Here is a 115,343-nt window from a genome sequence, read left to right as displayed (position 1 = left end):
TCCGCTGACTCGCTACGAGTACTATCCGAGTAGCGCGGCGGAGAGCGTGCGCAACCGCCTGTGGAAGGTGTCGTCCTATCCCACGCGCACGTCCACGTTGCCCCTGACGACCGAGTACCTCGGATACGACGCGCGGGGCCAGGTCACGAGTGTCAGTGACCCGAATGGCGTAGTGACTGGCTACACCTATGTGGAAGACCGGCTGACGCAGAAGACGACGAATGGCCAGGTGACTTCCTTCGGCTATGTCGATGGGCGGCATCTGTCTTCAGTCCAGTCGCCGTCAGGGAACACCGAGGTGTATTGCTACCGGACTGGGACTCCGGGAGAGGCGTGCACGGGAGGGACGCTGACGGACAAGCTGCAGTGGAAGGCCAGGGCGGCGAGCACGGATGGTATGGGGTGGACGGAGAAGGTGATGTACGCGTACTGGCCGGATGGGACGCTGAAGGAGGAGCGCTACCAGACGAGGAATGGCACGACGGCCGAGATGCGGCGGGTACTGAAGTACGCGGCGGACGCGCACCGCAGGCCCACGTGGCAGAAGACGGGCGAAGGGGCGGGAAGCTTCACCTCGACGAAGTCCTTCGACGGAGCGAACAACCTGACGGGCGTGGGACTGCCCTTCAACAACCCACCCGCATGGTGCGGTGGAGTGAATGCGGACGGTACGCCGCAGTCTCCGCTGTGCTCCTCCCTGGCGCATGACAGGGCCAACCGCCTGGTGCGGATGGACGAGCACCCGGCGGACGGAGTGGCCCAACGCACGCTCTTCGAGTACGACAAGCAGGGCAACGTGTCCGGAGTGAAGGTGGGGTGCTCGAGCACGGACACCTTCAGCACCTGTGGCCAGCCGGCGGCGACGTACAAGTATGACGATTTCGGCAGGTTGGTAGAGGCGGCGCTGCCGCACGCCGATGGCCCGGTGCGCTATGCCTACGATGCGCGGGGCAACGTGGAGTTGAAGGAGACGGAGGCCATGCGCCAGGCGCACGAGTACGTCTCCTACTCCTATGACATGCTTTCGCGGCTGCTGTCCTCCCAGCGTGTGTACGAGGCGGGAACCGAAACCCTTCTCCGTTACGGTTACGACTCGCAGGGGACGTACCCCGCAGGCTGCCCGGCCTTGAGTCATACGATGGGGCGGGTGCGCTACCAGGAGGACTCGTTTGGGAAGACCTGGTACCAGTACGATCCGGAGGGGCGCGTGCTGGGGGAGATTCGCGTGCGGGCAGGGGAGACGACCTGCGGCAGCGTGGCGAACGCGAACCCTCACACCTGGTACACGTATTCGGCCAACGGAAGCCTCGCTTCGGTGACGTACCCGAACGGGCGGACGGTGACGTATGTGCATGGGACGGGCGCCAACGCGGACAGGGTGGTGGCCGTGGACGTGTCGCTGCACAACGGGACGGCGTGGAGCACCCAGCGGCTCTTGAGCAACGTTACCTGGGAGCCGTATGGTGGGCTGCGTGGCTACACGCTGACACACCCCACCACGGGCACGACGAGCACGGTGGAGTACGGCCTGGGAGACAATGGCACGGTGGCGCCCACGGGATGCTCGACGAGCTTCCCGTCCGCAGTGGGGTCGGACCTGACGGGCCGGTTGCGCGGTCTGCGGGTGTCCTCGGGAACCGTGGCCCTGGGAACGGGGACGGGAGACATCTACCAGCGCACGTACACATGGAATGCGGACCAGGTGGTGCGAACGGATACGTGCCTGCTGGGAACTGCGACGTCGCGGACGGAGACGTACAGTTATGACAGAACGCAGCGGTTGACGGGGATGCAGTGGTCGGCCGACAGCAACGCGTCCGGAAGCCATGGTTACGGCTATGATGGTCGTGGCAACCGCACGTCCATGAGCGTCGACAACTCTGCTTTCAGTTTGAGCTATGGGGTTGCGCCTCGTGGGGACAGGCTGATGGGCTGGAGTTCTGCCTCGTCAACCAGTCTTTGGGGCTACACACTGGCGTATGACGCGGATGGGAGAGTCACCCGGAAGGAGGGCTCACGGAGTCTGGATGGACAGCCGACGTACACGATGGGTTTCACGTATGGCCAGTCGGTGGGCGTGGCCACCGAGACTGTCTTCCGAGCGGTGGATGTAAACGGTGTCTTCTACAACTACTACTACGACGCACGGGGGCGGCGTCGGCTGAAGAGCTATCCGGGAGGAACCTCGGACGAGTACTTCCACGACTTGCAGAGTCACTTGCTGGTGGATCGAGGAAGCAGCGGAGTCGTGACGCCGGTGGGGCACTACACGCAAGACGACTACGTGTGGTTGGGTGGGCGGCCGGTGGTGCTGGTGCGCGGCAAGCTGAGCAACACGTGGGTGCGGCTGTCGGACAGCTCGACGGACTGCACGCGCAACGGCGAGTCTGCGGCCTGTGGGGTGTACTTCCCGGTGACGGACCACATCGGCAAGCCGGTGCTGATGTTGGATGGTAGCAGGCGCGTGGCGGGGGCCGCGGAGCATGATCCCTTCGGCCACGTCAATCGGGTGAGGCTGAACGAGGAGACGGAGCATCCGCTCGAGAACGACGGAACCCTGGCTCCCTTCTCGCTGGCGGCCATGGCGCAGCCGATGGATGCGGCCATGCAGGTGAAGATGCGCGTACTCTTCCACCTGGTGGTGCTGGGGCAGGGGTTCGCCGAGTTGAGGGATGGAGATGGACAGAGCTCGACGACGCTGAGTTCGGTGCCGGGATCGACTCGGGGGCATTTCTGGTCGGATTGGGTGCAGCCGACGGCGGGCAGCGCAAGTGTGTGGGTATCGCCGGGTCTCACTTCGGGAGACGGTGTCGTGCTGGAATCGTATGAATACCAGCGCTACCAGACGGGGGCGCAGCCCTTCTGGACGCCGTTGCGCTTCCCCGGCCAGTACCATGACGCGGAGACGGACCTCTTCGAGAACTGGAACCGGTACTACGATCCGCGCATTGGCAGGTATCTGCAGCCGGAGCCGATGTTGGTGAATCCTCGGTTCGTCGTGGGAATGGCCCGCCGAGGCTTCGGAGCACCAGCGTATGCGTACGCGGTTAATAATCCGGTGAATTACGTCGATCCTGACGGGTTGAAGGTCAAGCTGATGGATGAGGACGCACGGAGGATTGCGGCTGTCATGCAGCAAAACCCAGTTGGGCGTTACCTCTACGAGTGGCTAGACGCGTCGCCTGACACCTACGAGGTGTGGGGACGACAGGATTTGGGTCCAAATGTATTCGGGAGGTTCAGCGCAGGTGAGCTGTCGGGGGCAAATATGACGTTGATGAGGGGGGGCACCATCCGCGTCAACGAGTCGGCTTGCCTAGAGAGAGGCATCAATCCGGCCGGCAACATGGCTCATGAGTTCACTCACGCTGCCTTGTTTGACGCTGTGAACGATCCGCGCACTTGGGAGTCGAGAGGAATGGCCATCCCGCCGATCGTCGATGAGCTCTTCCCTGATGCACTACCTGGCGGTGGTTTGGACGGGTATAATATGAGCCCGTACACACCACACGGAAGGTTGACGTTCTACTGGCTGGAGCAATATCCATGACATCGATTTGCGCTGGACTCGCGATTTTTGGTCTTTGTTTGCCTGTGCCAGGACATTCAGTGGACAGCGTGAAGGCTGCGGACTGGGTGAACCAATCGGAGGAAAAAGACACTTGGTTGTCTGCACGCATGTTCGCCTCGAATGCGTACCGCATCGGAGCCCTCGTCGAGGGCGACCTGAGGCGCGTGACGAGTGTGTGGCTACGGGAGTCGCGCTCGTCCGACCGCGAGGCGCCCACCTCTCCCCTGCGCCGTGCCCTCGATCAGGCTTGTGAGGGCGCAAAGGAAGGAAAGCCGTGCCGCTTCCAAGGGTATTCGTTCTGGCGGATCGAATGCGGAGGAGGGTGGCTTCTGTATTCGACGAGCATGAGTCCAGATCGGCAACAGCTTCAGGAGAGTTGCGAGCGTTTCGGTGCGCTCTTGAAGTAAGCGATCGGTCTCCGAACTGGCGCGAGCGCCGATCCTTGGTTCGCGGTGGGTAGCCGGTACCGGAGTCAGCCAGCCAGAGTCGACAGACCTCCAAGGGGGGCGGGCGCACAACCTACTCGTTGTGCGCCACCCCCGCTGACGCGCTCGCCACCGAGGGAGCGCGTCAGGCCCTTTCCGCAGGAGGGTTTTGACCCACGAGGTAGGCACGCTCCAGCGTCCGCCTCGGCAGAGAGGCCATTCGGGCTTTGGACGTTCGGAGTGATGAGGGTCAAGACGGCTGACGCTCGAATTGAGTGCATGGGGTGGGGTGGGCCCATGTTGCGAATTGCCGCACCGTACGGCTCGTGGGTCGCAACACCGCGTCTTCTCGTGTCGTGAGGTGGTTCACCCCGAGAAGACTGAGCGGCGCTCCTTGAGGAGTGCCTGGAGCATGCCCTGGATGGACTCGCGGGTGCGCTCGGTGAGCCGTTGCACCTGGGACATGTCCTCGGCGGCCTCGGGAGGCAGGTCCCCCATGCCGATCGGATCGCCGAAGCGGATGGTCCACCGGGCCGGCAGCGGCGGCGGAGTCAGCGGCAGGTAGGGGAGTCCCAGGAAGCTGGCTGGAAGCTTGGCGAACAGCGGTGCCGTCTCCTCGGCGCCCACGATGGCCACTGGGACGATGGGCGCGCCCGTGCGCAGCGCCAGCTTCACGAAGCCGCCTCGGCCGAAGCGCTTGAGTTGGTAGCGCTGCGCGAAGGGCTTGCTCAGCCCCTGAATCCCCTCGGGGAAGACGATGACGGGGCGCAATTCGTCCAGCAGCCGCAGGGCGTTCTCCGGGCAGGCCCGCACCGCGCCCAGCCGGTTCATCAGCGTGCCGAGCATCGGCGCGTGGAAGACCTGGTCCTCCGCCAGCCAGCGCGCCTCCTGCAAATCCGGTCGCTCGCGCGACAGCGCCTGTTGCAGCACCGGCCCGTCGATGGGCAGCGCTCCCGAGTGGTTGGCCACCAGCAGCACCGGCCCCGCCGGCACGTGGCTGGCGCCCTGCACCGACACCCGCCAGTAGCGCTCGTAGAGGAAGTCCAGCACCGGCTGCAGCACGCCGCTGAGCGCCGCGTCCTTCCCGTACTCGTCGATGGCCGTGCCACCACCGACGCCAATGCCCGTGAGCGCCGCGCCCAGCAGCCCTTGCGCCGAGCCCAGCGTCTTGCTGAACCGCTCGCTGGCCAGCGCCTGGAAGGCGGCATCCTTCGCCAGCGACATCAACCCCGAGAGGCGATCCCCCAACCGGTGCGGCTCGGCCCCTGGGGACTCGGAGGTGAAGAAGACCTCGGCGGTGGTGGCGCTCACGGCGGGCAGGGCGGGAGCCAGCGCGGCCTCCACCTGCACCTCGATGCGGGCCTCTTCCGCGGCCTCGGCCTCGCTGTCCGGGGCGTACTCATCCTGGCTCGCGTCGAGCACCTCGACGGCCACCGTCCCGGATACCGAGACCTCCACCGTGTCCTCGAAGCCGGGCATGGCGACCGGCCCGGTAGGCAGCGGCTCCCCGATGGCCTCTTCCAGCTCCCGCAGGGCTTCCTCGGCCGAGGCGGCCTCTGCTGCTCGCTCCAGCAGCTCCGCCTCCTCCTCCGTCACCTCGGGCTCGGCGGAAGCCGCGGGCTCACGCGGCTCCATCGGCTCCTCGACGAAGGCGCGAGCCTCGGCGTGGGTGGGCGGCGGCGCGGCCGGAGCCGGAGTTCCCACCGTGGTCCCGGCGGTAACGGTCTCGGGAGGCACGGCCCTGGGCTCGGCGGGGGTCTTCACGGGAGCCGGCACGGCCTTGGGCGCGGCGGCCTTCCCCTGGGGAGGTGGGGCCTTCTTCCCACGCGCACCCGAGGCGGGCTTGGGGGCCGGCTTGGGCGGGGCCGCGGACTTCGGCGGGGCGGCCTTGGCGGTGGGCTTCTCCTTTGGAGCCGGAGCAGGCGCCTTCTTCGCGCCCTTGGCCGGAGGGCCCTTCTTGTTGGACGGAGGCGCGGCCTGGGCCTTCTTCGGCTCCGAGGCGGCGGGCTCCGTACCGGACGTCCGGGCCTCCGAGGGACGCTGCGCGGCGCCCCGCTGGAAGGGATCGTTCCCGAGCACACCCTTGGCCATGATCAACTCCTCCGCATCGCCGCCACGGCATCCCGGGCGTGGAACATGGGGATGAAACCGAGCTCCTCCTCCGCGCGCTCGCCGTCGGCGACCCATCCGTAATGCATGTAGTCGAGCAGGGCGGTGGGGAATCCCGGCCCCCCCAGCGAGGTCATCGTCTTCAGGGCCGCACGGTAGAGCGGCCCGGGCAGGGGGAGCGGCTGTGCGCCCGCCTGGCGGATAAGGCCCGAGAGCGGGAGCACCCCGCGCCCGACGATGTTGAACTCGCCCTCGGCATTGGCGCTGAGGGACTGGTACAGCGCCCGGGCGGCGTCCTCCTCGTGGAGGGCCTGCCAGAGCGGATCGAACCCGAGCAGCGTAGGCACCACCCGGTACGCCAGCATCCGGGTGGCCGGGTTGTTCATGTGCGGGCCGAACAGTGGCGCGAAGCGCAGGACGATGACACGCGTCTCCGGGTGGCGCTCGCGGAACGTGCGCACCTGCTTCTCCACCTCGACCTTGTCGGTGATGTAGCGGCTGCCGGGGCAGCCCGACAGCGACGTGTCCTCGCTCAGCAGGGCGGGGTGCTGGCCGCGTGCCCCATACAGGGCCGTCAGCGAGGGGACGATCAGCCGTGGCACCCGGGCTCGTCCGACCGCGCTCAGCACGCTCATGGTGCCGATGACCTCGAGCTCGTGCGCCAGTGAGCCATCGCGCACCGGCCCGTGAAGGAAGGCCAGGTGGTAGAAGACGTCCACGGGCAGCTCGGCGAGGGCGTCGGACAGCTCGCTCTCGGCGTCGTGCCGCGTGAGGTCCACGCGATGGAAATCCACCTTGTCACCGGCGGGCTTGGCCACGTCCAGGACCAGGATGCTCTCCACGTCGGGGTCTTGGTCCAGCAGCGGCAGCAGCAGCCGACCGAGATCGCCGGCAGCGCCCGTCACCGCGACGCGAAGTCCCCCCTTGCTCGCCTGAGTTCCTTCCATACGGGAGTGGGCGTGATAGCTCAGAAGCCCACCGTTGTCAGCCGCGACGCGTCAGGATTGCTGGCCAACTTCCCGGGTCCTGCGCATGATGTGACCTCCCATGGCACGTATCGCCCGACTCAGTGATGTCCTCATCAATAAGATCGCCGCCGGCGAGGTGGTGGAGCGCCCGGCCTCCGTCGTGAAGGAGCTGGTGGAGAATTCCATCGACGCTGGTTCCCGGACCGTGCGCGTGGCGCTGGAGAAGGGGGGATTGGGGCGCATCACCATCTCCGATGACGGGCACGGCATGGGGATGGAGGACGCGCGGCTGTGCCTGGAGCGCCACGCCACCAGCAAGCTGCGCCAGTTGGACGATCTGTTCACCATCAACACCAAGGGCTTCCGGGGCGAGGCACTGCCGGCCATTGCCTCGGTGTCGCGCTTCACCCTGCACACGGCCGAGCCCGGGGCGCAGGTGGGCACGAAGGTGACGGTGGAGGGGGGGAGCGATCCGCTGGTGGAGGAGGCACCGCCGCGGGTGGGCACGGTCATCTCGGTGGAGGACCTGTTCTACAACACGCCGGCGCGGCGCAAGTTCATGAAGCGCGAGTCCACGGAGCTGCAGCACGCGGAGGAGGCGGTCATCCGGCTGGCGCTGGCGCACCCGGACGTGGCCTTCTTCGTGGAGCACGGGGGCCAGCAGCTCTTCACCAGCCCGGCGAGCCCCGGGGATCCACGCGAGCGCATCGCCGCGGCGCTGGGGCCGGGGGTGCACCCGCACCTGGTGCCGGTGGAGGAGCGGCGGCTGGGGGTGACCGTGACGGGGCACATCGCCTCGCCCGAGTACACGCTGCCCAACGCGCGCGGCATCTACACCCTCGTCAACCGCCGTTACATCCGGGACCGGGGCCTCAACAGCGCCATCCAGCGGGCCTTCCAGGAGTTCCTCGCGGCCGGGCGCCAGCCGGTGGTGGTGCTCTTCATCGACGTGGATCCGCGGGCGGTGGACGTGAACGTGCACCCGCAGAAGCAGGAGGTGCGCTTCGCGGACGGCAAGGGCGTGGGAGACACGGTGCACGCGGCCATTTCCCGGGCGCTCCGGGCCGCGCCCTGGTTGGGCAACAAGGGGGAGGGTGGGATGCCCGAGCAGCCGAGGCAGGCCGCCCACTACGCCATGGCGGTGGAGCGCTTCCTCACCCGCGCCCAGGAGGCCACGTGGGGCGCGCCGCTGCCGCTGCCGGGCACCCAGGACGCGTCCGTGTCCGGCGCCGGGCCTGGCTCCCAGGCGCCTTTCGCCCCCATGTCCATGCCGGGGCCTTCGGGCTCGCTCTTCGCGCCCACCCCTTCGCTGCTGCCGGGGCGCGCGCCCGCCTTCGGCCAGGCCCAGCCCCAGCTCAACGAGGCGCCGCCGCCGGGCTACTTTGGTGCGCTGCGGCCCATGGGCGTGCTGGGCGAGCGCTTCCACGTCTGCGAGGGGCCGGGCGGGACGCTGGTGGTGCTGGACGCGCACGCGGCCCTGGAGCGGGCGCGGTTGATGGGCTTCCAGCGGATGCTGGAGCGGGAGGAGGCGCCGGTGCCCACGCTCTTTGGCGCCACGGTGGAGCTGCCGGTGTCGGTGGCCAAGTCTCTGGTGGAGGGGCGCGAGGCGCTCGCGCGGCTGGGGTTGGAGGTGGAGCCCTTCGGTGGGACGACGCTGGCGCTCAAGGCGGTGCCGCCCTCGCTGGTGGGGGCGGACGCCCGGGCGCTGCTGGAGGCCCTGGCGCGTGCCCTCCCTCCGCCCGGCTCGGCGCTGGATGCGACGACGCTGGCCGAGGGCCTCCGGGTATTGGCCTGCCATGCCGCACGCCATGCCGAGGGCCAGCTCAGTGAGGGCAAGCTCCGGGCGCTGCTCGGCGAGCTGGACTCGGCGGACTTCCACCCCTCCTGCATCCACGGCACGGTGGTGGTGCTCGAGGTGCCCCTGCTGGAGCTGGAGCGGCGCGCGCTGCGGCCCCCCAACCCGAAAATTTGACCCTCCAAACGTCACTGCTACGGTGCGCGCCCTGCCTGTAGCACCGGGGCGGACTGACGCGAGGAGGAGCGCATGCGCGGCGTGATCACCCTGCGGGACGTAATGGCCAACGTCGGCCTGGTCCGGCGGGAGTTCGGCTCGTTGTGTGTGGTGCGGTGTCTGCTCGCGGCCCTGTCCCGGCGCCGCACCACGTTTCTCGAAGTCGCGCTACGCCTGAAGGACTCCTGACCGATGCGCCGTCTCGCCCTGCTCGCCGTCCTGTTCGCCGCTGGGAGCGCCTTTGCCCAGGACGAGGAGCTCAGCCCATTGAACGGGGTGGGCCGTATCTCCGTCGAGGCCGGCTGGCGCCACTCCTCCAACGGCACCTTCTACGACAGCTTCTACGCGCTGCCGGCCTACCAGGGGGTGCAGCGGTCTCCCGAGTCGCCGGGCGGCCCCTTCCTCGCGGGCTCTTTCGCGTACGCCGTCACGGACTTCATCGAGCTGGGGATCGATCTCTTCGCCACCGGCGAGCAGCTCCAGCTGACGGGCGCCCCCACGCTCACCAACATCACCTACGGCGCGCTGGTGGGCGTGCGCTTCCAGACGCTGCTGGACATCCTCACGCCCGAGGGCGTGGTCCCCTTCATAGGTCTCCAGACGGGTCCCACGCTGGCCTACTCGACAGCCGAGGGAGTGGGCTCGCGAGAGCTCTTCACGCAGGCCTGGGCGGGGACCGTGGGGGCGACCTTCCGCTTCTCGGCCCAATGGGGCCTCACCGCCGAGTACCGCCTGGCCTTCGCTCGGGGCCAGAGCGTCTTCAACAACAAGCCCGAGTTCAAAGGGTTGGCCTCCTACAACGCGGGGGGTAGCTGGTTCGCGCTGGGGGTGACGTACTTCTTCGCATCGGATCCCATCCGTCCCTTCTCCTCTACGCCCTAGCGGAGTGCCGCTAGCCTGGCCCCCTGCCTTCGAGGGATGCACCGGAAATTCTTCGGGGCATGGGGCCTGTTTCCGGGGCCGACCACCACGAAGCGGGTGTGAAAAGTCACCAATCCCGCCCGACGGAGCCCCTACGATGCGCGAAGAGGCCGAGATCATTTCCGGGCCCAACAGGAAGATGTCCATGGCTGCTGAGACGAAGCCGGAGCAGAACAAGGAACTGAGCGAGATCCGCAAGGAAGTCATCGAGGCCCGCAACCTCGTGATCAAGACGGACAGCCTGCTGAAGAACCTCCACGCGGAGGTGAAGGCGATTGGCAAGCGTCATGAGGATCTCCAGAAGCGGCAGTGGATCTCCTCGGGCGTGGCGTACGCGATCTTCGCGGCGCTGTGCGTGGCGGGCGCGGTGCTGGTGAGCTCGGCGAAGAGCTCCGGCGCGACGGCTGAGCGCGAGCGGCTGGAGAAGACCGTGGCCGAGCTGACCACGCAGCTGGACAAGCAGCGCACGGAGCTGACGGCGACGCAGACGTCCCAGCGCCAGGCGGCCGAGGTCTTCCGGCTGATGACGACGCTGCCGGGTGATGAGCGGCTCAAGGGTGTGGACGAGCTGGTGAAGCTGGACACCTCGAAGCTGACGCAGCTCGAGCGCCACGCGCTCAACGACAAGGCGGCGCAGCTTCGCCGGGAGATTGGTGACTCGGCGTTCGAGCGGGGCAAGACGGCCTTCCGTCGCAACGACATGAAGACGGCGATCGACGAGATTACGCGCTTCGTGGCGATGAACCCGCCCGCGGATCAGCTGGTGGAGACGTCGTTCTTCCTGGGCGTGGCCTACAACATGGAGAGGAAGCACGAGCAGGCGGTGCCGATGCTGACGCGCTACATCGAGAGCGACCGCAAGGCGAAGAACCGCGACTACGCGATGCTGCTGCTGGCGCAGTCGCTCCAGGAGACGAACCAGCTGGAGAAGGCCGTGCAGATGGTGAATGAAGGCGTGACGCAGCACCCGGCCAGCGAGTACATCCCGCAGTTCCGCGGCCGTCTGGCGACGGTGCGTCGGCTGATGAACGGTGGCTCGGCGGCGGCTCCGGCGCCTGCCGCGGGGACTCCGGCGGCCCAGCCCGCGGCTCAGCCCGCCGCGGCGCCCGCTCCGGCGCAGTAGCTTCCTCCCACCCTCTCTTTCCCTCCCTCTCCCTCTGGGAGAGGGTCGGGGTGAGGGTCTTCCCAACCAAGGGCCTGGGTTCCGATGAGGAGCCCGGGCCCTTCGTGTTTGGTCAGTTGCTCACGGTGATGGAGGTGAGGGGGCCGTAGGCGATGTTGCCCGCGGGGTCGAAGGCGCGCGTCCTGAGGGTCGTGGCGCCGTTGGCGCGGGTGGTGGTGTCCCAGGACAGGGTGAAGGGGGCGGTGGTGTCGGTGCCTATCAGAACGGCGCCCACGTAGAACTCGACCTTGGAGACAACACCCCGGTCATCGCTGGCGGTGGCCTCGATGAGGACGGTGCCACTGAGGACGGTGCCGGCGGTGGGGGAGGTGATGGAGGAGATGGGGGCCGTCAGGTCATTGTCGAAGACGACGTTGATGGGCGCGGAGACGGTGACGTTGCCGGCGATGTCCGTGGCCCTGGTGGTGATGGCATGAGGGCCGTTGGTGGCGTTGCGGGTGTTGTAGCTGCCGGAGTAGGGCGGGGACGTATCGGTGTAGACGGCGCTCCCGTCGACGAAGAAATCCACCCTATACATGCCGCGGTCATCGGAGGCGGTGGCGGAGAGGGTGACGTAGCCGGTGAGGGTGGCGCCCTCGGTGGGAGTGGTGAGGGCGACAGTGGGCGGGGTGATGTCGTTGTTGGCGGTGACGGTGACCGTGGCCGAGGTGGCGCTGTTGCCCACGGCGTCCAGGGCCCTGGCGGACAGCGTGCGAGGGCCGTTGGGGCCGTTGCGGCTGTTCCAGGAGAAGGAGAAGGGGGAGGTGGTGTCGGAGCCCAACAGGGTAGAGCCCTCGTAGAACTCCACCTTGGCAACGCCCACGTTGTCGGAGGCGGTGGCCGAGAGGGTGACGGTGCCAGAGACGGTGGCGCCGGCGGCCGGGGCGGTGAGGGACACCGTGGGGGCAACCCAGTCGTTGTTGACGGTGACGCTCACGGAGGAGGTCGCCGAGAGGCCCGCGGCGTCGACGGCGCTGACGGAGAGGGGCTGGGAGCCGTTGGAGACGGAGCGGCTGTCCCAGGAGAAGGAGAAGGGGGCGGTGGTGTCGGAGCCCAGCAGGGTGGAGCCGGCGTAGAAGTCGACGCGGGCCACGCCGAAGTTGTCGGAGGCGGTGGCGGAGAGGGTGACGGTGCCGGAGACGGTTGCGCTCGAGGCCGGACTGGTGAGGGACACCGTGGGCGGGGTGGTGTCCACCTCCGTGCCTACGCTGAACACCAGATCATCATGATCATTCAGCGTGCCCGTGACGCACGCGGAAGTGCTCCCTCCACTCCGGTAGACGGCGCGCAGGGCCTGCAGGGAGCCCGAGGGCAGCAGGTACGTGGTCGACAGGACCCGTGCACCGGTGGCGGTGGGGGTCAGGGTGGTGAGGTACGTCCACGAAGGCGCGTTCGCATCGGTGGCGTAGAACAGCTCCAGCCGCTCATTGGTCGTCGAGCTCACCCAGACGGTGACATCGACCTTCACCTCCTTGCCGGGGGCGAAGGGGCTCCCATCCACTCGTGAGACCAGGATCTGATCGATCGACGGACTGGCGTGGAAGGTGCCGCTCGTGCCGTCCGCGCAGGAGCCGCCCAGGGTGTTGGGCTGATGGGGCTCGGGGCCGAGATTGGCACGGCCCTTCACCAGCGTCGTGGTGTCGCAGCGGTGTGCCACCTGCGAGCATCGGGGCGCGCCGAGCGTGGCGTCGTACTCGGCGGTGCCGGGTTGGATGACGGTGACGGAGACGGTGGCGCTGTTGGCGAGATTGCCCGTGGGATCGTAGGCGCGGGTGCTGAGGTTGTAGGCGCCGTTGGCGAGGCTGGTGGTGTTCCAGGGGAAGGAGAAGGGGGCGGTGGTGTCGGAGCCCAGCAAGCCGGCGCCCAGGTAGAACTCGACCTTGGAGACGACGCCCCGGTCGTCGCTGGCGCTGGCCTCGATGAGGACGGTGCCGTTGAGGACGGAGCCGGCGGTGGGGGAGGTGATGGAGGTGGTAGGGGTCGTCATGTCGTTGTCGAAGACGACGTTGACGGAAGGCGTGACGGCGATGTTGCCGGCGGCGTCCGTCGCCCTGGCGCTGACGGTCCGAGGTCCGTTGGCTGTGTTGCGGCTGTTGTAGCTGCAGGAGTAGGGGGCGACGGTGTCAGTGCAGATGGCGCTCGTGCCGACGAGGAACTCCACCTTGGACAGGGCCCGGTCATCGGAGGCGGTGGCGGAGAGGGTGATGGTGCCGGTGAGGGTGGCGCCCTCGGAGGGGGCGGTGAGGGAGACGGAGGGCGGGACGAAGTCGTTGTCAGCGGTGACGGTGACCGCGGTCGAGGTGGCGCTGTTGCCCACGGCATCCAGGGCCCTGGCGGACAGCGTGTGGGGGCCGTTGGGGCCGCTGCGGCTGTTCCACGAGAAGGAGAAGGGGGCCCAGGTGTCGGTGCCTAGCAGCGTGGAGCCGTCGTAGAACTCCACCTTGGTGACGCCCACGTTGTCGGAGGCGGAGGCGGAGAGGGTGATGGTGCCGGAGACGGTGGCGCCCTCGGAGGGAGCGGTGAGGGACACCGTGGGGGCAGTCCAGTCGTTGTCGACGGTGACGGTCACGGAGGAGGCGCCGGACGAGGAGAGGCCCGCGGCGTCGAAGGCGATGACGGAGAGGGGCTGGGAGCCGTTGGGGACGGAGCGGGTGTCCCAGGAGAAGGAGTACGGGGCGAGGGTGTCGGAGCCCAGCAGGGTGGAGCCGGCGTAGAAGTCGACGCGGGTCACGCCGAAGTTGTCGGAGGCGGAGGCCGAGAGGGTGATGGTGCCCTTGACGGTGGCGCCCGAGGCCGGGGCGGTGAGGGACGCCGTGGGCGGGGTGGTGTCCACCTCCGTGCTCACGCTGAACACCAGGTCATCGTGGTCGTCCATCTCGCCCGAGGAGCAAGGCACGGGCGTGCCGTAGGTCCGGTAGACGCCGCGCACGGCCTGCAGGGTGCCCGAGGGCAGCACGTAGGAGATCGAGTGTGTCTGGTAGCCGCCGGAGTACGGGTACAGGGTCGTGAGGTACGTCCACGACGGCGAGTTCGCGTCCGCGGCGTAGAACAGGTCCAGCACCTCGTTGTAGGGCTCGAGGCTCGCATAGAAGCTGGCCTCGAGCGTCACCAGCTTGCCGGCGGCGAGGAGCGTCCCATCCGCCCGCGACACCTTGAGCCGCTCCAGCGAGGGATCGAACTGGTACAGGCCGAAGAGGCCCTCCTGGCCGTCCGGGCAAGAGCCACCCAGGGTGTTGGGTTGGTGTTGCTCGGGGCCGAAATAGAGGCCACGGCCGGTGAGCAGCTCCATCGAGTCGCAGCTGCTGCCAACGCCGGTGCAGCGTGGGGCGCGCAGCGACGAATCGTAGTACGCGATGCCCGGGTTCTCGAGCGTCACCTCGACCGAGCTGGTCGTGCTGTTGCAACCGCTGTCGAAGGCTCGCGCCGAGAGGGTGGTCGTGCCGTTGCCGGAGCTGCTGCTGTCCCAGACGAACGAGTAGGGCGCCGTCGTGTCGGAGCCGATGACGACGCCATTGGCGAGGAAGTCCACCCGGGTGACGGCCACGTCATCGGATGCCGTGGCGGTGAGGGTCACGTCTCCACTGAGCAAGGCGCCGCTCGCGGGGGCGGTGAGGGAGACCACCGGGCGCACCGTGTCGTTCTTCCCCATGCAGGCCGAGTGCAGCAGCCGGTTCGGAGAGCCGAAGCCGGGCTCGCCGACGAGGTTGGGGCTGGAGCGAGCGAGGATCTCCTCGGTGACCTCCTGGGGCGTCGCCGTGGGGTGCCCTTCCAGGTAGAGGGCGACGGCACCGGCGACGTGGGGGGTGGCCATGGAGGTGCCGTCGGCGTACTCGAAGTCCGTGTCGCCTGTGATCCAGGAGGAGAGGATGCCCTGGCCCGGCGCGAAGATGTCCACGCAGCTGCCGAAGTTGGAGAACAGGGCCCGGGTGTCGGTGTCGTCCGTCGCGCCGACGGTGATGGCCTGGGGAGCGCGGGCGGGGGACGTGGAGCATGCCTCCCAGCCCTCGTTGCCCGCGGCGACCACGAAGGTGACGCCCGAGGCGATGGTGGCCGTCACCGCGTCATCGAGCGCCTGGGTCGCTTCGCCTCCGAGGCTCAGGTTGGCCACCGCCGGCGTCTCGTGGTTGGCGGCGATCCAGTCGATGCCGGCGAGCACCTGCTCCAGGGTTCCCTGGCCGTCGCAGTCGAGGACGCGCACGGGGTGGAACAGCACGTCCTTGGCGACACCCACGGTGGTGCCGCCCACGGTGCCGGCCACGTGGGTGCCATGCCCTCGGCAGTCCTCCGTGCCGAGCCCGTCCCCGATGGAGTCGAAGCCAGGGCGCATCCGGCCCGCGAACTCGACATGGGTGGAGAGCATGCCGGTGTCGACGATGTACGCGTGCACCCCGGCGCCCGTGTACTCATAGGTGTAGTTGCCGTCGAGCGGCAGGTTCCGCTGGTCAACGCGATCCAGGCCCCAGGTGGCCCCGGTCTGCGTGCCCGACTCGCGGAAGAGGCGATCCTGCTCGATGTACCGCACGCGCGGGTCCGTGCTCATGCGCTCCGCGGCCTCTCGAGACATGGCGGCCGTGAAGCCCTTCAGGGCGTGGGTGTACGTGTGTCGCACCTCGGCGCCATGCGTCCCCGCCAGGGTCGTGATGCTCCGCCGAGTGCTCTCCGGGGAGGCGGCCAGGCCCTTCTCCTCCGCGAGGACGACGATGTAGCGGTCTTGGACGGCCCGTGCGGGTTGTGCGAGCCGCAGCTTCCGGGTGGAGGTGGCCTCAGAGGGAGTCGTCTCCGCTCGTTGCTCACACCCCGTGAAGAGCCACGAGGCGGCGAGAAGGACGATGGTGCACAGCTGGGTGCGCATGGGAACCCCCTGGGTCGTGTCGGTGGATCATCTCAGGTTCGGTGCTCGCCGAACCAGCCCCCCTGACCCGAATGTCCGGATGTTCCCGGTATTCCTACCCCCTACCGAGGTGCCCTCCCTCCCGGATAGGGTCGAGGGCCTTCTCATTGCGACCCCGGATCGAACTCCAGGGGGAGGATGTATGCGTTCACGTTTGCTGGCGGTAGTGGCGATGTCCGGGCTGTGGGTGGGCTGTGGTGGCCCGGCGGCCGAGGCGCTCAACAAGTACAAACCGGCCGCCCTCGCCTCCGAGACCGATGTGAAGCTGTGGGCGTCGCGGGCCAGCGCGCCCAACATCTACGCCAGCGCCAATGTCGCGGTGACGCTCATTTCGAGCGGACAGGATCCCAACTGCCCGGTCATTGCGGAGGACGGCAACACCACGCGCGTCACCGGAGGCTGCACCGACACGAAGGGGGTGGAGTGGTTCGGCTCGATGGAGCTGGTGAGCGAGGGCGAGGACTCCGGGAACACCCGCATCACCTATGACGGCTTCGGTTATCAGAAGGCGGTCACTGGCTGTGAAGCCTCGGGCGGCAAGGCCCAACTCATCTTCGAGGGCACCAGCAAGGTGACCGGCAGCAAGTCGAAGAGGGACTTCGAGGTCGACATCCGCCTGGACGTCTCCGGGCAGTCGGAGGGCTCCTGCACGACCATCTCCGCGACCTCGGCCTGGGAGTACAAGGGGACCGTCGATGGAGCGGACACCGGCTTCGGCGATGGCAAGCAGACCTGGAACGGCTCGGGCCGTATCGGCGACAGCCAGTCCGGTGTGATCGAGGTGGAGACGAAGGCGGAGGTGGTGGACGGCTCGGTGTGCGACTCCGAGGCGGCCTCGGGCAGCACCACCGTCAAGTCGGGCGGCCACACCGCCGTCATCCAGTACGACGGCGCCACGGACTGCGAGGACTCCAGCACCGTGCAGTGGAGCCTCGACGGGAAGGCCTCGGGGGAGCTGGAGGGCGTCCGCTGCTCGGCCGTCAGTGGCCCCACCTTCTCCGCGTGGAGCCTGGCCCTGCTGGGCGCGCTGGGGTTGATGCGCCGCCGCGCCCGGCGCTGAGCCTCCGCCGCTTCCTGGCTCACGCCTCCGAGGAGGGTTCCTTCCCGGTCGGAGCCCCTGCATAGCTCAACGCGGGACTCGCGATGAGCTGGTTCCTCCAGGGGACCAGCTCATCGAGGGTGTTGGCGATGGACTCGGAGATGCCTTCGAGCGGAAGGTCGTTGTCCTCGGTGCCGAAGGGCTCCTCGATCTCCACGCCAATCTCCTCGATGCCCAGGAACGTGTGGGCAATCAGCAGGATGACGGGCACCGTCGCCCAGCCGAAGGACTCCACGAGGGCGAAGGGCAGTCCGAGGATGAACACGATGAGCGTCCGGCGCAGGTGGAGCATGTACGCGAAGGGCAGCGGCGTCTTGACGATGCGCTCACACCCGCCCTGGTAGTCGATGAGCAGATGGACGTTGCGGTCGATCTCCATCTGGACAATGTCGGAGATGAACCCGAGCTGCCGGGCCTCGGCGACGACCGCGGACATGCGCAGCGCCACCGCGAGCCCGGCGTTGCGCGAGGCCATCACGCGCTCGATCTCCGCGGGGGGAAGCACGGCTGCGGCGGGTCCGAGCCCGCCACCTCGCCGGAGGACCCGCGTCACCGCGTACGGGTACACCGCAGTCCAGGCGGCCAGACGGCGCAGCAAGTCGGGCGAGCGGATGTTCAGCGCCGCCGCCCGGAGCAGGTTGCGCGTCTCGTTGACGATCCCACCCCAGAGCTTCCGCCCCTCCCAGAACCGGTCGTAGGAGGAGTTGGTGCGGAACACGAGCAACAAGCTGAGCACGGTGCCGGCCAGCGTGTGCCCGGTGGCCGGGACGTCCACCTTGTGGACGTTCAAATGGAACCAGGTCACCGCCACGGTCCAGATGGTGAACACGCCCAGCCGTCCGACGATCTCCTGGAGGATACCGCCACGGAGTTTGAGGAGGTGCCGCCACCAGTGATGCGGGTCGTAATCGATCATGTCCTTCGACGGGTCGCTGCCCGTCATCCCTGTCCCGGATTCTTCGCCCAGGACTTGCGGAACTTCTATTGGGATCTGTTGGCCCCCCCACCTTTGTTTTGAGGCCCCCCCTCTGGAACGGCTTCACCGACAGGAGGCGAAATCGCGGTAGAGTCGCGCGCATGTCCGCCTTCATTCAGGAATGGCTGAATCTCCTGGTGCGCTGGGTCCACGTGATCGCGGCGATCATGTGGATCGGAGACTCGTTCCTCTTCATGTGGCTCGATAGCCACCTCACCTCCCCGAGCCGCCCGCGCGAGGGCGCCGTCGTGGGCGAGCTGTGGATGACGCACAGCGGTGGCTTCTACGAAGTGGTGAAGCGCAAGTCGCTCGCCAAGGGCGAGATGCCGGACACGCTGTACTGGTTCAAGTGGGAGAGCTACACCACGTGGATCAGCGGCTTCCTGCTGCTCATCATCGTCTTCCACCTCAACGGGGCGTCGCTGCTCATCGACTCGAGCGTCTACCCCCTCACTGCCGGGCAGGCGGCGGCGATCAGCCTGGGAGTCCTGCCGCTCGCGTACGGATTGTACGAGCTGCTCTGGAAGACGCCGCTGGCGAAGAACAACCGGGTGTTCGCGGCGGTGGGGTTCGTGCTGATCACCGCGCTGGCGTACGCGCTCACCCGCGTGTTCAGCGCGCGCGGCGCGTTCCTCCAGGTGGGCGCCACGCTCGGGACGATCATGGCCGCGAACGTGTTCTTCCGGATCATCCCCGCGCAGCGGCACATGCTCGCGATGACTCGCGAGGGCAAGCCGGTGGACACGTCCTATGGCCTGCGCGCCAAGGGCCGCTCCATCCAGAACCACTACCTCACGCTGCCCGTGCTGTTCACGATGATCTCCAACCACTTCCCGAGCACCTATGGTGGCTCGCGGCCGTGGCTAGTGCTGGGGTTGCTGTTCGTCGTCGGGGCGGGGCTGAAGTACGTGATGAACTTCCGCGCCCAGACGCCGCCGCTGGCCTGGGCGGGTACGGCCGCCGCGTTGCTCGGAGTGATCGTCCTGACCCGACCGCCGCCGGATCCCGCGCTCGAGCAGTTCGCGGGCAAGCCGCCGGTGAAGTTCGAGGAAGTGGCCTCCGTGATGCAGACCCGCTGTGCCACGTGCCATGCGGCACGTCCCTCGAGCCCGATGTTCGCCGCGCCGCCTCTGGGGATCATCCTCGACAGGCCGGACGCCATCCGGGCGCACGCCGACCGCGTCTTCGTGCGCGCGGTGGCCACCAAGACGATGCCGCTCGGCAACCTCACGGGCATGACGGAGGAGGAGCGCTCGCTGGTGGGGGCGTGGTTCGCCCAGGGCGGGGCAGTGCCCGAGGGCGCGAAGATGCCCGACTTCATCGCGCCGCCCGTGGCCGCCCCCGCTCCGGCCCCCGCTGCGACGCCGGGGACTGCGCTGGCGGACATCCCGGAGTCGTCGCGCAACTACTTCGCCTCGGTGTGCAGCACCTGCCACGGCCCGAAGGGAGCCGGTGATGGCGCGGTCGCGGCGGCATTGAATCCGAAGCCGCGCAACTTCGGTGACAAGGCCTGGCAGGACAGCATCACCGACGAGGCCCTCAAGAAGGTCATCGTCGAGGGCGGTGCCGCGGTGGGCAAGAGCGCGGTGATGCCGCCGAATCCGCCGCTCGCAGAGGACACCGAGACGCTCAACGGCCTCGTGAAGCTCATCCGCGCCTTTGGCGCTTGAGGCAGGGAATCCGGAGGGGAACCAGATGCAGCCGTTCATCGTGCGCGGCCGTCGCGTATTGACGCCGCAGGGGATCCGCCCCGCGGCGATCCACATCCAGGACGGAAGAATCTCCAAGGTCGAGGCGGGTGATGCCCCCCTGCCTCCAGGCGCGAACGTACTCGAGGCGGGAGAGCTGCTCGTCACGCCTGGCGTCGTGGACAGCCACGTCCATATCAACGAGCCAGGACGTACCGAGTGGGAGGGCTTCGAGACGGCGACGGCGGCCGCGGCGGCGGGTGGCATCACCACCGTGGTGGACATGCCGCTCAACTGCATTCCCGCGACCACCACGCGCGAGGCGGCCGAGGCGAAGCTCGCGGCGCTCGAGGGCAAGCTGCACGTGGATGTGGCGTTCTGGGGCGGGGTGATTCCGGGGAACGTGGACGCGCTCGAGGGCCTCGCGAAGTTCGGTGTGCCCGGCTGCAAGTGCTTCACCTGCCCCTCTGGGGTGGACGAGTTCCCGCATGTCACGCGCGCGGATCTCGACGTGGCGCTGCCTCGGCTCCGGGACCTGGGGCTGACCTTGCTCGTCCACGCGGAGGCGCCAGGCCCGCTCGATGCCGCGGAGCATGCGGTTGCCGGGAAGGATCCGCGCGACTACCGCACGTACCTCGACTCCCGGCCGCGCTCGGCGGAGGACGAGGCGATCGCGATGATCATCGATCTGTGCCGCAAGCACCGGGCTCGTGCGCACATCGTGCACCTGTCGAGCGCTTCCGCCCTGCCGATGATCCGCGCCGCGCAGCAGGAGGGCGTGCAGATCACCGCCGAGACGTGCCTGCACTACCTGGCCTTCACCGCGGAGGAGATCGCCGCGGGCGCGACGAGCTTCAAGTGCGCGCCTCCCATCCGCGAGGCGGAGAATCGCGAGCTGCTCTGGCGTGGGCTGGAGGACGGGACGATCGGCATGGTGGTTTCGGACCACTCGCCGTGCACGCCCGCGTTGAAGAAGCCGGAGGCCGGCGACTTCCTCCAGGCGTGGGGCGGCATCAGCTCTCTCCAGCTCGGGCTGTCGGTGCTCTGGACGCTGGCGAAGGAGCGCGGCTACTCGGTGGAGCAGATGTTCCGCTGGAACGTCGAGGGCCCGGCGCGGCTCGCAGGAGTGTCGGACCGGAAGGGGCGGCTCGCCCCCGGGTACGACGCGGACCTGGTGCTCTGGGACGATACGGCATCCTTCGTGGTTCAACCGGAGGCCATCCGCCACCGTCATCGCGTGACGCCGTACGCGGGCCGGAGGCTCTTCGGGCAGGTGAAGAAAACCCTCGTCGGAGGCCGGATGGCGTATGACGCTGCGTCCAACCAGCCCCCGGCCACCGTTGGCCGCTTCCTGGCGGTTCGGAGGTAACTACTCGTGGCAACGCATCAGCCCGTCCCCGCGGAGTTCAAGGGACTCGTGGATCTCTCGGCCGACCTGCTCGGCACGTTCGTCCTCTACGCGACCGACGACTACTTCGCCGAAAAGGAGAACCTGCTCAAGCCGGGCCCTGCCGAGTGGCGCGAGGGCGCGTACACCGACAAGGGCAAGTGGATGGACGGCTGGGAGTCGCAGCGCAAGCGCGAGCCCGGCCATGACTTCGCCATCATCCGGCTGGGTGCGCCGGGCAGTGTGCGCGGGGCGCTCGTCGATACCACGCACTTCAAGGGCAACGCGCCCCAGCAGATTGCGCTCGAGGGCATCGAGGCGCCGTACACCGCCACTCCGGCGCAGCTGCTCGCGGACGAGAAGTGGTTTCCGATCATCGCTCAGAGCGCGGTGAAGCCGGACTTCCCGAACGTCTTCGTGCTGGAGAAGGCGAGCCCGCGCGTGACGCACGTGCGGCTGCGCATCTACCCGGATGGAGGCGTGGCGCGCCTGCGCATCTACGGAGACGTGCTGGCCGAGGACCGCACCTTCTGGCGCTCGGGCAGCGTGGACCTGGGGGCGGTGGAGAACGGTGGCACCATCGCGGCCAAGAGCGACGAGTTCTTCGGCCCGCCGTCGAACATGTTGCTGCCCGGCCGTGGCGTGAACATGGGCGATGGCTGGGAGACGAAGCGTCGGCGCACGCCCGGCAGCGACTGGGCGGTGGTGAAGCTCGCGCGGCGCGGCATCCTGGAGCGCATCGAGCTGGACACGCACTTCTTCAAGGGCAACGCGCCGCAGGCGACGCTCATCGAGGCCGTGGACGCGACGGGCATGGAGGCGGACGCCCTGCAGTCGCTGCTTGCCTCCGCCTCGCCGGCTGGCTGGCGCGTGCTCGTGGACAAGACGGCGCTCGTTCAGCATCGGCGCCACCAGCTCGAGCCCATCCACCCCATGCCCGTCACGCACGTGCGCGTGCACATCTTCCCGCACGGAGGTGTGAACCGGCTGCGGTTCTTCGGGTACGCGCTCGACACCGAGGGCGAGGCCACGGCGTTGAAGCGGTTGAACGCGCTCGACGAGAAGGAGGCGCGGGCGGTGTTCCAGGCGTGCTGCGGCTCCTCGGCGTGGGTGGACGGGATGATCGCGCGGCGGCAGTTCCCGAGCGTGCGTGCCCTCTTCGCGGCGGCGGACGAGGTGTGGTGGTCGCTCGGGGCGAAGGACTTCTTGGAGGCGTTCGCGGCGCACCCGCGCATTGGCCAGACGAAGAAGGCCGCGCCCCAGAGCGAGAAGTCCGCGGAGTGGAGCAAGGGAGAGCAGCGCTCGGTGGCGCAGGCGGACGCCGGGACGCTGGAGCGGCTCGCGAAGCTGAACGACGAGTACTACGAGAAGTTCGGCTTCACCTTCATTGTCTTCGCCACGGGGAAGAGCGCGCCGGAGATGCTGGAGCTGCTCGAGCAGCGGCTGCAGCGCGGCAAGGCGGATGAGGTGGAGACGGCTGCCGCGGAGCAGGCGAAGATCACCCGCGTGCGGCTGGAGAAGTGGCTGCGCGAGCAGATGGCGGGACGCTGAAGGAGGGGCACATGGGAATCAGCACGCACATCCTGGATACCTCCCGTGGCCGCCCCGCCGAGGGCGTCACGGTAAAGCTGTACACGTGGCATGACGGTAGCTGGAACGAGCTCGTGCGAGGGGTGACGAACGCGGACGGACGCGTGAAGCCGCTGCTGGAGACGATTCCCGCGGCGGGCGTGTACCGGCTCCAGTTCGAGATCGTGCCGTACTTCGCGCGGTTCGGCATCGATAGCTTCTATCCGTCGGTGTCGGTGGAGTTCCGGGTGACCGTGACCTCGGAGCACTACCACGTGCCGCTCCTGCTCAATCCGTTCGGCTACTCGACGTACCGGGGCTCATGAGCACGTCCCGGGTCATCCTCGCACGGCCGCTGACGCCGGACGCCTTCGCCCCGTATGGAGACGTTGTCTCCGCGGGGCTGAAGAGCGGCTCGTCGGCGAACCAGGGCACGGCGGTGCGGTTCGACTGGTCGGCCAGGCTGGAGAGCGATCGCGCGGGGGCGAAGCCAAACCTTGCTGTGTTCCGCTCGGTGCCGCAGCCGCTGCCGTTCACGGTGAAGCTGCTGGAGCACCACCCGCACTCGAGCCAGGCCTTCCTGCCCATGCTCTGCTCGCGGTTCCTGGTGTGCGTGGCGCCGACGGCTCCGTCGGGCGGGCCGGACGTGGAGCGGCTCGCCGCGTTCATCTGCGGTTCCGGCCAGGGGGTGAACTACCACCGGGGCGTGTGGCACCACCCCATCATCGCGCTGGATGCACCGGCGGAGTTCGCGATGCTCGCCTGGGAGGATGGCAGCGCGGGAGACTGCGTGGTGGTGCAGTTCCCCGAGCCGCAGCGGGTCCTCGTCGAGGTCTGATTGCGCATGCACCCTCTCCCTCTGGGAGAGGGCGGGGGGTGAGGGTAGTCCCCAGCGACTACTGCGCGCCAAAGGACTGCGTCCAGTAATGGGTGTAGCCGGTCGCGGAGCGGTAGTACCCCACGCCCAGGTGCTTGTAGTTGCCGTTCATGATGTTGTTGCAGTGCCCCGTGCTGTTCATCCAGCCCGTCACGACCACGCTCGGGGTGCTGTACCCGGCGGCGATGTTCTCCCCCGCGTAGCTGTAGGTGTAGCCCGCCCAGGTCATGCGCTGGAACGGCGTCGAGCCGTTCGAGCCCGTGTGGCTGAAGAAGTTGTTGTCCCCCATGTCCTTGGAGTGCTTGCGAGCGGCGCAGCGCAGCCGCGTGTCCAGGGTGAGCGGGGCCACTGCGGGCTTGGACACGCCGCCGCACGTGGCGCCCGCCGTGCGCTTCTGGTTCACCAGCGTGAGCACCTGGTTCTCGAAATCGGTCCACTCCGTGCTCCAGGTGGTCACATCATCGCAGTACGCCAGGGCCGTGTGCGTCCGCACCTCCGCGGGAGCATCCACCTGCGCGCTCTCGCCAATGACTCCCTCGGATGTCACCTCGGCACGCTCCTCGCCCCCACAGCCCGCCAGCAGCGCAGCACCCACCAGAAACGAGATTCCACGGTTCATTCGCATTCCGCCACGGTTCTTTGTTTTCAAAGTATTGTCCAGGTGAGGTGGACCCGGGTGCGCAAGGCAGCCAGGAGAGGAGGCAGGCCCTGTCATTCACGAAGATGGCGTCTGTCTCGCGCGCGCGGCAGGCTCATGTGCCGATGATCGCCAGTGAGCACACACCGACCGCCGAAGTGGCCCGAACCAGTCGAGCGGGGAGCGCGAAGCTCGCCTTCGAGCGCGTGGGGAACCGGACCGTGGTGACCACCGCGCTGGCGCACAGTCCCTTGCGGCTGCTGACTCCGCGCAACCACGGGCATGCCGCCTGGGTCTACACCAGCTCGCTTGGAGGAGGGCTGGTGGATGGGGACCACCTCTCCGTGGAGCTGGACGTCGCCGAGGATTCCGCGGCGCTGCTATCGAGCCAGGGCTCCACCCGCGTCTACCGCTCGCCGCGCGGCTGCCGCAGTGAGCTGTCTGCACGCGTGGCCCCGGGAGCCCTGCTTGCGTGGGTGCCGGACCCCACCATGTGCTTTTCGGGGGCTCGGTATACGCAGAGTCAGGACATCCAGCTCGCCCCGAGCGCCTCGCTCGTCTTGATGGAGATGCTCACCGCCGGCCGCAGCGCCAACGGCGAGCGCTGGGCCTTCACGCACTACGCCTCTTCGCTCCGGGTCCATCGCGAGGGCAGGGCGTTGATCGATGAGCGCTGGTTGCTCGACCCGGCCCATGGGGCGCTGCCCGCGCGCCTCGGCCGCTTCGACGCGCTGGGCACCGTGCTCCTCGTGGGGCCCGCCCTGGACTCCGCCCGCGAGGCGCTCGCCGCACAGGTGGGCTCCCTGCCCGTGACGCCTCGCTCCGGGCTTGTTTGCTCCGCCAGCCCGCTCGGGCCCGATGGACTGGTGCTCCGCGTGGCGGCCTCCTCCGCCGAGGCCCTGCTGCGCACCACCCGCGAGTGGCTGTCCTTCCTGCCCTCGCTGCTCGGGGATGATCCCTGGATACGCAGAGGCTGAGCCGCACGCCTCTACTGGGTGGATTGAGCGGTTTCCGTTTCCAAAGGGAGAAGGCATGGAAGTGATGCACACGCAGGACATGAGCAGCGGCAGGAAGCACGTCGTCGGAACCGCCGTTGTTGCGCACCGCAGGAGGTCGGTGTTGCACGGCACCACCCTGCTCGCGGCCGCGCTGTTCGCCGGCAACGTCTTCGCTGCCGCACCCGAGGCGAACGGCCAGACCCCAAACTTGTTCGCCGCACTGGAGCACGGCCTACGTCCTTCCACCCTCAAGGCAGGTGAACTGCTGCCGGGCTGGTCGCTGCAGGATCGCATGGCCCACTACCACGTGCCGGGCGTGGCCATTGCCGTGCTGAAGGACGGCAAGGTCGTGCAGGCCGCAGGCTTCGGCGTGCGCGAAGCGGGCACCCGGGAGATGGTGAACGCGGACACCCTGTTCTCCGTCGGCTCGGTCAGCAAGGTCGTGACTGCCGCTACGACGCTGCGCAGGGTGGCCGCGGGCAAGCTCGACCTGGATCGCGACGTCAACACCTACCTGACCTCGTGGCAGATTCCCAAGGCGCCGGCCTTCGCTCACGACAAAGTCACCCTGCGGATGCTGCTGTCGCACACCTCGGGCCTGACGGTGTGGGGCTTCGAGGACTACTTGCCGGGCGAGAAGCTGCCGACCATCGTGCAGACCCTCGACGGCGTGGCCCCGGCCAAGAACGAGCCCGTCCGCATCGATTTCGAGCCGGGCACGCGCATGCGCTATTCCGGCGGCGGCATCACCGTCGAGCAGCTGGTGCTGGAGAACACCACGAACAAGCCGTTCGAAACCATCGCCCGAAACGAGCTCTTCCAGCCTGTCGGCATGCGCCGCAGCACTTTCGTCAATCCGCTGCCGGCCAGCCTGGGCAACATTGCCAAGGCCCACGACAAGGACGGCCAGCGCGCTGCATTGCCGCGCGGATGGGAGGCCTTTCCGGAGCAGGCGGCGTCGGGCCTGTGGACCAGCGCCAACGACCTGGGCACCTTCGTCGGCACATTGCTCGACAGCTACCGAGGCAAGGGCGGCTTCCTGCCGCAGCCGATCGCCATGCAGATGATGACAGAGGTCTCTCCGAGCCTTCACGGCCTCGGGCCGCGCCTGGAAGGCGACGGCCAGACCCGCATCTTCCATCACGGTGGCTCCAACGACAGCTACAAGGCCTGGATCGAGGGCTACCTGGAAACCGGCGACGGCATGGTCATCCTCACCAACGGCACCGGAGGCAGCAAGCTGATGATGGAGATCCGCAACGCGCTGTCGGATGCACTGGGCCGCGGCATCAACCCGCTGGTGCGCACGGTGGAGCTGGCCCCGGCCGTGTTGGCCGACTACACCGGCGCCTTCCGCCTCGATGCCAGTGTGCCGAACGACCTGGCTGGCAACCTGACCGGCTACTTCGAGTCCGGAACGCTCGATGTTGGCATCACTAATGGCGCACTGACGGTGACCGAGAACAAGCAACAGCCGATAACGCTGCGGCCGCTGACCCCGACGCGCTTCATCGGCCCGGGCGACATGACCCAGCTCCGGTTCGAATTCCTGCGCAATGCCAAGGGCGCGGTGTACGCCATGGTCGTGGACCGCGGAAACTCAAAGGTCTACTTCCGCCGTGACGCGGGGCAGGTGGTAACGCAGTAAATCGTCTGGGTTGCCCGATGCTCAGCCTCTTCAGGAAGAACAGCTTAACGGGCGACCTTCCTTGCGCGGACATCCCGGTGGGCAACAGCCTGGAGCTCCTCGTGGGAGTGAGCGAGGGCTAGGCCCCGGGCAACCCCTTGCGCGCCACCAGGGCGCAGGGGCTCGCGCCAGGAAGGGGGGCTTACGGGTGCTGCCGCAGGGAAGCGGCTACCCCAGAGAGCCTCCTGCGGTGGCCAGAGCGCAGGTGCGAGCGGTGCAGGGTGGCCCTCGGGCTCCTGGCCCTCTTCATACGTGTCTACCAGGACCACCTGCTGGAGCCTAAGCCCCCGGACATGGTTTCTGTCCACGTCTGGCTCGGTGCGAAGAGACGGGCGGCTTCCGGGCGCGAACTCGAGCAACTGGTCCGATGGTCGGACCAGTTGGGACAACTCGCGGCCAGAAGGTGTAGCGCGCCCCCGCCCCCGTATCCGCGGTGGCCTCATGGCGAGGGATGGACAACATCTATGTCCGGGCGCTTAGGGACAATGCCTGACGCGTTCTCCGTGGGGTAGCAAGGGGCGAGGGGTGTACCCCACCGCAAGCGGCTTCCTCTACCTGGCCGTGGTACGGTGATGCGCCACTCAGCACGGCGCCGAAGCGACGGGCACAGTGCCGCGGCGGTAACTCATTGGAGGGGGGAACGATGATGCACTTTCGAAGCAGCTGGAGCGGCTGGTGGCTGGTGCCAGCGATGACGCTGCTGTCGGCGTGCGGTCTCTTTGACAAGACAGAGACGCCCCCCGAACCGACGGCCGTTCCGAAGTTCGAGTCGTTCGGGATGACGCAGAGGACGTATCAGGTGCGTCCATACACCTGTGGCCGTGCCACGCTTCGCATGGTCGCGGACCGGAAGATCGCGCAGGACGACATTGTTTGGTCGACCGACACGCCGCTGGTCGATCTCGAGGACGTACACTACTCCAGTGGGAACGCGACGCTGGATACGTACGAGACCTTCTCGCTCGTCGACGTCTGCGCGCGGGAGAAGCACGGCAAGCTGAAGCTCCGCGCGGGGCTCAAGAGCCTGCCGGACTACTTCGCCGAAGGGGAGGTCGAGATCGGGCTGCCGGCCTCGGGACAGGCGAACCCGGTGCCGACGGAGATCGTGCTCGGGCATCACCACAGCGCACCGACGCGTGTCTTCTGGTCGAAGGACGGTGCGTCCTTCTTCGTGGCGTCGAAGGATCGAACGCTGACGAAGTGGAACGGCACCACGCTGGCGCTCGAAGGAGGCTGGGTGACGCTGGGTGACGACGCGAGTCTCATCGAGGACGGCCGCGTCTTCGTGCCCATCTACAAGTTCCGGTCGGCCATCCTCGATCTTTCGACGGCGCGCTACACGACCTGGTTCGAAGGGCTCGGACAGGGAGCACTCTTCGGGGCTCCTGTGACCCAGCCTGTCGGATCGACCGAAACCCGGGCGCTCAGCGCGAACGCCGGGCGCCTCGCGGCCTGGTCGTGGAACGACGGACAGAACAAGGAGTCCTGCGGCATCCAGACCTTGGACCTCGAGACGAACAGCCGCCTCCTCGTCGATGCGTTTGCCCCCGCTGGCCGGGCGCGCGAGCTGAACTTCAGCGGCGGGAGCCCTGGTGTGCCACCCACCTTGTCGCCTGATTTCTACATCGAGGTCTCGCCGAAGGGGCGCTACATCGCTTTCGGCCCGGGCGGCTGCAGCGTGGGCAACTCCGTCTACGACACCCAGGACGATCGATTCGCCGTTTGCGGCACCACGACCATCAATACGAAGCTGCATCGCACGGGGTTCTCCGACGACGAGAGCACCTTCGTCGTCGGCCAGTCGCCCGATACGCGGCGCATCGAGATCTACAAGATGCCGGACTGCCGGAAGCTCGGGAACGGCCGGTTCGACAACACGATCTCCCTGGGTTGGGCACTCTCGCCGGATGGCAATACGCTCGCGGTTGTCGGCTACAACGGCGCGCCGCGGCTGCTCCTGTACAACGTCGCGGAAGGCTCACCGCTCTGGAAGCCAGCGGACTACTTCAACGCCAACTTCACCGAGGGTGACGTCACGCGCGACTTCGTCCTCGATTTCGAGAAGGGCGGCAACGCTTCGTTTGAGCCGGGATTCTACCGGCTCGCGTTCTCGCCGGATGGAAAGCGCATCGCGGTCGCCTCGACGAACGGACGGCTCGCGCTGGTCGATCTCGAGAAGAGCGACGGTGGCATCCGCTTCGACGAGCAGCCGATGGATTCCAGGAGCCCGTACCAGACACGGCTCGCGCCGGGCGGTCGCTATCTCTGGATCCAGTCGGTGGGGACGAGCTCGGACATTCATCGCGGCATCTACGATCTGCAGGAGCGCCGGATGCTCGTGTGGTACGACGCGAACACCGAAGTCCTCGTGACGATGGAGCAGGACTCGCTCGTCGTGCGTCGCGGCACACGCCTCTTCCGCGTGCCATATACGAATCCCTCGCAAGAGACCGAGGTCTTTGGCGTGACGCCGACGCAGGGCGAGGATGTGTCCATCTCGCCGAGCGGCCACTATCAGTGCGTCGTCTCCGGTACTCAGGCCTGCCGCAAAGGTCTCAGCGGCGGTGGCGAGCAGTGCGTGCTCCTCGATCAGGCGAGCGGAGGCGCGTTGAAGACGGCCCAGAGCGCTGTGATGCTGAATGACAACGACTGCCTGCTGGGAGACGCGCTCGCCAGCCGGCTCTGGCGCTGGCCCACGGCGACGCAGACCGTCACCCTGCAGACCCACCTCGTCAGCACCGACGCGAACGATGTCATCCGCTTCGAGAGGCTCGGTGGGCGGAGTGTGCTCGTCGTGACGCGCCGCCTCTTCGTCTGGAAGGTCCCATGAACCGCTTGTTGCTCTGCGCTCTCGTCTCGCTCCTTTCTGGCTGTGAGCTCTCATGGCTCGAGCAGAAGGAGGAGTTGCCCCCCGAGTGGCCCCAGTACTACTGCGGCTTCGAGTTGATCGATCTCAAGCAGGTGAAGTCCACGAACCCTGGTTATGGCAACCACCGGCTCGACCGGGGCACGACGTGCTGGGTGCTCGACTACGTCGAAGATCCGAAGACTCTCAGCGGCACCGTGACGCTGCAGCGGCAGATGGGCACGACCCCCGACGGCCGTCCCGTGGGCTGCACGTTCAAGGGGCTGAGCAATCAGGTGCGCGCCGAGCTCACGGAGGGCACGTGCCTCATCCCCACGGAGACCGGGTTCGGACGTTTCGAGCTGACGACACCGGCGTCCTTCAGCCCGAAGGCGGAATCCGGCAGCCAGGCCATCCTCGATGGCACGTGGTTCGAGCAGCGCGGACAGGACCTCCTCCGCGCCAAGGCCACCTTCGGTCTCCACCCGCAGTCCCAGGCCCCGAAGGCGACCGTCGACGGGTACCCGGAGTCCGCGAAGAAGATCGTGTCACTCGCGAACGACTGGCCCGCCTGCGGCGCGCCCCGCTGCTTCAAGGTTGCGTTCGGCGGCAAGGGGCAGCTCGTCCAGGGCGACAGCAACCACTGTGCGTCGGTGCTCGGCTGGTTTCAGGATTCTTTCGCGGTCGTGATCGATCAGCGCGGCTACCTCGCCTTCTCGGACGACGCCGCGTCCGTCGCGGAAGAAGACTGGCTCGCCGGCGGATCATCGCTGATGGGCTGCGGCAGCTTTGCCTTCAGCGGCCAGCGGCCTTCGCCCTACTCGACCTACGAGGTGAACTGGGACGCGACCGGTGCCGGCGAGATATCCATGGACCACACGGTCTTCCATACGCAGAACAACCTGACGGACATCTGCCGGACCCGCTGGAAGACCGAGCTGACCGCATGTCCCTGACGTGGGAGGGAACCCATGCAGCTCGCCAACACCCTCCAGGCCGCGCGTCAGACGCACCACGCTCGTGAGTCTCGGGGCTCCCAGCCGTAGCGCCCACCCCCGCTCCGGTGTGAGGGACACTTTGAAACACGGTTAAAACAACCTGGGAACACCTACGGATGTCAGAGGGCTGTTATACAGGGAATTCCCCCTCAGTCGTATTTCCCCGGAGGAGTTCTCATGCGTCGTATTGGCTCTGCCCTTCTCGCTCTCAGCCTGCTCGCCGGTTGCGGCGGCACCGAAGCCGAACCGTCCTCGGAATCTCTGGAGCGCCAGCAGGCGCCGCTCACGACCACGGACGTGGATGTGGCTCCGGAGTGCCAGGGCATCCTCACCTTCGTGAACACGGCGACGTTCGCGAAGCTGGATGCGTTCCTGCCGAGCGACGTCGTCACCAACCTCGTCAACCGGCGCGCGACGTCGCAGTTCGTATCGCTGGCGGACCTCCTCACGGTTCCCCTCGTCGGCCCGGCCCGCCTGGAGCAGATTGAGAGCGGCGCCCGCACCCAGGGCCTCATCGGCGCGAGCTGCGTCGGCATCGAGAACGAGCTGGCCCTCTCCACCGATGACGCGGCCCGGATGGTGTCCCTCGTCAACAGCATCAGCTCCACGGAGCTGCACGACGTCCTGCCGTACGCGTGGAATGGCGCGGTGAACCTGCTCGCCACGCGCCCCTTCACCTCGGTGCAGGGCATCGCCAACACGACGGGCATCGGCTCGGTGAGCCTCCGCAACATCCGCAACGCCGCCACGCTGAGCGCGCCCCTGGAGACGCTCATCGCCGCGGTGAACGCGAGCGTGGGCGGCAACGGTGGCCTGGTCATGGCCCGCCACTTCGACCGGTGGGAGCTGCTGACTGGCCACGGCTACTACAACTACCAGGCGGACTGCTTCGGCTTCGACGATGAGGACCTCCCGTGGGGCATGACGGGCGATCCGACCCCGGTCGACGGCAGCGTCGTGTATCAGCACATCGCGGCCAGGGTGAGCAGCCAGCTTCCGATCGTCACGGCCGGGCTGGCGAACCTCGCGGCGCTGACCCAGAACCGCACGTTCAAGGGCTGCCATGTCGGCTACGCGGATGACCCGTGGAGCTCGCACAGCGTCACCTTCTTCGTCGACGAGGAGACGGGCTTCGGCGTGATGACCGACTCCTTCTGGGTCGAGTAACCGTCGGGCCTGCCTCATGACATCGAGGCAGGCTCATTCGTCAAAGAGGCCCTTGTACTTATCCGCGTTGCTCTGCGTCTGCGTGCTCGAGCTGCCAAAGGGCGCATAGTCACCAAAGAGGCCCTTGTACTTGTCCTCATCGCTCTCCACCTGCGTGCTCGAGCCGCCAGAGGGCTCATAGTCACAACGGATGCCATGCGTCAGGAAGATGAACTCGTTCTCGTGATCTTCCTTGAGGCAACACCTGTTGGCCCCCCCTGTGCGCTCGGTGAAGTAACAGGTGATGACCCGGATGTGGGGCACGGTCTGAAGCGTGATGTGTGGACCTGCATTCACGAAGGCCTTGAAGATGGAGGAGGACTCGCAGACGCCCCGCTTGATTTCCGAGTCCTTCTTGGGCTCGAACGGCGTCAGCTTGTTGGCCTTGAGGCCCGCATCGTTTTCGGTACGAATCAGCCGCACCGTGCGCGCCTCACGATCATTGTTTGGGAAGTCCGTGCAGGCGAGCAGCTCCTGCACGAAGCCATGCCAGATCTGCCACGCACGTTTCAGTTGGGGTTCTTTTTCATACCCCAGGCCCACCTTAGAAGGAGAGGCGTACAGCCCCGAGCAGGTCTTGGCCGCGGTGACCGGATCCAAAGGGTTGTTCCAGTAGTGCTCGAGAACCTTCACCTTTTTCTGGTCGCGCTGCCTCACCCAGAAGATGCGCATCGCCTTTCCCCACTGCGACCAGGAGTCTCCGCTGACTTCCCCCATCCAGTCGGAGATCCAGTCGTAGCTGGTACCGTGCTCCTCCATGTACGTCTCGATGCGCGACACCAGTGAGCCCTGTCCGCGGAGCCGTCCCCAGGGCTGGCCGTGCTCGTCCATGCACGAGTAACCGTTCCCTTCGGGCTGGAGCCGCTTCGGTAGCAGGTTGCTGATGCCGGCGTGACGCAGGCCGATGATCTGCTCCCCCAACCCATCCGCATAATCCGGGAGCCAGTGATCGTCCTCGAGCTCACGCCAGAGCCGCGCCACCTGCTCCAGATGCCCGAGGCGTCGCATGACCAACGCGCGCACGGAAGGGGGAAGCTCATTCTCGAGCTGAGCTCTCTTCTCGAGCAGGTTCCTGATTTGTACTGCGAGGGCCCAGGGGGACAGCGTGCTGCCATTGCGGTTCCACAGTTCGTGAGGATGCTCACACCACCCTGGCTTCAACCCTCCCTGCCCGGCGCACTGCAGGCAACGCGTCTTGTGTTGGAGATCACCCGCGTCGACCGGTGGTACGTACGTCGCCGGTGGTATGGACTTCGAGGATCTCGGGGGGATATTGCCGAGGACCACATCCAACGCGAAACTGTCCGCGCAGGGCGCATGGAAGCCGAAAAGTTCGTGGGCCTTGCGCGCGGCCTCGCGCTCCTTCTGGAGGAGGGAGCAGGGCTCGGTCTCCTTGCTCTCGAGGGCTGACTCCTCCTTGTCCGTTGGGCAGGACTCTCTCTGCTTGTTGGAAGGAATCAGCCCGCTCGTTGCACTGGAGACGGAGGCCGCCGACTTGCACTTGGTACAGCGCGTATCGCAGGACGTCTTGCAGCAGATCCTTCCCTCCTCGCAGGTGGGGCAGTGTTTCTCTGGACCCTGGCCCGCCTCTCTGCCCTTGTCCTCGCAGAACCGACAGCTTCCCATGGTGTCATTCTCCCGGTGTGTGAGCGCTTCATCCCCGTGCCGCGGCCGCATCCCAGAGCGAGGCATCCAACCGCTCGAAGAGGGCGGGGAGCTTCCGCCGCCCTGGGATGCGCGGGTCCGCGAGGATGGCCGCGAAGGAGGGGTGGGTGTCGAAACCCGGGCCCACGGCGAAGGTCAGGACGATGAACGCCAGGATGTCTCGCGCATCCTCGAGCCCATATCGCGCGACGCGGCCCAGGGCTTCGCGCGCTCGAGCGACAATGTCCTCATCCGAGTGCTTCGTCAGGAGTCCCCCACACCGCGTGCGGAGCAGGGGAACGAGCTCCCGGCAGTACCTCTCGTCCACGGCGTGCTGAAGGGATGCGAGCTGTGCGTCTCGGATGGTGAGGGTCATTCGCGCGCACGAGGTTAACAGGGCGCCCAGGAGCGGTGGAGCAATCCTCAATCGTTGCATCGTGGGGGCGCTTTGAATGCCGCTCCGAGGACTCGGTCTGCACGGGCGCGGATTTCCTCCGCCCCCATTTCCTGGGCTCTCTCCGGCGCCCCACGCCCGGTGTCCCCCACCTCACCCTTGCCCACGCCCCACCTCCACCCGGGGCGAGGACGTTACGGGTGGCATCCGACGCTGCTCGGCGGAGGTGCCTTCGAGTAGCGATGCCGGGGATGAGTCGTATTTCCTCTCTGGTCGTGAATGACGCGCCGCGCTAGTGTGACCTCTGGCCGTCCCGCGCTGATTCCGGGCGGCCCACCCGGAGGGGCGCATGCACCTGTCACCGCGTGAGATCGACAAGCTGCTGCTGCACGGCGCGGGCTTCCTGGCCCAGAAGCGCCTGGCGCGGGGGCTGCGACTCAACTACCCCGAGGCCGTGGCGCTCATCGCCACCCAGCTCCTGGAGCTCATCCGCGATGGCCGGAGCGTGGCCGAGCTGATGGACGTGGGACGGAAGATGTTGGGGCGCGCGCAGGTGATGGAGGGCGTGCCGGAAATGGTCGCGGAGGTGCAAGTGGAAGGCACCTTCCCGGACGGCTCGAAGCTGGTGACGGTGCACCACCCCATCGAGGCCGAGCACGGAGATCTGTCGTTGGCGCTCTACGGAAGCTTCCTTCCCGTGCCGCCGCTGGAGCGTTTCCAGCGCGCGCAGCAGGAGGAGGTGCGGCCGGGGGAGGTGCTCGTGCAGCCGGGAGAGCTGGTGCTCAACGAGGGCCGCGACACCGTCACGTTGGAGGTCACCAATCGGGGAGACCGGCCCGTGCAGGTGGGCAGCCACTATCCGTTCTTCGAGACGAACCGGGCGCTCGTGTTCGATCGAGCGAGGGCGTACGGGCGGCGGTTGGACATTCCCGCGGGGACGGCGGTGCGCTTCGAGCCCGGGGAGAAGAAGACGGTGTCGCTGGTGGCCATCGCGGGGGCGAGGGTGGTGTGGGGCGGAAATGCGCTGGGGTCCGGGCCGGTGACACCGGAGAACCAGGAGCGTGCCCTGGCCGAGGTGGCCACGCGGGGCTTCGGACACGAGGAGGGCGCATGAGCCGGAAGATGGATCGCCGTCACTACGCGGACATGTTCGGTCCCACCACGGGGGATCGGGTGCGGTTGGGGGACACGGGGCTGGTGGCGCAGGTGGAGAGGGACCTCACCGTCTACGGGGACGAGTGCAAGTTCGGCGGCGGCAAGGTGCTGCGGGACGGCATGGGCCAGAAGTCCGGAGTAGGGGACGCCGAGGCGCTGGACTGCGTCATCACCAACGCGTTCATCGTCGACTGGACGGGCATCTACAAGGCCGACATTGGCATCAAGTCGGGGCGGATCATCGGCATCGGCAAGGCGGGCAATCCGGATGTGATGGCGGGAGTGACGCCGGGCATGGTGGTGGGCGTCACCACCGAGGCCATCGCGGGCGAGGGGCTCATCGTCACTGCGGGCGGCATCGACTCGCACATCCACTTCATCTGCCCGCAGCAGGCGGAAGAGGCGATCGCCAGCGGCATCACCACCTGGGTGGGCGGTGGCACGGGACCAGCCACGGGCACCAATGCCACCACCTGCACGCCTGGCGCGTGGAACATCCGGCGCATGTTGCAGGCCACGGACAACATTCCGCTCAACATCGGCCTCACGGGCAAGGGCAACACCTCGCGCCCCGAGGGCCTGTTGGATCAGATCGCCGCGGGCGCCATTGGCCTGAAGCTGCACGAGGACTGGGGCACCACGCCGGCCACCATCGACAACTGTCTGTCGGTGGCCGAGGGCGAGGACGTGCAGATCACCATCCACACGGACACGCTGAACGAGTCCGGCTTCGTGGATGACTCGATTGCCGCGTTCAAGGGCCGCACCATCCACACGTATCACTCGGAGGGCGCGGGAGGCGGGCACGCTCCGGACATCATCCGGGTGTGTGGCCAGCCGAACGTGCTGCCCAGCTCGACGAACCCCACGCGGCCGTACACGGTGAACACGCTGGACGAGCACCTGGACATGCTCATGGTGTGTCACCACCTGGACCGGGAGATTCCCGAGGACGTGGCCTTCGCGGAGAGCCGCATCCGGGGGAGCACCATCGCCGCGGAGGACATCCTGCACGACCTGGGGGCCATCAGCATGATGTCCTCGGACAGCCAGGCGATGGGGCGGGTGGGGGAGGTCATCACCCGGACGTGGCAGACGGCGCACAAGATGCGGGAGCAGCGCGGGCGCCTGCGCGAGGAGTCCGGGGACAACGACAACCTGCGCATCCGCCGCTACGTGGCGAAGTACACCATCAACCCGGCGATCGCCCACGGGCTGTCCCACGAGGTGGGCGCGGTGCAGGTGGGCATGCTGGCGGACCTGGTGCTGTGGCGGCCGGCCTTCTTCGGCATCCGTCCGGAGCTGGTGGTGAAGGGCGGCTTCATCGCCTGGTCGCAGATGGGAGACCCGGGAGCCTCGATTCCCACGCCGCAGCCCTTCTACATGCGGCCGATGTTTGGCGCCCGGGGGCGAGCGCTGGGGGCTACCAGCATCGCCTTCGTCTCTGGGCGTGCGCTGGCGGATGGGATGGTGCGGGAGTTGGGGCTGTCCAAGCAGATCTCCGGGGTGCGACGGTGCCGGGGGCTCGGCAAGCGCGACATGAAGCTCAACGACGCGCTGCCGGTGCTCACGGTGGATCCGGAGACGTATGAGGTGCGCGCGGATGGCGAACTGCTGACGTGCGAGCCCGCCGTGCGGTTGCCGCTGGCGCAGCGCTACTCGCTCTTCTGAGGGACGGGCATGGGCTACGGATGGAGGGTGCTGCAACTGGCCGACTCGGGCTTCCCCACGGGGGGCTTCGCGCACTCGGGAGGGCTGGAGGCGGCGGTGCAGCAGGGCGAGGTGCGCGAGCGCGAGGGCCTGGCGCGCTTCGTGCGCGAGCTGCTGTGGCAGACGGGGCACGGGGCGCTGCCGTTGCTGGGTGCGGCCTGGCGTGAGCCCACCACGCTGGAGGCGCTGGACGCCCGAGCGGAGTCCTTCCTCACCAACCACGTGGCCAACCGGGCGAGCCGCACGCAGGGGCGGGCCTTTCTGGACACGTGCGCGCGCATCTTTCCCGGCGAGGTGGGGCCAGTGCGGCAGGCGGCTCGGGAGTCCGGCGTGCGCTACCACCATGCCCCTCTCTTCGGCGCGGTGCTGCGCGCCCTGGATGTTGGGTTGATCGATGCGCAGCAACTGCTGCTGTCACTCACGCTGCGCGGGACGCTGTCCGCGGCAGTGCGGCTGGGAATCGTTGGCACTCACGAGTCCCACCAGCTCCAGCACCGGTGTGCGCCGCTGTTGAACGAGGTGCTGGAGACGTGTGCCGGACTGGGCATGGAGTCGCTGGCCCAGACGTCGCCCCTGATGGACCTGCTCGGCTCGACCCACGACCGGCTCTACTCACGGCTGTTCCTTTCCTGAGGTGAAGCATGCACGACGACCACCGCGGCCACGGCCATGACGACGACCATGACCACACTCATGAGGAGTGGGACCACCCGGGCCACTTCCACGAGCGCGATCAGCCCAACAAGCGCGACTTCACCGCGAGGGCCTTCACCATCGGCATTGGAGGGCCGGTGGGCAGTGGGAAGACGGCGCTGGTGCTGGCGCTGTGCCGGGAGCTGCGGGAGCGCTACCGGCTGGGCGTGGTGACCAACGACATCTTCACGCAGGAGGACGCGGAGTTCCTGGTGCGCAACAAGGCGCTCTCGCCCGAGCGCATCAAGGCGGTGGAGACGGGGGGCTGCCCGCATGCGGCGATCCGCGAGGACATCAGCCACAACCTGCTGGCGCTCGAGGAGCTGATGGAGGCTCTGAAGCCGGAGTTGCTCATCGTCGAGAGCGGGGGCGACAACCTGGCGGCGCAGTACAGCCGGGAGCTGGCGGACTACACCGTCTACGTCATCGACGTGGCGGGAGGGGACAAGGTGCCGCGCAAGGGCGGGCCGGGAATCACCCAGTCGGACCTGCTGATCATCAACAAGACGGACCTGGCCCCGCACGTGGGGGCGGACCTGTCGGTGATGGAGCGCGACGCGCGGAAGATGCGAGGGGAGGGGCCCTTCGTCTTCACGCAGGTGACGAAGGGTGTGGGGCTGCAGGAGGTGATCAATCACCTGCTCGGAGCATGGCGCAAGGCTACGGGCGCGACGCTCCGCGAGCGCTAGCGGTTCTCCTGGGGAATGAAGGCCAGCACGCGCGCGGGGCTGCCACTCCCTCCCTGCACGGACACCGGCTGCACGACGACGTAGGCCCCCCAGGCTGGCAGGGCGGAGAGGTCCGCGAGGTTTTCGATGTGATAGCCGCCGCCCCCCAGGAAGTGCCGGTGCTGCTCGAACGTCTTGCTCGGCCCCGGGTCCGTCGAGAGCGTGTCGATGCCAATGGCGCGCACCTGGCGCGTGTTCAGCAACTGGCTCGCGGCCAGCGAGACTCCGGGGTAGTGCATCACACCCGAGGCATCCGCATTGCGGTAGCGCTCCTCATCCGGCCAGCGCGAGGCCCAGCCGGTGCGGATGAGCACGAGGTGCTGGGGCCCCAGCGGACCATGCTGCCGCTCCCAGGCCTCGATATCCTCCACCGTCACCTCGTAGTCCGCGTTCTGCGCGGCCTTGGCCGAGACGTCCACCACGGCGGCCGGCCCCGCCAGTGACTCCACGGGGAGCTGGTCCACCGTCTTCGCACCGGCGGCGAAGTGGGCCGGAGCGTCCACATGCGTCCCGGTGTGCTCTCCCACCGTGAACTTGCGGATGTAGTACCCGTCCTTTTCGACGGTGCCCATCACCGTCGCGGACAGCGGCGTGCCTCCGGGGTAGACGGGCATCCCCTCCGTGAGGGGATGGCTGATGTCGACGATGCGCGCGCCCGCCATCGTATCGGCGAGGCTGAGCCGTCCAGCCGCGGGGGTGCATCCTCCGAGCAACAGCGTCAGCGGCAAAGCGAGTTTCTTCAAGGACATGCGGTTCATGGCCGGAGCATACCTTGCCCGTGGCGCAGGCCGGGCCAACATGCGCGTCCTTTCCGGCGAGACATCAGCCAGCGCTGGAGCAACAGCTGCGGAGCGCGTGGCATGGTCCCGCCTCGGGTGTGGAGGGCGCCGGAGCGAGCGCGTGCTATCGTTCGCAGCTGGCGCGGGGGCCGCTCCGAAGTCCGGACAGCCGCACTCCGCCCTTATCCTAGGAGACGATTCATGCGGATTTCTCGCAGCATTGGCCTGATGACCCTCGCTCTGGTGCTCGGCACCGCGCACGCCGCCCACGCCCAGGGCAAGGGAGAGGAGAAGAAGGCCGAGGCGCCGGCTGGCGACAAGGCCAAGGGAGAGGAGAAGAAGGCGGAGGCGCCCGCCGGCGACAAGGCCAACGGCGAGGAGAAGAAGGCCGCGGCGATGTCGAAGAAGGAGGCGAAGAAGGCCGCCCAGGCTGCGAAGAGCGCCGCCCAGGCCGCCGAGCGTGCCGCGAAGAAGGCCGAGGCCGACGCTGCGAAGGCGGCGAAGCAGGCCGAGTCGGCGAAGAAGAAGGCCGACCAGGCGGAGGCGAAGGCCGCTGAGTCTGAGGCCACCGCCGCGAAGCTGTCCACCGATGTCGAGGTGGAGACCGACGCGGCCAAGAAGAAGAAGGCCGAGGCTGCCGCCAAGGCCGGCCTGAAGAAGGCCGAGGCCGCGAGGAAGGCCGCCGATAAGGCCAAGGCTGACAATGACAAGCAGCAGGCGGCGCTCGTCAAGGCCGAGGAGGCCAAGGCCGCCGGGCTGAAGAAGGCCGAGGAGGCCAAGGCCGCGGCTGAGCAGGTCATCGCCGCCGAGGCCAGCGCGCAGTAACGCCCTGGCCGCTTCGCCAGCAACCTGGGGACCGCGTTCGCCCACCCAACGCTCGGGGTGTGGCGCAAGGCCACGGGAGCAACGCTCCGCACCTGACCCGAAAAAAACCCCTCTCCCTCCGGGAGAGGGACGGGGTGAGGGTATCCGGCCCCCGGGTTCACCTCTCCCCCTGGCTCGGTGGCGTACGCCGAGGGCCCGTTCAGCCGGGCATCCCGCGCCGCCGTGTCATCACCCAGCCGAGGAAGAGCAGGGCGACCCAGCCAGTGCTCGCGGAGGAGTTGCCCGCAGAGCAGCCGCAGCCCGAGGTGTCTGGCGTGGGTTCGCGCACGCCACCATCCACGGGAGCCTGGGTACCTGGGCCGGGCTATTTGCCCGACTTGAGGCGCCGTGCCGGGCTCTTCTTCGCCGCGGCCTTCTTCTTGTTTCCCTCGTCGGTGGCCCCGCTGGGCAGAAGGATCCGCGCCGGGCTCTTCTTCGCCGTGGCCTTCTTCTTGCCCCCGTCCTCGATCCCGCTGGGCATGAGGATCCGCGCCGGGCTCTTCCTCGCCGTGGCCTTCTTGGTCTTGCTGGGCGCCTTCACCTGCTTCTTCGCTGCTTTCGCTCGAGTGGCCATGGTGGGGCGGAGTGTAGCTTGCTCGCGATACGGATTCCGAGCCCCCATCACGAAGCTCTGGCTGACTTGCCGGCAACTGCCTAGGCTTTGCCCATGTCCACCACTACCTCTCACACGGGCGGCTGCCACTGCGGCGCCGTTCGTTACCGAGTCGATATCGATCTCACGCAGCCGGTCGTCCAGTGCAACTGCTCGATCTGCTCTCGCACGGGGACGCTACTCGCGTTCGTGCCCGAGAGCAGCTTCACGCTCGAGAAGGGCGAGCAGAACCTGACCGACTACCAGTTCAACACAAAGGTCATTCATCATCTGTTCTGCAAGACCTGTGGTGTCCGCTCTTTCGGGCGCGGCGTCGGTCCGAACGGTCCGATGGTGGCGATCAACACCCGCTGCCTCGATGACGTGGATGCGACCACGCTGAACATTCAGCACTACGACGGAAAGAGCCGCTAGGCCCAAGAATCGCGCACTGATGGATGTGGCCGATGAGCATGAACCCCAAGAGTCCTCCCTCCCAAAACGTGGCCACGAGGCCGTCCTGGCCGAACCAGGTGCTGCTCGGGCTCGTGCTCCTCTTCAACGCGGTGGGCTGCGACATCCAGTTGGAGCCGCCCTCCCAGAGCCCCACGCTGCCGTGGGGAAGCCATGCGCTCCTCGCGGACGGCGAGGTGCTGCCGGGCGAGCCGTGTGACGATGGCCACACGGCGGCCAGCGTGTGCGGCAACGGGGTGCTGAACGCGGGCGAGCAGTGCGACGATGGCAACCCGGCCGCTGGCGATGGCTGTGACGCGAGCTGCCGGGTGGAGGCGGGCTACTCGTGCCCCACGGCCGGCCAGCCCTGTCTCCTGACGTGCGGCGATGGGGTCATCCACCCCGGTGAGCCGTGTGACGACGGCAACACCCGCAACGCCGATGGCTGCTCGGCGGCGTGTCGCATCGAGAACGGCTACGCGTGCCAGGGCGCTCCTTCCGTTTGCCAGCTCCTCTGTGGCAACCGCCGGATGGATTCGGGCGAGCAGTGCGACGACGGCAACGTCAGCCTGGGAGATGGGTGCTCCCAGGCCTGCACGCTCGAGTTGGGCTACGCGTGCCCCACTCCCGGCGGGCCGTGCGCGAGGACCTGTGCCAATGGCAAGGTCGATCCAGGCGAGGAGTGTGATGACAGCGATCTGAACCCGGGGGATGGCTGTGCCACCGATTGCAAGGTGGAGCCGGGCTATGCCTGCAGCACTCCAGCGAGCGGTCCGTCCGTATGCTTCCCGACGTGCGGCAACGGCGTGCTGAACGCGAGCGAGACCTGCGACGACACCAACACCGTCGCGAAGGACGGCTGCTCTCCGGGTTGCCGCGTCGAGACGGGGTACTCCTGTTCTGGCAATCCGAGCGTCTGTATCACCCTGTGTGGTGACGGCGTTGTGGCGAGCGCGGAGCCGTGCGACCAGGGGAACACCAGGGCCGGTGATGGCTGCTCTGCCTCGTGTCAGGTCGAAGCGGGATGGGTCTGCCCCTTGCCCGGCACCTCGTGCACCCGGGTGTGCGGCAACGGGGTGCTGAATCCGGGCGAGCAGTGCGACGACGGCAACATCACCTCCGGTGATGGGTGCGGCCCCACCTGCCGGCAGGAGAGTGGGTACTCCTGCAGCGGCGTCCCCAGCGTGTGTGTCTCCTTGTGTGGTGACGGCGTTCTGGCGGGCACCGAGGTGTGTGACGACGGCAACCTGGTGGATGGAGATGCGTGCTCGCCTCGTTGCCGGTTGGGCCCGGGCCAGGCGTGTTCCTCGTCGGAGGTCTGCGATGGGGTGTGCAGCCCGGTCACGAACACCTGCAGGGCCGCCGACGTCTGTGGCGACGGCATCCTCGAGTGCAGTGAAGCATGCGATGACGCGAATACGGCCTCGGGTGATGGGTGCAATGCCAGCTGCGCCATCGAAACTGGCTATAGCTGCACAGGCACTCCTTCGGTGTGCGTGGTGAGCCCGGTGCCCGACACCACCATCACCCAGGGGCCGCCCCAGCGCGGCACGGCCCGCACCGGCGGATTCGCGTTCTCCTCCAATGTGCCCGGAGCTCGCTTCGAGTGCAGCCTAGATGATGGGGACTACGCTCCCTGCGAGGAGTCGTACACCGTCCTGCCGGGGAACCACACCCTGCGCGTCCGGGCGGTGGACCCGGCGGGAAACGTGGATCCGACGCCGGCCGAGTACACGTGGACGGTGGTGGATGATGTCCGGACGCCCGCGGGCTGTGGGTGCGGCACCATGCCCGGGTCGTCGCTGATGGCGCTGCTGGGTTTGCTTGCTCTCCGCCGGCGCACCCGCCGCTGAGCCTATTCGTCGAAGGGGTTGCTCAGCCTCGGATTATTCACGAAGTCCTGGTCCGTGAGGCTCTCCAGGAAGGCGATGAGGTCATCGTCGGGGCGGGTTCCGTGGTGGCGGGTGTCATCTGGCTCATGACTGGAAGCTATGGGTCACCAACGCGAAGTGATGTAGAGCCGGTGAGCGGCGGCGTACCAGGCGGCATCCGAGTATGGCTTGGCGCTCCTCGGATTCCGGGCTATAGGGCGCCCCCTTTGACACGCGCCCGGCCCTCTCCGGCCGCTCAGCTTTGCTTCCGGACGCGCGCCTCATGACTACCATCCGACTTAGGGTCTTCGCCTTCCTGCTGCTGCTGCCTCTGGGGCTGACGCTCCTGCCGACGCTGCAGCTCTATCGCGTGCACGTGAGCCGGGACGAGCAGCGCGAGCTCACGCTGCGCGCGCAGCAGGCTCAGGAGCGCCTGCGGTCCGAGGGCGTCGCCGCGGATCCCCGAGCCGAGGGCCGCCTCACCCGCGACACCGAGAAGCTTCAGGAACTCGTCGCCGGCAACGAGCGCCTGGCCGAGCGGGAGGTCTTGGCGTGGCTGGGCCTCGGGGTGGCGCTGGCCGCGTTCGTGGTGGGGTGCGGACTGCTGCTGCGTATCCGCCGTGACAGCCGCCGCGCACAGGCCTCATTCGAGACCCTGCTCGCAACGCTGGGCCCGGGTTGGAGAGCGGTCTCGCGCGGGGTGCTCCTGCACGTCGCGCTCATGTTCGGGGCCATGGTCGCCATGGGTCTCTACGAGGTGTCGTGGTCGTGGAGCCACTTCGCCTCGGTGGGGTGGGTGCCGCTCGTGTTCCTGCTGCCGCTGTGGGGCGCGATCATCGCCACGTGCCGGCTGATGTTGCGCTCGGCCCGCTCACTCGGGCCGCTTCCCCCGCTCAGTCTGGAGCTGCTCGGACGGGTCCTTCCCGCCGACGTCGCTCCGGGGCTCTGGAGGTGGGTGCGCCAGATCGCGGAGCGGGTCGGCGCCCCGATGCCGGATCACGTCGTGGTGGGCCTCTCGCAGGGCTTCTTCGTCACCAGCGCTCCGGTGTGCGTGCTGCCCCGCCGGCAGGAGCTCAGCGGGCGCACCCTGTACCTTCCTCTCACGTTCCTCAGCGTCCTGAGCCGCGACGAGGCCGCCTCGATCGTGGGCCACGAGCTTGGCCACTTCGCGATGCAGGACACCGAGCGCGGCGTGCAGCTCTCCGTCACCCATCGCCGCATGCAGCAGGGGATCGAGCGCCTCGCCGCACAGGAGGAAGAGGCGCCCAGCCTCTTCAACCTGCCTGCGCTGTGGACCTCGATCGTCTTCCTCGAGCAGTTGGACCGCGCGTACTTCCACTTCAGCCGCGAGCACGAGCTGCGCGCCGATGCGATCGGCGCGCGCGTGAAGGGCCCGGAGGCCTGTGCCGCGGCGCTCCTTCGCGTGACCGCGCTCGCCGAGCACGTGGATCGGGCGCTCGAGGCCTCTCAGCTGGAGGCGGGCGTCAACGCCGTCGATGCGCTCGTGGAGGCGCTCCAGATGCATCCGATCGAGCTGCCGGAGGAGATCCTCGACCACACGCTCGCGCACCCCATCGACACGCACCCGCCGACGCGCGTGCGGATTGAGGCGCTCTCGGTCCCTTTGGACGCGGTGCTGATCCAGCGCGCGGTCCGAAGGCCCAGCGCGTCCGATACCTCGTGGTTCCAGTCCCTGCTCGACAGCCCGTCCAGGGCCGCCTGAGCGCTTCGCCGTTCCCCCCATCCGGAGCACCAGATGTCCAAGCCGACCCAGCGCCCTCAGGGCCTCGCCCACTCCCTCAGCAACGAGCTTCACCAGTCCAGTCAGTCCGATCGCGCCGAGACCATTCGCGAGCTTCAGGCGATCATCGACGCTGCTCCTGAGCGCAGCGACTTCACCGACACCAAGAAGATCCTGGTGGGGGCCGCCCTCGGCGCGGTGGTGTGCCTGGGCATCGCCGCGGCCTTCGTTGGCAACCCCGAGGTGAAGGCTGCCGCGCCCATCGGTCTCGGCGCCCTCGGCGTGTTCGCCGCCATCGTGGCCTTCCAGCACCGCAAGGACGGCAACAAGGTCCTCATGACCCTGACCCGTACCGAGCTGCTGGCCTCGAACCTCTCGGCGCCGTTTCCGCTCAGCGCGATCCACAGCATCGAGCTGGTCGACGCGACCCACACGTACACCAATCTCCACGTGGACGCGGATGCGAAGCTCCCCCAGGCCACCCGGCAGCGCGGGTTCCTTCCCTGCCAGGTGCTGGTCTCCGACAAGGGCAAGGACCGCAAGCTGGTGCTCGCTTCGGCGGGCTTGTGCGTGAACGGCAAGAAGCTGAGCCTCGAGGAGGGGGCCGAGCTCATCGAGCTGCACCTCGGCGCCGCCCAGGCCTCTCGCGAGCTTGCGGCCTTGAAGAAGAAGAAGGGCTGAGGGGCCGAGGAGGGCCGCTGAGGGGAGCTCCCCGGGCAGTGCGTCAGGCCGGTGGAGAGGCAGTGCAGCCCCTTTTGGGCACACCGCGCACCCCACCGGGTGCGGTCACATACCCTGGCAGTTCCAGGACGCGCTCCGGCTCACATCTTCTTCTCGCCGGAGTCGGCGCTCTTGCCGCTGAAGATCGCGTCGTAGTCGATGACGAGGCTGATCTGCCCCTGCCACTGGCCCTGCACGAACATCAGATCGCTGTTGTTGACCTGGACCTCCTTGCCCCATCCCGCCATCGCGGTCACCGAGCCGTAGCGGAAGATGGGCAGGGTCCAGCTGAGGTACGCGCCGTAGTCGAGCGGCACCCAGAAGCCGTTCCGGAACGGCTGCGACTTCGCCATCAGGAGCATGCTCATGATGTCGGCGCCCGCGGTCGCCCGGAGCGCCAGTCCTCCCGCCCAATACGGCGCGATCATGAAGCCAAGGTTGATCGGCAGCCGGAGGAAGACGTCGTCAGAGCCGGGAACAGACGCCTCCGAGTAGAAACCGACCGATGGCCGGGTGCCACCGCCGAAGTACAGCCCCGGCAGCAGGAACTCGTCCCAGCCGGAGAGCATCAGGCCCGCCTCACCGAAGCTCGGGACCTGTCCCTCCGAGCCCGGCTGGAAGCCGCGGTACTCGTTCACGGTGCTCCACTTCACGAAGACGCCGCACGGGTAACCGCCGAACTCTCCGGGCGCCGTCACGCGATACTTGTAGGTGAGGATGCCGAACTCGCGGTTGCGCTCCGCTTGCTTGCGCCGCCCCTCGGCAGAGGCCATCGCGTCGCCCGCGGTCATCAGCGAGGCGCACACCAGGCCGGTCGAGTCGAGCAACGCGACCTCCTGGGTGTCCGCCTGAACCCTTCTCTGGGAGAAGTCGAAGGGCTGGTCCTTGGGGTTCTCGTCGGGATCGATGTTGGCGGCCTCCGCCGACATGACACCGCGGCTGTAGACGATGTGGCTGCAGCCGCTCAGCGCGATGCAGAGGACGACAGCCAGCGGGAGGACACGACAGGTCGGCAGGGGCATGACGAGCTCCTCGGGAGAGACGGTGCTGTGAAGGGGATCAGGGATTGCCGCGCGCGGGCATCAGCGACTCGATGCTGACGACGGCGTTGATGCCGAAGCGCGTGGAGAAGCCGCCGCGGAATGGGAGATCCAGCCAGAGCGGGGAGCCGTAGACGAAGTCACCCACCACGGTGAGCGGTTTCCAGGGCGTCCCCCACGCCGCTTCGAGGCCGCCGTACCAAGCCAGCCGTGGGGAGCCCAGCAACAGCCCCAGCAGCGGTGACACCAGTCCGACGTGCACCTTCCCGGTCAGGCCGACGTTGCCCGGGAGCTGTACGCCGACCTTCCCGTTCGCGAAGACGTCCAGTCCGAGGTAGTCGTGCTCGAAGCCGATCCCCGCCTGTTCATCGAGGGACCAGATCTCCATCAGCATCGAGGCGCCGACGGACGCCATCAGCGGCAGCCCCTCCGGGTTCCACACGAGCGGCTCTCCCCCCACGTCGAAGGCGAGGTAGTTCCCGCGCTCGAACCGAGCCCCCCCGGCGCCGGTGAACGTTGTGCTCGCCGGTCCGAGGCCCAGCCGCAGATCCGCGGTGATCCGCGGACCCGGGAGGATCTCGTAGGGCTTGTAGGAGTACTCGATGACGTCGCCGCTCTTCGCGCCCGCCGCGACGGCCTGGTCGATCGCCTCTTCGCGCGCCGCCCCCTGGCGTCCGATGTTCACCAGCCCCGCGAGCAGGATGCCGCTCGTGTCCACCAATCGGAACTGGTGGTACATGCGGGAGTAGTCGACCTGGCGCGTGTACTCGAGCGGCGAGCTCTCCGGCGAGGTGTCCACCCTCGCAGCCGCCACTCCGGCGCCGTAGCCGACGCTGACGCAGCCTGAAGAGAGCACACCGACGGCGACGAGCAGCGCCAGCGCACGCATCGAGCCCATACGCGCGGTCGCCACGTCAGTTCACCGTGTAGACGGAGGCCTGGTCCGCGGCAACGTAGAGCTTTCCGCGGACCTCCGCGGTGCCGCTGCCGATGGCGATGCTCCAGCACCCGGGCGAGACGGTGAACTCGTACGTCTTTCCGTCCTCGATGCCCACGCGCGAAGGGAGCCGGTTGAGGCCGTAGGTGGAGCTGTCACAGTCAGACAGCAGCACCGCGCCGAGCGTGTAGCCGCTCTTGTTGTCGACCACGATCTTGCCGGTCGGCCCGCTCGGATCGCGGACGAGGGGGCCCCCCTCGATGTACGACATGACCGCACCGCAGCCGGTGCTGACGACGGACAGCGAGAGGACGGCACACACGACGAGTCGTTTGAGAAGAATGTCAGGCATGCGGCAGATGTACCGCCGCATGAATCCATGCCGCTATTGCATGGGTATGTTAGGCCGAAAGGTAGGTGCAGGTAGCCACGCCGACACCCGCGTCCCCTGGGACGACGACTCCACCTGCGTGGTGCCGCCCGCGCTCTCCACCCGCGTCCGGAAGTTCTTGAGGCCGCCCTCGCTCTGCTCGAGCGCGCCGTCGGCGAGCCCCCGGCCGTCGTCCTCGACCAGAAAACGGATCCCGTCCGGATCGCAGCGGAGCGTGACGCGGATCCGCCGGGGCTGCGCGTGGCGGGCGGCGTTGTGCACCAGCTCCTGAACGGCGCGCACCAGATCGAGCGCCACCTGACCATCGAACTCCACGCGCGGGTCGGCCGCGGACGCCTCCACCACCACGTCGCGGTCGCCGCCGAGCTCACGGCACCGCTGTGCGAGCCGCGCCACCACGTCCTCCCATGGGCGCGCCGGCGCGCGCAACGCCCAGACCACGGTGCGGAGCTCGTCCATGCCGGAGCGGAGCCGCTCGAGCAGCTGCCCTACCTCGCTCTGCACGGGAGACCCCTCGAGCCGCTGGTGGAGCATGCGCGCCGTCCAGGTGAGGCTGGCCAGCTCGGTCCCGAGCCCGTCGTGAAGGTCGCGCGAGATGCGGTGACGCTCCTCTCGAAGGCGCAGCTCGGCCAGCTCGGCGCGGAGGCGATCCCGCTCGTTGCGCGCCTCGGTGAGGCCAACGAACAGCCCACGGAGCAAGGTGCCCAACACCACCACCACGCCACCGATGACCGCGGAGATCGCCGCCTTCGCGGGCTCTCCCTCGAGAAGGAACAGCAGCGCGAGCACCTGGGGCGCGACTACGAAGGCCAGGCCCTCGATGATGCGTCCGTTGGCATCCACGGCGACGATCAGGCTCAGGCAGACGAAGAGCAGCCAGAACGGGCTGAGCGGGTTCCCCGACGCCCACACCAGGGACAGCAGCGTGAGCGCGGTGGTCAACGTCTCGAGAGCACACAGCCACCAGTAGGCCGGCGTAGCCCCCCGGCGCCAGAACACCACCGCCGCGGCGAGCGAGACGATCGCGAACACCCCCATCGCCAGCGCGGTGTCGTGGAGCGTGACCTCGAGCCGCGCGGAGACGCCGGGGATGAGCGGCACCAGCGCCACCGCCAGCGCGCCCGCTATCAGCACCGCCACCGCGCGGGGCTCGCGAAGCTTGCGGTGCGCCTCCACCAATGGGCCGCTGGAGGGCGGACTGCCAACGAGGAGGCTCAGCTTCATGGGACGAAGAGTCCCAACCGGACGGCCGCGCTCACCGCCTCGGCCTTGGAGCTCACCGAGAGCTTGCGGTACGTGCTGCGGACGTGCGCCTGGATGGTGCTCAGGCTCACCGCCATCCGCGCCGCCGCCGCGTCGTAGCTGGCGCCGTGGCAGAGCAGCACGAGCAGCTCACGCTCGCGCGCGGTGAGCGGCTCCTGCTGGACCACCGGCGGTGCCCAGAAGCGCCGGACCACCTTTCGGGCCACCGCCGGCGTCATCGGCGCGCCACCCGCGACCGCCTCGCGGATGGACCGGAGGAGGACCTCCGAGGTGGAGTCTTTCAGCAGGTATCCTTGCGCTCCGGCCTGCAGCGCGGGGAACAGGTGTTCGTCGTCGTCGAAGATGGTGAAGACGAGTCCGACGGCGGTGGGGTGCGTCGTCCTCAGCTCCGCCAGCACCTCTACTCCAGAGCGATCCGGGAGGCCGAGATCCACCAGCGCACAGTCCACTGACTTCTGGCGCTGAAGCCACGAGATCGCCTCGCCGCCGCGTGAGAAGGCACCGGCGATGCGCATCCCGGACTCCGGCGCCTCGATCGCCTGCCGGACGGATGCGAGCAGGTTGGAGTCGTCTTCCACGACGACGACGTTGAGCATGTATGCAACTTTACAGCGGGCGCCTCGGCTCCTGACAATCCGCGACAACCTACTCCGCGCGCCTGGATGTGACGCGCTGCGGCGTACGGACGCATGGGGGACCAGGAGGGGGGCTTGGGCCCCCCTGAGTCAGGGCTGGACGCTACGGCACGTGCCCGTAGAGCTCACCCAGGAGCTCCACGCCGAAGCCCCTCTCCCGCCCGTCGATGGCCATCTTGAACAGGTCGGTGTCCACGTGCTCCCACGTGCGACCGCCGTCCTCGCTGTGGTGGTACCAGAGATCCATCCCGGTCTTGAATGGATCGACGGAGCCGGTAACAACACGGATGGTGTCGCCCGAGACAGAGAAGTCCTTCACCCAGTGATCTCTGCGAGTGAAGGGGATCCACTCTGCACCTGGCGCATCGCGACGGATGGCCAGGGCCTCGCCCACGCGCCCGGCGAGAATGCCCTCACTGCCAGCCTGCAGATCGGCTCCCTCTATCGGCTCATGCGTCCAGTGCTTGCCGTGCTCCGAGATGCGGAAGAGCTCGGCGGGCCCGACCAGCCAAACGGTCCCGTCCAGGCCACGAGAAAGCTGTTCAGTGACGGAATTCCGCTCTCCAGGGAGGGGGACACGAGTGAACGTCTGGCCCGCATCCGTGCTGACCTGAAGTTCTCTCCCGAGGCCCCACACCTCCTGCTCCGACACCACGAGCAGCTTTGACAGATTGCGGACCACGCCACGCTCTTCCCAGGTTCGTCCTTCGTCGTGCGAACGGACGACCTTGAAGATCCGCTCATCCCTCCGATCCGGGGACGGCAGCGAAAGGAGGCCGAACCACACGTTTCCAGCATTGGCCAGGGAACAGACTGCTCCCTCGAAGTGGGACCAGCGACGTGCCCCTGTGGCGCTGACGCGCCAGAGCGTGGTCCCCTCCCCGGAGGATTGGTGCGTCGTGTAGAACGCGGAATGCTCTCCGACGTAGAGTTCATCCGGTAGAGCTTTGTGATCGAGTCGCTCTCCCAGCGGTTTCCACACGCTGTTTCCCATCCCGATGCCAAGATCTCTGAGGGCATTGTAGGCCCAGTAGTGCACCCCACCACCGAGGCACAGGAGACAGGGACTGAACAAGATGACAAGGAGGAGCCTACGCATGGCGGTCTCCGAGGTCAGTAGCCGCTGTGCATCCAGCCCTGCACTACGCGAGCCTTGAGCTCACGATCGAGCTGCTCGACCTTGGGCTGGATGTCGCGACGCAGTACTTCCGAAGTGGTCGCTGTGACAATGGCTTCCATCTCCTTGGGACGTACCTCCCAGCCCACTTTGATGATCTGCTTCATCCCCTCCACGCTCAGCAGATCCTGGAGGTCTGGCGTGAGGAGGATGGTCTTGAGGTCCTGCACGGGAAGCTCGAGGAGGCCTGCCTTCATGTAGGCAGTGCTATGCGTGGCGTAGGCGAACTCCGCGAGCGCATCCGGATCGCGCTCGAGCGTCGCGAAATCACCAGGCTCCTTCTTGCGCAGCGTCTCGATCGCGTTCTGCAGTTCCTTGAGGGCCCTGTCGCGCCACGCGAGGCCCTCAGGGGACAGTTGGTCGGGTCCCAGTGCCTTGAAGCGTTGGATGTACTTCTCTCCGTACTGGAGATAGTACGGCGGCGGCGGCATTCCGGGATTGCGCGCGACGAAGTCGAAGTGTCGCTTGCGGTAGTAGTCCATCGTCCCGGTGGGGAACTCGCGCGGTGCATCGGCCCCCGGGGGAGCGGCGGGCGCCCGGGTGACGGTGTTGGCCTCCTGCGCGGTTGCCGTCCGGGTCGTCGACGTGGCTCGGGGAGTCGGGGCAGCGCCCTGAGTACCGGCGAGATTGTCCAGGGAAGGGGTTGTTTCACCGGCACGATTGCCGGACACGGGGGTCGTCATGTGTCAGCTCCTGGTTGGGGTTCACCAGGCCCTGAGCAAGGCGCCTGCCAAGAGCACTCTCCTCTGACACGCACCTCCTTCGTCCCTCCGGTGCATCCACTTCCGTGGACGGTCCCTCCACGTCGGTGGACGGCGCCCCAGGCGCTCCCAACTCCCAGACGGGCCTCGAGTGCCCTTCGGACGTTTCGAAGGCACGCTGTGGCTGACCGAGCAACACTGGGCGACGTGGTAGGGAGGTCAACGAGCGAAGCTCTCCTTGATGAGGGCGAGACCGAAGGCCCACTGGCCGTCCGCCGTGGCGAGGTTCACCGCGCCGGTCTGCAGGCGCTGATAGAACTCGGCGAGCGAGGGCTGGGAGGCGAGCGTTTCCGTACCGCTGGCCCCTGCGTGCTTCATCTGGCGGGCCAGGTTCAGGAGTGTCGAGCCGCAGAGTACCGGCACCAGCCGGCGGAAATAGGCGAAGCGAGCGGGGAGTGTGTTCACCGGCTCGCCGTCGTGGGCCGCGAGCAACCTCCGGCAGGTCCCCTCATCCATGCGCAGGAAGACCGAGATCACCGCGAGATCATAAAAGGGATGGTTCGGCCCGGCGGTCGTCCAGTCGAGGAGCAGGATGTTCTCGCCGTCGTAGACGAGGTTGGTGGGGTTGATGTCGTTGTGGCTGAGGACCAGAGCGCGCCCGTCGGCCGGTGGCTCCTCCTCGAGCACGCGCTGGATCGCGTCGCGGGCGAAGTCCGGGAGGGTGAAGCCGGGCTGGAGGGCGCTCCACGTCTGGGCGAGGAACTCGCGTGGATGGAGCGGGTGCAGGTCAGCGGGGAGCGGGAGCTCATGCAGGCGGCGCACTGTGCGGCCGAGCTGCGCGAGCGCGGCCTCGTGCGTGCTCGGGTTTGCGTAGGAGGCCAGGAACGAACGGTCGGCGACGAAGGCGGTGAGGACAGCGCGCCGGGCCTCGTCGACGTGGACGATGCGAGGCGCCAGGCCGGCGTCAGCGGCGAGGCGCTGGATATGGAACCCGCGGCGCCAGTCGGCGGGATTCTCGCTCTCCCCAGCGACCTTCAGCACGAACGCCTTGCCGGCGGCCTCGACGCGGTAGACGCCGGCGCCCGAGAGCCCCGCGGCGATCCGGGTAACCGTGGTGGTGGGGCCCCTGAGGTCCGGGGGGAGGCAGTCTTCGAGGGTCATGAGCGGCTCCGGCGATGATGGGGGCGGATCAGTCGCACGAGGTGGAATCTGTAGTCACGGCTTCTAGATGACTGGGAAGGAGCCTCAAGGCCGGAAACCGCTGAGAGTTCACTGGCTTCCGGTCTCGGATTGTGAGTCCCCGACGGGATTTGAACCTGTTGGAGGGAGGTGAAGCACCCGGGCGTTGCCATGGGGCGCATGCGGTCGTAAGACGGGGCCCCGTGTCCGAGCCCGATCCCCGGAAAGACCCCCGATACCGTCCCTTCCGAGCCGCCGCCTACGGCCTGTACATCGCCGTGGTGACAGTCTTCTGCCTGGCGGTCATCAACGGAGTGACGCGCTCGGTGTTGGCGATGACGCCAGCGAAGAAGCCAGCGGAAGAGCAGGTGCTGTCCTACCGGGAGTGCCTGGACGCGGCGGACGCGCTGTGGTCGCAGCTGGAGACGGAGAGGGAGAAGCTGGTGCGCATCTCGCCGGCGCGAGAGGTGGACAGGCAGTGGCTGGAGTTCCGTACCACCTGGATGCAGCGCAAGCGAGACTCGGAGGCCCGGTGTGCCCTGGAGTCCCAGGAGCGAGTGAGCCTCAAGGAGGTGTACCGCCGCCTGGAGGAAGTGCAGGACCTCTACACCATCCACGCGGTGCAGTACGCCGGAGAGGTGGGGGGAGTGGTGGACGCGCTGCGTGGAGCCTTCTCCGCGGCGCGTAAGAACCCGGCCGCGGGCCGGATGCCCTGAGCAAGGTGGTTGCCCTGCACGGGAGCGGGTCCCGGCTGGGTCTTCTGTGACGCGCCACGCGTTGGCGCCGTCCGCTGCACTGGGCTGGGCCTGCTCACAAGTCTCGTGTGTCGGGTTCTTCACTCCCCGCTCACCTTCCTGTCGATTCCAGCAGTGCGCCGCGGAATCAGGCCGCGTGCCGAGAGTCTTTCGCTCCTGATGGAACGTGCTCTGGTGAATGGCGCGGGGCTCGGAGCCGATCTCCCGCCGCTGGAGCTCCTGGCTTTCAGCGCGTGCGTCTGGGTGGGGATTGACTCGTCAGGGAGGACTGACCCTCCCTCCGGGGGCGTGTGAAGCCGTTCACATACTCAGCTATTTCAAGCGATTCCACCGCGAGAGCTCCTCCTCCGAGCCCGGGAAGAGCCGTGGCACCCTTCTGGCAATTGCTTGCATTCGCATCCAGGCAATGACGCGGATGGCACGAAGGCAGGAGCTTCAGGGTCTCGCCACTGTAAACTGTCTGTCATTTTATGTCTTGGGGGGAATCATGCGGACCATTCAATTCTTGGCTGTTCTCGTGGCTGTGATTGGGATTCAGGGCTCCAGTGAGGCGGCGGAGCCCTGCTGCGACACGGAGACGACTCGGGCCGCCGCGGAGCTGCGAAGGTCCGATGAGCGCGCCATCCTCCGGGCTGTCGAGGGCTACGCGAAGGGGTTCATCGAGGAGGACATGGGGATGCTGCTGGGCCTCTGGGATACCAGGGGTTCCGAAGAAGTGACCTATGTCGCCAATGAGTTTGACCAGCCCCTCGTCGGGCTCGATGAGCTGCGCCCCTACTATCAGAGCTTCCTGGACACCCTCATCATCCTCAGCGGAGACGTCAGCAACGTGCGGATCTCTCGGAGGGGAGACACCGCCTATGTCTTCTGCAATTACTCCTGGGTCTACAAGACCAGGACGGGGGGAGAGGTGCTGGTGCAGCCCTCTCGCGCCACCTTCGTCCTGCGCAAGCATGGTGGGCGCTGGCTCTACCAGCACTTTCACGAGTCCATCACGTTCGATTACGAGCCGCCCACCACGTCGATGTAGGCCGGCTTCCAGGTGAGCCGCGTAGCATCACCGCAGTACCTGCCCCGGTTTTCGAACCCGTGGGTGAAGCACCCGGGCGTTGCCATGGAGAGGCCTGCGGTCGTAAGACGGGCCCCGTGTCCGAGCCCGATCCCCGGAAAGACCCCCGATACCGTCCCTTCCGAGCCGCTGCCTACGGCCTGTACATCGCCGTGGTGACAGTCTTCTGCCTGGCGGTCATCAACGGAGTGACGCGCTCGGTGTTGGCGATGACGCCAGCGAAGAAGCCAGCGGAAGAGCAGGTGCTGTCCTACCGGGAGTGCCTGGACGCGGCGGACGCGCTGTGGTCGCAGCTGGAGACGGAGAGGGAGAAGCTGGTGCGCATCTCGCCGGCGCGAGAGGTGGACAGGCAGTGGCTGGCGTTCCGCACCACCTGGATGCAGCGCAAGCGCGACTCCGAGGCCCGGTGTGCACTCGAGTCCCGGGAGCGAGTGAGCCTCAAGGAGGTGTACCGCCGCCTGGAGGAAGTGCAGGACCTCTACACCATCCACGCGGTGCAGTACGCCGGAGAGGTGGGGGGAGTGGTGGACGCGCTGCGTGGAGCCTTCTCCGCGGCGCGTAAGAACCCGGCCGCGGGCCGGATGCCCTGAGCAGGGCCTCGCGCTAACCGCCTCGGTAGGGCGTCTTGGTCTGCTGCGACTGGCCGTGCAGCCGGGCGTGCAGCGTGTCCGTCACCAGGTACCAGAACTGGACATTGCCGAAGCTGAGGATGTCCCCGTCCTTGAGCGTCGCCTCGCGGGTGCTGAGCGAACTGCCATTGAGGAAGGTGCCGTTGGTGGAGCCGGTGTCGTGCACGGTGCAGCGGCCCTGGGGCTCATTCCAGCGCAGCACGGCGTGGCGCTTGGACACGGAGCCGTCGTCGATAAACAGGTCACAGTCCGGCAGCCGGCCCACGCTGAGCTCCTCCACGCGCTCCAGCGGGGGGAGGGTGGTGATGAGCAGGTCCTCGAACTCGAAGAGGAGCGAGAGCATGCCGCGCTCGATGGCGTCGGCGGAGGCCACGCGGGTGGGCTCGAGCGCGGCGGACGAGGGCCGGCCAGGCGCGCGCTGGATGAGGACGAAGGGGCCGAGTTGACGGCGGAAGGCCCCGATGGACAGTGACGCGCCGAGCGCGCGCAGCTCCTGGATGGACAGCACGGTGCGGCAGCATGCCAGAAGTCCGGCGGGCCGGGCGTGCGGAAGATGCGTTGGCGCTGGTGCGACGGGCGGGTTTCGTTGACCGGGCAGTCAAACGTCCTTTACAGTTTCCCTTTCGGCTTGGTCGCCGCCATCGTGTGTGGAGGACGGCGGCTGGCCTCAGCGTTGACCTGTTGCCGTGGGAAGGAGCCGTGTCGATGAGTGGGAGCGGGAACATTCCGATGACCCCGTCGGGTCTGCGGAAGCTGAAGGCGGAGCTGAAGCACCTTCAGACTGTCGAGCGCGGGAAGATCTCCCGGGAGATCGAGGTGGCGCGCGCGCATGGGGACCTGCGGGAGAACGCCGAGTATCACGCGGCCAAGGAGAAGCAGTCCCACATCGAGGGGCGCATCCTGGACCTGAACGACTGGATTGCGCGGGCCGAGGTGATCGATCCGAGCAAGCTGGGCGGGGAGAAGGTGGTGTTCGGCGCCACGGTGGATCTGTTGGACGTAGAGTCGGACAAGACGGTCACCTACCGGCTGGTGGGCGAGCTGGAGGCGGACCTGAAGAAGCGGTGGATCGCCGTGACTTCGCCGGTGGCGCGGGCGCTGATTGGCAAGAAGGTGGGCGACATCGCCACGGTGCAGAGCCCGGGCGGCACGCGCGAGTACGAGGTCCAGGAGGTCCGCTTCGAGGACCCGCAGGACGAGGCGCCGGCAGAGGGCTGAGAGCAGCCTTGAGGCCAGGCGGACGGGGGAGCGGGCGCAAGCTCGTTCCCCCGTGTCGTTCTGGTAGGCGGAGAGAAGGCCGCGCCTTAGGATGAGTCGCCTCGGATCCTGCCTGTGAACCACCCGCTTACCAGCCTTGTTGGACCGTTGCGTTACGCGTGCCGGAGTGACTTCGCCCATCTGTCGACGGTGAAGGACCTGCGGAGTCTATTGGAGCGTGCGCTGGCAGGGGCGACGGGGGTGGACGGCGAGGCGCTGAAGCAGCTGCGAGCGGCGTTGCCGCACGTGGACCATCCGGCGCCGGAGAGGCGCAAGGCGGCGTTGAGGAGGGTCGTGGCGGGGCTGAAGCTGAGCGGGGTGCCGTTGCCCGAGGAGCTGGCCCAGGTCGCCACCGAAGTGCCCGATGCCCCCCCAGCTCCCACTGTGCCCCCATCCCCTCGCCCTTCGGGAGAGGGACGGGGTGAGGGTATCGAGGCCCGAGGGTTGAACCCAGCCCCTCTCCCTCTGGGAGAGGGACGGGGTGAGGGTCGTGCGCAGGTCCGCGCGCAGGTCCGCCCTGAGCTCGTTCCCGAGTGGAAATCAAAGGCCCCGGCGCCCCCGCCGCCAGGATCGCGGTCCTCGGCCCCCATGCTCGCGCGAGAGCCTGCGAAGCCCGTAGTCCCTCCGCCTCCACCCGCGCCTCCCGCTCCGGAGGAGAAGCCCGCCGCGAAGCGCAAGAAGAAGAAGGCAGCGAAGGGGCAGGAGGAGTCCCGAGCGGAGGCGAAGCTGCTGTCGATCGCACCGCGCTCGGGGCCGCTGGCGATTCCGCTGAAGACGATGGGCAAGCGGCTGGGCCCGAGGCTGCTGGCGGCGCTGAACAAGAAGGGGCTGAAGCGGGTGGGGGACATCCTCTTCCTGCTGCCACGCTGCTACGAGGATCGGCGCAAGCTGCAGACGATTGCCGAGCTGATGCCGGGGGAGCGCGGGGTGACGGTGGGCGTGGTGAAGCTGGCGGACTTCGTGCCGGGCCGGACGGGCAAGCGCTATTTCCGGGCGGTGGTGGCGGATCGCACGGGAAGTATCGCGGCCACGTACTTCAATGCGGGTCCGTGGCTGAAGCAGCGTTTCCCGGTGGGCAAGCGGCTGGTGCTGTCCGGCGAGGTGCGCGCGTCGCTGTCGGGGCGCGAGATAGCGCACCCGGAGATCGAGCCGGCGGAGGACCTCGAGGTGTCCTCGGTGCACTTCAACCGCATCGTCCCCGTGTATCCGGGGTTCGAGCGGGGGGACCAGCGCATGTTCCGGGAGCTGGCCTCGGTGGTGAGCGAGTCCTACGCAAACCATGTGGAGGAGCCGCTGCCCGCGGGCCTGCGCAAGAAGCTGGAGCTGATGACGCTGCCGGAGGCTTTGAAGGCCATCCACTTCCCGGCGGGAGACGCGGATCCCGAGATGCTGGACCGGCACCTGAGCCCGGCGCACCGGCGGCTGGCGTTCGATGAGCTCTTCTTCCTGCAGCTCGGCATGGGGCTGAAGCGGCAAGGGGTGAAGACGGAGAAGGGCATCACCTTCGACGTGTCGGCACCACGGTTGGAGAAGGCGCGCGGGGCGCTGCCGTTCCAGCTCACGGGGGCGCAGAAGAAGGTCATCGGAGAGGTAGCCCAGGACATGGGCGGGGCCGAGCCGATGAACCGGCTGGTGCAGGGCGACGTGGGCTCGGGGAAGACGGCGGTGGCGGTGGTGGCGTCGCTGGTGGCGCTGCAGGACGGCTACCAGGTGGCGGTGATGGCGCCCACGGAGATCCTCGCCGAGCAGCACGAGCGCACGTTCCGCAAGCTGCTGGAGCCACTGGGCTACAAGGTGGGGCTCTTGAGCGCGGCGGGGACGGCGAAGCGCAAGCGCGAGGTGCGCGAGGCGGTGGCGCAAGGGGAGATCCACCTGGCGGTAGGCACGCACGCGCTCATCCAGCAGGACGTGGGCTTCCAGAAGCTGGGCTTCGTGGTGATCGACGAGCAGCACCGCTTTGGCGTGCTGCAGCGGCACACGCTGATGAGCAAGGGCGTGTCGCCGGACGTGCTGGTGATGACGGCGACGCCCATTCCTCGCACGCTGGCGATGACGCTGTACGGGGACCTGGACGTGTCCATCATCGACGAGCTGCCGCCGGGGCGCACGCCGGTGAAGACGCGCGTCTTCAACGACAAGCAGAAGGCCCGGGTGTACGAGGCGGTGGCGTCCGAGGTGCAGAAGGGCCACCAGGCCTACGTGGTGTATCCGCTGGTGGAGGAGTCGGAGAAGCTGGACCTGGAGGACGCGACGCGCGGGGCGGACAAGCTGCGGCAGGTGTTCCCCGGTGTGGAGGTGGGGTTGCTCCACGGGCGGATGAAGCCCGAGGAGAAGGACCTGGTGATGGACGCCTTCCGGGCCGGCAGCATCCAGGTGCTCGTGTGCACCACGGTGGTGGAGGTGGGCGTGGACGTGCCCAACGCGTCGGTGATGGTCATCGAGTCCGCGGAGCGCTTCGGCCTGTCGCAGCTTCACCAGCTCCGCGGCCGGGTGGGACGCGGGGCGGCGGTGAGCTACTGCTACCTGGTGGCCAACCTGGCGCGCTCCTCCATGGACTCCTCGGAGCGGCTCGGGGTGATGGAGCACAGCAGCGACGGCTTCGTCATCGCGGAGAAGGACCTGGAGATCCGCGGCCCCGGTGAGTTCCTCGGCACGCGGCAGAGCGGCCTGCCGGAGCTGGCGGTGGCCAACCTCGCGCGGGATGGAGATCTGCTGTCCCTGGCCCAGCAGGAGGCGCGGCGGATTCTCGCGAGCGACCCGAAGCTCGCCGCCCCCGAGCACCAGGGGCTGGTGAAGGCCCTCGAGGAGCGCTGGGAGGGGCGGCTGTCCCTCGCGCGGGTGGGGTAGAAAAGAAGAGGGGTGGCCCGGAGGCCACCCCTCGGTCAACAGGGCCTTGGGCCCGCGGTCAGACTACCCGCGGCCGAGGGAGCGGCGGCGCGAGAAGAGCAGGCCGGCGCCGATCAGCAGCATCGACACCATCGAGCTCTGGCCGGAGCCCGTGCTGGAGCAGCCCCCGGCCTCCTTCGGCACCTCCACCGTCACCTGGTGCTTCGCGGACTCCGTGCCGTCGGACACGGTCAGCTCGAAGACGAGCGTGGCGCCGTCCTTCGCCTTCGGAGACACGAAGTTGGTGTACGAGCCGTCCGCAGGGGAGAGCGTGACGGACGGGCCGGACACCTGCGTCCACTGGTAGGTGAGCGCGTCACCGTCCGGATCCGTGGAGCCGGAGCCGTCGAGCGTGACGTTGTCACCCGCGACGGAGCCGCCGGAGATCTTCCGGGCCAGCGCCGTGGGACCGCGGTTGGCGTTCGTCACCGTCAGGTTGACGGTGACGGCCTCGCTCTCGTCGCCATTCGAGTCCTTCGCCAGGAGGCGGAAGGTCATCAGGGTGTCACCCTTCACCTCGGGTGTGGTGAAGCTCAGCTTGGCGGTGTCGGCACCAGAGAGCTGCACGATCGTGCCGCCGGTCTGCACCCAGGTGTAGCTGAGCACATCCTCGTCGGCATCCGTGCCCTCGGCGTCGAGCGAGATGGCGGTCCGCTCGGCCACCGTCATGTCGTTGGGGCCCTTGACCACGGGGTGGCGGTTGGACTTGTGCACGGTCAGCTTGACGGTGTCCCAGACCAGCAGTTCGGTGCCGATGGTCAGGCTTGCGGTCGCGGCATAGAGGGTGAACACCAGCTCCGTGTCCTCCTTCACGTCCGGTGCGGTGAAGGTCGTCGTGAGCGCGCCATCATCCTTCAGCGTCACCGCCGGGCCATCCTCCTGCACCCACTGGACGAAGGTCACGGGGTCTCCATCCGGATCCACCACCGAGCCGGAGAGCGTGACGACGCCGCGGCTGGGAACGCGGTTGTCCGCGCCCGCATTCGCCACGGGGTCATGATCCGTGAGCACGTAGGCGGTGGCGTTGACGGGGAGGCTGCTCTCCTTCGAGTCGCTGACCACGAGCTGGAAGACGAACGTCGCGTTGTTCTCCACGCGGGGCGTGAAGGTGGGACGGGCCGTGTTGGCGTCCGTGAGGGTCACGGGAGGGCCAGACAGCTGGGTCCACGTGTAGGTGAGCGCCTCGCCATCCGAGTCGAAGCTGCCACTGCCGTCGAGCTTCACCGTGTTGTAGGTCTTGACGGTGCCGCTGGCATCCACTCTGAAGTTGGCCACGGTCTGCGGCGTCTTGCCAGCGTTGGCCACCGGGCGGCGGTTGCAGGCGGGAGCCGAGGGATCGCCCGCGGGACCCTCGAAGGCCTCACGGAGGGTGCCACCGAAGGGCAGCTGACTGGGATCGATTCCGGAGAACTGCAGGTCATCCACGTCCAGGCCATGCGCGCCCGCGCCCGGATCGGAGCCGAGCCGGAAGCGGAACTGCACGTGCTTGCCCGCGAACTGGGTGCCGAAGTCGAGCTCCGCCGTCTCGAAATCAGGGAAGTCCGCGCTCAGGCCGGCGTAGCCAGGCTGTCCATCGAGCGGGTTGGAGAAGCTGCCATCGCCGATGAAGTTGGTGTAGCCCGGGTCCACGCCGGAGTCGAAGACGTTGTGCCACTCGAGACCGTCAGTGGTGAACTCCACGATGGCGCCGTCGAAGAAGGGCTCGCCGCCGCCGTTGTCGGTCTCGAAGGAGTGACGGTACTTGTAGCGGAAGATGAAGTCGGCATCGGCGCGCGCCTCCACCCAGGGCGAGGTGAGGGTGACGTCGCCGGTGAAGGGCAGATTCCGCCCGTGCCAGAAGCGGTTGCCGTTCGCCTCCACTCGCTGCCAGGGCTGGCTCGGGCCGTTGCCGATGACGGACGAGGTCCAGGAGGTCGTCTGGGCCTCCACCGTGTCCGTGTCGCTGGTGCCCGCGGACTCGTCGGTGTTGACGCGGCCGTTGAAGGACGCCGTCGTCACAGCGGTGGGCAGCGAGGGCTCGTCGAACGTCAGGGTGAGGCCCGCGCGGGGCTCGGCACCCGTGGTCTGCAGCAGCTCGATCGGGAGCTTCCGCGTCGCCGTCTGCATGGGCGCCAGGCTCGAGAAGTTGAGCACGTTGCCCGAGGTGAACGCGAGGTTGGCGCTGGCGCCGGAAGCGGCGACCGTGGCGTTGAAGCTGGCGAGGGCGCCCTCGCCCACGTTGCGCACGGTGACGGTGAGGTAGCCCTTCTCGCCCACGTCGAGCACGCCGTCCTGGTCACACCCGGTGATGGTGTCGTCGAGCTTGATGCTCACCACCTCCAGGTTGTTGCCGGCCTGGTAGCTCTCCACGAGGCCAACGAAGTCCTGGGAGTCGCGGTCCGGCGCCTTGGCACCGAAGCCCATGCCGCGCCGGGCGAAGGCCGCCGCGAAGCGCTGGTAGTCCGCCGGATCCGAGGCCTTGGTCACCGACAACAGCGCATCACGCGCCTCGATGTAGGTGGGGCTCGACGGGGTGGCCTTGTAGGCGGCCACCAGGTACTGCTTCATCCGATCCTCCGCCACCTGGAAGGGATGGGCGTTGAGGAGCGAGACGTAGCAGTCCCACAACATGGCGGCCCACACCTCGCCACCGTTGTGGACCTCCGAGTTGGCCCGGCCTTCGTGGCCGAACGACAAGGGGTGCGTGTCCGGCAGCGGATTGCCGTTGGCGATGTGCTTGAAGGTGAGAGCGTTCTTGCTGAACGAGGTGGAGTACGGGACGCGGCGGATGCCGTAGTAGGCACCGGGTACGCCGGGGCCGCTGGTGACGTAGGCAGACATGCTGTAGACGCCCTGGAACTGGTTGTTGCCAGCAACGTTCCGGTCCGCCTCGCGCACCTGCATCATCAGGGCGTGGAAGTCTCCCCAGCCCTCGCCCATGGCGCCGCCCTGGTAGTTGTTCAGGCCGTTGCCGTCACCGATGAGGCGGTTGCTGATGTAGTGACCCCACTCGTGGGCGACGATGGCGTTGTCCAACGTGCCGTCGCGGGCTTCGGTGGGCTTGAGCTTCACCATGCGCACGTTGACGGGGCCCGCCTTGAGCGCCTCCTTGAAGGCGTTGCCATCGGCCTGCCGGATGGCCACCACCGGGATGGTGATGGAGGCGTCCGTACCCGAGGGGGCGATACCGCCGGGCTGGTTGTTGGCGAGGATCACCGCCGCGGCGCCCGCGTTCTGTGCGTTCTTCGCCTTCTCGGTGAAGGCGCAGATGCCGCGGTCGATGAGGGCGATCTTCCCGGAGAGCTCCGCCGCGTTGGTGAAGGGCGTCGTGCCGCAACCCGTGGTCGCGGTCCCCTGGAGCGCCACCACCACGTCATTGGTGAGGTCAAAGTCCTGGTCGCCGAAGTCGGCGGGCCCGGGCGTGACGGTCAGTCCCGTGGGGGTGTTGACATCCAGGGTGAAGCGCGAGACCGGGCTGAACACGTACATTTGCATCCGCGGCGGCGCGCCGTCCGCGGGCGTGAACATGTTCGCGTTGTTGGTGCTGTCGTAGTCCTGGGCCTCGGCGCGCATCCGGTCGCCCTCGACACCGCCGCGGCCGAAGTTGCTCGCCTGCGCGTTGCCGGACGCCTCGTCGAAGCCGGCGGCGTAGAACGAGTCGTGCAGCCAGTTGGTGACGTAGAAGAGGTTCGTCACCGCCGCCTGGCGCTGGGTGATGTCGAAGTTGGGCGCCTTGGACAGATCGTAGAGGTAGTCGAAGCCCGGAGTGGCCGCCTCGCCGTTGACGGCCGCGCGCAGGTCGTTGCTCCCGGGCTGGAAGCCGTCCGGCGTCGACAGGTCGGCATAGGCGTCCACGTTGTTGCCCACCGTCTCGGTGGCGCCCGCCGGCAGCCACGGATCATTGCCGGGGAGGCTGGAGAGGGTGACGTAGTTGGGCGGCAGGTCGAGCCGCACGTCCACGCCGTCCGGAGTGCCGGACGCGTAGGGCGTGGTGTCGTTGCCGTGCGGGCCGTCATACGGGGTGTAGGGCGCCGTCGTGTCTGCCCAGACCTTGTAGCGGTAGCTGGTGGTTCCGGCGTGCGCGGACAGGTTGTTGCGCATCAGCAGCGCGCCATTCACCGCCGACACCACGAAGGAGTGGTAGTCCGAGCCCGTGGTGTTCTTGAGGCCGGTGTTCACCTCCACGTACCAGGCCGGCTCCAGGCCGTCCGGCATCGTGTAGTAGATGCGCTTGGCGCGAGCGGGCACCACCAGGGAGTGGGTGAGGACGGAGGCGGAGCTCGAGTCCAGCACGTAGTGCGAGTAGGGCCCGTTCACCTGACCGTTGGACACGAAGCCGCGGGCCGGCATGGAGATGCCGGTCTGGTCCTGGAAGGCGATGGCGATGGCCTGATCGGCGGAGAGCTTGAACGCGCTGGCGGCGCCGAGGCTGGCCTTGCGGGCCGACTGCGCGGGCGCCAGATAGCCGGAGACGGCCACCATCTCGAGGTTGCGGTCCATGACGACCTTCACCTCGTTGCGGAAGACCTCGATGCCGTCCACCTGCTGGGTGAAGCGGGCGATGACGGGGCCACGGCCGGTCTGGTGCATCCCCTTCAGCACCGCGCCCGACACGTCCTCGCTGCCCAGGCGGTACAGGTCCGCCACCGACTGCAGGTGCGCACGGGCTGCCTGCTCCGGCTTGCGGGCTCCCAGCATCTTGGAGCTCACGGCCTGGTTCGTGCTCGAGCTTGCGCGGGTGTTCCACACGAAGCTCGGTACGCCGAGCCGATCCTCCATCTGCGAGACGCGCAGGCCGCGCGCATGGAGGGCCTCCTCCTTGGCAGTAAGACTCTTCTCCTCCTGGCGAGCCAGGAAGGCGTCATAATTACCTCGACTCGCGGCCAGGGCACTTCCGCTTGCGAGGGGGGTGAGCAACAAGCCGGCCCACAACGTCTGCCTCAAACGCATGCAGCCTCCATCTTGAAACTGGGGGGTTCCCGGTCTCCACATCACCTACTGAACGAGCCAGGCACCGGGAGGTCGCATGATAGTCGGAATCCCAACAAGCCGTCCAAGGGGCCCGGGACATGAGGATGCTGTTTGTGGTGGGGCTTCTCTCAGCTTCTTGCGAAGCGGTTGATCAGGTTGGCGAGTGCCATCACCAGCTCGATCGGATCGACAGGTTTAGGGACGTAAACCTGGAATCCGGCGCTCAGGGCGCGTGTGCGATCCTCCAGCCGCGTATAGGCGGTGAGGGCGGCGGCGGGCACCTGGCCTCCCTGGGCTGGAGGAAGTGCGCGCACCCGGCGGATGAGCGTGTAGCCATCCTCGTCCGGCATGCCGATGTCCGAGACAAGTAAATCCGGTGGCTCGCGTTTAAGACGCTCGAGGGCCTCGGCTGAGTTGGAGGCGGAGGTCACCACCGCGCCGCGATCCTCCAGGAGCACGCGGAGCAGCTCGCGTGTGCCTTGCTCGTCATCTGCTACCAACACGCGCACGCCCGAGAGATCCGGCAGATACGCGGACAGCGATGGATCCGGGAGCCCTGGAGTGTCCCTCGTGGACGAGCCCTCCGAGGTGCGCGTCGCGGCCAGCGGCAGCCGCACGGAGAAGGAGGCGCCACGGCCCTCGCCCTCGCTGTGGGCCTGGATGGTGCCACCGTGCAGCTCCACCAGGTGACGCACGATGGCCAGTCCCAGTCCCAGGCCTCCGTAGCGGCGGGTGGCGCTGCCGTCGGCCTGCCGGAAGCGCTCGAAGACGTGGGGGAGGAAGGAGGGCTCGATGCCCTTGCCCGAGTCCGACACTTGCAGCTCTACGTGCTCCTCCAGGCGCTGCAGCCGGACCGCCACCCGGCCTCCCTCGGGTGTGAACTTGATGGCGTTGGTGAGGAGGTTCCACGCCACCTGCTGCAGCCGCTGGGCGTCTCCCTGCACAGGGCCCGAGCCAGCTGCCAGTTGAGATTCGAGGCGGATGTTCCGGGCTGCCGCCGCTGGGCGCACCGCGTCCAACGCCGCCTCCACCACGGGGACGAGCTGCACTGGCTGCATCTCCAAGCGCATCCTCCCGGCGACGATGCGCGAGATGTCCAGCAGATCATCGACGATCTGCGCTTGGGCCCGGGCGCTGCGCTCCACCGTCTCCAGGGCGCGGGCCTGTTTGTCCGGGGTGAGCGTGCCGGTGCGCAGGATGCTGGCCCACCCGAGGATGGCTGTGAGCGGCGTGCGCAGCTCGTGCGAGACGGTGGCGAGAAAGTCGTCCTTGGCGCGGTTGGCCTCCTCGGCTCGATCGCGCTCCTGGCGCGCCAGCTCGAAGAGGCGAGCGTGCTCCACGGTAATGGCGGCCCGGTGCGCCAGCTCCTCGGCCACCCGGACGTCGTCCGCATCGTAGGCGCGGTACTCGTCGCCCAGGGCCAGGACGAGGACGCCCAGCTTGCGTCCATCCAGGGCAATGGGCACCGCCACCCCCTTCATCCCCATGAAGGCGCGCCGCAGCTCCCGTCGCGCCTCGTCCGTCTCCGAGGTGAGGACTTCCTCGGTGAGCAGAGGAATCGGCTCGGGACGGCCACTTTCCAGCACCTCGGTGGGGATGGCGTACGGACCCTCCAGCAGCCGACCCGCCTTGCGCAGCCGCAGGGCGCGGATGGGATCCACGTCGGTGAAGGCCACCCGCTCCAGGGGGCCTTTGCCTTGGCGGAGGTAGAGGCCGCACCACCCGGCAAAGCGCGGCACCAGGCTCCGGGTGAGTCGCTCCAGCGCCTGGCGCAGATCCAACGTGGAGGAGAGCGCGGAGCTCGCCTCGGAGATGATCTCCAGTGCCTGGCGGGCGCGCCGCTGCGCGGTGATGTCGGTGATGGAGCCCACCCACTCGCGCACGGAGCCATCCAGCTCCAGCACGGGGACACCGCGCGACACCACCGGGGTGTAGGCCCCATCCGCGCGGCGCAGGCGGTACTCCACCTCGTAGAGACCGCGGGCGGCGAAGGCGCGCTTCCACGCTGCCGACACCCGGGCCCGGTCCTCGGGGTGGATGGCCTCCTGCCACCCGATACCGCTGCGCCACTTGTCGTAGGACTGGCCGGTGAAGTCACACCAGGTGGGCGAGTCCTCCTGGATGTTGCCCGTGGCGTCCGTGGTCCAGAGGATGGTGGAGGTGGCCACCACCAGCGAGCGGAAGCGCGCCTCGCTACGGCTCAGCTCCTCCGCCAATCGCTCCGCCCTCCAGCGCGAGCGCACCAGATGCTTGAGCTCCGTTACGTCCCGGAGCAGGACGAGCAGCCCCTCACCGGTGGGGAACACTTGGGATTCCAGCCAGGCTCCGAGGGATGCGAGGTACTCCTCCACCGTGGTGGGTACACCCTCTGCGAGGGCACGGTGACAGGCCCGGCCGAGCTCTGCCTCTTCCAACTCTGGCAGCACCGTCCACAACCGGCGGCCGAGGAGCTCGTTCCGGGTGCGCCCCAGGAGCCGCTCGGCACGGGTGTTGACGTAGGTGGGCCGCCCCTGGACGTCGAGTGCGAGCACTCCGTCCGTGACGACCTCGAGAAGGTGCTCGAGCCGCGGCGGCGCGGAGCCGCGCGTGTCCGTCAGGGGAATCATGCGGGAGATCGTGACAGGTTGATCTCCCGCCTGCCCGAGCCCCCTCTCGGCCAACGCCCGGCAGTGAACGGGGCAGGTGGGGATTCTCAGGTGCCGAGACGCCCAGCGTTGGGCGCCCCACAACCGTCGGTTACGCCGGTGGGCTCAGGCCCACCTGCCGCAGCAGCTCGGACAGATCGTAGAAGGCCTGGTAGTGGCAGATGCGGCCGTCGCGGAACTCCCAACGGTCCACGCCTCGGATGGACATGGGCTTACCGGTCGGCTGCGCACCATTCGGCAACGGGCCCAACATCGTTCCGGACAGCTGCCAGTGGAACATCACCGAATTCCCATCTGGGTTCAGATAGGGGGGATCCATCACCTTGCAAGTCAGATCCGGGAAGGCGGTGAAGGAACCATCGAGCAGCATCATGGCCGTGGAGCTCCCCTTGCCAGGCTGCGGCAGCATGGGGTCCGCCCAGTGCACGTCCTCGGTGATGAGGGGCTGGAGCGGGTTCGATGCAGACTGCTTCTTCGTCCACGCAGCGGCGTAGCGGTGCGCGAAATCGTTGAGGAATTCCTGGGTGAGAGCAGGCATGAGTGAGAGCGTCCCGGTGTCGAGTGGACGCCAGAGCTTGCAGTCCGCTCCTTGACCTGCCAAGGACCCGTCGAGTTCAGGTGATGCGCATAACGGCTTCTTTCAAGTGAGCCTCTCATGCTGGCTGCCTTCTCTCGTTATGATTCGGGAGGAGTCCGAGGGGGCTATGAACCTTCCGAGAGAGCTGGTCGAGGCGGTGCGCAGGAACCAGGTCGTTCCCTTCGTGGGAGCGGGCGTGAGTATGGGAGTGAAGCGGGGGCTGTTTCCCTCGTGGAAACAGCTGCTCGAGGCACTCGCCGACCGACTGGCGCAGGAGTCACTGCCGGAGACGGTGGTCGCCGAGGTGCGGCAGCGCATCGCTGGGGGCGACTTCCTCACGGCGGCGGAACTTGGCTTCAAGGAGCTGGGGGCCTTCCGCTTCAACCGCTTCCTGCGCGAGGCGCTGCGCGTGAGCCAGCCGGCCGACGCGGATCTCTCCGTGGTCCGGGCGCTCTGGGCCCTGCGGCCCGAGGTGATGCTCACGACCAACTACGATGACGTCCTGCTGTGGGGCCGGGAGGGAGCGGAGCCCATCTCCAATGATCAGGAGGACGAGCTGAACCTGATGGATGCCGAGGCCTCACCGGTCGCGCCGAGGCTCTGGTATCTCCACGGAACCATCCACCGCCTCTCGACGCTCATCCTCGGTGGGGCCGACTACTCGCGGCTCTACGGGGATGGGACTCAGCAGGAGGGGCGTTACTCGCACTACACGCATGCGTTGGTGCGGCTGCGCGAGTGGATCCGCTCGAAGCCCTTCCTCTACGTGGGCTTCAGCTTCAGTGATGCCTACGTGCTCAAGCAGATCGAGCATGTGCTGGGAATCACGAAGGGGCGGCAGGTGCCGAGCTTCGCGTTGATGAAGAAGGGGAGCATCGAGCGCGGCGTGCTGTGGCCCCGGTACAACATCCAGCTCATCGAGTACGAGGATCACGGTCCTCCGTTGGCGGCCTGCCTGAACGCCCTGTCACGAGCGGCCTTCGGTGCTCCCCCGGTGCCGGATGCGCACCGTGTTCCCATGCCCGCTTCGGCCGGAGCAGCATCGACGAATTCATTCCGGTCATCCATGCCCATTCCGGGTGCATCTGTGCTCGAGTCTTTCTCCGCCGAGGATGCCTCGACTGCGCCGGCTGCCCCGACTCCCGTGCCCCAGTCTCCGCCTCCCATTCCGCTGGAGCCGCCGCACGTTCCCCGTGTGGCGCTGGAGCAGGAGTACACGCGTATCCTCCAGAGCCAGCACCGGCTGGTGCTGCTCACGCCCGAGGAGGGAGGTGCGAGGTCCATCGCGCACCGTGTGGCGATGCCGTACGGGGAGCGGGTCGCTCGGCTGGAGCCACCGAACCTGCCGGACTGCACGGAGGCCGATTACTGCCGCGCCATTGTGGCAGGTGCGAACCTCACGAGCTTCGATGCCCTGGTGAAGCACCTGCGCAAGCGGGCCGAGGCCTTCGGGCGCGAGCACCTGCTCGTCCTGCGCTACGAGTGGGGGCCGTTGGGGCACCTGGACACGCTCGGCAAACACTTGCAGAGGTTGATGGAGGAGCCCTCGAAGGTGGCGTTCCACCTGCTGGTAGCCGGAGGGGAGCGGTCCGCGTGGCTGCTGCACAATGCGCCGGAGTCCTCCGTGTACAAGGACGCGCCTCGCCGCGAGGTGCCCGACTTCACGGTGGACGAGGTGCGCCAGCTGCTCGACGGAGCGGGCCTGAATGGGAAGCAGTGGGCCGGGGCGGTCCACGAGGCCACGGGTGGGCACCTGGGCCTGCTCAAGGAGGTCCTGCTTGGCGCAGGAGCGCTCGATCGAGATTCAGTGACGGCGAGACTGGCACGCAGCCCATCGGTGCGAGGCGCGCTCCAGGAGCGGCTGCTCGAGGACGAACGCCACGGCTACGTGGGGAAACGCAGCTGCCGCTTCGTGCTGGAGGATCTGCTCGCGGGGCGTCCAGTGGCAGCGCTTGGGCCGCTGGAGCACCGCACTGAGCACCCAGAGGTCCGCTTGTATTTCGCGGGGCTGGTGCGCGGTGACGCAGAAGGGAAGACCGTCCTGCGGTGCCGGGCGGTGGAGCTCGCCGCGAGGGACGTGCTGGCGCGCAAGGACGTGCGGCCGTGAGGAACGGGCCAGCCCCCTTGTGAGGCACCGGCCCTGGACGTCTCAGCCGAGCAGCGAGGCGACGATGGCTGGCCAATCCGTGGTGGGCGGCAGGCGGCCCTCGGCGTGCTCGGGACGGCCACCGCCACGACCTCCGGCAGCCTCGGCGGCGCGCTTGAGGAAGGCACCGCACCCGAAGCTGGAGCCCGTGCCTCGGGTGATCAGCACCGATAGCCCCTCGGGGGTACGGCCCGCGAGCAACACCACGGCTTCGGGCCGGCTGGTGAGGCGGGTGGCGACGGAGCGCAGGTACTCGGGCGTAGCGCCGTCGAGCACGGCCACCACGCGCTTGTCCGGAGATTGCTCCAACTGGGCAGCGAGCTCGGCGGCGGTGGACTCAGCGAGCTTTGCCCGGGCAGCGCCGAGCGCCTCACGGACCTCGGTCAGGTCTCGTCGCAGCTTGTCCACGGAGGCGGGCACATCCATCGGCCCGCATGTGAAGGTCCTGCCGAGCGAGCGCAGGATGCCGGCCTCCTCCCACAGCTCGCTCCGGGCGCGGCGGCCCGCGGAGAAGCTGACGCGGCCCTTGCCCTTGTAGCGCTCCACGCCGAGCACTCGGATCATCCCTACCTGTGCCGAGCGCGTGCAGTGGGTGCCTCCACAAGGCGACACGTCGAACTCGCCGATCTGCACCACGCGGATGTTGTCCGTCACCTTGGGGGCTCGGCGCAGCGGAAGGGCGGCCAGCTCTTCGGGCGTGGGGAAGAAGGCGCGGATGATGATGTCGTCGTCGATGATGGAGTTGACCAGGTCCTCAGCCTCGGCGACGCGGCGCTCGTCGAGCACGTCGAGGTCCACGTCGATGGTGCACAGCGTCTCGCCCAGGCGCGAGGACACGGTGTGGGCATTGGCCACGTCCACCAGTGCGCGCGAGAGCATGTGCTGGCCAGTGTGCAGGGCCATGTGCACGCGGCGGCGGATGCGGTCGATCTCCCCAGACAGCTCGGCGCCGACATCGGGGAGCCCTGTGTCCTCGGGCAGCTCCAGCACATGGTGGACGACGCCTGCGTCATCTACCTGCACATCGCGGATGGCCCTGCCGCCGAGCACGCCCCGGTCGGCCATCTGGCCACCGGCCTCGGGATAGAAGGCGGTGCGGTCGAGCACGACGGAAGGGGAGCCGTTCCACGTGCCATGCGCGAGGACGCGTCCGGTGAACCGGAAGAGGAAGGGATCGCTGAAGTAGAGGCGCTCGGAGGGGGTCATGGCTTTGGGAGGGATAACACGCCGCGCGCGCCCCGGAGGACGGGAATGCTTGCCTGGCTGAAGGCTTACTTGGGCCCGTAGCGCGTCTTGAGCTCGGCCATGGACAGGCCGCTCCAGCGGGAGAGCAGCTCCACGACGTCCTTGGCGTGCAGGAAGTGGAGCGTGTCCCCGGAGAACACGGAGAGAAAGACGCCGCCGCAGTGGGGGAGCTTCGCGCCGCTCGACTCGAGGTAGTCCACGAGGCGCGGCAGCGTGTTGTCGAGGAGGAAGGAGCGGACGTTCTCGGCGGGGAGGACGAGCTCGTAGCTGGTAGCGCCCGAGAGCTCATCGCCCTCTTGGGCACGGGTTCGCGCGATGGCCTGGTTGGCGTCCAGGGCGGGAGCGCGGTCGAAGGCGAGGCGAAGCAGTTCGTCGGCGGCGGCGTCCATGCGTGGGCTCTCCTGCCTGGATTCCCACCATGCCGCTCCTGGAAGTGCAAGCTCCCTCTGTTCACCCGGCACCTATGGGCAGGACGACAGGGATGGGTTTCATTCCCATGGTGAACACACCATGAGAGCCCTCAGATGTGTTCTTGGCGTGCTGGCGCTGGTTTTGGGAGGACCCGTCCAGGCGAGCCTCAACCCGTCCGCATGGGGAGTGAGCGCGATGGAGAAGGTGCGGCCGAACACCGCACCGGGGTCCAGCCCGCGCGTGCAGCTATTCGCCGCGCGCAACGAGTTCGTCTCCTTCCAGGTGGGGCTATACGGTGGCGAGACGGGGTGGAGTGGGGTGAGGGCGAGCCTGCCCGCGTTGGAAGGCCCCAGCCGCATCGAGGGGAAGAACCTCGTGCTCTACCGGGAGACCCTGCTGTCCATCACCAAGCCGACCACGCCGTACACGGAGGTGGGGGAGTGGCCGGACGGGTTGGTTCCGGACGTTGACGAGACGGTGGGCGAGCACCGCCAGGCCTTCCCGATGGACGTGCCCGCGCGGGAGTCGCGGGCGCTCTGGGTGGACGTGCTCGTCCCCATGGACGCGCCCCCGGGTGAGTACCACGGCACGGTCGAGGTGGTGGGGGGCGGTTATTTCGCGCGGGTGGACGTGTCCCTCACCGTGGTGGACTGGGTGATGCCGAGCACGCCGTCGCTGCGAACGAACTTCCTCGTGTGGACGCCCGCCGTGTGCCAGGCCTTCACTGGCCAGCGGGAGTGCGCGCGAGAGGACCTGTTGCGGCTGCTGTCATACCTGCAGAAGTTGGGGCTCGAGCACCGCCTCACGTTCACCAGCCGCTTCGAGCCCCACAACGTGCTGGACTGGTCCTCCTTCGACGCTGGGTGGGCGCCGTTCCTCGCGGGGACGGAGCCGCTGCGTCTGCCCGGAGCTCGGATGACGGGAGTGCTGTACTCGGGGCCGCTCACACCCGAGAGCCTCTCGGACTTCAGTGCCCAGGCGGGAGCGCGCGGCTGGCTGCCACTCACCTTCAACTTCGTGGGGGACGAGCCTCCCTGGGGCCTCACCTTCGAAGAGGCGCGCGCCCACGCCACGCTGTCGAAGCAGACAGCACCGGAAATGCGCACGATGGTCACCATCACCTCGCTCACCGAGCTCGAGTGGCAGCAGATGACCGACATCATCGACATCGCGGCGGTGATGGTGAACTTCCTCTACAAACCGCACACCCCGCGGTCGCTGTCCGCGGAGGATCGGCTCGCGAGGAGCGAGGCGTTCCTTCGTCTGCCGAACCGGGAGCTGTGGCTGTACCAGAGCTGCATGTCCCACGGCTGCGGCGGACCCACGCCGGAGAACCTGCCGGGGCAGGGCTGGCCCTCGTACATGGTGGACCGTCCGGCCGCGAAGGCTCGTGGGATGCAATGGGTGGCCTTCCTGGAGGGCGCGACGGGCGAGCACTACTACGAGGTGGCGATGAAGCTCTCCACCGCGTGGACGGACCAGAACGCCTTCGGAGGCAATGGAGATGGGACGCTCATCTATCCTGGGACGGTGCCCATGGTCGGAGGGACCACGGAGGTGCCGCTGCCCTCCATGCGGCTCAAGCTCATCCGCCAGGGCATCCAGGACTACGAGTGGCTGAAGCTCGTGAGCGACAAGGGAGATCGAGCGTTCGCGATGGAGGTGGCGCGTGAGGTTGTCCCCGCCCCCTGGCGCGTGCCGGACAGGGGCGAGGCTTTCGAGCAAGCCCGTGTGCGCCTCATCCACCGCTATCTGACGCTCATCGGCGCGGAGATTCCCCCGTCCATGGAGGCATTCCTCCGCGACATTCCTGCTCCGCCTCCCCGCGACGTGATTGATCCCGTACGGCAGGCTCAGTGAGGAGCGCTGGACGGCCGGCCGCCCGGTCCACGGGGGAGCGGGGCAGGGCCGGCAGTGCGGCGCTCGCGTGGTTAGGCTCGTCGCATGGGTGACATGGAACTCGTGGAGGCCTTGCGGCGGCAGGGCATCTCCGACAAGCGGGTGCTCGAGGTGATTCATGAGCTGGACCGGGCGACGTTCGTCCCGGAGTCGATGCGGAGCGCAGCTGGACAGGACTCGCCCCTGCCCATTGGGTATGGGCAGACGATCAGCCAACCGTTCATCGTGGCCTTCATGACGCAGGCGCTGAACCTCCAGCCCGGGGAGCGGGTGCTGGAGATTGGAACGGGCTCGGGCTACCAGACGGCCGTGCTCGCGCGGCTATGCGGTGAGGTGTACACGGTGGAGAGCGTCGCCGAGCTGGCCCTGCCGGCCCGCGAGCGGCTGGGGCAGCTGGGCTTCAACAACATCCACTTCCGAGTAGGCGATGGCACGGCTGGCTGGCCGGAGGACGCGCCCTTCGACGCCATCATGGGTACCGCGGCGCCGGAGCGGTTGCCTCCGGCGCTCTACCAGCAGTTGCGGCCAGGCGGGCGCCTGGTACTGCCGGTAGGCCCGCTACACGGCTCCCAGGAGCTGATTCGGGTCACCCGGCCGTCGGCTGGAGGAGAGAGGCCCCGGGTGGAGAAGCTACTGGGCGTGCGCTTCGTCCCGATGATCAGCGCGCCGCCGCCCGCCTTCCTGCACTGACAACACCTGAGCTCCCTCTCCCTCTGGGAGAGGGTTGGGGTGAGGGTCATCGGGATTTCACAAGGGTGCATTGCCCGGGTGGAGCGGGGCCGCTAACCTCCCGGTCATGATCATCTGCCCCGTGTGCGAGCACCAGCAGGCTCAGGGCACCGAGTGTGAAGTCTGTGGGAAGAAGCTGTTCACGACGGCCCCGGTGGCGGTGGCGGTGGCGCGGCTGCCGGAGCTGGAGCAGACGCAGCTGGCGGGAGGCCGTGCGCCGGTGCAGACCGCGGCGATTCCCGACCTGGAGCTGACGGCCCAGCAGCCAGTGCAGAACGTCGCCGTGCAGCCGGTGCCGGAGCTGGACACGGGGCGCGCGGCGGCGGCGGGCAACGTCATGGTGGCCCCCATGCAGGAAATGGATACGGGGCGAGCCATCTCGGACGGAACGAGGACGGCAGTGCCCTCGGGTCCGGTCGTCTGCCGGTACTGTCGCAACGTGCAGGACATCGGGAACGTGTGCGACCGCTGCGGCATGCGGCTGCCCAAGGTGCGCCTGACGCAGCCCGAGGCGTCGGCTGCCAGCGGGCGGGTGCAGGCGGGTGCGCGGACGACGTGCCCGAAGTGCCACACCCCAGGTTACGCGGGCCGGGCCTGTGTCACCTGCAGCACCGTGATTCCGGCGGCGGAGTGAGAACCATGGCCACGTCTGCCTTTCATGCCGGGTATGCCTGTAGCGAGGGGTGCGGCTTCCGGGCCTCGTTGCTGGAGGTCGTCTATCGCTGCCCGAAGTGCGAGGGTTTGCTGGAGGTGGCGCACGACGTGGAGGCGCTGCGCTCGGTGCCGGCGGAGGAGTGGAAGCGGCGCTTCGAGCAGCGCTTCGGGGCGTCGCGGCTGCCATACGCCTCGGGGGTATGGGGCAAGCACGAGTGGGTGTACCCGCAGCTTTCGGCGGAGGACATCGTCTCGCTGGGCGAGGGGCGGGTGCCGCTCAAGGCGTTGCCGCGGATGGCGGCGGAGCTGGGGCTGGAGAGCCTGGACTTGAAGGAGTGCGGCGTCTCGCCGACGGGCAGCTTCAAGGACTGGGGCATGACGGTCCTGGTGTCGGCGGTGAAGCACATGCGGGCGAGGGGCGTGCCCATCCGGGCGGTGGCCTGCGCGTCGACGGGGGACACCTCGGCGGCGTTGGCGGCCTACTGCGCGGCGGCGGGGATTCCCTCGGTGGTGTTCCTGCCGAAGGACAAGGTGTCGTTGTCGCAACTGGTGCAGCCGGTGGCGAACGGGGCGCGGGTGCTGTCGCTGGACACGGACTTCGACGGCTGCATGCGGCTGGTGCAGCAGGTGACGAAGGACGCGGGCCTGTACCTGGCCAACTCGATGAACTCGCTGCGCATCGAGGGGCAGAAGGTGGTGGCCATCGAGCTGTGCCAGGACCTGGGCTGGGAGCCGCCGGACTGGGTGGTGATCCCCGGGGGCAACCTGGGCAACGCGAGCGCGCTGGGCAAGGGCTTCGAGCTGATGCTCGCGCTGGGGCTCATCTCCAAGCGGCCGCGAATCGCGGTGGCGCAGGCGCAGCGGGCCAACCCGCTGATGCGGTCCTTCCGAGGGGGCTTCGCGGAGCTGGTGCCGATGAAGGCCGAGCGGACGCTGGCCTCGGCGATCCAGATTGGCGCCCCGGTGTCGTTCCGGCGAGCGGTGAAGATGTTGAAGGCGTTCGACGGGGTGGTGGAGGAGGCGACGGAGTCGGAGCTGGCGAACGCGGCGGCGCGGGCGGACCGGGAGGGCACGTTCGCGTGTCCGCACACGGGAGTGGCGCTGGCGGCGCTGGAGAAGCTGGTGGCGCAGGGAGTGATCGCGCGAGGAGCGCGGGTGGCGGTGGTGTCCACGGCGCACGGGTTGAAGTTCCCGGACTTCAAGGTGGGCTACCACCGGCGAGCGCTGGAGGACGTGACGAGCCGCTACGCCAACCCTCCTGTGGATCTCCCCGCGGACCTGGACGCGATCCGCGGCGCGTTGTCGGACCTGTAACCCCCTCATCCAATCTCGCCCCCAATTCCTCCCCCAACTTCCCCTCTCCCACTGGGAGAGGGTCGGGGTGAGGGTATCTGCCCCCCGGGTTGTGCTCGTGGGCGCTGCCGCTCAGTGTGCCACTGCCTTCGCGCGCAGCTCGGCCTCGCGGCGGTACACCTCGGCCATGCCCACCCGGAGGAACACGGCGAGATCCAACTTGGGGTAGGTCGCCAGCACGCGCTGCACGGCCTCGGCCACCGCCTCGTCGCGCACCGGCAGCGTGGGCTCGGCGGCGCGTACCAGCTCGATCACCTTCTCCAGGTACGCCCGCTGCTGCGACAGCAGCTCGGGACCTGCGGACGGCCCGCGCCCCGGGTGCACATGACGGGGGTTCAGCCGGGCGAGCTCATCCAGCCGCTGGAGCCACTCGTGCTGGAGTCCCAGCTCCAGCCACGCGTGGGTGCCGTTGGCCACCAGGTCCCCCGTGAACAGGTGTCCCTCCCACTCGACGACCACCTGCGCATCGCTGCACCCCGGCCCCATCACGTGCGCTTTCAGCTTCAGCCCCGCGGCCTCCAGCACCGTCGTCTCGGCGCCAAACGCCTCCGGCCGCGGCTCCGCCTCCGGCCAGTCCGGCGCGTACCGGTCCTTGAACCAGCGCGTGCGCAGCTCGAACACCGCCGGAATGCGCTCGAGCACCTGCTGGGCCGTCACCACCCGGATGCCTCGCGCCTGGAACACGCTCGTCCCGTTGAACTTGTCCGGGTTGGGATGCAGCACCACCGCCAGCACCACCTTCTTCCCCGTCTCCCGCTCGGCCAGCTCCAGCACCTCGTGGGCCGCCGAGGGCAGGAACTGGGTGTCGATGACGACGAGCCCCTCCGGGCCTTCAATCCAATACGAGTGGGTGGAGAAGCCCCGGGGCTTGGAGGTGTAGACCCCCACGAGGGAGTCCTCCTTCAGCCGATGGACGGTGCCGTCATAGCGGCGCCCGGGCGATGCGGTGGGGGTGGTGGCACAGCCGGACAGGAAGACGAGCAACAGGCTCGCGAACAGTGAGGTGAGTTTCATGGCCGGAAGAGTGCCCCCATCCAGCTGTGGCGTCTTTCGTGGGTCGGACGAGTTTTTGTTCCAATCCGCCAATCGGGCTGAGGTTGCCGAAGAGCATCGCGTCGTAGCTGTTCTGGGGTTGTGGGTGTTGCTGTGCTAATTGCCTACAAAATCGGGCGAAGGGGTCTCGGCCGCGCGGCCTTGAGGGTCTACTCGACGTGGCTCCCCTGTTCCGCTAGCTTGCCGCGCCCGTGAACGCAGAAACGCAGCAGAATCTCCACGAGCAGCTCGAGCGCCTCCAAGAGGCGCTGTCCACGCGGCAGAGCACGCTTCTCTTCGCCCACTCGGGCGTTTCCTTCATCGTGGCCTTCATCCTCGGAGGCGCGACGGCGAAGCTCTTCTGGGACTCGACGAGGGCGCCGCACGTGGCGTGGCTGGGCCTGGCGGCGACGCTGGGATTGGTCATCTACGGGCTGATGCGCTACCGGCAGGGCCGCACGGTGCTGGCGGACGAGCTGGTCCGCTACGAGACCATGCTGGAGCTGCGCCACCGGCTGGGACTGGACGATCCCAAGGCGTTGCTGCCCCGGTGAGCCCGGCTCGCAAGCCCGCGCGCAGCGGGCGTCTCATTGTCCTCGAGGGCCTGGACGGGGCCGGTACCACCACGCAGGTGGAGCGGCTGGCGTCGGCGCTGCGGGCCGAGGGCCACCCCGTGCTCACCACGCGCGAGCCCTCGGACGGCCCGGTGGGCGTGCTCATCCGCCAGGCGCTGACGGGGCGGGTGGTGCTGCCTGGAGGCGCGGGGCCCCTGGCTCCGGAGACGCTGGCGCTGCTGTACGCGGCGGACCGGACGGATCACCTCCGGGCCCGGGTGCTGCCGGCGCTGGAGGCCGGGCAGGTGGTGCTGAGCGATCGCTCCGTCCTGTCCTCCCTGGCGTACCAGGGGGCGTCGCTGCCCATGGAGTGGGTGGAGTCCATCAACGCGCACGCGGTGCCGGCGGACCTGACGCTGTTCGTCGGGGTGTCCATCGAGGTGGCGGCGCGCAGGCGGGCGGCGCGGGGTGGGCCGGAGGAGCTCTTCGACGCGGTGGAGAAGCAGCGCCGCATCTCCCGGCAGTACGAGGCGGCCATCCAACTGCGGGGCAAGCGCGAGCGAGTGGTGCGCATCGACGGGGACCAGCCGGTGGAGGCCGTAACGGCCGAGTGCCTGGCCCAGGTGCACAAACTGCTCGGACGTAAGGCCGGCCGCGCTGCGGTGCGGTAGAGTCCCCGGCCGCATGGAGCCCACCGGCGCGGCGGCGGTCATCATCGGTAACGAGGTCCTCACGGCGAAGGTGGTGGATGCCAATGGCCCCCACCTCATCCAGCGCCTGCGCGAGGTGGGCATTCCCCTGCGCACGCTGGAGATCGTCCCCGACGAGGTAGACGTCATCGTGGAGGCGGTGGCGCGGGCGCGGCTGCGCGCGAAGTACGTCTTCACCAGTGGGGGCATTGGGCCCACGCACGATGATGTGACGGTGCGGGCGGTGGCGCTGGCCATGGGGCGCAAGGTGGTGCGGTTGCCGGAGATGGTGGCGCTCATCCAGGAGAAGGCGGCGGACAAGCTGACGGCCGAGGCGCTGCGGCTGGCGGACGCGCCCGAGGGCGCCGTGCTGATCCCCCAGCCGGGGAGCTGGTACCCGGTGCTGACGGTGGAAGACGTGTTCATGCTGCCTGGGGTGCCGCAGCTCTTCCGACTGCAGCTCGAGGCGGTGCTGGCGCGGCTGCGCGGCACGCCCATGCACCTGCGCATGCTGTTCCTGAACCAGGGTGAGAGCGCGGTGGCGGCGGTGTTGGACCGGGTGGCGCTGGACATGCCGCACGTGGCAATCGGCTCCTACCCGGTGTTCGACCGCTCGTTGGATTACGTGGTGAAGGTGACGGTGGAGAGCTTGGAGTCGGAGGCAGTGGAGGAGGCCATGGCCCGGTTGCAGGCGGGGCTACCCGCGGGCTCGGTGGTCCGTTCGGAATAGGTAGGGGAATGAACACTTCCCCAGGCGTGTGAAACCCATCACAGACAGGGTGGCCGGAGCGGCGCACTCTGGGTCTCAGACAAGCTGATGAGCCCGAAGTTTGGGTGACAGCTTCGTCAGAGGGGGAACGATGTCCGACACGTTACGTCAGCACGGGGGCGGGGCTGTTCAACCCACCCCCAGTGAATCTTCGGAAGCGGTACTCGCGGGCTACGAGCAACTGGCGGAGGCGTGGGCCCGGCAGGGCTTGCTGGTGCGCGCCATCGCCCTGTGCAAGGTCATCCTCCGGTTGGATCCGGCGCACGAGCCGGCGCGACGGCTGCTGGCGGAGCTCGATGCCCGGCGGGTGGAGCCCCACGCGCCCACGGGGCCTGCTGTGCCGAGGCCCCAGTACCAGGAGCCGGCCTCGGGGAAGGGCTCCTCCGGGAATGAGGTGGCACCCCGTGCTTCGCTGCTGTCGCGGCTGGGCAAGCGGGAGTTCATGTCGATGATGGAGACCCTGCAGCCGCGGATCTTCCAGCCGGGAGAGAGCATCGTCGAGGAGGGGCAGCCGGGCAGCTCCATGTTCGCCATCGTCGAGGGGAGCGTGGAGGTGGTGAGGACGCTGAAGTCGGGGCGGCGGCGCACGGTGGCCTTCATGGGCGAGGGCGACTTCTTCGGGGAGATGTCGCTGCTGGCCAGCACCCCTCGGTTCGCGACCGTCAGGGCCTTCGAGCGCACGGCGGTGTTGGAGCTGACGCGGGAGCAGCTGGAGCAGCTCCTCGAGCGGCATCCCTCGGTGGAGGAGGTGCTGCAGGGCTTCCACCGCGAGCGCCTGCTGGAGGATGTGCTGCGTGGCAACCTGCTCTTCCGCTCGCTCTCGACCGAGCAGCGGGAGGACCTGGCCCGGGACTTCCAGATCTGCACCCGGCCGGCGGGGACCGTCCTGCTCGAGCAGGGGAAGGAAGTGGACGCCCTCTACCTGTTGCTCAGGGGGCGGTGCCAGGTGTCGCACCGTCACCAGGACGGGAGCCATGTCCCTCTACGGACGCTGGGCGAGGGGGACATGTTCGGGGAGATCGCCCTGATGCTCGGCCTGCCGGCCACGGCGACCGTGTGCTCGGAGACCGACTGCATCCTGCTGCGGCTGGACTGGAAGAGCTGCGAGCAGCATCTCCTCTCCGATCCCGGGGTGTGTGAGGCGCTGTCTCGGTTGGGCAACGAGCGGCTGCTGAACAGCGCCGGGCTGTTCTGGGAGCCCTCGCCACCGCCGGGCGGGACCCCGCGGGCCTGAGCCCCTCCCCGTGACTGAGGGCTATGCGCCGGTGCCTGGCGGCGCGTCCAGGTTCACCGGCGGGGCGCCCCGCCGGAGCACGGAGTTGCGGTAGCCGTAGGCGAAGTAGAGGACGAGGCCGATGGCGAGCCAGATGCCAAAGCGTCCCCAGGCGTGAAGGGGCAGGCCCTGCATGACGAAGAGGCAGGCGCCAGCTCCCGCCAGGGACACCGGCCACACGAAGGGCACCTTGAAGGGTCGCGGGCGGTCCGGGTCCTTCAGGCGCAGCACGGGCACGCCCAGGCACACCAGCATGAAGGCGGACAGCGTGCCGATGTTGGTCAGATCGTAGGTGGCGGCGTCATCGGCCACCAGGGCGCCGAGCGCCACCAGCACACCGGTGGCGAGCGTGGTGACGTGAGGCGTGCGGTACTTGGGGTGGAGCTTCGCCGCCCAGGGGGGCAGCAGCCCATCGCGCGCCATGGCGTAGAAGATGCGCGGCTGGCCGTACTGGAAGACGAGCAGCACCGCCGCCATGGAGACGACCGCGCCCAGGGAGATGAGCCAGCTGAACTGCGTCAGCCCGGCCACCTCGAAGGCGTGGGCCAGCGGGTCCGAGGACTTGAGCTGCTGGTAGGGGATGAGCCCCGTCGCGACCGCTCCGACGATGATGTAGATGATCGTGCACACGGCCAGGCCGATGAGGATGCCGCGCGGCATGGTGCGCTGGGGATCCTTCGTCTCCTCGGCGGCGGTGGAGATGGCGTCGAAGCCGATGTAGGCGAAGAAGACGATGGCCGCCGCCTGGTGGATGCCGGTGAAGCCATTGGGGGCGAATGGCGTGTAGTTGGCCGGGTTGATGTGCAGGGCACCCACGCCGATGAAGACGGCGAGCACCAGCAGCTTCACCACCACCATGATGTTGTTGACCCGGGTGCTCTCCTTCACCCCGATGACCAGCAGCCAGGTGATGGCCATCACGATGAGGAAGGCCGGCAGGTTGACCAGCACGGGGATGCCCAGGACGCGCGGCGCGGTGTCCAGCAGGCCGCGGATGGCCGGGTCGGAGCTCGCGTGCACGTTGTAGTAGCCGTGCGTCAGCCAGTCCGGGATGTGCACCCAGGGGGAGATGAGCGAGTTGAAGTACCCCGCCCAGGCGATGGCCACCGCGATGTTGCCCACCGCGTACTCGAGGATGAGATCCCACCCGATGATCCACGCGATGAGCTCCCCGAGCGTCGCGTAGGAGTAGGCGTAGGCGCTGCCGGCCTGGGGGATCATCGAGGCCAGCTCGGCGTAGCAGAGCGCCGCCAGGGCGCACACCCCTCCGAGCAGCAGGAAGGACAGGACCAGGGCGGGACCGGCGCCATGGCGGACCACCTCTCCGGTGGGCAGGACCTCGCCGGCCGCCGCGGTGCCGAGCGTGGAGAAGATGCCGGCGCCAATGACCGCGCCGATGGAGAGCATGACGAGGTCGCCGGTGCCGAGCGCGCGCTTCAGGCCGCCAGAGGCCTCGGTATCATGGATGAGGTCGGCGATCTGCTTGCGTTGGAAGAGGGAACGCATGGGGAGAGGGCGATTAGCACGATCCCACCCGCCGGGTCTCCCCTTGTCCTTGCCGCGATGCGTTGGCTTCCCCGCCTGGAAGGGGAGAAAGGGCCTCCCGCGAGGCACTGTCAAGCCTCCGCTGAGCACTGGCGGGTGCTCATGGGACTTGTCCTCTGGCCAGGGTGCGGCTAACTCCGCGTTCCGCGAGACTTTCTGGAGGATGGGACATGCAGGTCGTCAGTGTGAAGAAGGCGCTGGATGGGTCGGTCGCGCCGGACACGAAGGTCGAGATTCGCGGCTGGGTGCGCACGCGCCGTGACTCGAAGGCGGGCATCAGCTTCGTCAACGTCACCGATGGGTCGACCTTCGATCCGATCCAGGTGGTCGCGCCCAATACGCTGCCCAACTACGAGAAGGAGGTGCTCCACCTGACCGCGGGCAGCTCGGTGGTGTGCCGGGGCACGCTCGTGAAGTCGCAGGGCAAGGGCCAGTCCTTCGAGGTGCAGGCCGAGGAGGTGAAGGTGCTCGGCTTCGTGGATGACCCGGACACGTACCCCATCCAGCCCAAGCAGCACACGCTGGAGTTCCTGCGCGAGGTGGCCCACCTGCGGCCGCGCACCAACACGTTCGGCGCCATCACCCGCGTGCGCCACACGGCGGCGCAGGCCATCCACCGCTTCTTCCACGAGGAGGGCTTCTTCTGGGTGAACACGCCGATCATCACCGCCAGCGACGCCGAGGGCGCCGGGCAGATGTTCCGCGTGTCCACGCTGGACGCGGTGAACCCGCCGCGCACGGACGCCGGGAAGATTGACTGGGGCAAGGACTTCTTCGGCAAGGAGGCCTACCTCACCGTTTCGGGCCAGCTCAACGTGGAGGCGTACTGCCTGGCGCTGTCGAAGGTGTACACGTTCGGGCCCACGTTCCGCGCGGAGAACTCGAACACCACCCGGCACCTGGCCGAGTTCTGGATGATCGAGCCGGAGATCGCCTTCGCGGACCTCAACGAGGACGCGAACCTGGCCGAGCGCTTCCTGAAGTACGTCTTCAAGGCGGTGCTGACCGAGTGCGGCCCGGACATGAAGTTCTTCGAGGAGCGCCAGCAGAAGGGCGTCATCGAGCGGATGGAGAAGTTCATCAACTCGAGCTTCGAGCGGATCGACTACACCGAGGCGGTTGAGATCCTGAAGAAGGCGAAGAAGAAGTTCGACTACGCGCCGGAGTGGGGGAACGACCTGCAGACGGAGCACGAGCGCTACCTGACGGAAGAGCACGTGGGCCGGCCGGTGGTGGTGATGAACTACCCGGAGAAGATCAAGGCGTTCTACATGCGCCTGAACGAGGACGGGAAGACGGTGGCGGCGATGGACGTGCTGGCGCCGGGAATCGGGGAGATCATCGGAGGGAGCCAGCGCGAGGAGCGGCTGGACATGCTGGACAAGCGCATGCAGCAGTTCGGCCTGAAGCCGGAGCACTACCAGTGGTATCGGGATCTGCGGCGGTACGGGACGGTGCCGCATGCGGGCTTCGGACTCGGGTTCGAGCGGTTGATCGTTTACATGTGCGGCCTGCAGAACATCCGCGACGCGATCCCGTACCCGCGAGTGCCGGGCTCGGCGCAGTTCTGAAGTCTCCTCCCTCACTCACACTCCTCCCTCTCCCCTCGGGAGAGGGTCGGGGTGAGGGTGCCCGTCCCCGTACTCTCACCAGGGGATAAGCCGTACCGTGGCCCGCGCGTTCACACGGCGGGCCGGCTGTAACCCCGGAGTCCACAAGCTCCGCTCCGCTGTCACCGGCATCCCAGATAGAAGCCACAGCCCCGAAAGCCCCGGCGTACCCCTTGCACAGGGGCGCACCGACCTTTCGGAGGCTGCATGAAGAACCCATCCACCCATCTCCCATCCCTGTCTTCACCCACTCGCCGCTGGCGTATGGCCACCTGGCTCACCGCGGCGCTGCTCGGCCCCACGCTGGGCTGTGGCGTGCCCGAGGAGTCCACTCCCGCTCCCGAGGGCGCACCGGACCTCGCCACGCAGTCGCAGCAGATCCGCGCAGAGCAATGGGGCGGCGTCGCGGAAGCCGTCTGGCGCTGGTACGGCGACCCGGAGGTTCTCCGCTCCAGCTATGCCAGCCCGGCCCTGTACTTCCTGGGGGGCGGCTCCATCTTCTGCTCGGCGTCGATGATCGGCCCCAACATGATGATGACGGCGGCCCATTGCGGCGAGACGCCGGAGATCACCGCCAGCTTCCTCACCTACGCGAGCAACTCGAGCGGTGCCGCTGCCAAGCGCTGGGAGGACTTCCGGTGCAAGTCGCTGGTGTCCACGTGGCACAGCTCGGACCTGGTCCTCTACTACTGCGAGCCCAACGCCCAGGGGCAGAGCCCGGGTGACAAGTACGGCTACTTCGACTTCGACACCCGCCCGCTCTCGGTGGGCACGCAGGTCTACAGCATCTGGGCCAACCCGCTCGACACACCCTCGTACGAGTACGACGTGCGCTTCTACTCGCGGGGCCAGGTGACCTCGACCACCAGCTACGGCACCTTCACCACCGATCCGGCCTTCGTGAAGATCAACCCGTCCACCGGGCTGCCCGACTACACGACGAGCTACCAGCGGCCCATCGCCATCAGCACGGACCTGTGGTCCAACGGGGGCGCGAGCGGCTCGGTGCAGATCCGCTCGGACTCGCACCGGCTCACCGTGGGCCCGCTGTCCACCGGCACCCCGGATGGCCGGGGCCGCAATGCCCTCTCCATCCAGCAGTACCTGCTTGATGGCACCGTGGACGCTCGCGATCCGAGCCATACCAACAGCACACAGATCACCGCACTGGGCCTCAACCCCGCGACCTACGGCGGGTTGCTGGACAAGGACCGGGATCAGCTCTTCGATCTCCAGACGGACATCGAGCAGCGGCGCGGCGAGAACCGGCGTGACTGGTACTGGCTGGGCTTCGACAGCAAGCGGCGCAACAAGCTCTGGTCTCCGGTTGCGGGCGTGTCGATCGACGCGGACAACCGTCAGGTGCGCCTCAACCACACCACCACCGGCTACACCACGATGCTCTCGCACCGGAAGCTCAACATCCCCGCGGGGGGCAGCTACCGCATCAGCGCGATGGTGTGGACGGCGTCCGCGGCGGTGGTGGATCCGCTCTACCTGGGCTTCAACAACGCGGGCAGCTGGTCGGGCAAGTGGGTGAACACGGCGGTGGGCGCCGGCTGGCAGATGCTCACCGTGCAGGTGAACGCCACGGTGGACAACCCGGAGCTGCTGATCGGCGTTTGGGACGTGGCGGACCTGTATCTCTCCTCCATCAGCGTGGTCCGCGAGGGCTCGGTGATGGACTTCGACACCTTCGACAAGCGGGAGAACTGGCGCAACGACATCACCGGCGCTCGCGCCCCAGTGGTGCCGCGCGGCACGGAAGAGACCGGAGGCCCGGACTGGGCCGTGCGCGTGGCGTATGACGCGTCGTCGCCCTCGGGCTGGCCGGTGCGCAATCGCCAGCTCGCCCTGGTGGGGGGCCAGCGCTACCGCGTGTGCTTCGACCACAAGACGGAGACGTCCTATCCACTGGGCGTCCTGCGCGTGGTGAGCAATGGCACCGAGATGGTCCGCGCCACCTTCTCCCCGAGCAGCACCTGGGGCACCACCTGCACCGGTACCTTCACCCCCGTGGGTGATGACAACAACCTGCAGCTCGGCACCTCCACCGCCTCCAGCGCCTACCTCGTCGACAACCTGCGCATCGAGCTGCAGTGAGTGGTGGGGAAGGGGAGCTGCCGCGAGCCTTACTGTGCGGCAGCTCCATCAGTCCGCAGCCCCCGAGCTTCCGGGCAATGGGGCGAGCTGAGGCTGGGGTGCGTCGAACACGCGCCAGGTGAACTGCTCACCGCCCGCCGAGTGATTGGGCACGTGGCAGTGGACGATGAAGTCTCCAGCGGCCGTGGGAAAGTCTCCTGCCCCAGCGTTGGTGAGGGTGCGGCCATTTCCCGGACTCAGGAACTGCGGGGCCTCGAAAGGCGAGCTGGGTGCCTGTTTCGCCCGCTGGCCTCGGCGCCACCCGTGCAGGTGGTGGATGTGGAACTCCGCGCTCCCCGCATGGACCAGGCGCAGCTTGATGCGCTCGCCCAGGTACGAGCGGAGCAGCAGCGGTGGCGCCACCAGCTTGGGGGGCGCGGGGCGTGCGTCGTCCTCTTCCTCGAGGGACTCCTCTCGCTCGAAGTAGGGCTGGCTGCGGTAGTTGAGGCCGAACGCACCGGGCCGGAAGGGTCCCGCCATTTCGTCCTGAACTGGCAGGAGCTCGCCGCGGGCGGAGCGCACGTCCGCCATCTCCGGTGGGCCCATGGCGTGGTACAGCAGCGCCATCTCCCGGAAGTCCTGGCCCGTGGGAACGTCGATGAGCGCCTCCCAGCCACTGCCGTTGGGGAGCGGCTCGCCCGTGGTGGCGCTGCGGTACACGGAGCCGGCCGGCTCCAGCAGCAGGGCGCCGAAGAGCCCGCGCACCTCTCGCTCGCCACCATCTCCCGAGTCATGCAGGAGGTAGGCGCCCTCTGCCTCCGGCGTCTCGGGTAGCGGGAGGACGTACGTGAGGCTCTGTCCGGGTGGAAGGGACGTGCCGGGGACGAAGCCTCCCTCCTGACCAGCTCCGCTTACGGTGGCTCGCAGGCCTTCGATGCGCAGGGCCGCGGGCCCCGTGGCCAGACGATTGGTGAACCGGAGCACGAGGCACTCACCGACATTGGCGCGCAGCACCAGCGGCTGGGGCACGTGCTCCCGCGCCTGGAGCACTGGCAACGCCTCCTCGACGATGTACATGAGCCCCTGGGGCACATGATCCCCGTGCGGGTTGAGTGGGATGTCCACGGAGGCGGCTGCCACGGCGTACGTCCTCACGCGTGCCCCGGGAGCACATGCTCCTTCTGCCTCCGTGAGGTCGGCCATGCCTGATGGAGGGCGCCGTCCATCTGACTCCCAGGAACAGGAGGCTCCCAGCATGACCAGCAGCGCGAGCGGTGACACGACGGCACGTGTGTTGGACGTGACGGGCCTGGAGCGGCGACGCAGCAGCAACAGCGCCAGGGGGAAGACAGGCACTTGGAGCACCAGCGCGTCCCGCACCCCTGCCCACGCGGCGTCTGCGAGCGAGCCACCTTCCGATTCCTCGGGACTGGCCGAAATATCTGGCGCCACCGCGGCGCAGAGGAATCGGCCCTCGCTGCCCACGTCCTGGGCCGTCGCGGAGACGGGCAGACCCTCGGATGCTTTCGGCGCTGAGGGCTGCGCGAGCTGACGCTGAAGAAGACCTCGGCCGGTGGCTACGGGCACCATCAGCAGGAGGAAGCACAAGGACAACGTGGCGGCTGACTCCAGCGTCGTCCTGCTCTGGTCCTTTCGCCGGGCGAGCAGGTGCGCACAGCCCAGTGCCACGCCCCATACGGGCAGCAGGAGCGCCGCGTCCCAGGCGAGCCGGGGGCCCAGCACTTCCACTCCTGGGCCGAAACCTCCCGAGAGAAGCTCCAGCAGGGCCAGCTCCCAACCGAGCAAGCCGAGCGTGAGGAGGACGGCGAGCACCCACCCTTTGCGTGCCATGCTCATTCCCCAGTCCGCAGGTTCACGAGATAGCTGACGAGATCCGCCATCTCTTGGAGTGACAGCGACTCGCCATACAGGGGCATGGTGCTGGTTTGAGCACAGGTCTCCTGTCCGGTGCATACCGGGGCGATGAAGGCGCCCGGGTTGAGCAGGGACTCATAGGCGTACTGCGCTGCGCTCATGCCCGAGACCCGAGTGGCGCCCACCCGGGAGAAGTTGCCCAGGGCGGGACCGAGGTGAGGGCCACCTGGCTCCGCGGGGTTGCCATGGCAGGTGGTGCAGGCCAGCCGGCCATGGAACAGGGACGAGCCCGCGGTGGCATTGCCCGGCGGAAGCTCTTCCACGCTCCGAGGCCAACTCGGAGGGCCCTCGTCGGGGCTCCGAGGACGCCGCGTGGAGAGCAGGGCGGCGCGCTCCGTGCCGCGCGTCCATTCCAGGCTCAGGACGGCGGAGGTAGGCGGTACGTCGAAGCCCAGCGTTACGGACAGCAGCTCCGAGGGCCGCACGGTGAACGCGGTGGTGCCTCCCATGGAGGGCCGCCATTCCTTGCCTGTTGCCTCGATGAGCCGCAGCTCTCCAGGGGTGAAGTCCCGCGGAACGCTCCGAGGGTTGAAGACGGTGAGCTCCACTGCGAGCCGGCGCTGTCCGGGAGCCGGTGCCCCGGGCAGGTTGGGCAGGGTCGCCGTGTCCCCATGGTCCGTTGGTTCGTGAAGCCAGACGGCCCGCTCCAATCGCACCCGGAGCCCGCTCAGCTCTGCGTCCCTTCGTGGCTGGATGGTCCAGGCTCGGATGGCGAGCACGCCTCCAGCGAGCATCGCCAGCAGCGCGAGAACACACGCCATCCACCTCATGCCGGTAGGGCTGCGCGGGCGGGCTCTCCTCTCCGAGGGTGGATGCATGATTGCCCCAGATGGCTACGGCTCGTCCGCGCCCGGTGCGGAGACAGGGACGGTGAGGTGGACGGTGCCGGCCTTCTCGAAGTGCAGGGTGAGGGGAAGACTCGTGGGCGAGGACTGGATGGCGTAGAGCATGAGGTGCTTGCCCCCCGGTGCCAGCTCGACGCGGCCCTTCGCCGGCACCACGAAGCCCTCGGGCCTTGGGTGCATTTGCAGCAGCTCTCCCTGGGCGATGACCTCGTGCATCTCCACCCTTCCGGCGGTGGCGGACTCGGCGGAGACGAGCCGATCCTCCCGCCCGGAGGTATTCACCAGCGTGAGATAGACGGCCCCGACGCGGGCCGGTGTCAGCCGCGCTCGAGCCTTCTCCACCCGGACCTCGGCCACGGGCGCTCCGTCTTCCGAGAGGAGACGCTCGACCTCCTGCTGCAACCGCTCGACGGGCACCGTGTAGGGCATGCGCGCGCGCAACGCGCCTGCCTTGTCGATGAGGAAGTACGCTCCGGTGTGATCAACGGTGTAGGGGAGGTCTCCGGTGAAAGGGTGCTCGCGATAGCGCGCGCTGTCTGGATAGCGGCGCGAGGCGGTGACGCGCCAGGCGGACATCACCGGAGCAAGGGCCTCTGTGTCCAGGCGCAGGCCAGTGAAGCGCGGGTTGAAGGCGTGCACGTATGTCTCGAGCTGCTGGGCACTGTCGCGCTCGGGGTCCACGGAGACGAAGACGACCTCCACGTTTCGCGCGGCCTCGCCTAGCCGGCCGTGGAGGCGCTGGAGCTGCGACAGGGTGGTGGGGCACACGTCCGGGCAGGCCGTGTAGCCGAAGGACAGCACCACCACCTTTCCCCGTTGCTCGCTCAGCCGGAACACTTCGCCCGAGGCCCGAGGCGCCTCCAGGGCTGGAGCGGGCTGGACGGGCACCACCGCGAAGTCCTCGCCCTTCTCCTTGCGGCAACCGGCCGCGAGCAGCACCACGGCCAGTGCTGGCAGCAGCCTCCGTGCCCATCCCATCGTCCTGTGGACTCTTCGTCCTCCCATCTCGCGCCCTCCCGCCGAGTAGCCAAGGGGCTGAGTTAAGCGGGCAGCGCCGCGGTGGCGAGGTGCCCTGGAGGACGACGCTCCTGTCGGATTCCGAGCGAAAGGGCTCAGCTGTACGTGTGTGAGTCCTCCTTGAGCGGGGCGGGACTCAGGGGGAGGCTGAAGCAGAACGTGGAGCCCTCGCCAGGATGACTCTCCACCCAGATGCGGCCGCCATGTGCCTCGATGATCTGCCGGCTCAGGTGCAGTCCCAGGTGCACCACGCCCGTATAGCCTGGGGCTCCTGGAGGCAGCGGCTCATAGAGGGGCTCGAAGACATGGGGCTGGCGCTCTGGTGGAATCCCCGGCCCTTGGTCATGTACCGAGACCACCGCCTCGCTGCCGACGCGCCGCGCCCGGAGCTCCACGGGCCCACCGGGAGGTGAGTAGCGCACGGCGTTCTCCAGCAGGTGCGCAACGACTTCTCCCAGCAACTGGCGCTCCGCATGGATGAACAGTGCCTCCATGGCGTCGACGTGGATCGGATTCTCCGTCGTCCGGGAGAACTTCTCCGCCTGTTCCCTCACCAGCGTGTGGAGCTCGAAGCGCTGGCGCTCCAGTTTCGGTGGCCCAGGGGCCATCCGCACGGCCGCGAAGAGGTGCTCCACCAGCCGGGAGATCCTCCGGCTGTTGCGCGCGATGGTGGTGAGCCCCTTCTGCTGGCGCGGCGTGAGCACCTCCAGGTTGAGCAGCAACTCCGCCCACGTCTGGATGGAGGTCACCGGCGTCTTCAGCTCATGGGCCGCCGCTGACATGAACTCCTCACGCAGCCGCAAAGCCGCGCGCAGCTCTTGGAACAGGCGGGCCTTCTCGATGGCCACGGCGAACAGCCGGCCCACCATGGTGTGGAACTCCAGCGCTCGCGAAGAGATGGGACGGGGCTCGCGAGTGAAGTAGGACATCACTCCGACCAGGCGCTCGTGGGAGTGCAGCGGAACCGCCACCATGCCGCGGTACCCTCCCTCTCGGGCCAGCCACCCGGAGCGCGTGGGCGCTCCTCCCGCCAGGGCGTCTTCGATCACCTGGATGCGCTCTTCCCGAGCAGCCTTCGCGGTGAGCAGGGGCGCCTGAAACGCGACGCGGCGCAGCCCTTCCTCCGCCGCCGCCGTCAGCCGATGGGAGGTGAGCAGCGACAACTCCTGGCGCTCCGGATCTGCCAGCCAGAGCCCAATGCCGTCGGCCCCCAGCGCATGGTGGCTCTGCTCGATGACCACGCGGGCGATTCGCTCCAGCTCCATCTCGCTGACGAGCGCCTGGCCAATGCGCGCCAGCGCCAGCTCTCGTTCGAGCAGCCACGCCAGCTCCTCCTCCTCGCGCCGGCGCCGGGTGATGTCGCGCACCACCACCTCCCCGAAGATGAGCTTCCCGGACACATCCCGTACTGGGGCACCGTGGACGCTGAGCAGGCGCTCCTGGCCGTCGGGCCCGTGCAGGAGCACCTCTACGTCGGTGAAGGTCTCTCCGGCCAGGGCTCGGTGGATGGGCAGCTCCTCTGGCGCCATCGGGTGGCCATCCGGATGCCGCAGATTCTGGAGCTGAAGGGCCATGGATGATGCGCCGCCCAGCTCAGCGCGATCCCCGAGCCCGAGCAGTCGGAGGCCCGCGGGGTTGGCGTCCGCCAACTGTCCGTCCGGGTTGGCGAGGAAGATGGCATCCGGCACGCTGGCGATGATGGCGGCGAGCTGCTGGGCCTGGTGCTCGGCCTGGGCGCGCAGGGTCTCCACCTCCACCTGGCGCTGGCTGAGGCGGGTCGCCATCTCATTGAAGGTGGTGCCGAGATCCTCCAGCTCATCCCCCGTGGAGATGTGGACGCGCCTGTGCATCTCTCCGCGGCCCAGGGCCTTCGAGGCGATCTGGAGTTGCCGCACCGGACGGGTGAAGAAGCGCGCCAGTACAGCCGCCAGCAGGATGCTCAACAGCAAGATGCCTCCAAACGCCACCAGCCTCGTGCGCGCCCGCTCGTAGAGCGGTGCCATGGCGAGGTCGTAGGGGATCGTCACTCCCACGGCCCACGGGTAGCGAGGGACCGGGACGAAGGCTCCCAGGCGCTCATCTCCCTGGAGGGGACTGGTGAACCGGGAGAGCCGCGAGGGCATGCCGCGCAGTGCGATCCGGAGGGGCTCGAAGTGGGCGTAGGCATTGCTCTGCTCAAAGGAGAGCTCGGGAAGGCCGGTGTGGAAGGCCAGCCGGCCGTTCTGATCGGCGAGGAAGAGGGCCTGCCCCGGTTGGAGCCGCGCGCCCACGTAACGTTGCTCTAGCAGGTCCGTCCGCAGCACCACGTTGAAGACGGCAATCGGCTTTCCATCTGGCCCGCGCACGGGCGTGCTCACGAGCAGTCCCGTGCGGATGGGACGCCGCAACTCGAGCACCTCGGAGATGACCGGAGCGTTGGTGGTCATCACCTTTTGAAAGTACGGACGATCGCCAATCCAGAGCCGGGGCTCGTCCGGGGAGGTGGGGTTGCTCCAGCCCCGGTTGATGCCGGTGGCATCGAAGACAGCGACGGAGTCATAGAGCGGACTCTGTGCAGCCAGCTCCTTCAAGTGTGAATCCAACTGCTGCGGGTCCAGGGTTCGTAGCAGCGGATCCTTGGACACAGCCCAGCCAAAGCTCATGGCGGCATCCAACGTCTCCGAGGCCTGTCCCGCGACAGCCTGGGCCGTCATGAATTGGACGTGGAGGATGTCCTCGCGCGTCCTGTGCAGGTCCGACAGCAGGTCCACGACCAGCAACCCCAGCACCGGCAGGAGCACGAGGACGAACGCGACCAGAAGCTTGGCGTGGATCCGCAACTGAAGCATGTCCGCACTGGTGCGATGGCATCCTTGGTGACGAGTTGTTTCTCACAGGGCCTGAGCAAGGTGGTTCTCCCCTCCGCCGCTGTCCACTCCCCCGGTACGATGGATGTGTTCCCTCGGAGAAAAGGGAATCGGACGGCGGACACGTCAGCCGTCCTGACTGCAAACTTTCGGGGAAGAGAGTGCTGCGCCGCTCCGAAGGAGCGATGGCATGCAGCAGGTGCGAAGAAATCCACAAGAGACAGTTGCCGGGCGCCCAGGTGTGGCAGTCGAGCGCCGCGGCAGTTCAGCTGGGCCCTTCTCGGCCTTAGTAGTGCCAGGGGAAGCGCTTGAAGTCCTTCTCGCGCTTCTCCAGGAAGGCATCGCGGCCCTCCTGGGCCTCCTCGGTGCCGTAGGCGAGCCGCGTCGCCTCGCCCGCGAAGAGCTGCTGGCCCACCATGCCGTCGTCGGGCAGGTTGAAGCCGTACTTCAGCATGCGCATCGCCGTGGGGCTCTTGGAGTTGATGAGGCGGGCCCACTCCAGAGCCACGTCCTCGAGTTGCTCGTGCGGCACCGACGCGTTCACCGCGCCCATGGCGGCGGCCTGGTCCGCCGTGTAGTCGAGACCCAGGAAGAAGATCTCCCGCGCCTTCTTCTGCCCCACCTGCCGTGCCAGCAGCGCCGAGCCGTAGCCGCTGTCGAAGCTCGCCACGTCCGGATCCGTCTGCTTGAACACCGCGTGCTCCTTGCTGGCCAGCGTCATGTCGCACACCACGTGCAGGCTGTGCCCGCCGCCCGCTGCCCATCCGGGCACCACGGCGATGACGATCTTCGGCATGAAGCGGATCAGCCGCTGCACCTCGAGGATGTGCAGCCGGCCCATGCGGCCCACGTCCGGCTTGTTGGCCGCGTCACCCTCGTACTTGTAGCCGTCCTTGCCACGGATGCGCTGGTCTCCACCCGAGCAGAACGCCCAGCCTCCGTCCTTCGGAGAGGGGCCGTTGCCGGTGATCAGCACGCAGCCCACGTCGGTGCTCATGCGCGCGTGGTCCAGCGCGGTGTACAGCTCGTCCACCGTCTTGGGCCGGAAGGCGTTGCGCACCTCGGGCCGGTTGAAGGCGATGCGCACCGTGCCGTGCTCCACGGCGCGGTGGTACGTGATGTCCTCGAACTTGAAGCCTTCCACCTCGCGCCAGCGCGCGGGATTGAAGATGGCGGAAACTTTCATTGTCATTACTCCTGGGAGGGGCGCGACCCTAGTGATGCCCGCCCCGAGCGTCAATCGAGCGCCGCGCCCTATGAGGAGCGCGCCTCCATCGGGCAATCAGTGGCGGCAGGGGGGATGACAGAACCGGGCGGAGCATGGTTGTAGGGACGGTGTGATGGTCTCTCGTGTCCCCACCTGCGTGCTCCTCCTGGCCCTGACCGGAGGCCTGCTGTTGTTCCCCTGGCCCGGAGCGGCGCAGGGCCTTCCTCCCACCACCGGCGAGCAGCGCGCCGTGGAGGTGGACGTGCACGCCACCGACGCGGGCACCACGCTCTCGGCCGAAGACGCCCGGCGGTTGGGGCTCTCCACGGATGGGGGCGAGGCCACGCTGGTGCCGCCCGTGCTGACGCAGGAGTCGCCCGCGGAGTACCCCGAGGGACTGGAGGGCGTGGACGGCGAGGTGGTGCTGGAGCTGCGCGTGGACGAGCAGGGTGGGGTGGCGGAGGTGTACGTCACGGGAGGCACCTCGGAGAAGGCGCTGGTGGCGTCCGCGGTGGCCGCGGCGAAGGGGCTGCGCTTCTCGCCTGCGACGCTCGGGGGCCAGCCGGTGTCGGTGCGCCTGCCCTTTGTCTACCGCTTCGAAGCGCCCCTGCCCGAGTCCTTCATGAGCCACCTCACGGGCACGGTGCGCGCGAAGGGCACGCGCCGCCCGCTCGTGGGTGCGGCTGTCTTCCTCGATGGGAGCACCACCCCCGTGGCCACCACGGACTCCGATGGGCGTTTCTCGCTGAAGACGCTCCCGGGAGGCCATCGGATCGAGGTGCGCGCGCCCGGCCATGCGCCGGAGCGCTTCGAGGAGGTGCTCATCCAGGGCGAGACGCTGGATGTGCTCTACCGGTTGGAGCCGCTGGTGGTGAACCCGTACGAGACGGTGGTGCGTGATGAGCGCGAGCGCACCGAGGTATCGCGCATCACCCTGCACGAGCAGGAGCTGCGCGAGGTGCCCGGCACGGTGGGAGACCCGTTCCGCGTGGTGATGCTGATGCCGGGCGTGGGCAGCCTCGCCTCGGGTATCTCGTACCCGGTGGTGCGCGGCAGCCAGCCGGCGGCCACTGGCTTCTTCCTGGATGGCGTGCGCATTCCGATGCTGTACCACCTGCTGCTCGGGCCCGCGGTGGTGCACCCGGACTTCATCGACTCCATCGACTTCTACGCGGGCGTGCCACCAGCGCAGTACGGGCGGCTGCTGGGCGGTGCGGTGGAGGGGCGCATCAGCCGGCCGCGCGAGGACCGGCTGCACTACACCGTCTACGCGGACCTGCTCAACAGTGGCGGCTTCGTCGAATACCCCTTCGCCTCCACCGGCACCAGCGTCAGCGTGGCGGGCCGGGTGAGCTACACGGGGCTGCTGCTCCTCCCCTTGTCCGAGGCCCTCAATGGCACTCAGCAGGACTACTCCCGGGGTCGGGCCAACTTCTGGGACTACCAGGCGCGCGTGGAGCAGAAGCTGGGACAGGGGCGCCTGCGGCTCTTCGCCCTCGGCAGCTCCGACGACCTTGGGGTAACGCCGATTCCGGACGCCCCCGAGAGGGATGGCGTTGGAGTCCACACCGTCTTTCACCGGGTGGATCTGCGCGGCACGCACCCGCTGGCCGGTGGCGAGGCGGAGCTGGGCCTCACCTGGGGCCTGGATGACTTTGGTTTCATTGGCGAGCGCACCGTGAAGCGGCCCCAGGGCATCGTGGTGGAGCGCGCGGGCGAGTACACGCTGCGCCAGGTAAGCGTCTCCGCCCGCGCGCGCTGGCAGCGGCGCTTCTCCGAGTTCCTGGAGCTCTCCGCGGGCGCGGATGTGGAGCACCGGCGCGCGGCCATCGTCCTGAAGGGCACTGGGATCGCTCCGGGCCAGCGCGAGGACGAGCTGAGCGACGATCCCTTCCAGAGCCCCTCGTCCCTGGCCACCTTCAGCGGTGGGTGGACGCAGCTCGTCTGGAGGCCCGCGTCACCTTGGACGGTGTCGGCGGGCATGCGTGCGGACTCCTATCATCTGGTGCCGGGCATCACGCACCTGGCGCTGGAGCCTCGGTTGGCGGTGCGCCATGCGCTCTCGGAGTCGCTCACCCTCAAGGCCGGCGCGGGCCTCTTCCACCAGCCTCCCACGGTGCTGCTGCACGTCCCCGTGCTGGACACCTCGGGCCTGCGCTACGGGCTACAGGAGGGCCTGCAGATGGACGTGGGCGCCGAGTGGAAGCCCTTCAACGGGTGGGAGGTGGGCGTGGATGTCTTCTACAACCCGCTGCGGCGCACGGTGGAGTTCGACCTCACTGAGGTGGCCCTCGAGCGGCGCCGCATTGGGCTGTCGGGTCCGGATCCGGCCGAGAGTGGTTACGCCTATGGCGCGGAGCTGATGGTGCGCCACCCGCTCGGCGACAACTGGTTCGGCTGGGTCTCCTACAGCTTCCTGCAGAGCAAGCGTCACCAGCGCTTTGCCCGCTTCGATGCCGATGGCAACGTGGTGGAATGGACGCGCGGAACGCTGCCCTTTGCCTTCGAGCAGGAGCACGTCTTCAACGCCGCCCTCAGCTACAAGATCGGCAAGGACCTCACGCTGGGCACGGTGGTGCACTTCAACACCGGCCGCCCCGAGTCCGGGGAGGTCACTTCCAAGACCATGTCCGCGCGCTTCGACGTGGCGGGCAATCCCATCTGGGTGCGCCAGGACGTGGACCGCGCCGGACGGTTGCCTCCCTTCTTCCGCGTGGACTTCCGCGTCGCGAAGAGCTGGGCCCTGGAGGACCTGACGCTGGATCTCTACCTGGACATCCTCAACGTGTCCTTCCAGCGGGAGACCTACGGCTACTTCTACAACTTCTCCGATCCGAACGAGACGGGTGGCAGGCGCGAGCACCTGCGCGAGCCGGTGGCCCTTCCTCTCATCATCCCCATGCTCGGCCTGAAGGCGACCTACTGACATGCGACCCTTCTTCCGTCACCTTCTCCCCCTTGCTGCGCTGCTGTCCGCTGGGTGCGAGCTGTACCCGGAGGATCCGATCTTCGCGTACGGACAGGTGCTGCGCACGGATGGCACACCCGTCTCCGGTGCCACGCTCTCCTTCGAGCGGGCGCTCTCCTCATGGCGGGGGGGAGTCCCTACCCTGAACCCGCCGGAGTTCTCCCCGCATGCCTCTGCCACCACGAGAGCGGAGGGGGCTTTCACCCTGGAGTTGCTCGCGGGCGCCACCTCCGAGCGCGTGATGACCGGGGGGTATTACGACTGGCGCAGCTACCGCTTCCGCATCGTCTCGCAGGAGGAGGGGCGCGCCGCCATCCTCTCGTTCGAGCTCGGTGGTGGAGATGTGGAGCTTCCCTCTCTGCGGCCCTGGGCTGCGGACTTGTCGGTGGGGGACGGTACCGAGGGCCACGTTGCCGTGTCCTTCGCGCCCGTGCCCCTCCGGCCGGAGCTCCCGCCCACCGGGACGTGGCGCGTCTCCACGGCGCTGGAGCCGGGGGAGGTCTGGTACGACGAGGCCACGACGCCCCGGCCCGTGGTGCAGCTCCTCCAGCGCGGCGGCGCGGTGCTCTGGCAGGAGGAAGCGGCGGGTTCCCCGTGGATGGCGGCCCCCTGGCTGCGCGAGGACTTCGATGAGCTCGAGGTGATGGTGCGCGCGCAGTCGTCGGGGGAGTGGCAGTTCGAGCCGCTCGGGGGACGGGTCAGCTCGGTGGGGTACCGGCTGGAGTGGCGCAGCGAGCGTCTGCCGATGCCGGGCGTTGGGCTGCATCCCATCAGCCGGGGCGCCTCGTGCGAGCCTCTGCCCGCGGGTGTCACGGCCTGTCCGTGGACCGATGGGCAGCTCGCCTCCGTGAAGTTCTCGCCCGTGTCCAGCCAGAGTGAGCGGTGGCCGCAGGAGCTGCGCCTCACACTGGCGGCCCCGGCCCGCCCGTCCCGCATCGTCGTCCGGGGCCTGGCCGCCGACTACGTGAACAACCCGCTGAAGACGCTGTTCGTCGAGGGCAGCGAGGACGGTGAGCGGTGGGTGTCGCTCGGGCAGGTGATCCGCCCCTCGCTGGGGGGGACGGATCGGGGAGGCTATCGGGATCACCTGGAGGTGCTGTGGGCCGCGGACAATCCGTTGGATCCCGCGCTCGAGGTAGACCTGTCGACGAACCTCTACCTGGAGGGGGCGTTGCACACGGAGGTGGCGGTGCGCCACGTGAGGCTGCGGGGCGTGCCCATCGAGAGCAGCCGCCCCGTCGAGCTCAAGGCCCTGAAGGAAGTGTCCCTCTTCGAGTGAGGGGCTACCAGAGGCCGGGCACGAGCTGTCATTCCCAGAAGAGGACCTGGCCGCTCAGGGCTTCTTGCCCGGAGCCGTGTCTTTCTTCTTCGGCTTCGGAGCGGGTTTCGGCTCATCTTCGTGGCGCAGGTTCTTCTCGTCCACCGTGACGAAACCCGCGGGGAACTGGACGAGTGCTTCCTCCACCGGGCCTTCCTGGAGGTCACGCAACTCCATGGCGCCGCCATCCTCGGTGGCGTGCCGCACCACGGTGCCGAGCTTCGGGTCCACCCAGGCCGTCTCGGTGCGCGTCTTCTTGTCCTTGCTGGTATGGACGATGCGCCACTTGACCGTCGGACGCCCCGAGATGGGCTCCTCGCCCTCGCGAGTACACGTGAGGGTCGGCTCCTTGCCGCAAGGGTTCCCGCTCGCATCGGTCAGCACGAGGGACAGCGGGAAATTCAGACTCCGGGTGAGCTTGCTCTCGATGGCCATCTTCTCTTGCGGGATGAGCATCCACACCTTCTCCTGGCCGAAGTCGAGGAGGATGCCCATGGGCTCGTCGCCCGAGCGGAAGTGCATCATGTCTCCGCGCACGGCGATCCGCTGCCGGGTGGACGATTCCTTGCCGCCCTTGAAGATGGTCACGAGGTTGGCGGTGAAGCTCCGCGGGCTGGCTGCCGCCGGTGTCTGTGCGAGCGCCAGGGGCGCGGTGAAGAGGACGGCTCCGGGCAGCCAGTGCATCCAACGCATGATGTCTCCTGTCTCTCCGCCCGAAACGGGCGGAAGGGCAGAAGACTTATCATCCCTTCAGTCCCTGAAGTCGGACCGCGTCCAGGTGCGCTCGGCGAGTCTCTGTTTGACTTCTTTGATGTACGGCTTCGCGCCGCTGTAGGTCACGTTCTCGTCCCCGTCGTACCAGTCGCCCGAGAACCAGGCACCGACGCAGCCCCACTCGTCACCCTTGGCGTAGCCGCCCTGCTTGTAGGGGCTGTTCATCCAGGTGAAGTCGCCCTCGTAGCAGGCGCGCCGCCAGGCCAGCGCGTATTCGACGCCATAGGCGGTGCTGTCCTTCGTGTAGGGGTAGGTGCCTGCGTGCACCGAGCTCCTCACCTGCATGAGACCGAAGGTGGACCAGTCTTCACCCACGGTGGACTGCCTCCACCCGCTCTCCACCACCGCCACCGCACGCACGATGTCCTCGTCCAGGCCCCACTTGCACGCGCTCCACTGGAGGATCTCATCCGTGGTGCCGGTGAAGTCGCCGTCGATCCTCCCGGAGAAGCGCGCGTTGAACTCGTCGCTGGCCCCGTCGATGCGCACGCCGGGTGCGCCGCGTGTCTGGTTGGCCTGGGCGTTCTCGGGGCGGGGCTCCCAGGAGGAGCGCCGCACCCGTCCGGCGCACTCGGCCCCGGAGGGCAGCTCCGAGCCGGGTGGCAGTGTCGCGAAGTAGCCGTCTGCCGGCGCCGGGCCGTCCGCTCCGCAGGCCTGCATGAACGAGAGCAGTACCACCAGGGACACGGTGACCGGACGCGCTGAACTCATGAGCCCTTTATATTCCGTATGGGAGAGGGGGGCGAGGGGGGCGGCCCGGCCGAAGTGAGTCGCGGGCATCAGTGCCGGGTCGGAGTGCCGGGCGTGCGGGGCAGCCGCACCGTGAGAGTCGTGCCCTCGTCCTGGCTCGATCGTGCGGACACGGTGCCCCCGTGCGCCTCCACCAGGTGCTTCACGATGTAGAGGCCGAGGCCGATGCTTCGGCTCGCCCGGTCCATCTCCCGGGTTCCACGCTGGAGTGGCTCGAAGAGGCGGGGGATGAGGTCGGGCGGGATGGGCGAGCCCGCGTTGTGCACCGACAGCACCGCGGCCTCGCCTTCGGTGCGCAGGTCCACGTGCACGGGTGTATCCGTGGGGCTGTACTTGAGGGCGTTGGTCACCAGGTTGGACACCACTTGGGCCAACCGGTCCACGTCCCACTCTCCCCAGGTGCTGCCATGCTGGAGCACTTCGATGTGGCGCTCTGGCCAGGCCATTTCCACCTCGTCGAGCACCTGCTGCACGAGCAGCCGCAGGTCCGTGGGCCGGCGCTCCAGCGCGATGCCTCCACCCAGGCGGGCCTGGGTGAAGTCGAGCAGATCGCGGATCATCCGAGTGGCGCGATCGGCCGAGGAGAGGATGCGGCTGGCGGACTTCGTGGCTCGCGCGTCGAGCTCCTCGCACCGCAGCAGCGCGTGGGCGGCCAGGGTGATGGCGTTGATGGGGTTGCGCAAATCGTGGCTGACGATGCCGAGGAGCTGTTGCTCGAACTCCACGCGGCGGCGCAGCTCCGCCTCCTGTTCCTTCTGCTGCGTCACATCCTGGGTGATGGCGACGCCAGCGATGATGCGGTCCTCCTGATCCCGGATCGGACTGGATCTCACCCGCACCATCGCTCGCGTTCCGTCGTCGCGCACCAGGAGCAGCTCCTGGTCCACCAACTCCTCACCGAGGAGCAGCGAGCGCGCCAGGGGCCACTCGTGGGGCTGGACGGGGCGGCCGTCCGGGTGGAAGCCGCGAAAGTGGATGCACTCCTCCAGGGAACTGGCGGTGAATGGAGGGCGGCGCATCAGCTTCTCCATCTGATGGTTGTGGAACGTCAGCCGGCCCGACGGCTCGGCGAGGATGACGCCAGCGGGCATCTGCTGGAGTACCGCGTCCAGCAGCCGCTGCTTGGCCTCCATCTCGGCCACGTATTGCTGCTCGCGGCGGAGTGCCTCCTGGCGCACCTGGGCGATGGCGAGCGCGGCGCCCACGCGGGCCACCAGCTCGCGTGCGCTGAAGGGCTTGGTGAGGTAGTCGTCCGCGCCGGCACCCAGTCCCTCCACCGTGGCTTCCTCGCCCGCGCGGGCGGACAGCAGGATGATGGGCACGGTGTGGGTGCGCGCGTCCTCGCGCAGGGCACGCAACAGGCCGAATCCGTCCAGCCGAGGCATCATCACGTCGCTGAGGACGAGGTCCGGCGGGCGTGCGCGGGCCGCCTCGAGCGCGGTGGCTCCGTCTCTCACCGCTTCCACGTCCCAACCCTGCGTCCGCAGCAGCCGCTCCACGTAGGCGCGCATGTCCGCGTTGTCGTCGGCGAGCAGGATGCGGGCCTCGCGCGGGACGGAGCGCGGCAGGGGCTCCGAGGTGCTCGGGACGGCTGTGACGGGGGGCGTGCGCGCGGCCGCGAGGGAGGGCGTCGCTTCCGTCCACCCGGCGGCCTCCTGGAGGAAGGGGCTCGCCCCCATCGCGGTAGAGGCCAATGTCCTCGCCGCCCCGAGCCGCTCGGGCGGCAGGTGCGCGTTGCCCGTGGGAATGCACACGGTGAAGGTGGTGCCCTGGTCCAGCTCGCTCTGGACCTTCACGGTGCCGCCATGCAGCTTTACCAGCTCCTGCACCAGGGCCAGCCCGATGCCCGTTCCCTCGAAGCATCGTCCTCGAGCGCCCTGCACGCGGTGGAAGCGCTCGAAGATGCGCGGCAGCTCCTCGGGGGTGATGCCCGTACCCGTGTCGCGCACGGTCAACTCCACGTGCTGGCCCCGCCACCGCAGGGCCACCTCCACCTCGCCCTCGAAGGTGAACTTGAAGGCGTTGGAGACGAGGTTGAGGACGATCTTCTCCCACAGCTCCGGGTCCACCCAGATGGGCGCGGGCAGGGAAGGGCAGTCCACCATCAGCCGCAGCCCGGCGCGCTCCATCGCCGAGCGGAAGGTGCTGGCGAGGTCGGCGGTGAGGGTGGCCAGGTTCGTGGGGACATAGGACGCCTGCATGCGCCCCGCCTCGATGCGGCTGAAGTCCAGCAACGTGTTGACGAGCTTGAGCAGGCGCACACCGTTGCGGTGCACCGTGGAGAGCTCCTCTCCGGCCAGGCACTTCTGGGGAGAGGCCAGCGCGTCCTCCATGGGGGAGAGCATCAGCGTGAGGGGTGTGCGGAACTCATGGGAGATGTTGGAGAAGAAGGTCGTCTTGGCCTGATCCAGCTCGGCGAGCTGCTCGGCGCGGCGGCGCTCGGCTTCGTAGGCCTGCGCGTTGACGACGGCCGAGGCCACGTGCCCGGTGGCCAGCTTGAAGAAGGTCCAATAGCACTCGTCCAGCCCGAGGCGCGGGGACACGCCCGTCACCAGCACGCCGTAAGGGGCTTTCTGTCCGGGCTGCGAGATGGGCAGCAGCACCGCTGTGTGCGGTGACTCATTCCAGAGGCCTCCCGGCAGGTCTCCGAAGAGCTCGCGCACATGGGGGACCACTTCCATGCGCCCCGTGGCCGCCACGCGTGCCAGCGGCCAGCCGTGGGCATCCGCCTCTTCGAGGCTCACCTTCCGGGGGCTCGCCGCCCCGCCTTCTTCCAGCCCCGAGGCACCGACCAGGGTGGCCTGGGTGCGCTGCTCGTCCAGCTGATACATCAGCGCGAAGGGCACGTCCGCTGGGTTGGCCGAGAAGGTGCGCGCGGCCTGCCGGCAGGCCTCCTCGGGCGAGCGGGCCTCGCCAACGTGCTCGGCGAGCTCACGCAGGGTGCGCAACCTCCGCTCACCAATGACGCGCTCGGTGCTGAAGTTCACCGCGACGAAGATGCCCTCCACCCGGCCCGTTTCGAGGCCGATGGGGCTGTAGGAGAAGGTGAAGTACGTCTCCTCCGGGTAGCCGGCCCGATCGATGACGAGCAGCAGATCGTCCGACCACGTGGCCTTGCCCGTGGCGAGCACCCCGAGCTGCATGGGCCCGATGATGTGCCAGATCTCCGACCACACCTCGCGGCTCGGCTGGCCCAGAGCCATGGGGTGTTTGCGCCCGAAGATGGGAATGCAGGCGTCGTTGTAGAAGACGAGCAGCTCCGGCCCGCAGTAGAGGACGATGGGGAAGCGCGAGGTGAGGCAGATGCTCACCGCGCTGCGCAGCGATGGGGACCAGCCCTCCACGGGCCCGAGCGACGTGGCCGCCCAATCGAAGGCCTGCATGCAGGCGCCCATTTCTCCTCCGCCCGCGAAGGTGTCATTCGCAAGTAGTACGGGCGGAGAGGCGTGTGCCGCCTCGTACGGATGCGTCTTGGACGGGAGGGTGGGGGCCTGGTGGAGGTGCTGGTTCATGGATTCTTGCCGGTCGCAGAAGGACTCGACATGACCAACGCCGTTGGAGCGCAGGGGATTCGCCGTCGTGCCTTCGTTCCATCGAACGCAACCCCCGCTGTCCTGTGGGTCAGCGGGATGCTCGGGCTCTCGGGGAGCATGGATGGTCTTCGAAAATCTCGGCACCCGGTTCGAGGTCCACAAGGAGCACCGCACCCGGATCACCCCTGTAACGCATGCAGGCGCTTGCCTCCAACTCCCCCCGGTAAGCTGTCAGGCCCGCAACATGCGGCCCCCCGAATCCCCTCACATCATCACGCAGAGTGCACCACGAGGCAGGCTTGGACCTGGAAAAGAGCTGATGACATGCACCCGCTCATCGCGGCTGGCGTTTTCTTCATCCTCAGCGGTCTTCTGCTGCTGGTGCAGATGCAGGGTGTCATCGCCGAGTACGAGCGAGCGAAAATCATCGAGCGCCCCCGACGCGGGCGTATGCACAAGGTGCGCACGGGCCAGATGCCTCCTTTCTCGAGGCCGACGTGTTCGCCTGCGCCCGGTGTGGGGGCAGACCAAGTCGTATTAGCCGGCCCTCTCAAATGCAGCCGCAGCGACGTGCCCGTCATCGTTCAATGAGCAGACGAGACCCTGAGAGCCGCTCGCGTAACCTCGGACGAAGGCCCGGACCGCCAAGCATATGGCCATGGCGCCGCTGGCGGTCCCCGTCTCCCCGAAGGACGCACAGGGCAGCACGGTCCGGCACCGCGGCAGGTCCAGCTCGGCGCCGAGCTGCAATTGGGCGTACCCCCACGCCCGAGCTCGCCACTCCTCACCGTTGAGGTCCAGCAGCACGTCTCCTCGCAGGGGACGCTGCTCCCCCTCCGCGACAGCCGTGCGCACCACCTGGACCAGGGGGCGGGCAATGCGCGGGGCGTCCAGCCAATCCTCCGCGTAGGAGGTATCCACGACCACGGATTTCAAGAACGCCTCGAGTCGGGCGCTCCGGCTTCGCGCGATCTCCACCCGCTCCAGGAGGAAGCACGCTCCGGCCTCTCCCGGACTGATGCCCACCGGATTCTGCGGCGACTTCAGGGCCTCCGCCTCTGCCAGCCATGAGATGCTCCGTGGATCGAGGTAGCTGTCAGTACCCACGACGATGACCCGGTCCACGCGGCGCTGTTGAATCCACTCCCCCGCGAGGCGCGCCGCCTTCAGGGCCCCGCAGTGTCCCAGCTCCATCACCTCCAGCACATGGGGAAGGATGGGGAGCTGCGCGAGCTGGATGAGCGGTTGCAGGTAGTGCTGGCGGAGCACCTTGTGGACGGCGTCTCGGGGGATGAGGAAGCGGTCCGGGTCCATCAGGGGTACGGCGGCCACGAGCCCCGTCCTCTGCCAGAACCCGTCCTCCCGTGGGAGCCGGGCGTAGTGCTTCAGGTCCTCTAGGCTGGCCACTGCGAGCTGCAACCAGCAGCCAATGTGCTCGAAGCCTTCAGCAAGCCAGGGGACGGGGTGTCCGGTGAGAGGCGCAGGCTCCTGGCCGGCCTCGGAGGCGTCGAAATGGACCAGGGGTCGGGGTGACATGAGGCCCGCCCGTTGTGCCGCGCAGGAAGTGACCACGTCGAAGCCCAGGGATGTCACCATTCCCAGCCCGGTGATGGCCAGCTTCATGAGCATCTCCTTTGCACCTGCATTCAGGCGAGCTGCCGGTAGCTCTCAGGGTGCTGCCACGCGAGCGGGGCGGGATGGCGCGCCCGGTCCACCCTGCGTGCCACCGGAGGGATGAGCGGGTGGATCTGCCGCACCTTCACCCCCCGCAGCGTGGCGAGCCGCACCAGCGCGAGCCCCTCGATGGAGACGCGCTCGGTGGTGGAGGCCTCATCGGGGTCGAGCGCGTCCTTTGCAAGCAGGCGCTCAGCGCGGGACTTCTTCTCCATCATCAGTGCGTCGAGTGCTGCGTCCAGCGCTTCGCCGTCGCCCGCCAGCAGGGCCCGGCATGCGTCGAACCGGAAGTCCTCGTTGCCCTCCAGCAACTTCTCGTAGCGAGCCAGCAACGGTAAGGGCGCATCGTCGGGTCTGGCGAGCAGGTTCATGAGAAAGCGCATGTAGAGGAAGTCCTCCTCGTACTCGTCATCCGCCTGGTGCGTCTTCTGGGAGCGCAAGGCGATGCCGCGTGCGCCGTCCAAGTCGTTGCTGGCGAGCGCATCCAGGTAGGGGAGGGTCTGGCTGGTCACGTCATCCGGGGATGGGGTGTGCTCCAGATACCAGAGCCAGGCCCGCCCGCTCTTGTACAGGTCGCCGAGGAAGTCGTCCGGAGTCCCGCGTAGCAGCAGCTTGCTCACCGCGAGCCGCCGCCAGGCCGCGCAGAAATCGAGCATCCCCTTTCGGCCTCCTCGGCTGGCCAACACATCCGGAAGCAGTCTCTCGATAGCGAGCCCCGCGGCCTTCTCGGCCAAGGGCACGGGCGTCACGTAGGACATACATGCCTCCTCGCTACTCCGAAACCGCTAGTTCATGCAGATAGAAGTTAGTGGGCTTGATGTCGACCAACTCTGCGACGAGGTGCTCACTGAATACGTACGTGTTCGGGGCCTCCTTGACGCGGAACAGGCCAGGCGGGTTGGCCACCTTGCGGGCATCAAGCACCATCTGCTTGACGGCGACGACGTCCGTGCCGTCGTACTTGATGACGCTCTTTTTCAGATGGAGGCAGTCCAAGGTGCCCAGGGGATTGATGATGAAGTAGTCGCTGCTCGCCAGCTTGCGCTTGTGGTTATAGATAGCCAGCGGCAGGTACTCTACCCTGGGCACGCCAAACCGCTCGATAACCGCTTTGACCTGAGCGGACATGATAAGGAGAGACTGGGCGTTCCCGACGAAGGACGCCAGCTTGAAGCCCGGGTATTCCTCGCTCATGTAGACGCGGGCGTCGGAAGGGTAGGCCACACCCATCTCGTAGCCCTGCGACATCTTGTAGCGGACGTCGCGGGTCTCTTCCGGGACGCTGTCCAGGAAGCAGAGGCTGCGATCCTCATAGGGAATCAGGTTGAGGGAGAAGAACCTCATACGTTCATCCCCGGGGTCTGGGAGGTGTCCTTTTTGCGGAGGGACCGGATGTTGTCTAGGGGCTCACCTGGCATGCTAGGGCCTCCTTCGATAATGGTTCTTCGGCAGTCGGCGGAGATGTCCTCCAGCTTCGTCTTCGACAAGGACACCTTGAATTCGTCGTGCTTGACGCCCTCGGGGGGCTGACACGCCTTCTCGAAGTCCTGGATGGTCGAAGTCAGTCGCTCCTTCACCAAGTTGTTGTACTTGGGGTGGTCCAGCTTGCCATCCCCTGTGAGGCGAAGATGGCGTGGCAGATGCAGCAGGAGCGCCACCTCCTCGTCCTGAGGCATTAGCAGCATGTTTTCTTGGTGATGTATGTTATACTCCGCCTCCAAGAGGGCCCGGCGGATGACCTCGGCGTACTTGGACTCAGCGATGGTGGTGCCGAACATACCCTTGGGGACGAGGTGGTGGGCGTTGTTCCAGTAGGGCCATGTGTCCGCAGTGAAGTTCTTTCCATTGCTGATGAGCTTTCTACCGGCAGCCTTCAGTAGAGGAGCACCGCCGGGCCGCTTGGGCCCATCAATGTGCCAGTCTCCCTCGTAGGCGGGTAGGGAGAGATGGGTGGCGTAGTGGCCAGGGTAGAACTTGTTCGGGTCGGACTTCGTTGGGTAGGCCGAGGTCTGCACCTGTTCTCCCTGCCGTCCGCGTGGCACCAGCGCATCCGAGCGATCATGGAAGACGTCTTTGTGCTGGGCAAGCGTCACCTTGGTGCCCTGCCACCGGTAATTGCAACTGTTCTGCTGGTAGCCCTGGCACTCGGGGGCGTGCTCCGCTAGGCAGGCCCCTCCCTCGTAGGATTTCTTGATGGACTTGTGGAGCTTCAGTTCCTCCACCGAGTACACGTGTGCTGCGGTCTTCTTCTTGTTCTTCTTCTGCTTCTTGGTGCCGCCCTCTTCCGAGGAGGCCTCGTTCCCGGGTTGCTCCTCACTCATGGCGGGGGCACCAGTGGAGGTGTTTTCCGGTGACGTGGAGGAACGTGCGCGTTTTCGGGCCATGCGGTCCTGGCTTTCGGGAGCCTGTCCTGGTCTCCCGGAGAAACTATAAACGATCGCTCACGAACCCCAAATCTGCGCGCTCCCCGGAACGCTCGTGCCCCAACTGGAGATGGAGCCGGTTCTCCCTGCTGCTCAGCTTCAAGCGTTCTCCAGCATCAACGCGGTGTCGGTCGTTCAGGTCTACGCGGCCACGAAGACGCGCTACTGGAATGCGCGCGGAGAGAGTGGCAACGTCGAGACGGATCTTCCAGTGGGACTCATCCGGGATGAGGCGGCACTTCAAGAGGCGACGGCAGGAATTCTGGGCGCCCATCCCAATGGAGCCGAGAGCAGGCGCTTGAGCTCGCTCGCGGACGGAGTGCGCCACCGCGAGGTCATCGACGCGATGGAGCGCGTTCATCCGGGTCTCAAGGACCAGCTGCTGTCCGTTCATTCGGTCTGCTGGGACAACGAGCCGACGATCCGGGGCGCCTTTGCGTGGCTCGGCGTCGGACAGCTGACGCAGCAGCAGCCGCTTCTTCGCAGACCCCACGGCGCCATTGTGTTCGCCGGCGACTACAACTCGCATCGACCCGGCTTCATGCATGGCGCGTTGGCGTCCGCACGAAGGGTCGTCGCAGAAGTCGTCACCCGAGAGGCAATGCTGATGGCACAGTGACGACGAGGGTCAGGCTGCTCCTTTGAGGGAAAGGGGCCCCCGTTTCCGCACCGACTCAGTTCGCCGGCGGCGCTTTCCTGACGCAGACGTTCAGCGGGCCGAATTCATTCTCAAGCGTCAGCACGCACCGGTCGGTGGAGAGGGCACTACTCGGGCGGCCCCTATCAGCGGCCCTCCTCGGCCCCTGCGCTCCAGCCCGTCACCCCTCAACTCGAGCTCGAGACACTCGCATAGGACAGGTGGCGCATGCGGTGCCGCTGTCAGGAGACGTTGCAGCCGCGCTTGAGAGAGGGCAGAAGGCGCGCGGCGGTCTCCTGGTGTCTTCGCCAGTCCGCCGTTCGCTGGAGGCGAAATGTCCCGAACGTGGAGCATGGTGGCCGCGATGTGGCTCGCGGCCTGTAGTGCGCAGGTGTCCTCTCCCCAGGAGGAGGAGAGCGCAGCACCGCGCGTGGACGAAGTGGCTCCGAGAGGAGAGTGGGGTGGAGTGCTGGAGGTCCTCGTGGTGGATGATCCGTCGCTCCGGGAGCAGCGCCTGGAGTATTTCCTCGTCGAGGGGCAGCAGCGTTACCCGGTGGTCTTCAGCCGGAGGGCGCCAGAGGGGCTCCGCAGTGGCCTGAAGCTGAAGCTGCGCGGGCGGCGGGTGGGCGGTCAACTCATCGCCGAGGAAGTCGAAGTGGACACGCAGGCGGCGGCCCTTGATGCCTCCGCTGGGATCTGTGGCGTCACCGGAGTGCAACGCAGCCTGGTGATCCTGGTGGCGTTTCCAGGCCTGCCGACGCCGGCCAACACCCTGGAAGAGACGCGAGAGGTCTTCTTCTCCACCACGCGCCGTTCGCTGGCCGGCTATTGGCACGAGGTGTCCGAGGGCCGCACCACCACCACGGGCGACGTGGTGGGCTGGTACACGCTGGACCGCGCCTATTCCTGTAAGGACACCCATGCCATGCGCGAGGCGGCTCTGCGGGCGGCGGACGCGGACGTGGACTTCACCCGGTATGACCGCATCTTCATCGTCCATCCCAGGCCCCAGGAAGGTTGCTTCTATTCGGGCCAGGCCACGCTGTCCTGCGGCGCGCTGTCGACGCCGGACGGTACGGTCTCGGCATCCACCGCCTGGCTTGTCGCCGAGTACATGGACCAGCACGACATGGCCGTGGAGCTGGTGACGCACGAGGCGGGGCACAACCTTTCGCTGAACCACGCGAACTCGCGTGACTTTGGTACCGAGCCGCTCGGGTACCTGGGCAGCCAGGGCGTCATCACCGAGTACGGGGACCTCTTCTCCTCCATGGGCTCTTGGAACCTGGGCCACTACGCAGCGCCGCACAAGGCCCGCATCGGCTGGCTGGATCCTTCCGCCGTGGCCGAGGTGGATGGCGTGAACGGAACCTTCACGCTCGCTCCCGTGGTGTCGTCCGGCGGTCTGAAGGCCCTCAAGGTGCGTCGGGGTTCCACGAGCGGCGGTTGGCTCTGGCTGGAGTACCGCCAGCCCATGGGCCTCTATGAGGAGATACTGAATCACCAGGTATTCGGCGGCGCTCTCGTGCACTACGAGGACGAGGCGACGAGGGATGGCTCGCATCTGCTCGACTTCACGCCGGAGACCTTGTCCTGGAGCGACCCGGCCCTGCTGCCGGGAAGGACCTGGGACGACCCGTACAGCAACCTCTCCGTGACGGTGGAATCCGCCACCTCCGCAGGGCTCACGGTGCGCGTCCGGTATAGCCAGAAGCCGTGCGTGCGGGCGCCTTCCAACGTGCGGGTGACTTCCTTCGCGGACACCGCCTGGCCCGGTGGCCAGCCGGAGTTCGAGCTCGCCCTCACGAATCAGGACTCGGCGGGTTGTGGCCCCAGCACCTTCCAGCTCGGCGCCATCCTCCCGGCCGGATGGAGCTCCGACCCGTTGCTCGCGCAGCTCACGGTCGCAGCGTCGAGCACGGCCTATACGACGCTTCAGACGTATGTGCCCTATCGCACGGAGCCAGGGCTGTACACCGCGGGAGTGGCCGTCACCCGCGACGGCTACACGGTACAGGGGACGACCACGATGCAGATTGTCGAGCGCTGCATCTCGTCGCCGCCCACGCTGACGCTCTCGCCGGGCACGGTGAAGGCAGCCCCTGGCTCGTCGGTCACCTGGACGGTGAACGTGACCAACAACGACTCCGCTTCGTGCAATTGGGTCTGGTACGACTTCGTGTCCACCCTGCCGGAGGCCTGGGAGACGACCTGGTCCGATTGGGGAGTGAACCTCCCTCCAGGTGGCGCCTTCTCCTTCACGATGACGAAGTCCATCCCGGTGAATGCCTCCGGGCTCCACACCGTGGACCTGCAAATCCTGCAGGAGGACTTCGGTCTCGCGGCGAGCGCCACGGCCACCGTGGAAGTGGTCAAGTAACCCGCCGTCTCGCCTTCGGCCAGGGCCGGGGTGGTACGCGTGCGCATCAGGCCTTGGCCGCCTGCTTTTGCAGCCAGTCGTCGAAGCGGATGGTGCCCAGATGCGGGTGCTCGCCCGGCGTCAGCGACTGGTCGTTGAGCAGGGTGCCGAAGTACGGCGCCTGCGGTTCGGCAACGATGGTGCGCGTGTCGCCCACGGCCTTGAGGTGGCGGCCGACGAAATCGGACAGGCTGGCGCGCTCGGGACCGGCGACTTCGACCATGCCGTTGCGCGGTGCGCCCAGCGCGGCATTGACTATGGCAGCGGCCACGTCGTCGGAGGCGATCGGCTGCATGTGGGCGGTGGACAGGCGCACCGTGTCGCCGTCGGCACTGGTGTGGGCGATGGCGCCCATGAACTCGTAGAACTGGGTGGCGCGCACGATGCTGTAGGGCACCTTGCTTGCCTTGATCAGGCTTTCCTGCGCCAGCTTGGCGCGGAAGTAGCCGCTCTCCTGCAAGCGTTCGGTGCCGACCACCGAGAGGGCGACGTGGTGGGTCACGCCGGCGGCCTTTTCGGCGGCGATCAGATTGCGGGTGGAGGCTTCGAAGAAGGCCATCACGGCCTTGTCTTCGAACGAGGGCGAGTTGGTCACGTCGACCACGACGTGCGCGCCTGCCAGCGCATCCGCAAGGCCTTCGCCGGTGACTGCGTTGATACCGTTGCTGGGCGCGGCGGCGATGGCTTCGTGACCGAGTTGGTGCAGGCTGCTGACGACCTTCTTGCCGATGAGGCCGGTGCCGCCGATGACGACGATCTTCATTTTCATCTTCCTCGAGTGATGCCGGCCTGGCCGGCGGGTGGCTCGGACGCGCAATGCGCTTTCAGTAAAGACGTTTTGCAGAAATGCCTTGCACTTGACTGCGAATACTAGCGATGGAACGATGTGGCGGAAATGACAGATACCCCTTGAAAACTGCCACTGAGCCACAGCCTATGCCAAGCATCCTGCCAGCCGGAACGACCCCGTCGACGATGCGCATCGGCCGCCCGCGCACCGTGCTGTTCGTGGCTTTCCCCGACATGTGCCTGCTCGACATGACCGGCCCGCACACCAGTTTCTGGGCGGCGGGCCTGCGTCTCCGGCAACTCGGTCTGCCCGCCTACGACTGTCATACGGTGAGCCTGCACGGCGGGCTGGTGCGCACAGTCGAGGGCGTGGAGCTGCATACCCGCCCGGTGTCCGACTTTGCCCGCAAGCAGGTGGATACGGTGGTGGTGCCCGGCTCGCCGAACATCGCCGAGCTGATCGACGATGCCGGCCCCCTGGCCGACTGGCTCGGCAAGGTGGCCAAGAAGGCGCGGCGCATGGCCTCGGTGTGCACCGGCGCCTTTTATCTGGCCAAGGCCGGCCTGCTGCACAACCGGCGCGCGGCCACGCATTGGGGCATGTGCGAGCTCTTGCAAAGCCGCTTTCCGGCGCTGGCCGTGGATGCGGATGCGATCTTCGTGCGTGCGGACAATGTGTGGACCTCGGCCGGGGTGACGGCCGGCATCGACCTGTCGCTGGCCATGATCGAGGAGGATTGCGGCCGCGACGTGAGTCTGTTCGTGGCGCGCGAGCTGGTGGTGTTTTTGAGGCGCTCCGGCGGGCAGTCGCAGCACAGCACTCTCTTGCAGGCGCAGACCGAGGACGGCGGCGCGACCTTCGACGAGCTGCATGCGTGGATGCCCGACAATCTGGGCAGCGCGTTGAGCGTGGAGGTGCTGGCCGCAAAGGCGAACATGAGCCCGCGCAATTTCGCCCGCATGTACAAGCAGAAGACCGGCCGCACGCCGGCCAAGGCGGTCGAGGTGATGCGTTTGGAGGCAGCGCGCAGAATGCTCGAGGACTCCGACCGCAATATTGACCAGATCGCACGGCAATGCGGCTTCGGTGACGAGGAGCGCATGCGCCTGACTTTCCAGCGCAATCTGTCGGTATCGCCGCGCGATTACCGCAAGCGCTTTGCCGGCTGAGCCCCGGCCGCCCCTGGATAGGAGACGACACGGATGCAACAGAAAGAGACCTCACCGCAGGAAACCATGCTGCAGATGTTCACCGCCTACTGGCTGCCGCAAGCCATCCACACGGCGGCGAAGCTGCGCGTCCCGGACCTCTTGAAGGACGGTCCCAGAACAGCGGCCGAGCTGGCTCGCGACACGCAGACGCACGAGGACTCCTTACGCCGGGTGCTGCGTACGCTCTCCAGCGTTGGGGTATTCGCTGAAACGGAGGACGGGCGCTTCGGGCTGACGCCGCTGTCCCAGACGCTACGATCGGACAAGCCAGACTCGCTGTGGGGCTACATGATGCTGGTGGATTCCGAGTGGTTCTGGCGGGCCTGGGCCCAGCTGCCCCATGCCGTCAAGACGGGGCAGCCCGGTTTCGAGCAGGCCCATGGACAGACCTTCTTCGACTACCTCTCCGGGCACCCGGAAGCCGGGGAGACCTTCAACAAAGCGATGACGTCGTTCTCCACGATAAGTGGCTCCGAGGTCGCACCGGAGCGCTATGACTTCTCGAAGGTGAAGACAGTCGTCGACGTCGCGGGTGGCGAGGGTTCATTCCTCGTGCGGATACTGAATGCCCACCCGCATCTGCGCGGCGTGCTGTTCGAGCTGCCTCCCGTCATCGAGGTGGCGAAAGCGACGCTCGAGAAGGGGGGCGTGGCCGGCCGCTGCGAGTGTCTCGGCGGCAGCTTCTTCGACTCGGTGCCGGCGGGGCATGACGTGTACATGATGAAGATGATCATCCACGACTGGGCGGACGACCAGGCAGTGCGCATCCTGAGGAGCTGCCGTCAGGCGATGCGGGAGGACTCCAAGCTGCTGCTGATCGAACAGCTCATTCCGGAGCGGAAGCTGTCGGGTGTGCAGATGTTCATCGACCTGACGATGATGGCGATGTTCGGCAGCAAGGAGCGCACCGCGACGGAGTTCCAGGCACTGTTCGCGCAGGCCGGGCTCGAGTTGACGCGGACCATCGACCTGGTCAATGGCTACGCCATCATCGAGGCGAAGCCGAGGGTCTGACTTTCGGCTGTGAAGGCGGCGGGAATCGAACCCGCCGCTACAGGCTTCCGGCGAGAGCGCTCCAGAACGGTGGGGAGCGGTTTTCGTAGGAACCCCGGCTGGTTACGCCGCTCCCTGCCTCGCGCCGAGCTGTGTTGAGAGTGCTCCAGCGCGGGTCTGCTGTAGCAATGTAGCAAGGCACGTCGCAGCGGCCCTGGCGGCCCTGCAAGGAGGCAACCCGGCACGGGCTGCGACCCTCCTGAGCCTCCTGCTCTCGTAGACCCCGAACCCCACAAGCAGGCAGGGGCTCTACGGAGGCCCGTGGGAGGCTGACGGTAGCGTGTGCCCTGGTGAGGTGTGGCTGGGCAGCCAGGAGGGCCGCGCGACACGCCGTGGACAGTGCAGGAGGGTCCCCATGGGGGACTGCACGTCGCGCTCCAGGCGCACCTCTCCCCTGCGCGCACGACCGGTCGCCTCGCGCTCCGCCAGAGGGCGCGTCCCTGCGCTGTGAGTTACTCCCAGAGCTCCAGCTGCGCCGGCCCCCGGGCCGGAGCCAGGACAGCTGGGGACTCAGGCAGTTGAAGGTGGCGGGGAATACGAGGAGTCGCGGATCGCCTCGGTTCCCGCGCTTTCTCATGTCGGCCAACACTTTACTCGGACAGCATGAAATAGACGGTCACGGTGATCTCGGTTATCGATGGGTCGGGCGGCCTGCGGTACGTGATATCCATGATGTCAACGGCACCCAACTGCTCGATGCTGTCGGCCAACTTTCGGAGCAGTGTCACGGTGTCTCCGTCATGATTCGTGATCGAGAATTGGTTGCATATCCAGTTCCTTGACTGCTCGCGCAGGCTCTGCGGTTTGTTCTCTTCCATCTCGACCTCGTGTTAGCAGCATATTCTGGCTAGCGGGGACTGGGCAGCGCATCCTGTGTACGTGTATCCATTCGCCAGTCAGCCTCCGCCACGCTGCTTGTTCTTGTTTCGTTCACGCCTATACTTCTCGTTCTTTACCTGCTTCTTCCTCGCGCGGTCGTAAGTACCCTGGTCGTACGGCTCGCCCGCTTCCTTGTTCTTTATCGCCTCTTCCTCCGCCGCGCTGAGCGTCTCGGGCTGCGCGCTGGCCATGTACACAGCGGTCCCGATAAGGGCGAGGGCGACTACCGTAGCGACTCCAAGAATGACCCATCCTGGAGGATTCCAAGCCGTGACAGGCAACGACTCGGCTTCCGCAGCGAGAATGGCGCCACCAGCGGCGGCAAGTGCCTCTGCCTGGCGATTCACCAGACCGTCCGCAGTGGTCTGCGTCACCGTTGCATGAGCGCCATGAACCACTGCCTCTGCAACGCGATCCGCTTCAAGCTCTTCGGCATCCCGAGGATGACTCACCTCAAGCGACTTGGCCGCCAGGCTCTCCGGGGGTTGCTCTCGCACAACGGTCGCCGCCGGTGGTTGCGCTTCAGCTTGTTGTACGCCTTTGGCAGAGAATCCCGCGAGGACGCTCAACTTCAAACGTTCATCATCACCATCTGCAACGGCTCGCAATCGTTCAAGAAAGTCTGCGATCTTTTCCGCATGCGCCTGGATCTCCGGCGTACCGTCCTCGTCCCTCGCTGCGTCGCCAGCCCTTCTGACGTTCGCCTGGACTCGCTCAATATCTGTGATGACGGCGAGCAGCCTCTCGGTCGGGCTGGATTCAGCTTGCGCGGCCACGCCTGGCGGTGTGGAGGGCTCGTTGGCCTTTCGATGCGCGACCTCTGTGCCACCGCCGTGCTTCTGCACCACATGCGTCAGTTCATGGGCGAGCAGCAATTTCCCCTCGCTGGTTGCGGGCTGGTACTGCCCTTCCCCGAACACGATGTGACGCCCGATGGTGTAGGCCCTCGCTCGCACCTCCCGTGCCGCGTTCGCTGCCTCGCCGTCGGCATGCACCCGTACCTGGCTGAAGTCGTACCCGAAGCGCGGCTCGAAGAAGCTCCGCACCGCCATCGGCAGCGGCTCGCCGCTACGCTGCGCGGTGTGAACGGCGGCCCTGGCGTCCAGCACCGCGTCAGCAACTGCCGAAGGCGCGCGTTTGGTTTCAGTCAACTGCATCGCCTTGTCGGCCACCTCGTCGGCCTCGCGCTCGTACGGGTCACCGGGGAAGCTAATGGTCGGCTTGCGCTGGACTGTCGGCAGCATGATGGGGATGCGAGCGAAATCGAACTGGGGCCCCGACGCGATAGGTGGCGACGCTTTGGCCTCCACCTCTGCGTCTGAGGAAGCGCGCTTGCTGGGTGACCTGGCAGGAGCCTGTGATGCCGACAGATGCGGTTTCCGATCGGAAGCGAACATGGAGGGGTCCCTTCGCGTCGTAGCTGAGCCAAATCTACTAACTCTTGACGGACGTGCTCACAGCTAGGGTCCTGTCGCGCGCTGCCCTGCCATCTACAGAACGGATGGGCCGTGTTGAGGGTGGCGTGGAGCAGTCCCATATCCTTCAGCAGCACCCGCCGCACCCGGTGCGGAAAGGACAGCGTCCACTGACGGTAGGGCACGTGCGGCAGCACG

At 67.7% G+C, this 115,343-nt stretch carries 89 protein-coding genes (1 of these 89 cut by a window edge); 47 read left to right on the top strand and 42 right to left on the bottom strand.

The genetic code is table 11. The features are described from left to right. Window positions 1–3,550, top strand: partial view of an RHS repeat-associated core domain-containing protein gene (locus OV287_RS31430; protein ID WP_267537740.1) — the 3' portion only. Its footprint begins 1,727 nt before the window's first position; 3,550 of the gene's 5,277 nt are visible here — the last part of the coding sequence; its start codon lies beyond the left edge, outside the window; the stop codon is at window positions 3,548–3,550. 812 nt (window positions 3,551–4,362) lie between these two features. On the opposite strand, the gene OV287_RS31425 is transcribed toward OV287_RS31430, so the two are convergent. Continuing rightward, complete coding sequence (locus OV287_RS31425; protein ID WP_267537739.1) at window positions 4,363–6,087, bottom strand: lysophospholipid acyltransferase family protein; 1,725 nt, start codon at window positions 6,085–6,087, stop codon at window positions 4,363–4,365. 2 nt (window positions 6,088–6,089) lie between these two features. Continuing rightward, window positions 6,090–7,052, bottom strand: coding sequence for an NAD-dependent epimerase/dehydratase family protein (locus OV287_RS31420; protein WP_267537738.1), 963 nt, complete (start codon window positions 7,050–7,052; stop codon window positions 6,090–6,092). A gap of 100 nt (window positions 7,053–7,152) precedes the next feature. Between OV287_RS31420 and mutL the strand changes: the two genes are divergently transcribed. The 4 genes from mutL (at window position 7,153) to OV287_RS31400 (ending at window position 11,128) form a co-directional block, all read left to right on the top strand. Next, window positions 7,153–9,045, top strand: coding sequence for a DNA mismatch repair endonuclease MutL (mutL, locus tag OV287_RS31415; protein WP_267537737.1), 1,893 nt, complete (start codon window positions 7,153–7,155; stop codon window positions 9,043–9,045). A gap of 72 nt (window positions 9,046–9,117) precedes the next feature. Next, window positions 9,118–9,273 carry a hypothetical protein gene (locus OV287_RS31410; protein ID WP_198956193.1) on the top strand — a complete coding sequence of 52 codons (156 nt, stop codon included), beginning with the start codon at window positions 9,118–9,120 and terminating at the stop codon, window positions 9,271–9,273. Between the two features lie 3 nt (window positions 9,274–9,276). Next, window positions 9,277–9,966, top strand: a complete 690-nt coding sequence (locus OV287_RS31405; RefSeq protein WP_267537736.1) for a hypothetical protein — start codon at window positions 9,277–9,279, stop codon at window positions 9,964–9,966. A gap of 184 nt (window positions 9,967–10,150) precedes the next feature. Further along, window positions 10,151–11,128, top strand: a complete 978-nt coding sequence (locus OV287_RS31400) for a tetratricopeptide repeat protein (RefSeq protein ID WP_267537735.1) — start codon at window positions 10,151–10,153, stop codon at window positions 11,126–11,128. Window positions 11,129–11,240: 112 nt separating this feature from the next. Here OV287_RS31400 and OV287_RS31395 read toward each other — a convergent pair whose 3' ends face one another. Next, the gene (locus OV287_RS31395; protein ID WP_267537734.1) at window positions 11,241–16,019 is read right to left on the bottom strand and encodes an Ig-like domain-containing protein; all 4,779 of its coding nucleotides are present in this window, start codon (window positions 16,017–16,019) and stop codon (window positions 11,241–11,243) included. A 181-nt stretch (window positions 16,020–16,200) separates the two neighbouring features. On the opposite strand from OV287_RS31395, the gene OV287_RS31390 reads away from it, so the two are divergent. Next, window positions 16,201–17,118: a hypothetical protein gene (locus tag OV287_RS31390; protein WP_267537733.1), complete on the top strand. Its 918-nt coding sequence runs from the start codon at window positions 16,201–16,203 to the stop codon at window positions 17,116–17,118. A 19-nt stretch (window positions 17,119–17,137) separates the two neighbouring features. On the opposite strand, the gene OV287_RS31385 is transcribed toward OV287_RS31390, so the two are convergent. Continuing rightward, a complete protein-coding gene (locus OV287_RS31385; protein WP_267537732.1) occupies window positions 17,138–18,100 on the bottom strand; it encodes a bestrophin family protein in 963 nt (320 codons plus the stop codon). Between the two features lie 134 nt (window positions 18,101–18,234). Here OV287_RS31385 and OV287_RS31380 point away from each other — a divergent pair, with 134 nt between their 5' ends. The 5 genes from OV287_RS31380 to OV287_RS31360 are packed head-to-tail and all read left to right on the top strand — an operon-like array spanning window position 18,235 to window position 23,615. After that, entirely contained in the window at window positions 18,235–19,803 is a 1,569-nt protein-coding gene (locus OV287_RS31380) for a urate hydroxylase PuuD (protein ID WP_267537731.1), read from the top strand. A gap of 25 nt (window positions 19,804–19,828) precedes the next feature. Then, on the top strand, window positions 19,829–21,190 hold the full coding sequence (gene allB / locus OV287_RS31375) for an allantoinase AllB (RefSeq protein ID WP_267537730.1): 1,362 nt from the start codon (window positions 19,829–19,831) through the stop codon (window positions 21,188–21,190). Between the two features lie 6 nt (window positions 21,191–21,196). Beyond that, window positions 21,197–22,759 carry an allantoicase gene (alc, locus tag OV287_RS31370; protein ID WP_267537729.1) on the top strand — a complete coding sequence of 521 codons (1,563 nt, stop codon included), beginning with the start codon at window positions 21,197–21,199 and terminating at the stop codon, window positions 22,757–22,759. Window positions 22,760–22,770: 11 nt separating this feature from the next. Next, a complete protein-coding gene (gene uraH / locus OV287_RS31365; RefSeq protein ID WP_267537728.1) occupies window positions 22,771–23,103 on the top strand; it encodes a hydroxyisourate hydrolase in 333 nt (110 codons plus the stop codon). Next, window positions 23,100–23,615 (top strand): ureidoglycolate lyase, encoded by a 516-nt coding sequence (locus OV287_RS31360; protein WP_267537727.1) that lies wholly within the window; start codon window positions 23,100–23,102, stop codon window positions 23,613–23,615. Before uraH ends, OV287_RS31360 begins: the two co-directional genes overlap by 4 nt. 58 nt (window positions 23,616–23,673) lie before the next feature. Here OV287_RS31360 and OV287_RS31355 read toward each other — a convergent pair whose 3' ends face one another. Further along, on the bottom strand, window positions 23,674–24,273 hold the full coding sequence (locus tag OV287_RS31355) for a CAP domain-containing protein (protein ID WP_267537726.1): 600 nt from the start codon (window positions 24,271–24,273) through the stop codon (window positions 23,674–23,676). Between the two features lie 104 nt (window positions 24,274–24,377). Between OV287_RS31355 and OV287_RS31350 the strand changes: the two genes are divergently transcribed. The 5 genes from OV287_RS31350 to OV287_RS31330 all read left to right on the top strand — a co-directional run bounded on the left by OV287_RS31350 (window position 24,378) and on the right by OV287_RS31330 (window position 31,986). Further along, window positions 24,378–25,268, top strand: a complete 891-nt coding sequence (locus OV287_RS31350) for an urease accessory protein UreD (RefSeq protein ID WP_267537725.1) — start codon at window positions 24,378–24,380, stop codon at window positions 25,266–25,268. Window positions 25,269–25,323: 55 nt separating this feature from the next. Beyond that, window positions 25,324–26,937 (top strand): serine hydrolase domain-containing protein, encoded by a 1,614-nt coding sequence (locus tag OV287_RS31345; RefSeq protein WP_267537724.1) that lies wholly within the window; start codon window positions 25,324–25,326, stop codon window positions 26,935–26,937. 682 nt (window positions 26,938–27,619) lie between these two features. Then, window positions 27,620–29,806: a WD40 repeat domain-containing protein gene (locus tag OV287_RS31340; RefSeq protein ID WP_267537723.1), complete on the top strand. Its 2,187-nt coding sequence runs from the start codon at window positions 27,620–27,622 to the stop codon at window positions 29,804–29,806. Next, window positions 29,803–30,777 (top strand): hypothetical protein, encoded by a 975-nt coding sequence (locus OV287_RS31335; RefSeq protein ID WP_267537722.1) that lies wholly within the window; start codon window positions 29,803–29,805, stop codon window positions 30,775–30,777. The genes OV287_RS31340 and OV287_RS31335 overlap by 4 nt, the downstream gene beginning before the upstream one ends. A gap of 219 nt (window positions 30,778–30,996) precedes the next feature. Beyond that, on the top strand, window positions 30,997–31,986 hold the full coding sequence (locus OV287_RS31330; protein WP_267537721.1) for a helix-hairpin-helix domain-containing protein: 990 nt from the start codon (window positions 30,997–30,999) through the stop codon (window positions 31,984–31,986). A 33-nt stretch (window positions 31,987–32,019) separates the two neighbouring features. Here the strand turns inward: OV287_RS31330 and OV287_RS31325 are convergent, their stop codons facing one another. After that, window positions 32,020–33,048, bottom strand: a complete 1,029-nt coding sequence (locus tag OV287_RS31325) for a hypothetical protein (protein ID WP_267537720.1) — start codon at window positions 33,046–33,048, stop codon at window positions 32,020–32,022. A 631-nt stretch (window positions 33,049–33,679) separates the two neighbouring features. Beyond that, on the bottom strand, window positions 33,680–34,045 hold the full coding sequence (locus tag OV287_RS31320; RefSeq protein ID WP_267537719.1) for a hypothetical protein: 366 nt from the start codon (window positions 34,043–34,045) through the stop codon (window positions 33,680–33,682). 367 nt (window positions 34,046–34,412) lie between these two features. Here OV287_RS31320 and ureA point away from each other — a divergent pair, with 367 nt between their 5' ends. The 4 genes from ureA to ureG are packed head-to-tail and all read left to right on the top strand — an operon-like array spanning window position 34,413 to window position 38,310. Next, window positions 34,413–35,177 (top strand): urease subunit gamma, encoded by a 765-nt coding sequence (gene ureA / locus OV287_RS31315; RefSeq protein ID WP_267537718.1) that lies wholly within the window; start codon window positions 34,413–34,415, stop codon window positions 35,175–35,177. Beyond that, window positions 35,174–36,889 (top strand): urease subunit alpha, encoded by a 1,716-nt coding sequence (gene ureC / locus OV287_RS31310; protein WP_267537717.1) that lies wholly within the window; start codon window positions 35,174–35,176, stop codon window positions 36,887–36,889. The genes ureA and ureC overlap by 4 nt, the downstream gene beginning before the upstream one ends. 9 nt (window positions 36,890–36,898) lie before the next feature. After that, window positions 36,899–37,561 (top strand): urease accessory protein UreF, encoded by a 663-nt coding sequence (locus tag OV287_RS31305; RefSeq protein ID WP_267537716.1) that lies wholly within the window; start codon window positions 36,899–36,901, stop codon window positions 37,559–37,561. An 8-nt stretch (window positions 37,562–37,569) separates the two neighbouring features. Further along, window positions 37,570–38,310 carry an urease accessory protein UreG gene (ureG, locus tag OV287_RS31300; RefSeq protein WP_267537715.1) on the top strand — a complete coding sequence of 247 codons (741 nt, stop codon included), beginning with the start codon at window positions 37,570–37,572 and terminating at the stop codon, window positions 38,308–38,310. Here the strand turns inward: ureG and OV287_RS31295 are convergent. Next, window positions 38,307–39,107: a cyclase family protein gene (locus OV287_RS31295; protein WP_267537714.1), complete on the bottom strand. Its 801-nt coding sequence runs from the start codon at window positions 39,105–39,107 to the stop codon at window positions 38,307–38,309. The two genes, ureG and OV287_RS31295, sit on opposite strands and share 4 nt — an antisense overlap. Before the next feature lie 222 nt (window positions 39,108–39,329). Here OV287_RS31295 and OV287_RS31290 point away from each other — a divergent pair, with 222 nt between their 5' ends. After that, entirely contained in the window at window positions 39,330–39,953 is a 624-nt protein-coding gene (locus OV287_RS31290) for a hypothetical protein (protein ID WP_267537713.1), read from the top strand. A 199-nt stretch (window positions 39,954–40,152) separates the two neighbouring features. On the opposite strand, the gene OV287_RS31285 is transcribed toward OV287_RS31290, so the two are convergent. Next, entirely contained in the window at window positions 40,153–40,281 is a 129-nt protein-coding gene (locus tag OV287_RS31285; RefSeq protein ID WP_267537712.1) for an MYXO-CTERM sorting domain-containing protein, read from the bottom strand. Between the two features lie 36 nt (window positions 40,282–40,317). Further along, the gene (locus OV287_RS31280) at window positions 40,318–40,566 is read right to left on the bottom strand and encodes a hypothetical protein (RefSeq protein ID WP_267537711.1); all 249 of its coding nucleotides are present in this window, start codon (window positions 40,564–40,566) and stop codon (window positions 40,318–40,320) included. Window positions 40,567–40,659: 93 nt separating this feature from the next. Between OV287_RS31280 and OV287_RS31275 the strand changes: the two genes are divergently transcribed. From OV287_RS31275 to OV287_RS31260, 4 genes are all read left to right on the top strand, one after another. Next, on the top strand, window positions 40,660–41,019 hold the full coding sequence (locus OV287_RS31275) for a GFA family protein (RefSeq protein WP_267537710.1): 360 nt from the start codon (window positions 40,660–40,662) through the stop codon (window positions 41,017–41,019). Between the two features lie 32 nt (window positions 41,020–41,051). Then, window positions 41,052–42,890, top strand: coding sequence for a DUF4215 domain-containing protein (locus tag OV287_RS31270; protein WP_267537709.1), 1,839 nt, complete (start codon window positions 41,052–41,054; stop codon window positions 42,888–42,890). A 301-nt stretch (window positions 42,891–43,191) separates the two neighbouring features. After that, entirely contained in the window at window positions 43,192–44,631 is a 1,440-nt protein-coding gene (locus tag OV287_RS31265) for a M48 family metallopeptidase (RefSeq protein ID WP_267537708.1), read from the top strand. A 33-nt stretch (window positions 44,632–44,664) separates the two neighbouring features. Next, complete coding sequence (locus OV287_RS31260; protein WP_267537707.1) at window positions 44,665–45,330, top strand: hypothetical protein; 666 nt, start codon at window positions 44,665–44,667, stop codon at window positions 45,328–45,330. Window positions 45,331–45,470: 140 nt separating this feature from the next. On the opposite strand, the gene OV287_RS31255 is transcribed toward OV287_RS31260, so the two are convergent. The 8 genes from OV287_RS31255 to OV287_RS31220 form a co-directional block, all read right to left on the bottom strand. Then, on the bottom strand, window positions 45,471–46,391 hold the full coding sequence (locus tag OV287_RS31255) for a hypothetical protein (RefSeq protein WP_267537706.1): 921 nt from the start codon (window positions 46,389–46,391) through the stop codon (window positions 45,471–45,473). 37 nt (window positions 46,392–46,428) lie between these two features. Beyond that, window positions 46,429–47,322 (bottom strand): hypothetical protein, encoded by an 894-nt coding sequence (locus tag OV287_RS31250; protein WP_267537705.1) that lies wholly within the window; start codon window positions 47,320–47,322, stop codon window positions 46,429–46,431. 1 nt (window position 47,323) lies between these two features. Continuing rightward, entirely contained in the window at window positions 47,324–47,698 is a 375-nt protein-coding gene (locus OV287_RS31245) for a hypothetical protein (RefSeq protein WP_267537704.1), read from the bottom strand. A gap of 33 nt (window positions 47,699–47,731) precedes the next feature. Further along, complete coding sequence (locus OV287_RS31240) at window positions 47,732–48,961, bottom strand: sensor histidine kinase (protein ID WP_267537703.1); 1,230 nt, start codon at window positions 48,959–48,961, stop codon at window positions 47,732–47,734. Then, the gene (locus tag OV287_RS31235; RefSeq protein WP_267537702.1) at window positions 48,958–49,596 is read right to left on the bottom strand and encodes a response regulator; all 639 of its coding nucleotides are present in this window, start codon (window positions 49,594–49,596) and stop codon (window positions 48,958–48,960) included. Before OV287_RS31235 ends, OV287_RS31240 begins: the two co-directional genes overlap by 4 nt. A 142-nt stretch (window positions 49,597–49,738) precedes the next feature. Next, on the bottom strand, window positions 49,739–50,734 hold the full coding sequence (locus OV287_RS31230; protein ID WP_267537701.1) for a beta propeller repeat protein: 996 nt from the start codon (window positions 50,732–50,734) through the stop codon (window positions 49,739–49,741). A gap of 14 nt (window positions 50,735–50,748) precedes the next feature. Next, on the bottom strand, window positions 50,749–51,495 hold the full coding sequence (locus OV287_RS31225) for a hypothetical protein (RefSeq protein WP_267537700.1): 747 nt from the start codon (window positions 51,493–51,495) through the stop codon (window positions 50,749–50,751). 237 nt (window positions 51,496–51,732) lie between these two features. Beyond that, window positions 51,733–52,674: a phosphotransferase gene (locus tag OV287_RS31220; protein WP_267537699.1), complete on the bottom strand. Its 942-nt coding sequence runs from the start codon at window positions 52,672–52,674 to the stop codon at window positions 51,733–51,735. A gap of 221 nt (window positions 52,675–52,895) precedes the next feature. Here OV287_RS31220 and OV287_RS31215 point away from each other — a divergent pair, with 221 nt between their 5' ends. From OV287_RS31215 to OV287_RS31205, 3 genes are all read left to right on the top strand, one after another. Continuing rightward, window positions 52,896–53,408 (top strand): hypothetical protein, encoded by a 513-nt coding sequence (locus OV287_RS31215; protein ID WP_267537698.1) that lies wholly within the window; start codon window positions 52,896–52,898, stop codon window positions 53,406–53,408. A 526-nt stretch (window positions 53,409–53,934) separates the two neighbouring features. Beyond that, complete coding sequence (locus OV287_RS31210) at window positions 53,935–54,477, top strand: YybH family protein (RefSeq protein ID WP_267537697.1); 543 nt, start codon at window positions 53,935–53,937, stop codon at window positions 54,475–54,477. Between the two features lie 116 nt (window positions 54,478–54,593). Further along, entirely contained in the window at window positions 54,594–55,106 is a 513-nt protein-coding gene (locus tag OV287_RS31205) for a hypothetical protein (RefSeq protein WP_267537696.1), read from the top strand. Between the two features lie 13 nt (window positions 55,107–55,119). Here the strand turns inward: OV287_RS31205 and OV287_RS31200 are convergent, their stop codons facing one another. Continuing rightward, entirely contained in the window at window positions 55,120–55,653 is a 534-nt protein-coding gene (locus OV287_RS31200; protein ID WP_267537695.1) for an FHA domain-containing protein, read from the bottom strand. Between the two features lie 197 nt (window positions 55,654–55,850). On the opposite strand from OV287_RS31200, the gene greA reads away from it, so the two are divergent. Both greA and recG read left to right on the top strand, forming a co-directional pair. Then, on the top strand, window positions 55,851–56,363 hold the full coding sequence (greA, locus tag OV287_RS31195) for a transcription elongation factor GreA (RefSeq protein ID WP_267537694.1): 513 nt from the start codon (window positions 55,851–55,853) through the stop codon (window positions 56,361–56,363). 114 nt (window positions 56,364–56,477) lie between these two features. Next, on the top strand, window positions 56,478–59,249 hold the full coding sequence (gene recG / locus OV287_RS31190; RefSeq protein WP_267537693.1) for an ATP-dependent DNA helicase RecG: 2,772 nt from the start codon (window positions 56,478–56,480) through the stop codon (window positions 59,247–59,249). A gap of 63 nt (window positions 59,250–59,312) precedes the next feature. Here recG and OV287_RS31185 read toward each other — a convergent pair whose 3' ends face one another. The 3 genes from OV287_RS31185 to OV287_RS31175 form a co-directional block, all read right to left on the bottom strand. Further along, window positions 59,313–64,217, bottom strand: coding sequence for a myxosortase-dependent M36 family metallopeptidase (locus tag OV287_RS31185; protein ID WP_267537692.1), 4,905 nt, complete (start codon window positions 64,215–64,217; stop codon window positions 59,313–59,315). 149 nt (window positions 64,218–64,366) lie between these two features. Next, window positions 64,367–66,844: a hybrid sensor histidine kinase/response regulator gene (locus OV287_RS31180; protein ID WP_267537691.1), complete on the bottom strand. Its 2,478-nt coding sequence runs from the start codon at window positions 66,842–66,844 to the stop codon at window positions 64,367–64,369. 130 nt (window positions 66,845–66,974) lie between these two features. Further along, window positions 66,975–67,421 carry an ester cyclase gene (locus tag OV287_RS31175; RefSeq protein WP_267537690.1) on the bottom strand — a complete coding sequence of 149 codons (447 nt, stop codon included), beginning with the start codon at window positions 67,419–67,421 and terminating at the stop codon, window positions 66,975–66,977. A gap of 166 nt (window positions 67,422–67,587) precedes the next feature. Here OV287_RS31175 and OV287_RS31170 point away from each other — a divergent pair, with 166 nt between their 5' ends. Further along, window positions 67,588–69,567, top strand: a complete 1,980-nt coding sequence (locus OV287_RS31170) for an SIR2 family NAD-dependent protein deacylase (RefSeq protein ID WP_267537689.1) — start codon at window positions 67,588–67,590, stop codon at window positions 69,565–69,567. Between the two features lie 42 nt (window positions 69,568–69,609). Here OV287_RS31170 and OV287_RS31165 read toward each other — a convergent pair whose 3' ends face one another. Together OV287_RS31165 and OV287_RS31160 are read right to left on the bottom strand one after the other, a co-directional pair. Then, window positions 69,610–70,812 (bottom strand): alanyl-tRNA editing protein, encoded by a 1,203-nt coding sequence (locus tag OV287_RS31165; protein ID WP_267537688.1) that lies wholly within the window; start codon window positions 70,810–70,812, stop codon window positions 69,610–69,612. Window positions 70,813–70,877: 65 nt separating this feature from the next. Then, window positions 70,878–71,240: an STAUR_1299 family protein gene (locus OV287_RS31160; protein WP_267537687.1), complete on the bottom strand. Its 363-nt coding sequence runs from the start codon at window positions 71,238–71,240 to the stop codon at window positions 70,878–70,880. Between the two features lie 121 nt (window positions 71,241–71,361). Here OV287_RS31160 and OV287_RS31155 point away from each other — a divergent pair, with 121 nt between their 5' ends. The 4 genes from OV287_RS31155 to thrC all read left to right on the top strand — a co-directional run bounded on the left by OV287_RS31155 (window position 71,362) and on the right by thrC (window position 75,858). Next, window positions 71,362–73,122 carry a DUF4091 domain-containing protein gene (locus tag OV287_RS31155; RefSeq protein WP_267537686.1) on the top strand — a complete coding sequence of 587 codons (1,761 nt, stop codon included), beginning with the start codon at window positions 71,362–71,364 and terminating at the stop codon, window positions 73,120–73,122. 84 nt (window positions 73,123–73,206) lie between these two features. Continuing rightward, the gene (locus OV287_RS31150; RefSeq protein WP_267537685.1) at window positions 73,207–73,851 is read left to right on the top strand and encodes a protein-L-isoaspartate(D-aspartate) O-methyltransferase; all 645 of its coding nucleotides are present in this window, start codon (window positions 73,207–73,209) and stop codon (window positions 73,849–73,851) included. Between the two features lie 106 nt (window positions 73,852–73,957). Beyond that, complete coding sequence (locus tag OV287_RS31145; protein ID WP_267537684.1) at window positions 73,958–74,524, top strand: hypothetical protein; 567 nt, start codon at window positions 73,958–73,960, stop codon at window positions 74,522–74,524. 5 nt (window positions 74,525–74,529) lie between these two features. Further along, window positions 74,530–75,858 (top strand): threonine synthase, encoded by a 1,329-nt coding sequence (gene thrC, locus OV287_RS31140; RefSeq protein ID WP_267537683.1) that lies wholly within the window; start codon window positions 74,530–74,532, stop codon window positions 75,856–75,858. Window positions 75,859–75,969: 111 nt separating this feature from the next. Here the strand turns inward: thrC and OV287_RS31135 are convergent, their stop codons facing one another. Then, window positions 75,970–76,911: an MBL fold metallo-hydrolase gene (locus OV287_RS31135; RefSeq protein ID WP_267537682.1), complete on the bottom strand. Its 942-nt coding sequence runs from the start codon at window positions 76,909–76,911 to the stop codon at window positions 75,970–75,972. 230 nt (window positions 76,912–77,141) lie between these two features. Between OV287_RS31135 and OV287_RS31130 the strand changes: the two genes are divergently transcribed. From OV287_RS31130 to OV287_RS31115, 4 genes are all read left to right on the top strand, one after another. After that, a complete protein-coding gene (locus OV287_RS31130) occupies window positions 77,142–77,483 on the top strand; it encodes a hypothetical protein (RefSeq protein WP_267537681.1) in 342 nt (113 codons plus the stop codon). Continuing rightward, window positions 77,480–78,154, top strand: coding sequence for a dTMP kinase (gene tmk, locus OV287_RS31125; protein WP_267537680.1), 675 nt, complete (start codon window positions 77,480–77,482; stop codon window positions 78,152–78,154). The genes OV287_RS31130 and tmk overlap by 4 nt, the downstream gene beginning before the upstream one ends. Window positions 78,155–78,167: 13 nt before the next feature. Then, window positions 78,168–78,902 carry a competence/damage-inducible protein A gene (locus OV287_RS31120; RefSeq protein ID WP_267537679.1) on the top strand — a complete coding sequence of 245 codons (735 nt, stop codon included), beginning with the start codon at window positions 78,168–78,170 and terminating at the stop codon, window positions 78,900–78,902. Between the two features lie 130 nt (window positions 78,903–79,032). Further along, entirely contained in the window at window positions 79,033–80,175 is a 1,143-nt protein-coding gene (locus tag OV287_RS31115) for a cyclic nucleotide-binding domain-containing protein (protein ID WP_267537678.1), read from the top strand. Window positions 80,176–80,196: 21 nt separating this feature from the next. On the opposite strand, the gene OV287_RS31110 is transcribed toward OV287_RS31115, so the two are convergent. Beyond that, window positions 80,197–81,720 (bottom strand): amino acid permease, encoded by a 1,524-nt coding sequence (locus OV287_RS31110; protein WP_267537677.1) that lies wholly within the window; start codon window positions 81,718–81,720, stop codon window positions 80,197–80,199. A gap of 209 nt (window positions 81,721–81,929) precedes the next feature. Between OV287_RS31110 and asnS the strand changes: the two genes are divergently transcribed. Further along, window positions 81,930–83,330, top strand: a complete 1,401-nt coding sequence (gene asnS / locus OV287_RS31105; RefSeq protein WP_267537676.1) for an asparagine--tRNA ligase — start codon at window positions 81,930–81,932, stop codon at window positions 83,328–83,330. Window positions 83,331–83,576: 246 nt separating this feature from the next. Beyond that, window positions 83,577–85,472 (top strand): hypothetical protein, encoded by a 1,896-nt coding sequence (locus OV287_RS31100; protein ID WP_267537675.1) that lies wholly within the window; start codon window positions 83,577–83,579, stop codon window positions 85,470–85,472. Window positions 85,473–85,520: 48 nt separating this feature from the next. Here OV287_RS31100 and OV287_RS31095 read toward each other — a convergent pair whose 3' ends face one another. From OV287_RS31095 to OV287_RS31075, 5 genes are all read right to left on the bottom strand, one after another. Then, complete coding sequence (locus tag OV287_RS31095; RefSeq protein WP_267537674.1) at window positions 85,521–87,302, bottom strand: cupredoxin domain-containing protein; 1,782 nt, start codon at window positions 87,300–87,302, stop codon at window positions 85,521–85,523. A gap of 2 nt (window positions 87,303–87,304) precedes the next feature. Then, window positions 87,305–88,147: a c-type cytochrome gene (locus tag OV287_RS31090; protein ID WP_267537673.1), complete on the bottom strand. Its 843-nt coding sequence runs from the start codon at window positions 88,145–88,147 to the stop codon at window positions 87,305–87,307. 72 nt (window positions 88,148–88,219) lie between these two features. Continuing rightward, window positions 88,220–89,209, bottom strand: a complete 990-nt coding sequence (locus tag OV287_RS31085) for an SCO family protein (protein WP_267537672.1) — start codon at window positions 89,207–89,209, stop codon at window positions 88,220–88,222. A gap of 134 nt (window positions 89,210–89,343) precedes the next feature. Then, window positions 89,344–92,076 (bottom strand): ATP-binding protein, encoded by a 2,733-nt coding sequence (locus OV287_RS31080; protein WP_267537671.1) that lies wholly within the window; start codon window positions 92,074–92,076, stop codon window positions 89,344–89,346. A gap of 304 nt (window positions 92,077–92,380) precedes the next feature. Further along, the gene (locus tag OV287_RS31075) at window positions 92,381–93,280 is read right to left on the bottom strand and encodes a 1,4-dihydroxy-2-naphthoyl-CoA synthase (RefSeq protein WP_267537670.1); all 900 of its coding nucleotides are present in this window, start codon (window positions 93,278–93,280) and stop codon (window positions 92,381–92,383) included. Between the two features lie 154 nt (window positions 93,281–93,434). Here OV287_RS31075 and OV287_RS31070 point away from each other — a divergent pair, with 154 nt between their 5' ends. Beyond that, entirely contained in the window at window positions 93,435–96,227 is a 2,793-nt protein-coding gene (locus tag OV287_RS31070) for a TonB-dependent receptor domain-containing protein (RefSeq protein WP_267542444.1), read from the top strand. Window position 96,228: 1 nt separating this feature from the next. Next, on the top strand, window positions 96,229–97,548 hold the full coding sequence (locus tag OV287_RS31065; protein WP_267537669.1) for a hypothetical protein: 1,320 nt from the start codon (window positions 96,229–96,231) through the stop codon (window positions 97,546–97,548). Window positions 97,549–97,602: 54 nt separating this feature from the next. Here the strand turns inward: OV287_RS31065 and OV287_RS31060 are convergent, their stop codons facing one another. From OV287_RS31060 to OV287_RS31030, 7 genes are all read right to left on the bottom strand, one after another. Next, window positions 97,603–98,280: a hypothetical protein gene (locus OV287_RS31060; protein ID WP_267537668.1), complete on the bottom strand. Its 678-nt coding sequence runs from the start codon at window positions 98,278–98,280 to the stop codon at window positions 97,603–97,605. Between the two features lie 57 nt (window positions 98,281–98,337). Further along, window positions 98,338–99,072, bottom strand: a complete 735-nt coding sequence (locus OV287_RS31055) for a lysozyme family protein (protein WP_267537667.1) — start codon at window positions 99,070–99,072, stop codon at window positions 98,338–98,340. A 68-nt stretch (window positions 99,073–99,140) separates the two neighbouring features. Beyond that, complete coding sequence (locus OV287_RS31050; protein WP_267537666.1) at window positions 99,141–102,623, bottom strand: ATP-binding protein; 3,483 nt, start codon at window positions 102,621–102,623, stop codon at window positions 99,141–99,143. A gap of 558 nt (window positions 102,624–103,181) precedes the next feature. Continuing rightward, window positions 103,182–104,267: a hypothetical protein gene (locus tag OV287_RS31045; protein ID WP_267537665.1), complete on the bottom strand. Its 1,086-nt coding sequence runs from the start codon at window positions 104,265–104,267 to the stop codon at window positions 103,182–103,184. 23 nt (window positions 104,268–104,290) lie between these two features. Further along, the gene (locus OV287_RS31040; RefSeq protein WP_267537664.1) at window positions 104,291–105,076 is read right to left on the bottom strand and encodes an Imm49 family immunity protein; all 786 of its coding nucleotides are present in this window, start codon (window positions 105,074–105,076) and stop codon (window positions 104,291–104,293) included. A gap of 13 nt (window positions 105,077–105,089) precedes the next feature. Next, window positions 105,090–105,662 (bottom strand): imm11 family protein, encoded by a 573-nt coding sequence (locus OV287_RS31035; RefSeq protein ID WP_267537663.1) that lies wholly within the window; start codon window positions 105,660–105,662, stop codon window positions 105,090–105,092. Beyond that, the gene (locus OV287_RS31030; RefSeq protein ID WP_267537662.1) at window positions 105,659–106,639 is read right to left on the bottom strand and encodes an AHH domain-containing protein; all 981 of its coding nucleotides are present in this window, start codon (window positions 106,637–106,639) and stop codon (window positions 105,659–105,661) included. Before OV287_RS31030 ends, OV287_RS31035 begins: the two co-directional genes overlap by 4 nt. A 115-nt stretch (window positions 106,640–106,754) precedes the next feature. On the opposite strand from OV287_RS31030, the gene OV287_RS31025 reads away from it, so the two are divergent. Next, a complete protein-coding gene (locus tag OV287_RS31025) occupies window positions 106,755–107,360 on the top strand; it encodes a flavin monoamine oxidase family protein (protein WP_308809839.1) in 606 nt (201 codons plus the stop codon). 352 nt (window positions 107,361–107,712) lie between these two features. Next, complete coding sequence (locus OV287_RS31020; protein ID WP_267537661.1) at window positions 107,713–109,758, top strand: hypothetical protein; 2,046 nt, start codon at window positions 107,713–107,715, stop codon at window positions 109,756–109,758. A 46-nt stretch (window positions 109,759–109,804) separates the two neighbouring features. Here OV287_RS31020 and OV287_RS31015 read toward each other — a convergent pair whose 3' ends face one another. Continuing rightward, window positions 109,805–110,560, bottom strand: coding sequence for an SDR family oxidoreductase (locus OV287_RS31015; RefSeq protein ID WP_267537660.1), 756 nt, complete (start codon window positions 110,558–110,560; stop codon window positions 109,805–109,807). A 173-nt stretch (window positions 110,561–110,733) separates the two neighbouring features. On the opposite strand from OV287_RS31015, the gene OV287_RS31010 reads away from it, so the two are divergent. Both OV287_RS31010 and OV287_RS31005 read left to right on the top strand, forming a co-directional pair. Further along, window positions 110,734–111,756: a GlxA family transcriptional regulator gene (locus OV287_RS31010; protein WP_267537659.1), complete on the top strand. Its 1,023-nt coding sequence runs from the start codon at window positions 110,734–110,736 to the stop codon at window positions 111,754–111,756. Between the two features lie 33 nt (window positions 111,757–111,789). Then, window positions 111,790–112,812: a methyltransferase gene (locus OV287_RS31005; RefSeq protein WP_267537658.1), complete on the top strand. Its 1,023-nt coding sequence runs from the start codon at window positions 111,790–111,792 to the stop codon at window positions 112,810–112,812. Between the two features lie 629 nt (window positions 112,813–113,441). Here OV287_RS31005 and OV287_RS31000 read toward each other — a convergent pair. The 3 genes from OV287_RS31000 to OV287_RS56510 form a co-directional block, all read right to left on the bottom strand. Next, window positions 113,442–113,669: a hypothetical protein gene (locus OV287_RS31000; RefSeq protein ID WP_267537657.1), complete on the bottom strand. Its 228-nt coding sequence runs from the start codon at window positions 113,667–113,669 to the stop codon at window positions 113,442–113,444. Window positions 113,670–113,747: 78 nt separating this feature from the next. Then, a complete protein-coding gene (locus OV287_RS30995; protein WP_267537656.1) occupies window positions 113,748–114,974 on the bottom strand; it encodes an eCIS core domain-containing protein in 1,227 nt (408 codons plus the stop codon). Between the two features lie 246 nt (window positions 114,975–115,220). Next, window positions 115,221–115,316: a hypothetical protein gene (locus OV287_RS56510; RefSeq protein ID WP_373371848.1), complete on the bottom strand. Its 96-nt coding sequence runs from the start codon at window positions 115,314–115,316 to the stop codon at window positions 115,221–115,223. Between the last annotated feature and the right edge of the window lie 27 nt (window positions 115,317–115,343).

The sequence above is a fragment of the Archangium lansingense genome (assembly GCF_026626635.1).
In the GTDB taxonomy this organism is placed as follows: domain Bacteria; phylum Myxococcota; class Myxococcia; order Myxococcales; family Myxococcaceae; genus Archangium; species Archangium lansingense.
The sequence above is the reverse complement of the archived record's forward strand: the minus strand, read 5'-3'. Positions and strand labels throughout refer to the sequence as shown.

Bases quoted from the DNA above. Each gene is read 5' to 3' on its own strand.
- OV287_RS31425 (WP_267537739.1), bottom strand. From the start codon at position 6,087: ATGGCCAAGGGTGTGCTCGGGAACGATCCCTTCCAGCGGGGCGCCGCG.
- OV287_RS31420 (WP_267537738.1), bottom strand. From the start codon at position 7,052: ATGGAAGGAACTCAGGCGAGCAAGGGGGGACTTCGCGTCGCGGTGACG.
- mutL (WP_267537737.1), top strand. From the start codon at position 7,153: ATGGCACGTATCGCCCGACTCAGTGATGTCCTCATCAATAAGATCGCC.
- OV287_RS31410 (WP_198956193.1), top strand. From the start codon at position 9,118: ATGCGCGGCGTGATCACCCTGCGGGACGTAATGGCCAACGTCGGCCTG.
- OV287_RS31405 (WP_267537736.1), top strand. From the start codon at position 9,277: ATGCGCCGTCTCGCCCTGCTCGCCGTCCTGTTCGCCGCTGGGAGCGCC.
- OV287_RS31400 (WP_267537735.1), top strand. From the start codon at position 10,151: ATGGCTGCTGAGACGAAGCCGGAGCAGAACAAGGAACTGAGCGAGATC.
- OV287_RS31395 (WP_267537734.1), bottom strand. From the start codon at position 16,019: ATGCGCACCCAGCTGTGCACCATCGTCCTTCTCGCCGCCTCGTGGCTC.
- OV287_RS31390 (WP_267537733.1), top strand. From the start codon at position 16,201: ATGCGTTCACGTTTGCTGGCGGTAGTGGCGATGTCCGGGCTGTGGGTG.
- OV287_RS31385 (WP_267537732.1), bottom strand. From the start codon at position 18,100: ATGACGGGCAGCGACCCGTCGAAGGACATGATCGATTACGACCCGCAT.
- OV287_RS31380 (WP_267537731.1), top strand. From the start codon at position 18,235: ATGTCCGCCTTCATTCAGGAATGGCTGAATCTCCTGGTGCGCTGGGTC.
- allB (WP_267537730.1), top strand. From the start codon at position 19,829: ATGCAGCCGTTCATCGTGCGCGGCCGTCGCGTATTGACGCCGCAGGGG.
- uraH (WP_267537728.1), top strand. From the start codon at position 22,771: ATGGGAATCAGCACGCACATCCTGGATACCTCCCGTGGCCGCCCCGCC.
- OV287_RS31360 (WP_267537727.1), top strand. From the start codon at position 23,100: ATGAGCACGTCCCGGGTCATCCTCGCACGGCCGCTGACGCCGGACGCC.
- OV287_RS31355 (WP_267537726.1), bottom strand. From the start codon at position 24,273: ATGAACCGTGGAATCTCGTTTCTGGTGGGTGCTGCGCTGCTGGCGGGC.
- OV287_RS31350 (WP_267537725.1), top strand. From the start codon at position 24,378: ATGGCGTCTGTCTCGCGCGCGCGGCAGGCTCATGTGCCGATGATCGCC.
- OV287_RS31345 (WP_267537724.1), top strand. From the start codon at position 25,324: ATGGAAGTGATGCACACGCAGGACATGAGCAGCGGCAGGAAGCACGTC.
- OV287_RS31340 (WP_267537723.1), top strand. From the start codon at position 27,620: ATGATGCACTTTCGAAGCAGCTGGAGCGGCTGGTGGCTGGTGCCAGCG.
- OV287_RS31335 (WP_267537722.1), top strand. From the start codon at position 29,803: ATGAACCGCTTGTTGCTCTGCGCTCTCGTCTCGCTCCTTTCTGGCTGT.
- OV287_RS31330 (WP_267537721.1), top strand. From the start codon at position 30,997: ATGCGTCGTATTGGCTCTGCCCTTCTCGCTCTCAGCCTGCTCGCCGGT.
- OV287_RS31320 (WP_267537719.1), bottom strand. From the start codon at position 34,045: ATGACCCTCACCATCCGAGACGCACAGCTCGCATCCCTTCAGCACGCC.
- ureA (WP_267537718.1), top strand. From the start codon at position 34,413: ATGCACCTGTCACCGCGTGAGATCGACAAGCTGCTGCTGCACGGCGCG.
- ureC (WP_267537717.1), top strand. From the start codon at position 35,174: ATGAGCCGGAAGATGGATCGCCGTCACTACGCGGACATGTTCGGTCCC.
- OV287_RS31305 (WP_267537716.1), top strand. From the start codon at position 36,899: ATGGGCTACGGATGGAGGGTGCTGCAACTGGCCGACTCGGGCTTCCCC.
- ureG (WP_267537715.1), top strand. From the start codon at position 37,570: ATGCACGACGACCACCGCGGCCACGGCCATGACGACGACCATGACCAC.
- OV287_RS31295 (WP_267537714.1), bottom strand. From the start codon at position 39,107: ATGAACCGCATGTCCTTGAAGAAACTCGCTTTGCCGCTGACGCTGTTG.
- OV287_RS31290 (WP_267537713.1), top strand. From the start codon at position 39,330: ATGCGGATTTCTCGCAGCATTGGCCTGATGACCCTCGCTCTGGTGCTC.
- OV287_RS31280 (WP_267537711.1), bottom strand. From the start codon at position 40,566: ATGGCCACTCGAGCGAAAGCAGCGAAGAAGCAGGTGAAGGCGCCCAGC.
- OV287_RS31275 (WP_267537710.1), top strand. From the start codon at position 40,660: ATGTCCACCACTACCTCTCACACGGGCGGCTGCCACTGCGGCGCCGTT.
- OV287_RS31270 (WP_267537709.1), top strand. From the start codon at position 41,052: ATGAGCATGAACCCCAAGAGTCCTCCCTCCCAAAACGTGGCCACGAGG.
- OV287_RS31265 (WP_267537708.1), top strand. From the start codon at position 43,192: ATGACTACCATCCGACTTAGGGTCTTCGCCTTCCTGCTGCTGCTGCCT.
- OV287_RS31260 (WP_267537707.1), top strand. From the start codon at position 44,665: ATGTCCAAGCCGACCCAGCGCCCTCAGGGCCTCGCCCACTCCCTCAGC.
- OV287_RS31255 (WP_267537706.1), bottom strand. From the start codon at position 46,391: ATGCCCCTGCCGACCTGTCGTGTCCTCCCGCTGGCTGTCGTCCTCTGC.
- OV287_RS31245 (WP_267537704.1), bottom strand. From the start codon at position 47,698: ATGCCTGACATTCTTCTCAAACGACTCGTCGTGTGTGCCGTCCTCTCG.
- OV287_RS31240 (WP_267537703.1), bottom strand. From the start codon at position 48,961: ATGAAGCTGAGCCTCCTCGTTGGCAGTCCGCCCTCCAGCGGCCCATTG.
- OV287_RS31235 (WP_267537702.1), bottom strand. From the start codon at position 49,596: ATGCTCAACGTCGTCGTCGTGGAAGACGACTCCAACCTGCTCGCATCC.
- OV287_RS31230 (WP_267537701.1), bottom strand. From the start codon at position 50,734: ATGCGTAGGCTCCTCCTTGTCATCTTGTTCAGTCCCTGTCTCCTGTGC.
- OV287_RS31225 (WP_267537700.1), bottom strand. From the start codon at position 51,495: ATGACGACCCCCGTGTCCGGCAATCGTGCCGGTGAAACAACCCCTTCC.
- OV287_RS31220 (WP_267537699.1), bottom strand. From the start codon at position 52,674: ATGACCCTCGAAGACTGCCTCCCCCCGGACCTCAGGGGCCCCACCACC.
- OV287_RS31210 (WP_267537697.1), top strand. From the start codon at position 53,935: ATGCGGACCATTCAATTCTTGGCTGTTCTCGTGGCTGTGATTGGGATT.
- greA (WP_267537694.1), top strand. From the start codon at position 55,851: ATGAGTGGGAGCGGGAACATTCCGATGACCCCGTCGGGTCTGCGGAAG.
- OV287_RS31185 (WP_267537692.1), bottom strand. From the start codon at position 64,217: ATGCGTTTGAGGCAGACGTTGTGGGCCGGCTTGTTGCTCACCCCCCTC.
- OV287_RS31180 (WP_267537691.1), bottom strand. From the start codon at position 66,844: ATGATTCCCCTGACGGACACGCGCGGCTCCGCGCCGCCGCGGCTCGAG.
- OV287_RS31175 (WP_267537690.1), bottom strand. From the start codon at position 67,421: ATGCCTGCTCTCACCCAGGAATTCCTCAACGATTTCGCGCACCGCTAC.
- OV287_RS31170 (WP_267537689.1), top strand. From the start codon at position 67,588: ATGAACCTTCCGAGAGAGCTGGTCGAGGCGGTGCGCAGGAACCAGGTC.
- OV287_RS31165 (WP_267537688.1), bottom strand. From the start codon at position 70,812: ATGACCCCCTCCGAGCGCCTCTACTTCAGCGATCCCTTCCTCTTCCGG.
- OV287_RS31160 (WP_267537687.1), bottom strand. From the start codon at position 71,240: ATGGACGCCGCCGCCGACGAACTGCTTCGCCTCGCCTTCGACCGCGCT.
- OV287_RS31155 (WP_267537686.1), top strand. From the start codon at position 71,362: ATGAGAGCCCTCAGATGTGTTCTTGGCGTGCTGGCGCTGGTTTTGGGA.
- OV287_RS31150 (WP_267537685.1), top strand. From the start codon at position 73,207: ATGGGTGACATGGAACTCGTGGAGGCCTTGCGGCGGCAGGGCATCTCC.
- OV287_RS31145 (WP_267537684.1), top strand. From the start codon at position 73,958: ATGATCATCTGCCCCGTGTGCGAGCACCAGCAGGCTCAGGGCACCGAG.
- thrC (WP_267537683.1), top strand. From the start codon at position 74,530: ATGGCCACGTCTGCCTTTCATGCCGGGTATGCCTGTAGCGAGGGGTGC.
- OV287_RS31135 (WP_267537682.1), bottom strand. From the start codon at position 76,911: ATGAAACTCACCTCACTGTTCGCGAGCCTGTTGCTCGTCTTCCTGTCC.
- OV287_RS31120 (WP_267537679.1), top strand. From the start codon at position 78,168: ATGGAGCCCACCGGCGCGGCGGCGGTCATCATCGGTAACGAGGTCCTC.
- OV287_RS31115 (WP_267537678.1), top strand. From the start codon at position 79,033: ATGTCCGACACGTTACGTCAGCACGGGGGCGGGGCTGTTCAACCCACC.
- OV287_RS31110 (WP_267537677.1), bottom strand. From the start codon at position 81,720: ATGCGTTCCCTCTTCCAACGCAAGCAGATCGCCGACCTCATCCATGAT.
- asnS (WP_267537676.1), top strand. From the start codon at position 81,930: ATGCAGGTCGTCAGTGTGAAGAAGGCGCTGGATGGGTCGGTCGCGCCG.
- OV287_RS31100 (WP_267537675.1), top strand. From the start codon at position 83,577: ATGAAGAACCCATCCACCCATCTCCCATCCCTGTCTTCACCCACTCGC.
- OV287_RS31095 (WP_267537674.1), bottom strand. From the start codon at position 87,302: ATGGCACGCAAAGGGTGGGTGCTCGCCGTCCTCCTCACGCTCGGCTTG.
- OV287_RS31090 (WP_267537673.1), bottom strand. From the start codon at position 88,147: ATGGCGTGTGTTCTCGCGCTGCTGGCGATGCTCGCTGGAGGCGTGCTC.
- OV287_RS31085 (WP_267537672.1), bottom strand. From the start codon at position 89,209: ATGGGATGGGCACGGAGGCTGCTGCCAGCACTGGCCGTGGTGCTGCTC.
- OV287_RS31080 (WP_267537671.1), bottom strand. From the start codon at position 92,076: ATGCTTCAGTTGCGGATCCACGCCAAGCTTCTGGTCGCGTTCGTCCTC.
- OV287_RS31075 (WP_267537670.1), bottom strand. From the start codon at position 93,280: ATGAAAGTTTCCGCCATCTTCAATCCCGCGCGCTGGCGCGAGGTGGAA.
- OV287_RS31070 (WP_267542444.1), top strand. From the start codon at position 93,435: ATGGTCTCTCGTGTCCCCACCTGCGTGCTCCTCCTGGCCCTGACCGGA.
- OV287_RS31065 (WP_267537669.1), top strand. From the start codon at position 96,229: ATGCGACCCTTCTTCCGTCACCTTCTCCCCCTTGCTGCGCTGCTGTCC.
- OV287_RS31060 (WP_267537668.1), bottom strand. From the start codon at position 98,280: ATGCGTTGGATGCACTGGCTGCCCGGAGCCGTCCTCTTCACCGCGCCC.
- OV287_RS31055 (WP_267537667.1), bottom strand. From the start codon at position 99,072: ATGAGTTCAGCGCGTCCGGTCACCGTGTCCCTGGTGGTACTGCTCTCG.
- OV287_RS31050 (WP_267537666.1), bottom strand. From the start codon at position 102,623: ATGAACCAGCACCTCCACCAGGCCCCCACCCTCCCGTCCAAGACGCAT.
- OV287_RS31045 (WP_267537665.1), bottom strand. From the start codon at position 104,267: ATGAAGCTGGCCATCACCGGGCTGGGAATGGTGACATCCCTGGGCTTC.
- OV287_RS31040 (WP_267537664.1), bottom strand. From the start codon at position 105,076: ATGTCCTACGTGACGCCCGTGCCCTTGGCCGAGAAGGCCGCGGGGCTC.
- OV287_RS31035 (WP_267537663.1), bottom strand. From the start codon at position 105,662: ATGAGGTTCTTCTCCCTCAACCTGATTCCCTATGAGGATCGCAGCCTC.
- OV287_RS31030 (WP_267537662.1), bottom strand. From the start codon at position 106,639: ATGAGTGAGGAGCAACCCGGGAACGAGGCCTCCTCGGAAGAGGGCGGC.
- OV287_RS31020 (WP_267537661.1), top strand. From the start codon at position 107,713: ATGTCCCGAACGTGGAGCATGGTGGCCGCGATGTGGCTCGCGGCCTGT.
- OV287_RS31015 (WP_267537660.1), bottom strand. From the start codon at position 110,560: ATGAAGATCGTCGTCATCGGCGGCACCGGCCTCATCGGCAAGAAGGTC.
- OV287_RS31010 (WP_267537659.1), top strand. From the start codon at position 110,734: ATGCCAAGCATCCTGCCAGCCGGAACGACCCCGTCGACGATGCGCATC.
- OV287_RS31005 (WP_267537658.1), top strand. From the start codon at position 111,790: ATGCAACAGAAAGAGACCTCACCGCAGGAAACCATGCTGCAGATGTTC.
- OV287_RS31000 (WP_267537657.1), bottom strand. From the start codon at position 113,669: ATGGAAGAGAACAAACCGCAGAGCCTGCGCGAGCAGTCAAGGAACTGG.
- OV287_RS30995 (WP_267537656.1), bottom strand. From the start codon at position 114,974: ATGCTGCCGACAGTCCAGCGCAAGCCGACCATTAGCTTCCCCGGTGAC.